The sequence below is a fragment of the Burkholderia sp. JP2-270 genome (assembly GCF_003233675.1).
GTDB classification, from domain to species: Bacteria; Pseudomonadota; Gammaproteobacteria; order Burkholderiales; family Burkholderiaceae; genus Burkholderia; species Burkholderia pyrrocinia_C.
Window position 1 is genome coordinate 3,034,119 of record NZ_CP029825.1, and the last position, 115,343, is coordinate 3,149,461.

General features: G+C 66.3%; 86 protein-coding genes and 2 pseudogenes (2 of these 88 cut by a window edge). 46 read left to right on the top strand and 42 right to left on the bottom strand.

Features of this window, described 5'->3' with window-relative positions:
* Positions 1–138 carry the 5' portion of a GntR family transcriptional regulator gene (locus tag DM992_RS31895; RefSeq protein ID WP_111020095.1) on the bottom strand. Its footprint begins 537 nt before the window's first position, so the window shows 138 of its 675 coding nt (coding positions 1–138); the start codon lies at positions 136–138; the stop codon falls past the left edge of the window.
* A gap of 78 nt (positions 139–216) precedes the next feature.
* The gene (locus tag DM992_RS31900; protein ID WP_111020096.1) at positions 217–1,077 is read right to left on the bottom strand and encodes a DUF1989 domain-containing protein; all 861 of its coding nucleotides are present in this window, start codon (positions 1,075–1,077) and stop codon (positions 217–219) included.
* A gap of 372 nt (positions 1,078–1,449) precedes the next feature.
* Here DM992_RS31900 and DM992_RS31905 point away from each other — a divergent pair, with 372 nt between their 5' ends.
* Complete coding sequence (locus DM992_RS31905; protein ID WP_111020097.1) at positions 1,450–2,697, top strand: multidrug effflux MFS transporter; 1,248 nt, start codon at positions 1,450–1,452, stop codon at positions 2,695–2,697.
* A gap of 92 nt (positions 2,698–2,789) precedes the next feature.
* Positions 2,790–3,311, top strand: coding sequence for a GNAT family protein (locus DM992_RS31910; RefSeq protein WP_111020098.1), 522 nt, complete (start codon positions 2,790–2,792; stop codon positions 3,309–3,311).
* Positions 3,312–3,340: 29 nt separating this feature from the next.
* Here the strand turns inward: DM992_RS31910 and DM992_RS31915 are convergent, their stop codons facing one another.
* Positions 3,341–4,033: a hypothetical protein gene (locus tag DM992_RS31915; RefSeq protein ID WP_111020099.1), complete on the bottom strand. Its 693-nt coding sequence runs from the start codon at positions 4,031–4,033 to the stop codon at positions 3,341–3,343.
* Positions 4,034–4,383: 350 nt separating this feature from the next.
* Here DM992_RS31915 and DM992_RS31920 point away from each other — a divergent pair, with 350 nt between their 5' ends.
* On the top strand, positions 4,384–5,649 hold the full coding sequence (locus DM992_RS31920) for a TPM domain-containing protein (RefSeq protein ID WP_162631777.1): 1,266 nt from the start codon (positions 4,384–4,386) through the stop codon (positions 5,647–5,649).
* Positions 5,650–5,739: 90 nt separating this feature from the next.
* Complete coding sequence (locus DM992_RS31925; protein WP_111020101.1) at positions 5,740–6,360, top strand: LemA family protein; 621 nt, start codon at positions 5,740–5,742, stop codon at positions 6,358–6,360.
* 17 nt (positions 6,361–6,377) lie between these two features.
* Here DM992_RS31925 and pbpC read toward each other — a convergent pair whose 3' ends face one another.
* Positions 6,378–8,618 (bottom strand): penicillin-binding protein 1C, encoded by a 2,241-nt coding sequence (pbpC, locus tag DM992_RS31930; RefSeq protein WP_111020102.1) that lies wholly within the window; start codon positions 8,616–8,618, stop codon positions 6,378–6,380.
* Positions 8,619–8,625: 7 nt separating this feature from the next.
* A complete protein-coding gene (locus DM992_RS31935; protein ID WP_111020103.1) occupies positions 8,626–14,661 on the bottom strand; it encodes an MG2 domain-containing protein in 6,036 nt (2,011 codons plus the stop codon).
* A 310-nt stretch (positions 14,662–14,971) separates the two neighbouring features.
* Between DM992_RS31935 and DM992_RS31945 the strand changes: the two genes are divergently transcribed.
* The 5 genes from DM992_RS31945 to DM992_RS31965 all read left to right on the top strand — a co-directional run bounded on the left by DM992_RS31945 (position 14,972) and on the right by DM992_RS31965 (position 20,155).
* Positions 14,972–15,478 carry a sugar dehydrogenase complex small subunit gene (locus DM992_RS31945; protein ID WP_111020104.1) on the top strand — a complete coding sequence of 169 codons (507 nt, stop codon included), beginning with the start codon at positions 14,972–14,974 and terminating at the stop codon, positions 15,476–15,478.
* Positions 15,478–17,097 (top strand): GMC family oxidoreductase, encoded by a 1,620-nt coding sequence (locus DM992_RS31950; RefSeq protein WP_072438782.1) that lies wholly within the window; start codon positions 15,478–15,480, stop codon positions 17,095–17,097. Before DM992_RS31945 ends, DM992_RS31950 begins: the two co-directional genes overlap by 1 nt.
* 2 nt (positions 17,098–17,099) lie before the next feature.
* A complete protein-coding gene (locus DM992_RS31955) occupies positions 17,100–18,377 on the top strand; it encodes a cytochrome c (RefSeq protein WP_111020105.1) in 1,278 nt (425 codons plus the stop codon).
* 191 nt (positions 18,378–18,568) lie between these two features.
* The gene (locus DM992_RS31960; protein WP_111020514.1) at positions 18,569–18,988 is read left to right on the top strand and encodes a DoxX family protein; all 420 of its coding nucleotides are present in this window, start codon (positions 18,569–18,571) and stop codon (positions 18,986–18,988) included.
* A 63-nt stretch (positions 18,989–19,051) separates the two neighbouring features.
* On the top strand, positions 19,052–20,155 hold the full coding sequence (locus tag DM992_RS31965) for a porin (protein ID WP_111020106.1): 1,104 nt from the start codon (positions 19,052–19,054) through the stop codon (positions 20,153–20,155).
* Positions 20,156–20,240: 85 nt separating this feature from the next.
* On the opposite strand, the gene DM992_RS31970 is transcribed toward DM992_RS31965, so the two are convergent.
* The 3 genes from DM992_RS31970 to DM992_RS31980 all read right to left on the bottom strand — a co-directional run bounded on the left by DM992_RS31970 (position 20,241) and on the right by DM992_RS31980 (position 23,563).
* Positions 20,241–20,783, bottom strand: a complete 543-nt coding sequence (locus DM992_RS31970; RefSeq protein WP_111020107.1) for a cysteine hydrolase family protein — start codon at positions 20,781–20,783, stop codon at positions 20,241–20,243.
* Positions 20,784–21,016: 233 nt separating this feature from the next.
* Positions 21,017–22,336, bottom strand: coding sequence for an MFS transporter (locus DM992_RS31975; RefSeq protein ID WP_111020108.1), 1,320 nt, complete (start codon positions 22,334–22,336; stop codon positions 21,017–21,019).
* Positions 22,337–22,378: 42 nt separating this feature from the next.
* A complete protein-coding gene (locus DM992_RS31980; protein WP_111020109.1) occupies positions 22,379–23,563 on the bottom strand; it encodes a M20 aminoacylase family protein in 1,185 nt (394 codons plus the stop codon).
* A 182-nt stretch (positions 23,564–23,745) separates the two neighbouring features.
* Between DM992_RS31980 and DM992_RS31985 the strand changes: the two genes are divergently transcribed.
* A complete protein-coding gene (locus tag DM992_RS31985; RefSeq protein ID WP_111020110.1) occupies positions 23,746–24,648 on the top strand; it encodes a LysR substrate-binding domain-containing protein in 903 nt (300 codons plus the stop codon).
* Between the two features lie 208 nt (positions 24,649–24,856).
* Complete coding sequence (locus DM992_RS31990; RefSeq protein WP_006478890.1) at positions 24,857–25,177, top strand: pyrimidine/purine nucleoside phosphorylase; 321 nt, start codon at positions 24,857–24,859, stop codon at positions 25,175–25,177.
* 92 nt (positions 25,178–25,269) lie between these two features.
* On the opposite strand, the gene DM992_RS31995 is transcribed toward DM992_RS31990, so the two are convergent.
* The 4 genes from DM992_RS31995 to DM992_RS32010 form a co-directional block, all read right to left on the bottom strand.
* Positions 25,270–25,605, bottom strand: coding sequence for a hypothetical protein (locus DM992_RS31995; RefSeq protein WP_174418674.1), 336 nt, complete (start codon positions 25,603–25,605; stop codon positions 25,270–25,272).
* A gap of 516 nt (positions 25,606–26,121) precedes the next feature.
* Entirely contained in the window at positions 26,122–27,909 is a 1,788-nt protein-coding gene (locus DM992_RS32000) for a chloride channel protein (protein WP_111020111.1), read from the bottom strand.
* A 20-nt stretch (positions 27,910–27,929) separates the two neighbouring features.
* On the bottom strand, positions 27,930–28,343 hold the full coding sequence (locus tag DM992_RS32005) for a helix-turn-helix domain-containing protein (protein WP_072438765.1): 414 nt from the start codon (positions 28,341–28,343) through the stop codon (positions 27,930–27,932).
* 112 nt (positions 28,344–28,455) lie between these two features.
* Positions 28,456–29,631 carry an HPP family protein gene (locus DM992_RS32010; RefSeq protein WP_111020112.1) on the bottom strand — a complete coding sequence of 392 codons (1,176 nt, stop codon included), beginning with the start codon at positions 29,629–29,631 and terminating at the stop codon, positions 28,456–28,458.
* 362 nt (positions 29,632–29,993) lie between these two features.
* On the opposite strand from DM992_RS32010, the gene DM992_RS32015 reads away from it, so the two are divergent.
* Positions 29,994–30,962: a LysR family transcriptional regulator gene (locus DM992_RS32015; protein WP_111020113.1), complete on the top strand. Its 969-nt coding sequence runs from the start codon at positions 29,994–29,996 to the stop codon at positions 30,960–30,962.
* 49 nt (positions 30,963–31,011) lie between these two features.
* Here DM992_RS32015 and DM992_RS32020 read toward each other — a convergent pair whose 3' ends face one another.
* Positions 31,012–32,379: an MFS transporter gene (locus DM992_RS32020; RefSeq protein ID WP_111020114.1), complete on the bottom strand. Its 1,368-nt coding sequence runs from the start codon at positions 32,377–32,379 to the stop codon at positions 31,012–31,014.
* 67 nt (positions 32,380–32,446) lie between these two features.
* Entirely contained in the window at positions 32,447–33,385 is a 939-nt protein-coding gene (locus tag DM992_RS32025) for a 2-hydroxyacid dehydrogenase (RefSeq protein ID WP_111020115.1), read from the bottom strand.
* 113 nt (positions 33,386–33,498) lie between these two features.
* On the opposite strand from DM992_RS32025, the gene DM992_RS32030 reads away from it, so the two are divergent.
* From DM992_RS32030 to DM992_RS32045, 4 genes are all read left to right on the top strand, one after another.
* Entirely contained in the window at positions 33,499–34,407 is a 909-nt protein-coding gene (locus DM992_RS32030; protein WP_111020116.1) for a LysR substrate-binding domain-containing protein, read from the top strand.
* A gap of 268 nt (positions 34,408–34,675) precedes the next feature.
* A complete protein-coding gene (locus tag DM992_RS32035; RefSeq protein WP_111020117.1) occupies positions 34,676–34,921 on the top strand; it encodes a hypothetical protein in 246 nt (81 codons plus the stop codon).
* A gap of 136 nt (positions 34,922–35,057) precedes the next feature.
* Entirely contained in the window at positions 35,058–35,831 is a 774-nt protein-coding gene (locus tag DM992_RS32040; protein ID WP_111020118.1) for a hypothetical protein, read from the top strand.
* A 20-nt stretch (positions 35,832–35,851) separates the two neighbouring features.
* Positions 35,852–36,985: a transporter substrate-binding domain-containing protein gene (locus DM992_RS32045; protein ID WP_111020119.1), complete on the top strand. Its 1,134-nt coding sequence runs from the start codon at positions 35,852–35,854 to the stop codon at positions 36,983–36,985.
* A 78-nt stretch (positions 36,986–37,063) separates the two neighbouring features.
* Here the strand turns inward: DM992_RS32045 and DM992_RS32050 are convergent, their stop codons facing one another.
* A complete protein-coding gene (locus DM992_RS32050; RefSeq protein WP_111020120.1) occupies positions 37,064–38,152 on the bottom strand; it encodes an ionic transporter y4hA in 1,089 nt (362 codons plus the stop codon).
* Positions 38,153–38,702: 550 nt separating this feature from the next.
* Here DM992_RS32050 and DM992_RS32055 point away from each other — a divergent pair.
* The 5 genes from DM992_RS32055 (at position 38,703) to DM992_RS32075 (ending at position 44,462) form a co-directional block, all read left to right on the top strand.
* Entirely contained in the window at positions 38,703–40,259 is a 1,557-nt protein-coding gene (locus tag DM992_RS32055; protein WP_111020121.1) for a 3-hydroxyacyl-CoA dehydrogenase, read from the top strand.
* Positions 40,260–40,328: 69 nt separating this feature from the next.
* Positions 40,329–41,651: a phenylacetate--CoA ligase PaaK gene (paaK, locus tag DM992_RS32060; protein WP_111020122.1), complete on the top strand. Its 1,323-nt coding sequence runs from the start codon at positions 40,329–40,331 to the stop codon at positions 41,649–41,651.
* Positions 41,652–41,689: 38 nt separating this feature from the next.
* Positions 41,690–42,490 (top strand): enoyl-CoA hydratase-related protein, encoded by an 801-nt coding sequence (locus DM992_RS32065; RefSeq protein ID WP_111020123.1) that lies wholly within the window; start codon positions 41,690–41,692, stop codon positions 42,488–42,490.
* Between the two features lie 127 nt (positions 42,491–42,617).
* Positions 42,618–43,289 carry a MarC family protein gene (locus DM992_RS32070; protein WP_034180232.1) on the top strand — a complete coding sequence of 224 codons (672 nt, stop codon included), beginning with the start codon at positions 42,618–42,620 and terminating at the stop codon, positions 43,287–43,289.
* Positions 43,290–43,481: 192 nt separating this feature from the next.
* Positions 43,482–44,462: an aldo/keto reductase gene (locus tag DM992_RS32075; RefSeq protein WP_111020124.1), complete on the top strand. Its 981-nt coding sequence runs from the start codon at positions 43,482–43,484 to the stop codon at positions 44,460–44,462.
* Positions 44,463–44,498: 36 nt separating this feature from the next.
* On the opposite strand, the gene DM992_RS32080 is transcribed toward DM992_RS32075, so the two are convergent.
* The 4 genes from DM992_RS32080 to DM992_RS32095 form a co-directional block, all read right to left on the bottom strand.
* Positions 44,499–45,365, bottom strand: a complete 867-nt coding sequence (locus DM992_RS32080) for a CPBP family intramembrane glutamic endopeptidase (RefSeq protein WP_111020125.1) — start codon at positions 45,363–45,365, stop codon at positions 44,499–44,501.
* Between the two features lie 89 nt (positions 45,366–45,454).
* Entirely contained in the window at positions 45,455–46,111 is a 657-nt protein-coding gene (locus DM992_RS32085; protein WP_072439081.1) for a VC0807 family protein, read from the bottom strand.
* A 138-nt stretch (positions 46,112–46,249) separates the two neighbouring features.
* The gene (locus tag DM992_RS32090; RefSeq protein ID WP_111020126.1) at positions 46,250–48,181 is read right to left on the bottom strand and encodes a HAMP domain-containing histidine kinase; all 1,932 of its coding nucleotides are present in this window, start codon (positions 48,179–48,181) and stop codon (positions 46,250–46,252) included.
* A 424-nt stretch (positions 48,182–48,605) separates the two neighbouring features.
* The gene (locus DM992_RS32095) at positions 48,606–49,670 is read right to left on the bottom strand and encodes a 2,3-butanediol dehydrogenase (RefSeq protein ID WP_111020127.1); all 1,065 of its coding nucleotides are present in this window, start codon (positions 49,668–49,670) and stop codon (positions 48,606–48,608) included.
* A 667-nt stretch (positions 49,671–50,337) separates the two neighbouring features.
* On the opposite strand from DM992_RS32095, the gene DM992_RS32105 reads away from it, so the two are divergent.
* Positions 50,338–50,811, top strand: coding sequence for a DUF3331 domain-containing protein (locus tag DM992_RS32105; protein ID WP_111020515.1), 474 nt, complete (start codon positions 50,338–50,340; stop codon positions 50,809–50,811).
* Positions 50,812–50,835: 24 nt separating this feature from the next.
* Here DM992_RS32105 and DM992_RS32110 read toward each other — a convergent pair whose 3' ends face one another.
* Positions 50,836–52,038, bottom strand: a complete 1,203-nt coding sequence (locus DM992_RS32110; protein WP_111020128.1) for a GNAT family N-acetyltransferase — start codon at positions 52,036–52,038, stop codon at positions 50,836–50,838.
* Positions 52,039–52,205: 167 nt separating this feature from the next.
* Between DM992_RS32110 and DM992_RS32115 the strand changes: the two genes are divergently transcribed.
* Together DM992_RS32115 and DM992_RS32120 are read left to right on the top strand one after the other, a co-directional pair.
* On the top strand, positions 52,206–53,678 hold the full coding sequence (locus tag DM992_RS32115) for a PLP-dependent aminotransferase family protein (protein WP_111020129.1): 1,473 nt from the start codon (positions 52,206–52,208) through the stop codon (positions 53,676–53,678).
* A 215-nt stretch (positions 53,679–53,893) separates the two neighbouring features.
* Positions 53,894–55,450, top strand: coding sequence for a trypsin-like peptidase domain-containing protein (locus DM992_RS32120; RefSeq protein ID WP_111020130.1), 1,557 nt, complete (start codon positions 53,894–53,896; stop codon positions 55,448–55,450).
* 322 nt (positions 55,451–55,772) lie between these two features.
* On the opposite strand, the pseudogene DM992_RS32125 reads toward DM992_RS32120, so the two are convergent.
* The 4 genes and pseudogenes from DM992_RS32125 to DM992_RS32145 all read right to left on the bottom strand — a co-directional run.
* Positions 55,773–56,123 (bottom strand): annotated as a pseudogene (locus DM992_RS32125) (transposase); the annotation flags it as partial.
* Positions 56,124–56,231: 108 nt separating this feature from the next.
* A pseudogene (gene tnpB / locus DM992_RS43000) lies at positions 56,232–56,567 on the bottom strand (IS66 family insertion sequence element accessory protein TnpB).
* Positions 56,564–56,956, bottom strand: coding sequence for a transposase (locus DM992_RS32140; protein ID WP_111020133.1), 393 nt, complete (start codon positions 56,954–56,956; stop codon positions 56,564–56,566). Before DM992_RS32140 ends, tnpB begins: the two are co-directional and overlap by 4 nt.
* 246 nt (positions 56,957–57,202) lie before the next feature.
* Positions 57,203–58,222, bottom strand: coding sequence for a hypothetical protein (locus tag DM992_RS32145; protein ID WP_111020134.1), 1,020 nt, complete (start codon positions 58,220–58,222; stop codon positions 57,203–57,205).
* 126 nt (positions 58,223–58,348) lie between these two features.
* On the opposite strand from DM992_RS32145, the gene DM992_RS32150 reads away from it, so the two are divergent.
* Positions 58,349–59,488: a helix-turn-helix transcriptional regulator gene (locus DM992_RS32150; RefSeq protein ID WP_111020135.1), complete on the top strand. Its 1,140-nt coding sequence runs from the start codon at positions 58,349–58,351 to the stop codon at positions 59,486–59,488.
* Positions 59,489–59,920: 432 nt separating this feature from the next.
* Here DM992_RS32150 and DM992_RS32155 read toward each other — a convergent pair whose 3' ends face one another.
* The 4 genes from DM992_RS32155 to DM992_RS41945 form a co-directional block, all read right to left on the bottom strand.
* Positions 59,921–61,081: an IS30 family transposase gene (locus tag DM992_RS32155; RefSeq protein ID WP_111020136.1), complete on the bottom strand. Its 1,161-nt coding sequence runs from the start codon at positions 61,079–61,081 to the stop codon at positions 59,921–59,923.
* A gap of 717 nt (positions 61,082–61,798) precedes the next feature.
* The gene (locus DM992_RS32165; RefSeq protein WP_111020138.1) at positions 61,799–62,602 is read right to left on the bottom strand and encodes a lipid II flippase Amj family protein; all 804 of its coding nucleotides are present in this window, start codon (positions 62,600–62,602) and stop codon (positions 61,799–61,801) included.
* Positions 62,603–62,790: 188 nt separating this feature from the next.
* Positions 62,791–63,288, bottom strand: a complete 498-nt coding sequence (locus DM992_RS32170) for an adenylate kinase (RefSeq protein WP_111020139.1) — start codon at positions 63,286–63,288, stop codon at positions 62,791–62,793.
* Between the two features lie 1,082 nt (positions 63,289–64,370).
* Positions 64,371–64,667 (bottom strand): hypothetical protein, encoded by a 297-nt coding sequence (locus tag DM992_RS41945; protein WP_162631778.1) that lies wholly within the window; start codon positions 64,665–64,667, stop codon positions 64,371–64,373.
* Positions 64,668–64,863: 196 nt separating this feature from the next.
* Here DM992_RS41945 and DM992_RS32180 point away from each other — a divergent pair, with 196 nt between their 5' ends.
* Together DM992_RS32180 and DM992_RS32185 are read left to right on the top strand one after the other, a co-directional pair.
* Positions 64,864–66,075 (top strand): MFS transporter, encoded by a 1,212-nt coding sequence (locus DM992_RS32180; RefSeq protein WP_111020141.1) that lies wholly within the window; start codon positions 64,864–64,866, stop codon positions 66,073–66,075.
* A 126-nt stretch (positions 66,076–66,201) separates the two neighbouring features.
* Positions 66,202–66,759 carry a DUF4303 domain-containing protein gene (locus DM992_RS32185; RefSeq protein WP_111020516.1) on the top strand — a complete coding sequence of 186 codons (558 nt, stop codon included), beginning with the start codon at positions 66,202–66,204 and terminating at the stop codon, positions 66,757–66,759.
* A gap of 43 nt (positions 66,760–66,802) precedes the next feature.
* Here the strand turns inward: DM992_RS32185 and DM992_RS32190 are convergent, their stop codons facing one another.
* The 6 genes from DM992_RS32190 to cobA all read right to left on the bottom strand — a co-directional run bounded on the left by DM992_RS32190 (position 66,803) and on the right by cobA (position 71,956).
* Complete coding sequence (locus DM992_RS32190; RefSeq protein WP_111020142.1) at positions 66,803–67,501, bottom strand: fumarylacetoacetate hydrolase family protein; 699 nt, start codon at positions 67,499–67,501, stop codon at positions 66,803–66,805.
* Positions 67,502–67,627: 126 nt separating this feature from the next.
* Complete coding sequence (locus DM992_RS32195; protein ID WP_089452764.1) at positions 67,628–68,569, bottom strand: helix-turn-helix transcriptional regulator; 942 nt, start codon at positions 68,567–68,569, stop codon at positions 67,628–67,630.
* A gap of 82 nt (positions 68,570–68,651) precedes the next feature.
* Positions 68,652–69,251, bottom strand: coding sequence for a uracil-DNA glycosylase family protein (locus DM992_RS32200; protein WP_111020143.1), 600 nt, complete (start codon positions 69,249–69,251; stop codon positions 68,652–68,654).
* 126 nt (positions 69,252–69,377) lie between these two features.
* Positions 69,378–70,430: a CmpA/NrtA family ABC transporter substrate-binding protein gene (locus DM992_RS32205; protein WP_111020144.1), complete on the bottom strand. Its 1,053-nt coding sequence runs from the start codon at positions 70,428–70,430 to the stop codon at positions 69,378–69,380.
* Positions 70,431–70,435: 5 nt separating this feature from the next.
* Positions 70,436–71,029: an ANTAR domain-containing protein gene (locus DM992_RS32210; RefSeq protein WP_111020145.1), complete on the bottom strand. Its 594-nt coding sequence runs from the start codon at positions 71,027–71,029 to the stop codon at positions 70,436–70,438.
* Positions 71,030–71,194: 165 nt separating this feature from the next.
* Complete coding sequence (gene cobA / locus DM992_RS32215) at positions 71,195–71,956, bottom strand: uroporphyrinogen-III C-methyltransferase (protein ID WP_111020146.1); 762 nt, start codon at positions 71,954–71,956, stop codon at positions 71,195–71,197.
* A 643-nt stretch (positions 71,957–72,599) separates the two neighbouring features.
* Between cobA and DM992_RS32225 the strand changes: the two genes are divergently transcribed.
* The 4 genes from DM992_RS32225 to DM992_RS32240 are packed head-to-tail and all read left to right on the top strand — an operon-like array spanning position 72,600 to position 81,125.
* On the top strand, positions 72,600–73,925 hold the full coding sequence (locus tag DM992_RS32225; RefSeq protein WP_111020147.1) for an MFS transporter: 1,326 nt from the start codon (positions 72,600–72,602) through the stop codon (positions 73,923–73,925).
* Positions 73,926–73,946: 21 nt separating this feature from the next.
* On the top strand, positions 73,947–76,538 hold the full coding sequence (gene nirB / locus DM992_RS32230; protein WP_111020148.1) for a nitrite reductase large subunit NirB: 2,592 nt from the start codon (positions 73,947–73,949) through the stop codon (positions 76,536–76,538).
* A gap of 38 nt (positions 76,539–76,576) precedes the next feature.
* Complete coding sequence (gene nirD / locus DM992_RS32235) at positions 76,577–76,921, top strand: nitrite reductase small subunit NirD (RefSeq protein ID WP_034180211.1); 345 nt, start codon at positions 76,577–76,579, stop codon at positions 76,919–76,921.
* 16 nt (positions 76,922–76,937) lie between these two features.
* Positions 76,938–81,125, top strand: a complete 4,188-nt coding sequence (locus DM992_RS32240) for a bifunctional nitrate reductase/sulfite reductase flavoprotein subunit alpha (protein WP_111020149.1) — start codon at positions 76,938–76,940, stop codon at positions 81,123–81,125.
* Positions 81,126–81,280: 155 nt separating this feature from the next.
* Here the strand turns inward: DM992_RS32240 and DM992_RS32245 are convergent, their stop codons facing one another.
* Together DM992_RS32245 and DM992_RS32250 are read right to left on the bottom strand one after the other, a co-directional pair.
* Entirely contained in the window at positions 81,281–82,057 is a 777-nt protein-coding gene (locus tag DM992_RS32245; RefSeq protein ID WP_111020150.1) for an SDR family oxidoreductase, read from the bottom strand.
* Positions 82,058–82,061: 4 nt separating this feature from the next.
* A complete protein-coding gene (locus tag DM992_RS32250) occupies positions 82,062–82,499 on the bottom strand; it encodes a heme-binding protein (RefSeq protein ID WP_111020151.1) in 438 nt (145 codons plus the stop codon).
* 96 nt (positions 82,500–82,595) lie between these two features.
* Here DM992_RS32250 and DM992_RS32255 point away from each other — a divergent pair, with 96 nt between their 5' ends.
* From DM992_RS32255 to DM992_RS32305, 11 genes are all read left to right on the top strand, one after another.
* Entirely contained in the window at positions 82,596–83,510 is a 915-nt protein-coding gene (locus DM992_RS32255; protein ID WP_111020517.1) for a LysR family transcriptional regulator, read from the top strand.
* A gap of 80 nt (positions 83,511–83,590) precedes the next feature.
* On the top strand, positions 83,591–84,025 hold the full coding sequence (locus DM992_RS32260; protein ID WP_111020152.1) for a hypothetical protein: 435 nt from the start codon (positions 83,591–83,593) through the stop codon (positions 84,023–84,025).
* Positions 84,026–84,379: 354 nt separating this feature from the next.
* Positions 84,380–94,006 carry a hemagglutinin repeat-containing protein gene (locus DM992_RS32265; protein ID WP_111020153.1) on the top strand — a complete coding sequence of 3,209 codons (9,627 nt, stop codon included), beginning with the start codon at positions 84,380–84,382 and terminating at the stop codon, positions 94,004–94,006.
* Between the two features lies 1 nt (position 94,007).
* Complete coding sequence (locus tag DM992_RS32270; protein ID WP_111020154.1) at positions 94,008–94,433, top strand: hypothetical protein; 426 nt, start codon at positions 94,008–94,010, stop codon at positions 94,431–94,433.
* Between the two features lie 147 nt (positions 94,434–94,580).
* The gene (locus tag DM992_RS32275) at positions 94,581–96,020 is read left to right on the top strand and encodes a UbiA family prenyltransferase (protein WP_111020155.1); all 1,440 of its coding nucleotides are present in this window, start codon (positions 94,581–94,583) and stop codon (positions 96,018–96,020) included.
* Positions 96,021–96,034: 14 nt separating this feature from the next.
* Positions 96,035–97,225, top strand: coding sequence for a hypothetical protein (locus DM992_RS32280; protein ID WP_111020156.1), 1,191 nt, complete (start codon positions 96,035–96,037; stop codon positions 97,223–97,225).
* On the top strand, positions 97,222–97,560 hold the full coding sequence (locus tag DM992_RS32285; RefSeq protein WP_059854052.1) for a hypothetical protein: 339 nt from the start codon (positions 97,222–97,224) through the stop codon (positions 97,558–97,560). Before DM992_RS32280 ends, DM992_RS32285 begins: the two co-directional genes overlap by 4 nt.
* Positions 97,561–97,577: 17 nt before the next feature.
* The gene (locus tag DM992_RS32290) at positions 97,578–99,323 is read left to right on the top strand and encodes a ShlB/FhaC/HecB family hemolysin secretion/activation protein (protein ID WP_111020157.1); all 1,746 of its coding nucleotides are present in this window, start codon (positions 97,578–97,580) and stop codon (positions 99,321–99,323) included.
* A gap of 104 nt (positions 99,324–99,427) precedes the next feature.
* On the top strand, positions 99,428–100,066 hold the full coding sequence (locus DM992_RS41950; RefSeq protein ID WP_239511391.1) for a hypothetical protein: 639 nt from the start codon (positions 99,428–99,430) through the stop codon (positions 100,064–100,066).
* Between the two features lie 530 nt (positions 100,067–100,596).
* On the top strand, positions 100,597–103,191 hold the full coding sequence (gene mprF / locus DM992_RS32300; protein WP_111020158.1) for a bifunctional lysylphosphatidylglycerol flippase/synthetase MprF: 2,595 nt from the start codon (positions 100,597–100,599) through the stop codon (positions 103,189–103,191).
* Positions 103,188–104,471: an AcvB/VirJ family lysyl-phosphatidylglycerol hydrolase gene (locus tag DM992_RS32305; protein ID WP_111020159.1), complete on the top strand. Its 1,284-nt coding sequence runs from the start codon at positions 103,188–103,190 to the stop codon at positions 104,469–104,471. The genes mprF and DM992_RS32305 overlap by 4 nt, the downstream gene beginning before the upstream one ends.
* A gap of 81 nt (positions 104,472–104,552) precedes the next feature.
* On the opposite strand, the gene DM992_RS32310 is transcribed toward DM992_RS32305, so the two are convergent.
* The 4 genes from DM992_RS32310 to DM992_RS32325 all read right to left on the bottom strand — a co-directional run bounded on the left by DM992_RS32310 (position 104,553) and on the right by DM992_RS32325 (position 108,912).
* Positions 104,553–104,996, bottom strand: a complete 444-nt coding sequence (locus tag DM992_RS32310) for a DUF934 domain-containing protein (RefSeq protein WP_111020160.1) — start codon at positions 104,994–104,996, stop codon at positions 104,553–104,555.
* Positions 104,993–106,777 carry a nitrite/sulfite reductase gene (locus tag DM992_RS32315; RefSeq protein ID WP_111020161.1) on the bottom strand — a complete coding sequence of 595 codons (1,785 nt, stop codon included), beginning with the start codon at positions 106,775–106,777 and terminating at the stop codon, positions 104,993–104,995. Before DM992_RS32315 ends, DM992_RS32310 begins: the two co-directional genes overlap by 4 nt.
* A 199-nt stretch (positions 106,778–106,976) precedes the next feature.
* Positions 106,977–107,372 carry a hypothetical protein gene (locus DM992_RS32320; RefSeq protein ID WP_111020162.1) on the bottom strand — a complete coding sequence of 132 codons (396 nt, stop codon included), beginning with the start codon at positions 107,370–107,372 and terminating at the stop codon, positions 106,977–106,979.
* Positions 107,373–107,478: 106 nt separating this feature from the next.
* Positions 107,479–108,912: a PLP-dependent aminotransferase family protein gene (locus tag DM992_RS32325; RefSeq protein WP_111020163.1), complete on the bottom strand. Its 1,434-nt coding sequence runs from the start codon at positions 108,910–108,912 to the stop codon at positions 107,479–107,481.
* Between the two features lie 538 nt (positions 108,913–109,450).
* Between DM992_RS32325 and DM992_RS32330 the strand changes: the two genes are divergently transcribed.
* Positions 109,451–110,581, top strand: a complete 1,131-nt coding sequence (locus DM992_RS32330; protein WP_111020164.1) for an extracellular solute-binding protein — start codon at positions 109,451–109,453, stop codon at positions 110,579–110,581.
* Positions 110,578–112,359 carry a sensor domain-containing diguanylate cyclase gene (locus DM992_RS32335; protein ID WP_111020165.1) on the top strand — a complete coding sequence of 594 codons (1,782 nt, stop codon included), beginning with the start codon at positions 110,578–110,580 and terminating at the stop codon, positions 112,357–112,359. Before DM992_RS32330 ends, DM992_RS32335 begins: the two co-directional genes overlap by 4 nt.
* A 98-nt stretch (positions 112,360–112,457) precedes the next feature.
* Here the strand turns inward: DM992_RS32335 and DM992_RS32340 are convergent, their stop codons facing one another.
* Together DM992_RS32340 and DM992_RS32345 are read right to left on the bottom strand one after the other, a co-directional pair.
* On the bottom strand, positions 112,458–112,757 hold the full coding sequence (locus DM992_RS32340; RefSeq protein ID WP_111020166.1) for a DUF4148 domain-containing protein: 300 nt from the start codon (positions 112,755–112,757) through the stop codon (positions 112,458–112,460).
* A gap of 275 nt (positions 112,758–113,032) precedes the next feature.
* Positions 113,033–113,290 (bottom strand): hypothetical protein, encoded by a 258-nt coding sequence (locus DM992_RS32345; RefSeq protein ID WP_006478949.1) that lies wholly within the window; start codon positions 113,288–113,290, stop codon positions 113,033–113,035.
* Between the two features lie 770 nt (positions 113,291–114,060).
* Between DM992_RS32345 and DM992_RS32350 the strand changes: the two genes are divergently transcribed.
* Positions 114,061–114,957 carry a LysR family transcriptional regulator gene (locus tag DM992_RS32350; RefSeq protein WP_111020167.1) on the top strand — a complete coding sequence of 299 codons (897 nt, stop codon included), beginning with the start codon at positions 114,061–114,063 and terminating at the stop codon, positions 114,955–114,957.
* A 126-nt stretch (positions 114,958–115,083) separates the two neighbouring features.
* Positions 115,084–115,343: the beginning of a LysE family translocator gene (locus DM992_RS32355; protein WP_111020168.1), read on the top strand. It continues 373 nt past the right edge of the window; 260 of the gene's 633 nt are visible here — the first part of the coding sequence; it begins with the start codon at positions 115,084–115,086; the stop codon falls past the right edge of the window.

Genomic DNA, 115,343 nt, shown 5'->3' on the forward strand with positions numbered 1-115,343 from the left:
CGACGTATCGTATTCGGCCGCGAGGTCCATCTCGATCAGCGCCGTGCCGGGCGGCAGCTTGCCGCTGATGATGTGTTCGCGCAGTTGATGGCTGATCCGGTCGGCGACCGATTGTCCCCGCGCTTTTTCGCTTGCCATGCTGTTCGTTTGCTCCTCTCCTGATCGTATGCCGCCGGCATGGCCGGCCGGCGGCGTTGCGTCATTCTACGGGCTTTGTCATGCGGTCTTGCCGTGCCGCCAGTCAGCCTGCGGCGGCTGCACTCCGTGCTGGCCCTTGTACGGCGCGACGGGCGGCGACGACCAGCCTTCCAGCAGGCCCGGATCGAGCCGATATACCTCGACGCCGAGCGGCCGGCACACGTCGATCGGGTCGCGTGCATCGGGGCCCCACATCGGTACCGACAGGTCGCCGCCCGGACATGTGGACATCGCGCACAGCAGGTCGATCTCGGCGAAGAACTCGAGATAGTCGCCCGCCTGCGCGGGGCAGGCCTTCATGAAGTATTTGTCGTCGTCGTTCAGGCCCGTGCACTGGAACACGTTCAGCACGTCGTGCACGTCGAATTCCGTCAGCCCGTACGGTGCGACCGCACGAACGAGATTCGAGTGGCAGTGGAAATGGAAATCCTCGCCGGTCAGCAGCTTGTTGACGTAGGGGTCGCAGCGCGTGCCGAGCAGGTCGTGCACGCGGCCGCCGTCGCCGTCGACGCCATAACCGGCGAGCGTGTCGTCGGTGATCGTGACCATCGGGCGCAGGTAGGGCAGCGTCGACCAGATGCGGTCGAACGTCGTCACGTGCGCGGCCTGCAGCTGGCGCGTGCGCGACGCCCACATGCGCTCGCGCGGATTGTGCAGGTTCCACATGTTGAAGTCGGCGACCTGCGGGCCTTCCAGCGTGACGATACGGAATACGTGGCCGGCCGGCACCGTCCACGCGAAGCCGCTGCGAATCGGCACGACGTGCGATTCGATGCATTGCCGCGCGTCCTTGCGTTGCGCGATCGCGGAGTAAAAGGGCCGGTCGACGTTCAGGACGGAGCCTTTGGTGACCTGATAGGCGGCGGGATAGTTCGACATGGCACGGTGCTCTCGGGGAAATTTGCAGACGGGGATATCCGGCCGAAATCCTTGTCGGTGGCCGGTCAGGCGTCAACGAGCATGTTGGATTGTTCAACAATTTGTCGCGCTGCGGGGAGTATAGGGTGAAGGCGGGGAGGCATGTCAATGGGTGGAAAATACGGGGGCGGCGGACGAATGCGCGGACGGCTCGGCGAGTGTGTCCGGGTCCGGGCATGCCCCGATGGACGTTCAACCTCGCCCGCGCCATGGGAATCGCATCGGTTGCCGCAACAACAGGCACAATATGCAACCCGGCTCGCTGCGCACGCGTGTTCTCAATGCGAACACGCGTGCGCAGCGTCGCCGCCGCCCGAATCCTTCCCAGTCTTCATGAACGCCACGCTCACTTCCGCGCGCGAGTCGAATTCGCCGCGCTTCCTGCTGTTCCTGATCTGCCTGTTCGCGTCCGCGGGCCAACTCGCGATCGACATCTACGTGCCTGCGCTGCCCGACATGGCGCGTTCGTTCGCGACGACGCCGCAGGCGATCCAGTCGAGCGTGTCCGGCTACATGGCGGCCTACGCGCTCGGCCAGCTCATCTTCGGCCCGGTCGCCGACGCGTACGGGCGCAAGCGCGTGCTCGCGTTCGGGCTCGTGATCTACACGATCGGCTGCCTGCTGTCGCTCGGCGCGCAGAACCTGGAGACGTTCGTGCTGGCGCGCTGCCTGCAGGGTTTCGGGATCGCGACCACCAACCTGCTGGCGAAGGCGATCATCACCGATTCGTTCTCCGGCCAGGCGCTGATGCATGCGTTCACGTACATGTCGATCGCGTGGGGACTCGCGCCGATCGTCGCGCCGGTGATCGGCGCGCACCTTCAGGAATGGTTCGGCTGGCGCGCCTGCCTCGTGTTCCTGCTCGTCTACTCGCTGGTGATGTGGGCGCTGCTGTGGCGCTATCGGGAAACCTTGCCGAAACCGGTGCATCTCGAGCCGCGCACGCTGATGGCGAACGCGGGCAAGGTGCTCGCGAGCCCGGTGTTCCAGAGCTGCTTCCTGGCGCAGGGGCTGTGCTACAGCATCCTGCTCGTGTTCAACATCGTCGGGCCGTTCATGGTGCAGACCACGCTGCACAAGCCGCCGACGTTCTTCGGCTATCTCGCGCTCGGGATCGGCCTGATGTATTTCCTCGGCGGGCTGTCGAACCGGATTCACGGGCGCGGGCTGCCGAGCGCCGAGCAACGGCTGCGCATCGGTGCGCGCGTGATGGCGGGCGCGTCGGTCGCGATGCTGGTGCTGGCGTTGACCGTCGGTCTGCGCGTGTGGACGCTCGCGACGCCGGTCCTCGTGATGGGTTTCTGCGCGGGCGCGATGTATCCGACGCTGATGGCCAAGGGCAATTCGCTGTTTCCGCATATCGCGGGCCTGACGAGCGCGATCCTCGGGTGTGCGCTGCTGCTCGTGTCGTCCGCGATGATGGGGCTGGCCGGGTTCGTGTCGATCCATGTGCTGACGCCGCTCGCGGTCTTCTTCGTCGCGCTGTCGTTCATCGTCGTATGGATGGTGACGAAGCTGCTGCGGTATCTGACGCAGCAGCAGGCCGCGACCGTCGTGTGCGGGAGTGGGGAAGCCGCGTAAGCGTCCCGTTGATCGATCGCGAGCGGTGGCGAAGCGGGTGAACGGCTTCGCTTGCCGGACCGCTCGCGCAACACACCGCATCCGACCGAATCATGAGCCTGATCCTGCTGAACCGCGTCGCCCGATCCGACGCCGCCGACCTGATCGCTGCCAACCGCGCGAGCCGGAACCACCATCTGCCGTGGGTCGACTCGTTCACCGACCAGACGGGATTCGACCAATGGTTCGCACGCTGCCTGACGGGGCCGAATGTCGGGCTCGTCGCGCGGGAGCGGGCGTCTGGAGCGGTGGTCGGTGTGGTGAACGTCAACGAGATCGTCGGCGGCGTGTTTCAGAGCGCGTATCTCGGGTACTACGGGATGGCGGATTTCAGCCGCAAGGGGTTGATGACGGACGCATTGCGCGCGGCGATCGGCGTCGCGTTCGGCGAACTCGGGCTGCATCGGCTCGAAGCGAACATCCAGCCCGGCAACCACGCGTCGATCGCGCTGGTTCGGCGGCTCGGTTTCCGGAAAGAGGGATTTTCGCCGCGCTATCTGCGCATTGGCGGCGAATGGCGCGACCACGAACGGTGGGCGCTGCTGGCCGACGACGGGAACGAAGCGGGCGCCTGACGTTCGATTCCTTTCGCGCCGCAGGCCGCCTACAGCGGATGCGCGGCGCCGGCCTGCGCCAATAGCGAAACGGCAACCGGATCCGGCAATCCGTTCGAATCGATCGCTCCCGCTTTCGCCAGCGCACCGAGATCGCTGTCGACGCCCGGTTGCCCGACCACGAACGACGTGGTCAGGAACGCCGGCGTCATGAGCGTGACCGCATAGCGCTGCTGGAGGTTCGTCACGACGGCCGATTGCGCGGCCTGCACGGCGTTCGGGCTGCCCATCACCTGCTGGAGATGCAGATTGCCCTGGAAATTACCGATCAGCCCTGCCGTGTTCGTGCCGAGCTGTGCCGCGAGATAGACCAGCATCAGCTCGGTTTCGGGCGTCGTGTTGAAGGTGCCGCCCGCGTATGCGAGCGAATGCAGGCTCGTGCCGCCCGACGTCACGGTGATGACGCACGGCAGCGCGGCGTTAACCGTCAGACGGTAGTTGCCGCCGCCGTCCGTCAGCGTCGTCGCGGAGCCTGCCGCGCAACTGACCACCACCGACGCGCTCGCGAGCGCGTTGCCCGTGGCGGCCGTGCCGGACAGCGAGACGGTTTGCGTGTTGTTGTTGTTGAAGCAGGCATCCACGCCGAAGCAGGCGTCGCCGTTGCAGGCCTGGAGCGTCGCGAGCGTTGCGACGCAGAGTGTGCGCAGCGCGGGGCGGGTGAAGCGCGTATGGCGAATGTTCATGGTCGCGGGTGTCCGGGAGAAGGGAGCAACCGGTGCGCCCGGGGAGGCGGCGCTGTTCATATTCTAGATTCCCGATCCGCGAACTGCTCGCCCGTTTGCACGTCCAGCCGGAAACCTTTCAGTTCCCTTCGCAATTGGTTATGCTGCGGAACGACCAAAAACGACGAGAGAACGCGCCGTTCCCGAGGGGCAGGCGTGCCGTTTCCGACATGAACTTGAAACGACAGACGGGCCGGCCGTGCCCGGCGGGTTGCGAGGGCGATCCGGCATCGCGGGCAGGCACGACCCGACACGACGGACGCCCCACGCGCATGCGCAGCACGATCGCCTTTGCCGGGATAGGGAAAGCGGTGACTGCCGTGCTGACGGGCGCAACACTCCTGTACAGTTCGGCGTTCGCCGCGCCGGCCGGCGGCGCAGATGGCGCCATTGCGTCGGCAGCCGGCGCACCGTCCGCGTCGGCGCCATCGGCCTGCACGCACGCGGCTGTAGCGGCGGCTACTTATCCCGTCGCCACCGATCCCGAAGCGGCACCGCCGCTGAAAGGCCGCGTGACGGACATGACCGGCGCGCTGAGCGCCGCATGCGCGACCGAACTGACCGAGCGCCTCGCCGATCTCGAGCGCCGGCTCGGCGTACAGATGGCGGTGCTGCTGGTCGGCTCGACGGGCCACGCGACGATCGAGCAGTTCGCGACTGCGGTGTTCGACAAATGGCGTCTCGGCGAGAGCAAGATCGACAACGGCCTGCTGCTCGTCGCGGCGCTCAGCGACCATACCGTGCGGATCGAAGTCGGCTATGGGCTCGAAGGCGCGATTCCGGACATCGTCGCGGGCCGGATCATCCGCGAACGGATCGTGCCGGCGTTTCGTGAGAATCGAATCGAGGCCGGCGTGAGCGATGCAGTCGCTGCGCTCACGCTCGAGATGACGCCGCCGGAGATGGCTACGTCGACCGACGCCCGGCGGGATGACGAGGCGGTCGACATCGCGTCCCGCGACAGCCGGGCGGGCAATGAGCGGCGGATGTCGAACGGCTTGCTCGAGAAGCCGCCGGTCGAGTACGGCAGTTTCACGTTCTGGCTCCTGCTCGGGCTGGCCAACGTCGCATTGGGTGCCGTGACCGCGTGGCGCAAGCTGCGCTGGCAGGTGATGCTCCCGGCAAGCTATCTCGTCGCGACGATCGTGCCGATCGTGATGCTGCCGGTCGGCGAGATCTTCGACGGCAATCTCGAGGCGATCCTGGCGGCCCTGGCATTGGTTCCGACGAGCGTGGGCGTCGGGGCATGGCTGCTCGGCATCGGTGTCGTCCGATCCGCACCCATCCGCAAGTACGCGGCGATCATCGGCGGCACGCTGCTGGCGTTGATCGCGATCGGGCACTGGATGGGCTATTCGCCCGGCGAAGTCCTGGTGACGGTATTTTGCGTGCTGACGCTGATCCTCGGAATCATCGACAAGCTCACGGGCGGAAGCTCGTCGTCTTCGTCCTCGTCGTCATCCGGTTTCAAGTGGCCGTCGTCAGGCTCGCGCGCGGACTCCGATTCGTCGAGTTCCGATTCGTTCAGCGGCGGCGGTGGGTCGAGCGGCGGCGGGGGCGCATCGGGTCGCTGGTAACCACCAGGCGCCATACGCAGCGCACCTGCGCAAACAACGTTTCTTTTCACTACCGCTCCGCCCGGAGCGCTCAACCGGAAGTCTCCAACAATGAAATGGTTTCGAATCCTGCTCGTGTGCTGCGTACTGGCTCCGCTCGCGGGGTGCGGCTATAACGCGATCCAGTCGTCCGACGAGGACATCAATGCGGCGTGGTCCGAAGTGCTGAACCAGTACCAGCGCCGCGCCGATCTCGTGCCGAATCTCGCCGCGTCGGTGAAGGGCTATGCGTCGCACGAGGAGCGCGTACTGACCGAGGTGGCCTCGGCCCGTGCGCGCGTCGGCAGCGTGCAGATGACGCCGGAGATGGCGAAGGATCCGGCCGCGCTCGCGGCGTTCGATCAACGGCAGGGCGAACTGTCGGGCGCGCTGAGCCGGCTGATGGTGGTGTCCGAGCGCTACCCGGAGCTGAAGGCCAACGAAGCGTTCCGCGACCTGCAGACGCAGCTCGAAGGCACGGAAAACCGCATCGCGGTCGCGCGCGGCCGCTACATCAAGACGGTGCAGCACTACAACGTGCAGATCCGCCAGTTCCCGGGCGTCGTGATCGCGAAGATCTTCGGCTACCAGCCGCGCCCGAACTTCAGCGTCGCGAACGAAGCGGCGATCTCGACAGCGCCGGCACTCGACTTCTCCGCGCAGCCGCAGAAGGCGAACGCGGCCGGCCAGTAAGCAGCCGGCTCACGCGCTCAGGGCTTGCGCGCAGCCGTCTTCGCGAACGCGCCGCGCACTTCGAAGCTGATCGCATCCGCGACGTTGCCGCGCGCGTCGACGAGTTCGAGCCGGTGCCGGCCCGGCCACGGCATCCACGCGACGCGGTCGGCATGCCCGATCACCTTGTCGTCGAGCCGCCACGCGAACCGCACGGCGCGCCCGGCCGAGCGTTCGAACCAGATCCGCTGGTTCTTCGGCGGAATGTCCGGGTCGATCGCGAAGATCGTGCCGTCGGTCGGCGCGCCGATCGTCAGCGGCGCGCGCGCACCGTCCTTGCCCGGCGTGACGGGCGCGGCGAGCCGGATCGTGTCGACCGCCGTTCCCGCGATGAACCACTCGCTGCGCGCTGGCTCGATGTCGCGCTCGAACGTGATGCGGCGCGTCTCGACGCCGGCCGGCGCGCGCGGCGCGCGGCTCGGCAGGTCGCGGTGCAGGTAGCCGACGACGGCCGACCACACGGGCGACGCGCCCGTGACGCCCGACACGTCCCACATCGGCGAGCCGTCCGCGTTGCCGACCCACACGCCGACCGTATAGCGCGATGTGAAGCCGACCGTCCAGTTGTCGCGCATGTCCTTGCTCGTACCGGTCTTGACCGCCGAGAAGAAGCGCGTCGCGAGCGGGTTGTCGAAGCCGAACGTGCGTACGCGCGCATTGTTGTCGGAGAGGATGTCGGTAACGACGAAGCTGGCCGCCTCGCTGAACACGCGCGTGCCGCCGTCCGCATGCGCGGGCGCCGACGCGCCGGCCGCGTCGGACGCCGGCGAGGGCAGGTCGACGACCTTGCGCGCGACGCCGCCGTTCGCGAGCGCGCGATACGCGTTGGTCAGCGACAGCAGCGTGACGTCGGCACTCCCGAGCGCGAGGCTGAAGCCGTAGTAGTCGCCTTCCTGCGCGAGCGGCAGGCCGAGCGCGGTCAGCGTGCGCGCGAAGCGGTGCGGCGTGACAAGCACGAGCGTGCGCACGGCCGGCACGTTCAGCGAGCCGCCGAGCGCGCTGCGCACGCTTACCCAGCCCTTGAAATCCTTGTCGTAGTTTTGCGGAATGTACAGGCCGCCGCCGGCGGCGAGGTTGATCGGCGCGTCGTCGAGCAGCGACGCGGCGGTCAGCCGCTTTTCGTCGAGCGCCTGCGCATAGAGGAACGGCTTGAGCGTCGAGCCGGCCTGGCGCGGCGCGAGCACGGCATCGACGTCGCGCGCGCTCGACAACGCGCCCGACGATCCGACCCATGCGCGAATTTCGCCGGTCGCGTTGTCGATCACGACGACCGCGCCGTCCTGCACGTTGCGCCGGTGCGCGGGCGCGTTGAGTTCGGTCAGCGCGCGCATCAGCGTGTCGCGCGCAAAGCGTTGCAACGGCGCATCGAGCGTCGTGCGGACCTGCGCGCCGGGCGCCGGCCTGACCTCGGCCGCGATGCGCCGCGCGAAGTGCGGGGCGAGGGCGGCACCGTCGTCGCGTATGGCGTTGGCCGGCCGCGCGGTGACGAACTGCACGTAGCCGTCGAGCGACGCGCACACCTGCTCGGCATGCATGTCGCGCAGGATCCGGCACGCGCGCTCGGCGACCTTCGCGGGCGTCGCGTTGGGCGCACGTACGAGTGCGGCCGCGATCGCGGCTTCGCGCGCGTCGAGGCCCGACGGCGCCTTGCCGAACAGCACCTGCGACAGCGCGCCGAGCCCGACCGTCTCGCCGCGGAACGGCACGAGATTCAGGTATGCCTCGAGGATCTGGTCCTTGCGCCAGCCGCGTTCGAGCAGCAGCGCGTTCATCGCCTGCGTGGCCTTCTGGGGCAGCGAGCGCTGGCCAGAGCGGCGCGGCGAATCGCTGAGCAGCCCGGCGAGCTGCATCGTCACGGTCGACGCGCCGCGCGTGCGCTCGTTCCACAGGTTGCCCCACGCGGCGCCGGCGATCCCGCGCCAGTCGACGCCGCTGTGTTCGTAGAAGCGCTTGTCCTCGGAGACGACGATCGCCTCGCGGAACGCGGGCGATACGTCCGCGAGCGACACCCAGTCGCCGCGCCGTTCGGTGAGGTCGACGCGCGTGCGCTGCAGCGGCGTGCCGTCGCGCGCGAGCAGCACCCAGTCGGAGCTGCGCCAGTCGCGGCGCACGTCGTCGTAACCCGGCAGCGCATGCGCGACGAGCGGCGCGGCCAGCACGACGGCGACGAATACGCGGCCGGCGAAACGCGCCGGCCGCGGCAAGACCCGATCGATCATCACGCGCTCACTGCTTGCCCGCGTCGGCCGGCTTCACGGTCATCGGCGGGTTCGGCCACAGGCCGTACACGGACGGCGCGTACAGCGCCTCGACGCGCGTCGGCGGCAATCCGAACGTGCCAACGTTGTTCAGCCGCACCGTGTACTCGACCGAGAATTTGCCCTTCGGCAGATAGTCGTAGTACGCGCGGTAGCCGTCGAAGTCGCGCTCGATGAACGCCGGCCACGCGCCGTCGGGCGTCTTCTCGCCCTGCGTCGCCGCTTCGGAATCGCGGCCGAGGCCCGAACCGAGGATCGTCGCGCCGGACGGGATCGGATCGTTGACGACGACCCACGTCATGTCGCTTTGCGCTTCGATGTCGAGATGCACGCGCACGACGTCGCCGCGCGTCAGCACGCCCTTGACGGCGGGCGACACCGGCGTGATGGTCTTCGTGATCCGGTAGCCTGCCGCGAACGGCGAGCGCAGCGGCACGGCCGCGAGGCTCTCGACCGTCGCCCACGGGCGCCCGGTGCCTTCCTGCGTGACGGACAGCGTGGCCGGCGCCTGCGACGCGCGCGGCCACGGCATCAGTACGCTGCGCGCGGCGGCGGCGCGGGTCGCGGCGGTGGCCGATGCAGGCGTGTCGGCGGGGGCCGGCGCCTGCGACCACGAGATCGCGCGCTCGTTGCCGCCGAGCGTGACCTTCGTCGCGCCGGAGACGGGCGTGCTCTCGTAGGTGCGCGAGAAGCGCTCGACCGCGAGCAGCCCGAGCGCGTTCGACGTCGTCGTCTGCCACGCGCCCTGGCGCTGTAGCGCGAGCAGGCCGGCCGTGATGCGCGGCATCTCGTCCTTCCACGCGGGGTCGCCCGCGAATTCCATCGAGAGACGCGCGGCATTGGTCTCGTTGCTGGTCATCAGCCACCACAGGTCGTCGTCGCGCGCGGTCGAGAACACGAGCTGCGTGCCCTGGTACGTGAGGCGCGCGCGCAGGATCTGTTCGACCTGCGCGCGTTTTTCGTCGCGTTGCGGGATGTCCTTCACGCGCGTCAGGATCGCGTGATAGTCGATCACCGCCGACGTCGGCCACTGGTTCGGCGCGATTTCGATCGAGCCGAGCATGCGGCCCTGAGCAGCGCCGTAGCGCGACAGCGCTTCGATCGCGGCGAGCTTGCGCAGGTCGCGATCCTGGCGCGGCGCCCACGCGTTGCGCTCGATGCGGCCGTCGACGAAGCGCGCGAGCCCGGCTTCGAGCTGCGTGCGCAGGTCTTCCGGCAGCGCGAAGCGCGGGTCGGCACGGCTTGCCTCGTCGGACAGCACGAGCAGGTACGACGACAGCGTCGGGCTGCCGTGGTGCGAATCGTCGGACGATGGCGGGAAGTAGCTCGCGAGCCCGTCGCTGTCGAGATAGACGGGCATGCGCGCGACCAGCGCCTGCCATTGCGCGGGGTCGCGCAGGCCGATCGCGCGCGACGCCTGCTGTTCGAGGCAGCGGTACGGATAGCGCTCGAACCAGCGGCGCACGCCGGGCAGGCCGTCGGCAAGCTTCGACTGCAGCGACACGGCGATGCCGCCGCGCGGCGCGCCCTGTGCGTTGCTGACGGCGCCGGCCGGTGCCGACACGGGCACCGTCAGCGTGCCGTCGACCTGCGCGAGCGTCGCCTGCTGCACGGTCACCGGGAGAGCGGGCACGACCTTTTGCGCGACCGCCAGCGCATCGGACGCACGCTTGCCGCCTTGCTCGGCCGCTTCGATGCGCCAGTTCAGCGCGCCGGCCGCGTCGAGCGCCTGCTCGGGCACGGTGATCGTCCACGCGACCTCGGTCGCCGTATTGGCTGCGAGCGACACGGTTTGCGGCGCGACGTCGAGGCCCGTCACGCGCGGCGTCACGACGACCTGCATCGCGCGGTCGGTCGTGTTGCGCAGCGTGACCTGCGCGCGGAACGCGTCGCCTTCGCGCACCAGCGGCGGCAGGCCGGAGATCAGTTGCAGATCCTGCGTGCTGCGGATCGACGTGCTGCCCGTGCCGAAACGGTCGGGGCCGACCGCCGCGATCGCGACGATCCTGAAGCGCGTGAGCGCGTCGTTCAGCGGCACGTCGACGGTCGCGCTGCCGTTCGCGTCGAGCGTCACGCGCGGATTCCACAGCAGCAGCGTGTCGAACAGCTCGCGCGTCGGCGCGCCGCCGCCGCCGCCGCCGGCCGGCACGGCCTTGCGGCCGAAGTGGCGGCGGCCGACGATTTCCATCTGCGCGGTGGCCGTCTCGACGCCGTACGCGCGTCGCCGCAGCATCGCGTCGAGCAGGTCCCAGCTGTTGTTCGGCATCAGTTCGAGCAGCGCCTCGTCGACGGCCGCGACCGCGATCTGCGTGCCGGCCGGCGCGGGCTGGCCGTTCGGCAGCGTGACCTTCACGTGCGCCTGCGCGTGGCTGCGCACCGTATAGCGCGTCGCGTCGGTCGTCACGGTCACGCCGAGACGGTGGACGCCCGTGCCGACCTTGATCTCGCCGAGGCCGTAGCGGAACGCAGGCTTCGACAGGTCGACGAACGCGGTCGGCGCTTCATAGTGGCGGCCTTCGCGCCAGAACGCGCGCGCCCATTCGACCGGCGCTTTCCAGCCCCACGTGAAGAACGAGTACCACGGTACTTCGCGAATCCGGCCGCGCAGCGCGAGCACCGACACGTAGACGTTCGGCCCCCACGATTCGCCGACCTTCAGGTCGACGGTCGGGTTCTTGCCGTTCAGCTCGACGACGTGCGTTTCCATCACGCCGCCGCGCTCGACCGCGACGAGCGCGGTCGCGTAGCGGAACGGCATGCGCACCTGGAAGCGGGCCGTTTCGCCCGGTTCGTACGAGGTCTTCTCCGGGATTACGTCGATCCGGTCGGTATTGTCGCCGCCGAACCAGAGTTCGTCCTCGCGCGTGACCCAGACCGACGTCGATGCGTTCGACGTGCGGCCGTCGCCGTCCTTCGCGACAGCGATCAGCTGCACGTTGCCGGCCTGTTCGAGCGTCGCGTCGCACGCCATGCGGCCCTTGTCGTCGGTCTTGCCCGAGCACAGCACGCCGAGGTCGCGCGTGTCGCTCTTGTTGTCGTATGCATAGAAGCCGCCGACCATCCGCTTGCGCGACGACGTCGTGATGTGCGCGACGCCCTTGATCTCGATCGGCACCGATGCGCGCGGCTTGCCCTGCAGGTCGACCGCGAGCGCCTGCACGGGCACGCGCTGGCCGACCGACACCCAGCGGCCGGCCTTGATGCCGGCCACCACCGCGGCCGGCCACAGGATCGTGTCGCCGCGGATCGTCTGCACTTCGCCGTTCGGGTCGGAGAACGTCGCTTCGAGCGCAATGCGCTTCGGCGCGTCGACGTCCGGCAGGCCCTTGAGCGTGACCGAGCCCGCGCCGTTGCGGTCCAGCGTCAGCGGCAGCTTGTCGGCGATCAGCTTCGTCGCGTCGGGATCGTGGTTCGATGACGACGCGTTGTCGCCGTCCTGCGAATCGTCGTCGGCGTTGCCGTCGCTCGTGTCGGGGCGATACGGCGTGAAGCTGAAGTCCTCGAAGCGATCCGCGAACGGCGGCGACGCCCACTTCATCAGCGCCGACACCTGCACCGGCAGGTTCGATGCGCCGCCGCCCGACACGTAGTCGATCTGCACCGCGAGCGGCGCTTCCTTCGCGGCGACGAGCGGGCTCTTCTGCGCGTCGCGCGCGCCGATCGATCCCTTCAGCACCGGCAGGCGGAATGCCTCGACGCGGAAGCTGCCGCTGTAATAGGTGGCGGTCGGCGCGTCTTCCGGGCCGCCTGCGAGTTCGACGCTGTATTCGCCGAGCTTCGCGGCGGGCGGCAGCGTGAACTGCGTGTCCGCGCTGTGATCGGCCGCCCACGTGAGCGGCAGCTTGTACGTCTGGCCCGTGCCGAGATGGCGGATCGTCACGCGCGTCGGGTATTGCGACGGGAACGCGAGGCTCTGCAGCGTCTCGGTACGGATGAAATGCTTCATCGACACGGTTTCGCCCGCGCGCAGCAGCGTGCGGTCGAACACCGTATGCGCGCGCACGGTCGGCGCGCTGTCGGTGTCGGTCGGCACGTTGAAGCGCCAGGATTCGATCCCGCGGTTCCAGCCCGAGCTGACGAATGCCATGTCGGGGCCCGTCTTCGGATCGTCGACGCGCGCCGACACGAAGTAGTCGTCGAAGCGCTCGGACGAGCGGCATTCGTGCTTCGGCTCGAACGGCCCGTCGATCTTCAGCAGGCCCTGTGCATCGGTCTTGCCGGCGGCGATTTCATCGCCGTTGCAGTCCGACACGCGGATCTGCGCGTTCGGCACGGGCTTGCCCTTGTCGAGCGTCGTGACCCACACGAGGTTGTTCTCGCGGCCCTGTTTCAGGTGCACGCCGAGGTTCGTGACGAGCACGGTGGTGCGCACGTACATGCTCGACGGCTTCGCGAGCAGCGAGCGGCCGAGCGCGGGCGACGCGAGTTCGAGCACGTAGAAGCCGGGCTTGTCGATCGGCACGCCGACGATCTCGAACGGGCGCAGCGTCTTCGGGTCGGCCTGCGGCAGCGTCAGCGCCTGCGCGCCGGGCTCGCCCTTGAGCAGCGACAGCGAGCGCACGTCGATGCGGCGGTCCTTCGGCGCGGGCTGCTTTTCGCCGGCCTGGAGCGGCACGTAGACGGGGTGCTGGCCCTTGCGTTGGAGCAGGCCCGGAATCTGGCTGTCGATCGAGCCGGCCGTCATCGACCAGTTGTCGAAGCGGTCGACGGTGCGCATCCACTGGCGGATCGCGGTGTCGTTCTCGACCTTCAGGTTCGCGAACTGCGCGCCACCCGCGTTGAGGCCGGCGATATGCAGGTCGGCCTCGACGTTGCGCAGCGTGACGGGCACGAGCGCCGGCGTATCGGGTTCGGCGAAGCGCTCGACGATCCCGAAGGTGCCCGACGAGAATTTCGCGAGCGGCGGCATCGGCGCGGTGCGCGTCGCCAGCGGGAACAGGTCGGCGTTGGACAGCGAGCGGTCGGTCACGTCGCGCAGGCCCGACGGCAGTTCGATCGTCAGCGCGGCCTGCGCGGGCAAAGGCGGGTTGAACGTGACGGTCGTCACTTCCTCGCTGTGGTCGTCGGCCGCGAAGGTCGGCGACAGCGAACCGTCGGGGCTGCGCAGCTTGATCGCGTCGGCGTTCTTGCGCGAGATCGGCGCATTGAACGACAGCGTGAGCGGGCGCAGCGGCGTGCAGGGTGCTTTCGCGTTCTCGCGTTCGCACGAGAAGCTCGCGGCGAACGGCGCGCGCACGGTGAAATCGAAGCGCCGTTCGGTGTCGTTCGCGATGCCGCTCGGGCTCGCGACGCCCTTGCCGTATACGAGCTGCATCTTCGCGCTCGCCGGCAGCGCCTGCGCGCACGACAGCGTCAGTACGCGAGCGGCGTCCTTCTTCAGCCCGAAATGGTCGAGCAGCGCGTTGCGCGTATCGTCGGCGGCGGCCGTGACGGGAATGCGGTTGCCGATGCCGGCCGCTTCGCACCAGATGTTCGCGAGCGCCGAGCGCGGTTCGGCCGGGCCGTTCAGCTTCATCACGAAGACCTGCCGTTCCTCGATCTCGCGCGAGCCGGGGCGCACGTTCACCGGGAACGGGCCGCCCGTCTGGAACGTGAAGCGGCGCGGGCCGCTGGCCGCATTGCCGGCGACCGAGCGCAGCGTGTCGTTGAGCGCGACCGAGCAGCGCACGCCGGGCGGCAGATCGTTTTCGAAATCGTAAGCCCAGGTCTTGTCGTCGAGCCAGTGACCCTGGCCGCGTGCGGCGGTCGAATCGTTGCAGGTCACGCGCGCGGGATTCGGCGCGGATGCCGAGCCGAACGCGACCATCGGTTCGTCGAACTTGACGACGGTCTGCCGGACTTCGGTGACGGTGCCTTGCGGCGACACGCTCACCGTACGCGCCGCGAGCGCATGCAGCGACAGGGCCGCGGCACCGCCGAGCGCCGCGACGGCGCCGATGCGCCAGAGCAGCCGTGTGACGTGGTTGGTTCGAATCGTGTTGTTCTGTTTGTCGTGCTGCTTCATCGCTCGATTGCCCTCGGAGGGAAGCTTTCTGTTTGATTGCACGCGATTCTAACCGACGGCCATGCGCACGCATCGTCGCGCGCAGTCGCCGTGTGTCGCCGGCATGCGACACCGGCGCGTCCGCCGCAGATTTGTCGCGTCGACGACACAAAAATGCAGCGAAAAGTCGTTTGTCCCGGATTGCGGAACATTTAATGGGCTATAAAAAGATTGTTCGATTCGATTTGTGCGCGTACATTTCAGGTCCGCGCCAATGTTTGAGAAATATCAAGCGTGGTTTTCCCGAATCCGGTGTTCGAGAGAAGGAAACATGCACAACGACAACACCCCCCACTCGCGTCGCGTTGGCGACGCAGCTGCAACCGGCATCACGCGGCGTCAATGGCTGCAGGGCGCACTGGCGCTGACGGCGGCGGGCCTCACGGGCTCGCTGGCGTTGCGGGCCCTGGCCGACGCTCCCGGCACCGCGCCGCTCGATACGTTCATGACGCTCTCCGAAGCATTGACCGGCAAGAAGGGGCTGAGCCGCGTGCTCGGCCAGCGCTTCCTGCAGGCATTGCAGAAGGGCTCGTTCCAGACGGCCGACAGCCTGCCGCAACTCGCCGGCGCACTCGCGTCCGGCTCGCTGAATCCCGATCAGGAAGCGCTCGCGCTGAAGATTCTTGAAGCGTGGTATCTCGGCGTCGTCGACAACGTCGTGATTACCTACGAGGAAGCATTAATGTTCGGCGTCGTATCCGATACGCTCGTGATCCCTTCGTATTGCCCCAACAAACCCGGCTTCTGGGCCGAAAAACCGATCGAGAGGCAAGCCTGATGGCCGATACCGATACGCAAAAGGCCGACGTCGTCGTCGTCGGATCGGGTGTCGCAGGCGCGATCGTGGCGCACCAGCTCGCGATGGCGGGCAAGTCGGTGATCCTGCTGGAAGCCGGCCCGCGCATGCCGCGCTGGGAGATCGTCGAGCGCTTTCGGAATCAGACCGACAAGACCGATTTCATGGCGCCGTACCCGTCGAGCCCGTGGGCACCGCATCCGGAATACGGCCCGCCGAACGACTACCTGGTCCTGAAGGGCGAGCACAAGTTCAACTCGCAGTACATCCGCGCGGTGGGCGGCACGACGTGGCACTGGGCCGCGTCCGCGTGGCGCTTCATCCCGAACGACTTCAAGATGAAGACCGTGTACGGCGTCGGCCGCGACTGGCCGATCCAGTACGACGACCTCGAGCACTATTACCAGCGCGCCGAGGAAGAGCTCGGCGTGTGGGGCCCGGGTCCCGAGGAAGATCTGTACTCGCCGCGCAAGCAGCCGTACCCGATGCCGCCGCTGCCGTTGTCGTTCAACGAGCAGACGATCAAGAGCGCGCTCAACGGCTATGACCCGAAGTTCCACGTGGTGACCGAGCCGGTCGCGCGCAATAGCCGCCCGTACGACGGCCGGCCAACCTGTTGCGGGAACAACAACTGCATGCCGATCTGCCCGATCGGTGCGATGTACAACGGGATCGTGCACGTCGAGAAGGCCGAGCAGGCCGGCGCGAAGCTGATCGAGAACGCGGTCGTCTACAAGCTGGAAACCGGCCCGAACAAGCGCATCGTCGCGGCGATCTACAAGGACAAGTCCGGCGCCGACCATCGCGTCGAAGGCAAGTACTTCGTGGTGGCGGCGAACGGCATCGAGACGCCGAAGATCCTGCTGATGTCGGCGAACCGCGATTTCCCGAACGGCGTCGCGAACAGTTCCGACATGGTCGGCCGCAACCTGATGGACCATCCGGGCACCGGCGTGTCGTTCTACGCGAACGAGAAGCTGTGGCCGGGCCGCGGCCCGCAGGAAATGACGTCGCTGATCGGTTTCCGCGACGGCCCGTTCCGCGCGACCGAAGCCGCGAAGAAGATCCACCTGTCGAACATGTCGCGCATCAACCAGGAGACGCAGAAGATCTTCAAGGGCGGCAAGCTGATGAAGCCCGAGGAGCTCGACGCGCAGATCCGCGACCGTTCCGCGCGCTACGTGCAGTTCGACTGCTTCCATGAAATCCTGCCGCAACCCGAGAACCGCATCGTGCCGAGCAAGACGGCCACCGACGCGATCGGCATCCCGCGCCCCGAGATCACGTACGCGATCGACGACTACGTGAAGCGCGGCGCCGTGCACACGCGCGAGGTCTATGCGACGGCCGCGAAGGTGCTGGGCGGCACCGAAGTCGTCTTCAACGACGAGTTCGCGCCGAACAACCACATCACGGGCGCGACGATCATGGGCGCGGATGCACGCGACTCGGTCGTCGACAAGGACTGCCGCACGTTCGACCATCCGAACCTGTTCATTTCGAGCAGCTCGACGATGCCGACCGTCGGTACGGTGAACGTGACGCTGACGATCGCGGCGCTCGCGCTGCGGATGTCGGACACGCTGAAGAAGGAAGTCTGACCGTGCGGAAATCTACTCTCACCTTCCTCCTCGCCGGCTGCCTCGCGCTGCCGGGGCTCGCGCGCGCGGCCGACGCGGCCGATCCGGCGCAGGTCAAGCGCGGCGAATACCTCGCGATCGCGGGCGACTGCATGGCGTGCCACACCGCGAAGGGCGGCAAGCCGTTCGCGGGCGGCCTCGGGATGCCCGTGCCGATGCTCGGCAAGATCTACACGAGCAACATCACGCCCGATCCCGATACGGGCATCGGCAACTGGACGTTCGACGACTTCGAGCGGGCGGTGCGTCACGGCGTCTCGAAGAACGGCGACAACCTGTACCCGGCGATGCCGTACGTGTCGTACGCGAAGATCAACGACGACGACGTGCAGGCGCTGTATGCGTACTTCATGCACGGCGTCGAACCGGTCAAGCAGACGCCGCCGAAGAACGAGATCCCCGCGCTTCTGAGCATGCGCTGGCCGCTGAAGATCTGGAACTGGCTGTTCCTGAAGGACGGCGTGTACCAGCCGAAGCCGGCGCAGAGCGCCGAGTGGAACCGCGGCGCGTACCTCGTGCAGGGCCTCGCGCACTGCAGCACGTGCCACACGCCGCGCGGCATCGCGATGCAGGAGAAGTCGCTCGACGAGACGGGCGGCAGCTTCCTGTCGGGCTCGGTGCTCGCGGGCTGGGACGGCTACAACATCACGTCCGACCCGAACGCGGGGATCGGCGGCTGGACGCAGCAGCAGCTCGTGCAGTACCTGCGCACCGGCAGCGTGCCGGGCGTCGCGCAGGCGGCCGGCCCGATGGCCGAGGCGATCGAGCACAGCTTCTCGAAGATGACGGAATCCGACATCGGCGCGATCTCGACGTACATTCGCACGGTGCCGGCCGTCGCCAGCGGCGACGCAAAGCAGTCGCGCTCGTCGTGGGGCAAGCCGGCCGAGGACGGCCTGAAGCTGCGCGGCGTCGCGCTCGCGTCGTCGGGCATCGATCCGGCGCGGCTCTATCTCGGCAACTGCGCGACCTGCCACCAGATGCAGGGCAAGGGCACGCCGGACGGGTATTACCCGCCGCTGTTCCACAACTCGACGGTCGGCGCACCGAATCCGACCAACCTCGTGCAGGTGATCCTGAACGGCGTGCAGCGCAAGGCCGGCAGCGAGGACGTCGGGATGCCGGCGTTCCGCCACGAGCTGTCGGATGCGCAGATCGCCGCGCTGACGAACTACCTGACCGGGCAGTTCGGCAATCCGGCCGCGAAGGTGACCGAGCAGGACGTCGCGAAGCTGCGCTGACGCGGCGCGCGACGGCGCGACAGCGCAACTTCGAAGAAGAGCAGCATCTAACAAGAGGAGGAGCACAGCACATCGGGCCGAGCCCGATGCCGGTTGTTGCAGAGCGGGACGGGCGGCGCAGGCGGCCGCCCGTTCCGGTTCATTGGCAATCCGGTGCGCCAGCCGCGCATCGTTTTTCGTTGATCGACACCATGACACCGAATCAACCGTTTCTCGCGTCCCAGCGCGATGTGCTGCTGCTGCTTGCCCGGATCCTGCTCGTGATCCTGTTCGTGATGTTCGGCTGGAAGAAGATCGTCGACTTTCCCGGTACCATCGCGTTCATGGGTTCGGAAGGCGCGCCCGCGCCGATCGTGTCCGCGGCGATCTCCGTCGCGATGGAACTGTTCGCCGGGATCGCGATCCTGGTCGGCTTCCAGACGCGGCCGCTCGCGCTGCTGCTTGCGCTGTATACGATCGGAACCGGCATCATCGGCCACCACTACTGGACGATGACGGGCGGCGAGCAGATCAACAACATGATTCATTTCTACAAGAACATCGCGATCTCGGGCGGCCTGCTCGCGCTCTGCGCGGCGGGCCCCGGACGTTTTTCGATCGATCGCGGATAAACGGGCCCGTGGCGCACGCATGGGGCGCGCGCTGGAAGGTCGAGACTCCGAGGGGGCATCATTTTGCGACTCAAACATTTCGCATGGCTGATCGCGGCCGCCACGCCGGCGGCCGCTTTCGCACAAACGAGCGTGACGCTGTACGGCCGCGTCGATGGCGGCGTCGAGTACCTGAACCACATCGCGACGCCGACCGGCAGCAAGTCGCGCTGGAGCGCGGAAAGCGGCGACTGGGGCACCAGCATGTTCGGCCTGAAGGGTATCGAGGATCTCGGCGGCGGGCTGTCGACGGTCTTCAACCTCGAAACCGCGTTCCAGGTGATGAACGGCCAGACCGGCGGCGGCCGCATGTGGTCGCGGCGCGCGTATGTCGGCCTGAAGAGCGACACGTGGGGCCAGCTGCAGGCCGGCCGCAACCTGTTCATCGACAGCGACGGCGTGTGGGAATTCGATCCGTTCGTGCAGCAGGCGTTTTCGTCGGCATCGCTCGTGCGCGGCCGCAACTGGCAGCAAAGCAGCAACAACATCGAATATCACAGCCCGGTGATCGGCGGCTTCGACGTGCAGGCGCAATACGCGTTCGGCAACCAGTCGCGCGGCTTCAACTACGGCGCGGCCGACGATTTCGGCCGCTCGGACGGGATCATGATCTCGTACCACTCGCCGGTGCTCGACGTGCGCGGCATCTACGACGAACTGCGCGACAACAACGGCAAATTCAGCAACATCTTCACCGCGTCGCGCGAATATTTCGTCGGCGCGAACGTGAAGGTGTCGAAGTTCAAGATCCAGGGCGCGTATACGCACTACCAGGCGCCGGACAGCCCGGCCGGTGTCGCAGATCGCGCCGATCACTACTGGCTCGGCGCGACCTACACCGCGACGCCGCAGTGGGCCGTGACGGGCGGCGGGTACTACGTGAAGGTCGGCGACGGCGGCGGCGATGCGTCGCACGATCCGTCGGGCCACGCGATGATGTATGTGCTCGGCACCACGTACAACCTGTCGAAGCGCACGTTCCTGTACGGTACGGTCGCGTATGTGCGCAACGGCGGCAACTCGAACTTCTCGCTGCTCGCGACGCCGCGCGATGCGACGTCGGGCACGAGCCCGCTGACGGGCGAGTCGCAGACGGGGGCGTATGTGGGGATGATGCATACGTTCTGAGTAACGCGACTACGCGACTTGCACCCGACGCACGGGCGGCGACCGCCCGTGCGTTGTTGCGTTTACGGCGTGTGATCGGTATCGGTCAGAACCCGCACGCGTCGGTCGTCGTCAGCGTCGTGAACGGGCCGTCGAGCGTCGCGTTGTGATGCGCGACGATCCGCTCGGCCGGCAGCGCGGGCGTGTCCATGCAGGTATGCGCATCGGCAACGAGCAGCACGCGAAAGCCGAGATCGGCGGCCGCGCGGCAGGTCGTATCGACGCAGTACTGCGTCTTCATCCCGGTGACGACGAGTTCGCCGATATCGGCCGCGCGCAGCCACTCGGCGAGTCGCGTGCCTGCGAAGCAACTCGGCCGCGCCTTGTCGAACACGGTATCGCGCGCGGCATCGATCGCGAGTTCCGGCAGCAATGCGGCAAGCGGCGAATCGGGCGCAAGCGGCGAGCCGGCGGGCCCGGTATGGCGCACCGCGAACACGGGCGCGCCGGCGTCGTGTGCGCGGCCGATCAACCGGTTGATGTTAGCGAGCACACGTTCGCCGTCGTGCGGACGATCGGGGCCATGAAACAGCCCGGCCTGCATGTCGACGACGAGCAGCGCGCGTTTGGGGGAGGGGGCTTCGGACATCGCGTTTCTCCTGAGTGGCCGGCACGGACGGAGAAACGACAAGACCCCGTCCGGAACCGGCGGGGCCTGTGAGGAATCGGTGGCGCTACGACCTTGCGCGCACTCGCCGCACGAGCCCGCCGAAGGCGGTCGTGCGCGTCGTGGTCAAAGAAGTGGTCGTGGCGTGGCGCATGGAGCGATCATGCCCGATGCGCGTGCGCCGCGTCAATCGCGTGCCGCGCAACGAACCCCGCTCAGTCGAGCGACTTCCCGGCCTTTTCGTCCATGCAGCGTATCGCGAGCAGTGTCAGCACGCCGCAGCCGATCGCATACCAAGCGGGCGCATTCGGATTGCCGGTCGCCGCGATCAGCCACGTGACGAAGAACTGCGCGAAGCCGCCGAAGATCGCGACGCCGACGCTGTATACGAGCGCGCCGCCGGTCGCACGCACCGCACGCGGGAACAGTTCGCCGAGCATCGCGCCCGTTGCGCCGATGTTGATCGCATGCACGATCGACAGCGCCGCGATGATCGACAGCAGCGACGCGGCGCCCGGCCAGCGGTTCAGCGCGATGAACGCCGGGTAGATCGCGGCCATCAGCACGATGCGCGTCCACCAGACGATCCGGTTGCGCCCGTACACGTCGGACAGGTGGCCGCCGATCGGCGTCACGAGCATCAGGATCGCGCCGGCGACGCAGCCGGCCGTCATCGACAGCCAGGTCGGCAGGTGCAGCACCTGCACGCCGTAGATCGCCATGTAGAACACGATGATGTAGTGGATCGACGTGCCGCCGATCGTCACGCCGAGGCCTGCGAACACGGCCTTGCCGTGATGGCGCAGCACGTCGGCGAGCGGCAGCGACGCGACCGGCTCGTCGTGTGCGGCGGCAGGCGTAGCGGCCGGCACTTCCTCGACGGTGCGGCGCAGCCAGTAGCCGATCGGCACGAACAGCGTGCCGATGATGAACGGCACGCGCCAACCCCAGCTTTCGAGCTGTGCGGCATTCAGCGTCGACGTCAGCGCGACGCCGGTGAGCGCACCCGCAAGCGCGGCGAGCCCCTGGCTCGAGAACTGGAACGATGCGTAGAAGCCGCGACGGTGCTGCGGCGCCTGTTCGAGCAGCAGCGTCGTCGACGCGCCGACTTCGCCGCCCGATGCGAACCCCTGCAGCAGGCGCGCGAGCACGAGCAGCAGCGGTGCGGCGAAGCCGATCTGCGCGAAGGTCGGCGCGACCGCGATCGCCGCAGTGCCGAGCGCCATCAGCAGCAGCGTCAGGATCATCGCCTTCTTGCGGCCCGCGCGGTCGGCATACATGCCGATCACGAGCCCGCCGAGCGGACGCGTGACGAAGCCGACGCCGAAGCTCGCGACCGCGAGCATCAACTGCCCGAACGACGAATGCACCGGGAAGAACAGCTTGCCGATCAGGATTGCGAAGAAGCTGTAGACCGTGAAGTCGTAGAACTCGAGCGCGTTGCCGACGGCGGCGGCCGCAATCAGCCGGCGTTTCTTCGCGGCGGCGCGGGCATCGGCCGGCGTGCCGGCGAACGGAAGGGCAGACGTTTCCATGGGATTCCCCCGGTAAGCGCGAAACTGAGTGGTGAAGGGCCGTCAGGCCGCGAGCCAGGCTTCGGCGACGCGAACCCAGTAGCTCGCGCCGATCGCGAGGATGTCGTCGTTGAAGTCGTAGCCGGGGTTGTGCACCATGCAGCCGCCCTTGCTGCCGATCCCGTTGCCGATGAATGCATAGCAGCCGGGGCGCGCTTCCAGCATGAACGCGAAATCCTCGCTGCCCATCAGCGGCGCGGCCTCGGTCTCGACCCGCTCGGCGCCGAGCATCCGGCGCGCGATGTCGGCCGCGAACGCGGTCGGTTCCGCGTGGTTGACGAGCACCGGGTAGCCGTAGTCGTAGTCGACTTCCGCGGTGATGCCGAAGCTTTCCGCCTGGCCGTTCGCGAGCGCTTCGATGCGGCGTGCGAGCAGCGCGCGCACGTCGGCGTTCAGCGCGCGCACCGACAGCTTCATCACGACGGTTTCGGGAATGATGTTGAACGTCTCGCCGGCCTGCACGCTGCCGACCGTGATCACGGCCGCATGCTGCGCGTCGACCTCGCGCGCGACGATCGTCTGCAGCGCGACCATGATGCTGCCCGCGGCCGACATCGGATCGCGCGCGAAATGCGGCATCGCGCCGTGGCCGCCGACGCCGCGCAGCGTGATCGTCACGCGGTCGGCCGACGCCATCGCGGCACCGGTGCGGAAGGCCATGTCACCGGCCGCGCGGCCCGGCATGTTGTGGATCGCGAAGATCGCGTCGCACGGGAAGCGGTCGAACAGGCCGTCGTCCATCATCGCCTTCGCGCCGCCGAAGTTTTCCTCGGCCGGCTGGAAGATCAGGTTCAGCGTGCCGGAGAACTGGCGCGTCGCCGCGAGGTGGCGCGCCGCGCACAGCAGCATCGCGGTGTGGCCGTCGTGGCCGCATGCGTGCATCTTGTTTGCGTGGCGGCTCGCGTACGGCAGGCCCGTCGCTTCCGCGAGCGGCAGCGCGTCCATGTCGGCGCGCAGGCCGACCGTGCGTGTGCCTTGTCCTTCGCGCAGCACGCCGACCACGCCCGTCTTGCCGATGCCGCGATGCACTTCATAACCCCAGCCGGTGAGCAGCTCGGCGACGAGATCGCTCGTGAGCGTCTCTTCGAACGCGAGTTCGGGATGAGCATGGATGCGTCGGCGCACCTCGACCAGCTCGGGGGCGATCGCGGCGATGCCGGGGATGACGGGGTTCACGGCTTGCAACATGGTGTCTCCTGTGGGGCCGGTGGGGCGTTTGACGCGCATATGACGTGCAAGCATATAAATTTCTTTTGCGCACCAGAAGCTGCTAAATTGCTTTGGTGCTCACCACCGGTTGCCGCTCGGGAATACCCTGGGCCGGCACGCACGGCCAGGCACCGGGTTTCCACGGATCACGCATCGCCGCCATGAAATACCATCAGTTGAAAGCGTTCGTCACCGTCGCAGAAGAGGGGAGCATCCGCGCGGCCGCGCGGCGCTTGAACGTGTCCCCGGCGGCGCTGACGAAGGCGGTCAAGGAACTGGAGATCGCGCTCCGCGTATCGCTCGTCGTGCGCACCGCGCGCGGCGTGCAGCTCACCGCATTCGGCCAGCAATTGCAGGTGCGCGCGCGGCTGATCGTCGCCGAAATGCAGCGCGCCCGCGACGACATCGAGCAGGTGCAGGGGGCGACGACGGGCTCCGTCGCGGCGGCGATCACGCCGGCCGCCGCGGTGACGATCCTGCCCGATGCGTTTCGCGCGTTCCGGCGCCGCTTTCCGGTGGCGCGCGTCAACCTGATCGAAGGGTTTCCGGGCGTGGCGCTGCCGCGCCTGCACGACGGCTCGCTCGATTTTGCGGTGGCTGTCGTCGTGCCCGAACTACTGGCGGCCGAGTTCGATCATGCGGAGCTCTATGCGAGCCGCTCGCTGATCGTCGCGCGCAACGAGCATCCGCTCGCGTCGGCCACGTCGCTCGCCGATCTCGTCGAGGCCGACTGGCTGATGAATCCGTCGCCGGAAAGCTCGACGCAGGCGCTGTTCAATTCGTTCGTCGCGCACGGGTTGCCGGTGCCGGCGCGCATCGTCGAATGTCCGAGCTTCGGGCTCGCGCACAGCCTGATGACGGGTTGCGACCTGATCGCGTCGATGCCCGAACAACTGCTTCAGGGCGAGTGGGCACGCGATCAGTTGACGGTGCTGCCGATTCGCGAGCGTTTGCCGGCGGTGTCGGTGCAGGTCGTCACGCGCCGCGACAGCCCGCTGACACCGGCTGCGGCGATGCTGCTCGATTGCCTGCGCGATTCGGCGCGACGCAAGGGGCTGCGATGAGCCGGTATCTCGGGCGGCGACCGTCATCGCATAGTGATCCTGAAGATCGGGTGCACAGCGCTGCCGTCATTCGACGCACACGACGCTTGCCCGGCGGGCACGCAGTTCCGGCGCACGCCGCGCAAGCCGGTATCATAGCGGCCGGCCCGCCGCTCCGGCCGGCCTCCAACAACATCGCCATCCGGCATCCAGCAATCAGAGGCATCACATGACCAGTGCAACCCAATTCGACAACGTATCGGTCGTCAAGCGCGCGAACGTCTATTTCGACGGCAAGTGCGTGTCGCATACCGTGCTCTTCCCGGACGGCACGCGCAAGACGCTCGGCGTGATCCTGCCGTGCGCGCTCAACTTCGGTACGGACGCGCCCGAATTGATGGAAGTGCAGGCCGGCAAGTGCCGCGTGAAGCTCGACGGCAGCAGCGAATGGCAGACCTACGGCGCCGGCGAATCGTTCTCGGTGCCGGGCAAGAGCCGCTTCGACATCGAAGTGCTCGAGACGCTCGACTACGTCTGCAGCTACCTGTAAGCGCGGGCGGCACAAAAAGAAAAGCCCCGCCGAAGCGGGGCTTGTCGCAAGCGGATGGCGCAAGGCCATCCGGAGCGCCTGTTCTCGTCTCGTTACAGGCAGGCGTTGATGTCGCCGGCCGACGACGCATCGCCGCCGCGGAAACCGACCCAGGTCTTCGCGTTTGCGGCGTTGGCCGGGCGCACCACGGCAGCGGCGCCATTCGGCGGCTGCTGGCCCGGTGCATAGACTGCCATCGCGAGGCCGTTCGCCAGTTCATACTGCGACGTCACCTGTTGCTGCGACTTGTCGGCCCAGGTCTTCGCGATGCACTGCGCCACCTGGTCGGCGGGTTTCTGGCTTTGTCCCACGTTCTGCAGGGCAGAATCGGCTGCATGAGCAGAAAATGCCACGGTCAATGCGATGAGCGGTAAGTATTTCACGTTCACGTTATCTCCCTCGAGTCGTGATTGATTGAGTGGGATGCGCAGCAGTACTGCGTGCTAGTGAGATCGCATCAGGCAAGCACGGTTCCGGCTATTCCGAAACAAGTTGTTAACGCGCTTGCCAAACGGCGGCTACGGTGCTGCGCACTCTGCTGCGGCGCGGCATGCATCGTGTGCGGCCCGTCGGTGGACGGGCGGTGCGGCAACGACGTCATGCGTTGCCCGGTCGGCGCGCTGCCCGATCGTGTGGTGACGTGACGGTCGCGGCGAGCGGCATGTGTCTGCATGCCGTGCCACGACTCTTTATCTGATCGCGAAGTGGAATGGCTGATTATGGTGGCCCCGTCGCATGGGTACCATGATGACAAACTTTCGTCGGTTGGATTGTTAACCAACTTTAAACGCGGGGAGCAGTGGAAAGCGATGCGGTGCGCGAGGCGCGCGCCGCATCGTGCAGCTGGGTGAGGCGGGATGATGATGAAGCAGTGCGCGGCCACGGTGCCGCGCACGCTGGATGCGTCAGCCGGCCTTGCGCGCGCCGATGTTGCGCAGGTTGGCCGGGACGATCGGACGGAAGCGCTCGCGCTTCTGTTCGTCGTCGAAGTGCTGGAGCGCGGGCTTGATCAGGTCGCTGCGCGACACGATGCCCGTGATGCGCAGCGATTGCTCGTCGTCTACGACCGGCAGGCGTTCGAGGCCGAGCATCGCGAGTCGCGATGCGACGACGCGGCACGTTTCGTGCGCAAGCGCGACGGCCGGCACGCGGTCGGCGAACGCGGCCGAGATCGGTGTATCGGCCGCGGCGTGTGCGCGCTGCGCGTCGAGCGTCGCGCGATCGACGAGGCCGAGCAGGCGGCCGTTCTGCACGACCGGGTACGCGCGATGCGTCTGCTTCGCGCCGAAGTACTGCGTTTCGACGGCATCGAGCGTCGACGCGCCGTCGATCGCGACGAGCCGGTCGGCGGACGTCATCACTTCGCCGACGTCATGCCGCTCGAGCGGATCGACGCCGTATTCGCGATAGATGTGATAGCCGCGGCGCGCGATCTTTTCCGTCATGATCGAGCGCTTCATCACGACGGTCGCGAAACCGTGCGCGACGAGCGTCGCCGCGAGCAGCGGCAGCAGCGCGTTGGCGTCGTGCGTGAGGCCGAACGCGAACACGATCGCGGTCAGCGGGGCACCCAGCGTTGCCCCGAGTGTCGCAGCCATGCACACGAGCGGCCACAGCGCCGGATCGCCGCCCGGCAGCACCGGCGACAGCACGGTGCCGAGGCCGGCGCCGAGCATCAGCAGTGGGGCGAGCACACCGCCCGACGTACCCGAGCCGAGCGCGATCACCCACATCACGGCCTTCACGATCAGCAGCGCGAGCGCGATCTTCAGCGCGATGTGCTGGTGCAGCAGGTCGCCGATCACGTCGTAACCGACGCCGAGCGCGCGCGGTTCGAGCCAGCCGCCGATGCCGATCACGATCGCGCCGAGCGCGGGCCACCACATCCAGTGCACGGGCAGCTTCGCGAAGGTGTCCTCGACGCGGTACAGCGCGGCCGACAGGCCGCAGGCGAGCATGCCCGACAGCAGGCCCGCGACGATGCACGACAGCAGCGCGACGGGCGTCGGCGCGGCCGTGGCGAGCGGAAACAGCGGATCGACGCCGAAGAACAGCGCCCGTGCGAAACCGGCCACCGCGCATGCGAGCGCGACCGGCAGGAAACTGCGCGGACGCCATTCGAACAGCAGCAGCTCGACCGCGAGCAGCACGGCGGCGACCGGCGTGCCGAACACGGCCGTCATGCCGGCGGCCGCGCCGGCGACGAGCAGCGTCTTGCGCTCGGCGGCGGTCACGTGCACGCATTGCGCGATCAGCGAGCCGAGCGCGCCGCCCGTCATGATGATCGGGCCTTCGGCGCCGAATGGGCCGCCGCTGCCGATCACGACGCCGGACGACAGCGGCTTGAGGATCGCGACCTTCGGCGACATGCGGCTTTTGCCGAACAGGATCGCCTCGATCGCTTCCGGAATGCCGTGGCCGCGAATCTTTTCCGAACCGAAGCGCGCCATCATCCCGACGATCAACCCGCCGATCACCGGCACGACGATTACCCATGCGCGGAGCGTATGATTCGCCGGAGAGCGGTCGGCGAACGAGAGCTGCTGGAAGAAGAACAGGTTCGTGAACAGATGGATCAGACTCAACAGCATGAACGCGGCGAGCGTGCTGAGCAGGCCGATCCCGGCAGCAAGCAACGCGATCCTGGGCAGGCGTTCGTTGGTCGAGAAATCGCGTTTGTGCGGTGCGTTCATTGGAGTGGAAAAAGCGAGGGTCAGTAATCGATCTGGGGAACCTGGAACGTGCCCTTGAGCGACTTCAGCTCGGCGCGATGCATCGCCGCGAGGCGGGCGAGCAGCGTCTCGCCGGCTTGTTCGAGATGAACCTCGACCTGCCGGCGGTCGGCTTCGCTCGTCTTGCGCTTCACGAGCCCGAGCGCTTCGCAGCGCGTCACCAGCGCGACGACGCCGTGATGCTGCGCCTGCAGGCGTTCCGCGAGCTCGCCGATGGTTGCCCATTCGCGATGCGGATAACCCTTGATGTGCAGCAGCAGCAGGTATTGCAGCGGCGTCACGCCTTCGCTTTGCGCGGCGCGTTCGGAGAAGCGCTCGAAGCGGCGCATCTGGTAGCGGAACTCGGACAGTTGCTGGAAATCGCTTTTGTTCAGCGCGCGTCGGGTATCGTTCATCGAGGGCAGGCAGTCGGTTTCGGAAGCGATAAATATATCACAACATGATATAAATGGCCGAATTAAGGCGGAATGAATTCATTCCGCGTTGCATCGGTGCATTGCGCTTGTGTCAGGCAGCCTCGAGCATCTGCGTCTGCTGGTAGAGGCCCGTGACGAGATCCGTCTGCGTAATGATCCCGACGAGCCGGCGCGACGCATCGACAACCGGAATATGGTGGTGGCCCGAATGCGTGAACAGCGGCACGAGCGCCGTGATCGGCATCGTTTCCGGCACGAACGCGACGTCGCGCGTCATCACCGAGGCGACGCTCGCGGGCTGGCCTCCGAGCGATTGCGGCAGCCGGGCGGACAGGCGTTGCCACAGCGGGGGCGGGCGGCGCAGCTGGCGCGTGAGGTCGGCGCGCGTGACGATGCCGGCCAGGCGGCCTTCGCCGTCGACGACCGGCAGCGCCTTCACGCGGTGGCGGTCGAGCAGCGTGAGCGCGGCCGTCACCGACGTCGACGGCGCGACCTCGATTGCATGCTTCGTCATCAGGTCGGCGCACTTGAGCTGTCCGAACGTGCGCGCATAGGCCTGCATCTCGGTTTCGCGCAGCAGCGTTTCAAGGTCGTCCGGATCGACGTCGAGCCATTCGCCGCGACGCTTCAGCACCGCGTCGAGGTCGCCGCGCGTGAAGCCGCCGCGTGCCGGTGCGGCGCCGCCTGCGAGCGGTTTCGCTTCGGCGCGCGCGCCGCCATGCGGGTAGCGGTGCCCGGTCAGTGCGTGATATGCGAGCGCGGCCGACAGCAGGATCGCCGATTGCAGTGCGATCGGTTCCAGCACGAAGCTGAATCCGAGCGAATGGATTGCCGGGCCGCCGACCACGGCCGTGAGCGCGACGGCGCCCGACGGCGGATGCACGCAGCGCAGCGCGAACATGCCGCCGATCGCGCACGCGATCGCGACCGCGGCGGCTGTAATCGGATCGGCGATCCATTGCGCGCATGCGACACCGACCGTCGCCGCGACGAGATTGCCGCCGATGATCGACCACGGCTGCGCGAGCGGGCTCGCCGGCACCGCGAACAGCAGCACGGCCGATGCCCCCATCGGTGCGACGAGCAGCGGCATGAGGCCCGGCACGCCGGGCAGCAGCCGCATCGTGACGCCGACCGTCGCGATGCCGACGAGCGCGCCCGTGCACGAACGCAGGCGCTCGCGCCAGCCGAGCGTCATCGGATGAGGAATGAAGCTGTGCAGCCATTGGCGCAACGTGCGGCGCGACGAAGATGAGCCTGACGACATGGACGGTAAGCGGTAAAAATGACAGCGCGGGTATGCGCGGCGACAAGGGTGGAATTATATCGCGTTGTGATACAAATTGTCGCGCTGCATCAAGACGTTGCACGCGCACGATGAACGAGCCTTGCATAAGCCTTTCATCTGACGAAAGTTTGGGCTGCTGGCAATAGCGCAAATTTGTCTGCGGCGGCGTACAATTCCGGCCACCGAATCCCCGATCTCCCAGAACCACGTACGCGATGCCCGCTCTCCCGCCTTTCCCCCGGCACGGTGATCGATTCGACGTGGTTCGAGGCCGCATTCCGTTCCCCACCTGACGCGAGCGCCGCCGACGTCTCCCCACTGACTCTCTCCAAGCCAATTCAATGGACATGCTCGAAAACATGCGCCTGTTCGTGCGCGTCGTCGAAGCCGGCAGTTTTACGGCGGTCGCGAAGGAAATCGACGCGACCACCGCGCAGGTGTCGCGCGCGGTATCGAACCTCGAAGCGCACGTACAGACGCGCCTGCTGCATCGCACGACGCGCCATCTCGGCCTTACCGAAAGCGGCGAACGCTATTTCGAGCGCGCGAAATCGATCCTCGCGGAAATCGACTACGCGAACGCGGAGGCGCGCAACGCACTGCTGCGGCCGAGCGGCAAGATGCGCATTCATGCGATGACGGGGCTCGGGCAGAGTCATGTCGTGTCGTCGATCGTCCGCTACCAGGAGGACAATCCCGACGTGTCGGTCGAGCTGACGCTCGCGCAGCGGATGCCGAATCTCGTCGAGGAAGGCTACGACGTGTCGATCGTGACGGCTTCGCAGTTGCCCGATTCGGGTTACGTCGCGCAGACCTGCGGCACGAGCTGCAGCGTGCTCGTCGCGTCGCGCGAATATCTGGCGCGGCACGGCACGCCGCAGTCGCCCGACGAATTGCCGAACCATGTGTGCCTGCGCCTCGATACGCCCGCGTCGCCGGCCGGCGAATGGCGGCTCGAGCGTAACGACGGCGAGGAGACTGTCTACGCGCTGCAGCCGGCGCCGTTCCAGGTCAACGTGCCGGACGCGCTGTGCGTCGCGGTGCGCGCCGGGCGCGGGATCGCGTGCGTCGCACTGTATACGGTGCTCGACGATATCCGTGCAGGACGGCTGATCCGCGTGCTGCCCGAGTACCGGCTGCAGACGGTGAGCGTGTATGCCGTCTACGCGACGCGCCGCTATCTCGACGCGAAGATCCGCACGTTCCTCGACCACCTGCGCACGACGCTCACGCCCGCGCTGGAGAACGACCTGCGCGAACTCGACCGTCTGACGGTCGAGCAGATGCCGGGCGGCCGCAAGCGCGCTTGAGGGCCCATGCGGGCGCGCGCCGCCCGGACCGCATGCGTCATCGCGATGTTCATGCGCCCGACGGCGTGATGCGAATCCGTTCGAAGCGGCCCGCGATCCATGCGTATGCGGCTATGCCGATCAGCCCGTGCGCGGCGACGAACCACAATGCTCCGGAGAAGGAGCCAGTGCTGGCGACGAAATAGCCGATCGCGAGCGGCGTGACGATCCCGGCGATGTTGCCGAGGCCATTGAACACGCCGCCGCTCAGGCCGACCATCCCTTCCGGCGCGGTGTCGGCGAGCACGGCCCAGCCGACCGCAGCGAGCCCCTTGCCGAAGAACGCGATCGTCATCAGCGCGATCACGGCCGTGTTCGACGACGCGCCGTTCGCGAGCACGAGCAGCGTCGCCATCGCCATCCCCGCGACGAATGGCGTCTTGCGTGCCCGCGACGGATGCACGCCGCGCCGGATCAGCCAGTCCGACAGCACGCCGCCGAGCACGCCGCCCGTGAACCCGCAGAGCGCCGGCAGCGCGGCAACCCAGCCGGCCTCCATGATCGTCATCCCGCGCCCCTTGATCAGGTAGATCGGGAACCACGTGATGAAGAAGTAGGAGAGCGCCGTGATGCAGTACTGGCCGATGTAGATCGCCCACAGGTTCCGGTGGCGGAACAGTTGGGACGCGTCGTGCCACGACACACGCGGCCGTTGCCGGATGCGGTTCGCCTCGAGATCGACGAGCGCGCCGTGTGCGCGCAGGTAATCGCGCTCCGCGTCGGTTACGCGCGGATGGCCATGCGGCTCGCGATACCACGCGAACCACAGCGCGGCGAGCGCGATGCCGAGCATCCCCATCCACAGGAACACGTGCTCCCAGCCGAGCGCATGCGTGAGCCATGCCATCGCCGGCGTGAACAGCACGACGGCCATGTATTGCGCGGAATTGAACAGCGCCGACGCCGTGCCGCGCTCGGCGGTCGGGAACCAGCACGCGACGATTCGCGAATTGGCCGGGAACGCCGGCGATTCGACGAGGCCGAGCATGAAGCGCATCGCGAACAGCACGAGCGTCGCGGACGCACCCTGCACGGCAAGCCAGCCGACCGTGCCCTGCAGCATCGTGAATGCCGACCACAGCAGCAGGCTCAGGCCGTATATGCGCCGCGCGCCGAAGCGGTCGAGCAGCCAGCCGCCCGGGACCTGGCCGATCGCGTAGGCCCATGCGAACGCCGAAAAGACGATGCCGAGTTGCACGGGCGACAGCGAGAGGTCGTGCGCGACGCCGGTGCCGGCGATCGACATCGTCGCGCGGTCCGCATAGTTGATGACGGTGACCGCGAAAATCAGCGCGAGGACCGCATAGCGGACGCGGCCGATCGTGCGCGACGCGGCGGGCGACGCGGCGAGGGCGGCGCCGCTGGATCGATTGGGCATGCGTGTCTCCTGGCCCCCGTCGTGCGGAGGCATCCGGTGTTGTAACGGCGGGCTGGTCGTGCGGCAGTCAGCCCGTGACGCTGGTCGGCGGACGCTGGCCTGCAAAGCACGCGGCGAGGTTGGCTAGCACGATCCGGCCCATCTCGTTGCGCGTTTCGTGCGTCGCGCTCGCGCGGTGCGGCTGCACGACGACGCGATCGAGCTCGAGCAGCGCGGCCGGCACGTGCGGCTCGTTCGCGAACACGTCGAGGCCGGCGCCGGCGATCGTGCCGTCGGCGAGCGCGCGCACGAGCGCAGCTTCGTCGACCAGCTTGCCGCGCGCGACATTGATCAGGAATCCTTTTGGACCGAGCGCGGCCAGCACGTCGGCCGTCACGAGCACGTTGCCGTGATCGGCCGATGCCGCAATCACGAGCACGTCGCTGTCGCGTGCGAGCGCGGTGAGGTCGGGCACGAAGCGATAGCCGCTGTCGCGATGCTCGCGCGGGCCGAAGTAGCTGACGGTCATCCGGAACGGCTGCGCGCGCTGCGCGATCGCGCGCCCGACACGGCCGAGCCCGACGATGCCGAGCCGCTTGCCCGTTACCTGCGTGGCGAGCGGCTGCACCGCGTTGCCCCAGCGGCCGGCGCGCACGATCCGCTCGCCGGCGCCGAGATCGCGCAGCGTCATCAGGATCAGCCCCATCGCCATGTCGGCGACGTCGTCGGTCAGCACGTCGGGCGTCGTCGTCACGTGGATGCCGCGTGCACGCGCACGGTCGAGATCGACGGCGTCGGTGCCGATGCCGCTGATCGCAATGATTTCGAGCGCGGTCAGCCGGTCCATCAGCGCGGCGGGCACGCCGTTCGCGCCGCCGGTTACGACACCGCGAATGCGAGCGGCCACGCGGTCGATCAGCGCGTCCGGTTGCTCGGCCGCATACAGCCGGTGCACCGCGTAACGGGCGGACAGTTCGGCGTCGATCGCGTCGGGGAGCGGCTGGGTCAGCAGGATGTCGATGGTCATGAGGGTTTCGGTCGTCGTGTGCGGCGCGGGCCGCGCATCAGGTGCAACCGAGTATAGAAATCGTATCGATATCGGTCTAACATCAAAAGACTATCGATTGATTCAAGATTTGGATGATTGAACTGCACCAGCTTCGCTGCTTCGTCGCGGTGGCCGAGGAGCTTCATTTCGGCCGCGCGGCCAGGCGGCTATTCATGACGCAACCGCCGCTCAGCCGGCAGATCCAGTTGCTCGAGCACGCGCTTGGCATCGCGCTGCTCGAACGCAGCAGCCGGCAGGTGAGCCTGACCGCGGCCGGCGAGCGCTTCCTGCGCGACGCGCGCCACATCCTCGAATTCTCCGCGCGGGCCGAGCAGGCCGCGCAGCGCGTTGCGCACGGCGGGGCCGGCCGCATCACGCTCGGCTTCACGGCCGTCAGCGCGTACCGGATGATTCCGATGCTGCTGGCGCACGCCGCGCACGCGCTGCCGGACGTCGACGTCGAATTGCGCGAGATGGTGTCGACCGTGCAGATCGACGCGCTCGCTTCGCGGATGCTCGACGCGGGCTTCGTGCGCCAGCGGGCCGCGCGCCAGCCGCTCGAATACCGGCTCGTGCAGCGCGAACCGATGCTGGTCGCGGTCGCGCAAGGCGCGCCGCTCGCCGCGTGCGAGCGCATCGGCCCCGACGATCTCGACCGGCAGCCGTTCATCGCGTATTCGCCGAACGAGGGGAAGTATTTCCACGACATGATCTCCGGCCTGTTCGCGAACGCAGGCAGGCTGCCGAACTACCTGCATTACGTCGGGCAGACGCATACGATCCTCGGCCTCGTGCGCGCGGGGCTCGGCGCGGCACTCGTGCCGGCGTCGGCGCGCGAGCTGCATGTGGACGGCGTGGTGTTCCGGCCGCTTGCGGGCGTCGACGTGGCGGCCGAGCTGTATCTCGCGTGGCGCGCGGACAACGACAACCCGGCGCTGCCGGTGTTCAACGCGATGGTCGAGCGGTTTCTTGCGCAGGAGCAGGGCGGCGCGGTGGCGTAGCGCGTGCGTGCCGCGTAACAAGCTTTCAATCCGGAAGCTTGCCGCATGCGACGGCAAGCAATCCTGATCGAACGCGGCCGGCGGGCGAATCCTTACCATCATGAAAGCCGCCTCGACACCTGCGTTTCAACGGCGGAACGAGGCGGCTCGCTGCACTGCGACAACCGCTTGACGCTGCATGCCGGTCGGCGCACGATACGCCAGTGCATTTGGAGCGGGACGCGCCGGCCGCGCGGTTCCTGCACCCGCGATACGCAAAAGAACAACGATGAGCCTTCACGTACTCGTACCGGAATTCCTGCGCCGCATCGGTCGGCCCGCCGGAACAACGATTCTCCCGACGCCCGTCGCGTCACGTATCCGTCATCCCGTTTCGTACCGTGCGCCGGTACGCTTCCCCGTCCGCGCGCCGGCCGCGTCGATGAGCGATGCCGGCCCGGCCCGCCGCATCGGGCCGCAGCCTGCCGCCCCCGATCTCCGCATCCTGAACGGCGTCTACACCGGCGTCTCGTGACGCCCGCCGGCGCCTGTCCTTGCATTGCGCCGCCGGTTTTTCCGACCGTCCGGCGGCACCGGAGTCCGAAGCATTTCGAGTGAGCTTGAAGAAGCAAACGCACGCAGTTCGGTTCGAGATTCGAGGAGAAAAACTCATGTCGCAGCTTTCGAATGAAGCAAACGGCAGTTCGGGGAGTGGCAAGGCAAAGCTGATCAAATGGGCGATCATCATCGCCGGCGTCGCGATTGCGGCACCGGCCGCGCTGTTCGTCCTGAAGGGGATGGTCGCGCTGATCACGGCGGCCGTCATCGGCCTCGGCGCGATCTATTTCGCGCCGGTCGTCGCGATGAAGTTCGCGAACCAGAAGGTGAAGATGATCGTCGAGGAGGCGCAGTCGAATCCGATCGAGACGCTGATCAACCAGCTCGCGGAAAAGCGCCAGGCGGCCCAGAAATTCGCGGACAGCATCACCGCGTTCCGCACCGAGGTGAAGAACTTCGAGAACAAGACGGAATTGTTCGAGAAGCAGTATCCGGACGATGCGCCGCGCTTCCGGTCGCAGCTCGACACGATGAAGCAGTTGCTCGCGTTTCGCGAAGGCCGCTACAAGCAGGTGCAGGCCGAACTGAAGAATTTCGCGTCGGCGATCGACCGAGCGAAGGCGATGTGGGACATGTCGCAGGCGGCGCAGCAGATGAACAAGCTCGCGGGCCGGCAGACGGCCGACACGTTCGAGCAGATCAAGACCGACGTGGCCGTCGATTCGGTGATGCGCTCGGTCAACAAGGCGTTCTCCGAAATGGAGACGTCGCTGATGGATAACCCCGAGGTCAAGCAGGCGCAGCAGCAGGCGATGACCGGCGGTCACGTGCCCGTTCCCGGACCCGATGCGGCGAATCCCGCTGCGCTGCCGTCGAAACAACAATAACTTCCTGCAGGCACGCAACCATGAAAAAACTTCTCGGCGCAATCGCGTTTCTGGTGGTGCTCGTCGGTGTATGGATCGTGCATCAGGGCGGCCTGTCGACGCTGATTCCCGCGCATGACGCGGCCCCGGCCTCGACGTCTGCACAGGCGGGCGACACTGGCCAGCCCGCGCAGCCGTCGCCTTCGGCCAACGTGTTGCCGGCCGGCTTCACGCCGCAGGCCAGCACGCTGAAATCGATCGCCGAAAACGGCATCGTGCGGATCTCGGTGCAGAACCCGAGCGAGCCGTTCTTTGGCGAGGACAAGGGCGCACCGCACGGCTTCAACGTCGAATTCGCGCGGCTGCTGTTCGCGGATCCGTCGTTCTCGCACGGCGGCAAGCCGGTCGTCGTCGATACGCGTCACGAGGTCGACACGTACCCGGGCGTGCCGAAGCAGTTGCTCGACACGGACGCGAAGGGGAATCACGTCGTCGACGTGGCGATGGACGGGCTGACGTTCCCGGACAACACGCCGGCCGGCATCGTCTATTCGGTGCCGTACGTCGACGATTTCGGCTATTCGCTGATCGTGCGGCAAGGGTCGGCGATCCGCTCGACCGACGATCTCGCGGGCAAGACGGTCGGCATCCTGAAGGGCGACCCCGACGTGCGCGCATTCGTCACGCGCCAGTATCCGACCGTCCGGTTCGTCGAGGTCGACGATTCCGATCCGGCGTTCATCGCGAAGAGCATCGACGGTCATGCGGTCGACGCGTTCATCTACGACTATCCGTTCGCGGTCAGCTCGATCAAGAACACCGACCTGAAGTTCGCGGTGACCAAGCTTGAGGGCTCGAACATCGCATACAAGATCGGCGTGCGAGCCGACGACCAGGATCTGCTGATCTACCTGAACGCCGCGATCGCGAAGCTCAGGCAGTCGCCGCAGTATCTCGACCTGCTGCGCAAGTACTTCGTCAGCGACCAGGCGGTGACGACCGCGGCCGCGTCGGGCGAGCACACGTACGTGGTGAAGGCGGGCGACACGCTGAACCTGATCGCGGCGAGCAAGCTCGGCAGCGGCCAGCGTTATCGCGAGATCCAGCGCCGCAACAATCTGGCCAATCCGAACCTGATCCTGGCGGGCCAGCATCTGGTGATTCCGGTCCGGTAGCGGCGGCGTGAAGCGAATGGAGGGAAGACTGCGCACGGGCCGGCGGGGTCGATCCGCCGGGCCGCGCGCAGATCGGCGTCAGTGAGTGATCGACAGGAACAGGTACGCGGCGAACAGCGACAGGTGCACGACGCCGTGCAGCACCGTCGTGCGCCCCTGGCTGAGCGTCAGCGTGCTGACCAGCAAGGTGAGCGCCAGCAGCACGGTTTCCATCGCGCCGATGCCGAGCGTGAGCGGCTGGCCGACCCAGATGAACACGGCCGCGACGGTCGGGATCGTCAACCCGATGCTCGCGAGCGCCGAGCCGAGCGCGAGGTTCATGCTGGTCTGCAGGCGGTTCGCGCGCGCGGCGGTGACGGCCGCGAGCCCTTCCGGCAGCAGCACGAGCGCGGCGATCACGATACCGACCGCGGCTTCGGGCGCACCGAGCTTCAGCACGGCGTGCTCGACGGCCGGCGACAGCAGCTTCGCAAGCAGCACGACCGCGACGAGGCTCGCGAACAGCAGCACCATGCTGATTGCCGCGGTGCGGTTGCTCGGCGGCGCCGCGTGCACCGTTTCGTTCGCGCTGTCGTGATCGGCGAGGAAGTAGTCGCGGTGACGCACGGTCTGCACGAACACGAACACGCCGTACAGCACGAGCGACGACACGCCGGCGAACGCGAGCTGCGATTTCGAGAACTGCGGGCCCGGCACCGCGTTCAGGTAATTCGGCATCACGAGCGACAGCACCGACAGCGAAGCCAGCACCGCGAGCGCCTTGCTCGCGCCGCGCCCCTGGAAGTCCTGTTCGCCGTGCTTCCACGCGCCGACCAGCAGGCAGATGCCGACGATGCCGTTGCAGATGATCATCACGGCGGCGAACACGGTGTCGCGCGCGAGGCCCGATTTCTCGGGGCCCGCGCCGAGCATCACCGACACGATCAGCGCGACTTCGATGACGGTCACGGCAACCGCGAGCACGAGCGTGCCGAACGGTTCGCCGACGCGGTGCGCGACGACTTCCGCATGATGGACGGCGGCGAACACGGCGCCTGCCAGTGCGGCGGCGAACAGCGCGATGACGAGGCCTTCGGCCGGCACGACGCGCGACAGCGCGAGTACCAGCCAGGCCGCAAGCGGGGCCCAGAGGGTCCAGCGCGGGAGCTGGTTGGACGAGAGCGGCATGGAGGGTTTCCTTATGCGAGTGGCGGCGCGCGACGCGCCGTCACGGGGTGACGAAGCCCGGCCGTACTATCCGCCGAACGAGGACGATGAAACCGAAGGGTGGCTGCGCGCAACGGCGCTGCCTCGAGTTCGCCGCCCTGAGGCGGCGAGGGGCGCGCGCGGGCTGGAGCCCGTCGCTGGGTGATACGGTTCGATGAGGCTGGCCGCCGATGGCGGGGAGAACAATCGTGAAGACACGCCGGACGGAGGCTCGGTTCCGACCCCGGAAGGGTGGCGAACGACCGACGTCGGTGGCGGCGTGACACGCGGTTTCCCCCTGAAATCCGTCGAGTTGTCGAATTTTATCAGGCGTTTGGGGGCCGCTATCTCATATTCGAACGCTTTCATTGACCTTTCGGTTTGAAAAAAGTGCCCCAATTCTTCGATTTTATGTCTTTGCAGTTTCCGTAAAGGTCTCTTGCACGACAAATTCGGGCTCGCCCTGACATAAATCTACCGACCGGTCGGTTTATAATCGCTCGCACTTCCACTTCATGACGGATCGCAAGCGATGGCTGTTTCTTCTGCACATTCGGTGAACTCGGGCGCGCTGGCGCCGTCGGCCATCGTCGGCGTGATCGGCGCCGGCGCGATGGGCGCGGGTATTGCGCAGGTCGCGGCGGCAGCCGGCCATACGGTGCTGCTGTATGACCTGAACGAAGCCGCCTGCGACAACGCGCTGGCCGGTATCCGCGCGCAGTTCGCACGGCTCGCGGAGAAAGGCCGGCTCGAACCGGCACAGGCCGACGCAGCCGGCAACCGGATCTGCGCGGTGCGTGCGCTGGCCGATCTGGCGGGCGCCGCGCTGATCGTCGAGGCGGCGGCCGAACGGCTTGACGTGAAGCGCGACATTTTCGCGACGCTCGAACGCCATGTCGACGACGCGTGCCTGCTGGCGACCAACACGTCGTCGATCTCGATCACGTCGATCGCGGCCGGGCTGCGCGTGCCGCAGCGCGTCGCCGGCCTGCATTTCTTCAACCCGGCGCCGCTGATGGCGCTCGTCGAGGTGGTCAGCGGGCTTGCCACCGCGCCCGACGTTGCGCAGGTCCTTTATGCGACCGCGGCCGCGTGGGGCAAAAAACCCGTGATGGCGAAATCGACGCCGGGCTTCATCGTGAACCGCGTCGCGCGGCCGTATTACGCGGAGGCGCTGCGCGTGCTGAACGAGCAGGGCGGCGCGCCGGCATCGATCGACGCGGTGATGCGCGAAGCCGGCGGCTTCCGGATGGGGCCGTTCGAGCTGATGGACCTGATCGGCCACGACGTGAACTTCGCGGTGACCGAATCGGTGTTCCGCGCGTATTTCAACGACCCGCGCTACACGCCGTCTCTAATCCAGCAGGAACTCGTGAATGCGGGCTTCCTCGGGCGCAAGTCGGGGCGCGGCTTCTATTCGTATGCGGACGGCGCGACGCCGCCCGCGCCCGATCTCGAACCGCCGCGCGCCGTGCCGTCGGATGTCGCGCTGTACGCGCAGGACGGCCCGGCCGCCGCGCTGCACGCGCGCTTCGCGGCACGCATCGCGCTTGCCCGACAGGCCGGTGCGCATCCGGACGACCTGCTCGCGACGGCCGGCCGTGCATCGATCGCGCTGACCGACGGCCGCACGGCGACCGCGCGCGCCGCGCAAACGGGCGTGGCCGATCTCGTGCTCGTCGACCTCGCGCGCGATTACACGCAGGCCGGGCTCGTCGCGCTGACGCGCGCGCTTCAGTGCGGCGACGCCGCCTATGCGGACGCGGTCGGCCTGTTCCAGCAGGCGGGTTTTCGCGTCGTCGGCGTGGCCGACGTGCCGGGGATGGTCGCGATGCGCACCGTCGCGATGCTCGCGAACGAGGCGGCCGACACGGTGAACCAGGGCGTGTGTTCGCCCGCCGATCTCGATCTCGCGATGGAGAAGGGCGTGAACTACCCGTGCGGCCCGCTCGCGTGGGCCGATGCGATCGGCATCGGCCGCGTGTTTCGCGTGCTGTCGAACCTCGCGGCGAGCTACGGCGAGGACCGCTATCGCGTGTCGCCGCGCATTGCCGCGCTGCGTGCAGCCGGCCGCACGTTCCGGTCATAGCCGCCGGCCCCGGTCACCCCGATTACCCCGAGCACGATAACGACATCACTCCATTGGAGGAGCACCCCGATGACTCACCCGACGCATCCCGCCGCCGCCCTCGAGCCGATCGAGACCGCCAGCCGCGACGAACTGCAGGCGCTGCAGCTCGAGCGCCTCAAGTGGTCGCTGCGCCACGCATACGACAACGTCCCGCACTATCGGCGCACGTTCGATGCGGCGGGCGTGCATCCGGACGACCTGAAGACGCTCGCCGATCTCGCGAAATTCCCGTTCTCGACGAAGAACGATCTGCGCGACAACTATCCGTTCGGGCTCTTCGCGGTGCCGCGCGAGCAGGTCGTGCGCGTGCACGCGTCGAGCGGCACGACGGGCAAGCCGACCGTGGTCGGCTACACGGCCCGCGACATCGACACGTGGGCGAACGTGACCGCGCGTTCGATCCGCGCGGCCGGCGGCCGCCCGGGCGACACGCTGCACAACGCGTTCGGCTATGGCCTCTTCACGGGCGGCCTCGGGATTCACTACGGCGCGGAGCGGCTCGGCTGCATGGTCGTGCCGATGTCGGGCGGGCAGACCGAGAAGCAGGTGCAGCTGATCCGCGATTTCGAGCCGAAGATCATCCTCGTCACGCCGTCGTACATGCTGAACCTGATCGACGAGATGGTGCGGCAGGGGATGGACCCGGCCGAGTCGTCGCTGAAGATCGGCATCTTCGGCGCCGAGCCGTGGACGCAGGCGTTGCGCGAGGAAGTGGAGACGCGCGTGGGCATCGACGCGCTCGACATCTACGGGCTGTCGGAGGTGATGGGCCCGGGCGTCGCGTGCGAGTGCGTCGAGTCGAAGGACGGCCCGGTGATCTGGGAAGACCATTTCTACCCGGAGATCATCGATCCCGTCACGGGCGAAGTGCTGCCCGACGGCAGCCAGGGCGAGCTCGTGTTCACGTCGCTGACGAAGGAAGCGATGCCGGTGATCCGCTACCGCACGCGCGACCTCACCGCGCTGCTGCCGCCGAGCGCGCGCGCGATGCGCCGCCTCGCGAAAATCACGGGCCGTTCCGACGACATGCTGATCGTGCGCGGCGTGAACGTGTTTCCGAGCCAGATCGAGGAGATCGTCGTCGCGCTGCCGGCGCTGTCGGGCCAGTTTCAGATCACGCTGTCGCGCGACGGTCACATGGACCGGCTCGACCTCGCGGTCGAACTGCGCTCCGAGGCTGCAGCGTCCGTTACCGAAAGCGATCGCGCGGCGCTCGCGCGCGAGTTGCAGCACCGCATCAAGACGATGGTCGGCGTGTCGTCCGGCGTGACGGTGCTCGCGGCGGGCGGCATTCCCGCGACCGTGACCGGCAAGGCCCGGCGCGTGATCGACCGCCGCCAGGCTGCGTGATTCCGATGTTTGCCGTTCTACCCGAGGAAACCTGTTCGATGGATGGATTGAAGACCCTGGCCGTCGCGGTCGATGCGCGCGGCATCGCGACCGTTGCGCTGCAGCGCGGCGACGTGCTCAACGCATTCGACGAGACGATGATCGCCGAGCTGACCGACGCGTTCACGGCGCTTGGCCGGCGCGACGATGTGCGCGCGATCGTGCTGCGCTCGGACGGCCGCGCATTCTGCGCGGGCGCCGACCTGCAGTGGATGCAGCGCGCAAGCGCGAACGATGCGGCAGCGAACCTGCGCGACGCGCAGCGGTTCGCCGCGATGATGCGCGCGATCCGGCAGTGCCCGAAGCCGACGGTGGCACGCGTGCAGGGGCACGCGTTCGGCGGCGGCGTGGGCCTGTGCGCGGCCTGCGACATCGTGATCGCGAGCGACCATGCGCGCTTTTCGGTCAGCGAGGCGCGTTTCGGAATCCTGCCGGCCGTGATCGGCCCGTATCTGGTCGAGGCGGTCGGCCAGCGCCAGGCGCGCCGGCTCGCGCTGACCGCGACGCAGCTCGCCGCCGGCGAAGCCGTCGCGATCGGCCTGATCCACCAGGCCGTGCCGCTCGACGCGCTCGACGAAGCGCTCGACAGGACGCTCGCGGAACTGGGCCGCAACGGCCCGAACGCGCTGATGGAAATCAAGCGCTTCTTCGACGCGATCGGCGAGTATCCGCCGTCGGACGAGCGCGCGGCGTTCACCGCGCAGACGATCTCCCGCGTGCGGGCGACGGAGGAAGCGAAGGAGGGCTTCGCCGCATTCTTCGCGAAGCGGCCGCCGGTGTGGGAAGCGGGCGCCGAGTAAGGGCAAATCGCGACGATCGATGGCGAAGCGCGCCCGGCCGCATTTTGCGTCTCGGGCGCGGGCGCTTGCTCTACAATGCGTGACCCCCGGCACGCTGCCGGCCCAGCCCCGACCGATTCTTCGCCCGATGATCGTCAACCGCCTTATCTCCGAGATCCTGTTCGGCTTCACCGGCCTGATCGGCATCATCAATCCGATCGGCATCGCGTTCCTGTTTCTCGAGCGGACCGAGGCGCTCACCGAGCACGAGCGCGACCTGCTCGCGAGGAAGGTGGCGTTCAATGCGTTCATCGTGCTGATGGTTGCGTTCTTCGCCGGCACGCCCGTGCTGCATTTCTTCGGGATCTCGATGGAGGCGCTGCGGATCGGCGGCGGCCTGGCGGTCGCGGTGGCGGGCTGGCAGATGCTGAACGAGCCCGACGTGCCGGGCGGCGGCGACACGCCGGTCAAGCCGATCGACGCGAACGCGATCATGACGCGCGCGTTCTTCCCGCTGACCGTGCCGCTGACGGTCGGCCCCGGCTCGATCTCGACCGCGATCGCGCTGAACGCGAACCGTACGCACAAGCTGTCGGAGTTCATGCTGTCGAGCATCGTATCGATCGCCGTGTCCGTGCTCGTCGCGGTGGTGATCTGGCAGACCTACAGCCGCGCCGCGCTGCTGTCGCGCTATCTCGGCACCGAAGGTACCAAGGTCGCGATGCGCGTGTCGGCGTTCCTGCTGCTGTGCATCGGCGTGCAGATCATGCTGACCGGCTTCTCCGCGTTCCTGCAGCCGATCGCCGACCAGGTCAAGTAACCGGGCCGTCCTTTTCCGCGTTGCGACCGTGCGCCCGATGCGCACGGCGTGCCGGCGTGCGCGTCATACGCGTTTGCGCGGCGCGGGATAACATGCGACGTCTGGCTGATGCACGGCGCACCGTTCGCGCCCTGCGCGCCGAACGGCGGCGCGCATCCGGCCGCAAGCTCAACTTCAATGACGAGGCGTGCGATGGAATACGTGAAATTCGGGTCGACCGGGCTGGAAGTATCGAAACTGGTGCTGGGCTGCATGACGTTCGGCGAGCCGTCGCGCGGCACGCATCCGTGGACGCTGCCGGAAGCGGAGAGCCGCCCGATCATCCAGCGGGCGGTCGAAGCCGGCATCAACTTCTTCGATACCGCGAACATGTATTCGGACGGCACGTCGGAGGAGATCGTCGGCCGCGCGCTGCGCGATTTCACGAAGCGCGACGACATCGTGATCGCGACCAAGGTGTTCTACCGGATGCGGCCGGGGCCGAACGGCGCGGGCCTGTCGCGCAAGGCGATCATGACCGACATCGACCAGAGCCTGAAGCGGCTCGGCACCGATTACGTCGACCTCTACCAGATTCATCGCTGGGATTACGGCACGCCGATCGAGGAGACGCTCGAGGCGCTGCACGACGTCGTGAAGGCCGGCAAGGTGCGCTATATCGGCGCATCGTCGATGTTCGCGTGGCAGTTCGCAAAGGCGCTGTACACGTCGAAGCAGAACGGCTGGACCCGCTTCGTCAGCATGCAGAACCACCTGAACCTGCTGTATCGCGAGGAAGAGCGGGAAATGCTGCCGCTGTGCGAAGCCGAGGGCATCGCGGTGATTCCGTGGAGCCCGCTCGCGCGCGGCCGGCTGACGCGCAACTGGGACGAATCGTCGGAACGGCAGCAGAAGGACGACGTCGGCCAGCGGCTGTACGACGCGACGGCCGATGCGGACAAGGCGGTCGTCGACGCCGTCGCGGCGATCGCCGCCGCGCGCAACGTGCCGCGCGCGCAGGTCGCGCTCGCGTGGGTCGCGCAAAAGCGCGGCGTCACCGCGCCGATCGTCGGCATCTCGAAGCCGCAGCAACTGGACGATGCGCTCGGCGCGCTCGAGTTGAAACTGACCGACGACGAAATCGCCACGCTCGAAGGCCCGTACGTGCCGCACGCGGTCGCCGGGTTCAATTGAGCGCGGTATCTCGCCGGGCGGCGCCGTGCGCCGGGGTCAGCGCGCGGCTTCGAGCATCGGGTAGGTGAACAGGCCGAAGTGGACGACGTTCAGCCCCGCATGCGCGAGCGCGGAGGCGAGCAGTCCGCCGCGCCGCCACGCGAGGCCGTAGCCGACGCCGGCCACCGTGCCGAGCACGATCCACTGCCAGCCGCCGGCCGCGTGCGCGGCGCCGAACAGCGCCGCGCCGATCGCGAGCGCGGCCCATGGGCCCCATGCGAACGCGCGGAGCACGCGCGTCAGCCCGCCTTGCACGTAGCCGCGGAACAACGCTTCTTCGGCGAGCGTCACGAGCAGCAGGTTGTTCACGAGCCACAGCCAGCCCGACGCCGGCCATTTGGGCGCCCAGCCGACCATCCCGAACGCGAGCGCGCCGGCCAGGCACGCGGCGGCCGTTGCGACAGCCGCCACCGCGCCCGTGCGCAGCGCGCGCGACAGCGCGACGTCGGGTGCGACCCACGGCAGCACCCACAGCAGCCACAGGCCGACCAGCGGCTTGTCGAGATTCAGGTACATCGTGAAAGGTACCGCGTCCGGCGTGAAGCGCGTCGGGGCGATCACGAGCGGATTGTGGAAACCGGGGATCAGGTGCAGGCTCAGCGCGATCGCGAGCGCGGCAAACACGGCATGCGCGGCGATCCGCACCGCGAGCGGGCGCGCGGGCGACACGCCCCACGCGGCCGCGGCCAGCAGCGCTAGCGGCGCCAGCGTGACCGGCTCGAGCTTGCCGAATGCCAGCGCGCCGGCATAGCCGAGCACGGCCAGGATGAGGCTCAGGCCGTGCTGCGGGCGATGCCACGCGAGTGCGGCGGCCGCGAACAGGGCGAGCCAGATCGTGGCGCACGGAAGGAGCGAAAGGGACATGACAGGAAAGGCGTTGGTCGGACAAGACGCCGCGCATCATACAGCAGGCGCGGCGACACGCCGCCGGGCCGGCGCCGGCCCGGCGGCCGTCAGCGGCCGGCGACCTCGGTGACGCCGTCGCGGGTCGGGATGTCGACGCTGTTGCGCACGCGCATCCGCCGCCGGTACCAGAACGTCCACATCAGCAGACAGCCGAACACGGTGTAGCCCATGATCGGCGACACGACCAGTACGCGCTCGACGGGCCAGGTCACGACCATCCAGCAGCGCAGCAGCATCTCCAGCGTCATGAAGGCGCCCCACACGAAGGTCATCCGGCGGAGCATCTGCCGCAGCCCCGGCTGTGCGGCCCAGACCGATTCGAAGTGCGCGGCGCCGCCGGCCATCTCCCGCGCCACGGTGGCGCGGGCCAGATAGAAGATCAGCGGACGTTCGCGGAACAGCGACAGCAGGAACACGATGCCGATCGTGCCCGACGCGAGCGATTCGCGCATCAGCAGCGTGCGCGGGCTGCCGCCGAACGCCATTCCGGCGATCGACAGCGCGATGCCGAGCAGCACGACGGCCGCCACCGCGTCGACACGGCGCGAGCGGACGAATTCGACGATCGACCAGATGATCGGCGGAACCGCCGACGCGTACAGCGCGCCGGTTTCGCCGAAGTACGGATGCGCGACCCGGTACGCGACCCAGGGCAGCAGCAGGTTGACGAAGAGTTCGAGGATCAGTCCGGCTCGCGGTTTCACGGTACGCAATTCCACGCAGGTTGGGGCGAACGCGCGATGGGCGTGGTTGCCCGCGGTTGCCCTGAAAAGGGTTCGGTCCAGTATATCGAAGAATCGCGCCGGGCTGCGGTGTCGCAACGGCCGTTTGCCGCCGGCGCGTCACGCATTGGCGGCGGCCGGCAGCGTGATCGTGACCGTGGTGCCGTGCCGCACGACGCTATGCACGTGGATCTCGCCTTCGTGCCGTTCGACGACCGCCTTGACGAACGCCATGCCGAGCCCGACGCCACCGGTTTCCGGTTGTCCTGCGGTGCGAAAGCGCCGGTAGCGCTCGAACAGCCGCGTCTGGTCCGTGCTGCTGATCCCGCATCCGCTGTCGCGAATCGTGCAGCGCACGGTCTTGCCGTCGGCGCTCGGCTCGACCCGGCATTCGACGCTCGTCAGCGATGCGCTGTACTTGATCGCGTTGTCCAGCAGGTTGATCAGCGCGCGCGACAGCAGGGCCGGGTCGCCGAGCACGATCGCGTCGTCGCGGCGCGGCACGTCGTCCATCGAAATGAGCTTCTGGTGCGCGTGCGGCCACACCGCGTCGCGCGCCTCGTTCATCAGGTCGGCGAGGTTGACCGGCACGCGCTCGTATTCGCTGGCCTCCGCACGCGACAGCTGAGCGAAACCGTCGGCCATCGCCAGCGTGTGCCGCACGAGTTTGCCGATTCTCGCGAACTGCCGCTTCTTCTGCGCGTCGTCCGCATGCTGTTCCTGCGTGGCGATCAGGATGATCAGCGACGTCAGCGGCGCACGCATGTCATGCGAGAACAGCGTCAGCATGTCGTTGCGCTGGCGCTCGAGCATGTCGCGGCGTACGTAAGCGTTGCGCAAGGTTTCCAGCGCTTGATGAATGCGGGTGATCTCGGGCGCGATTCCGCGCGGCATCGCGACGTGCGCCGTATCGCCGTTGCTGAGCGCGATGATCCGGCGGCCGAGCGTATCGAGCGGCTTCGACAGCAGCCGCTGCGTGCCGCGCGCGAGCGAGAACAGGATCGCGATGCTGAGCGCCGTCGCGAACGCCGACATCGCAACCTTGATCCGGGCCGTGTTCCGGTCCGAAATGACACGACGCCGGGCAACGTCGATGACACGGTCGCGCAGCAGTTCGCACGGCCGGAAGTACGGGACGATCGTCCTGGAAAAATCGGCGGCGCTCATCGTGTAGGCGCCGGTCCGGCCGTTCGCGACGCTCGTGTCGACGAGCGGGAGAAGATGAGTGTCGAACGCCGCGTTGAGCTGTGCATACTCGCGCGCCACGTCGACATCGTCGAGCTGCGCGCCGATCGCGCCGTCGATCAGTGCGCGCAATTGCTCGATGCGTCCGCGCATCCGCATGATGTCCGCGAACTGCGCGCGGTCGAGCGGCTGCCGCGCGAACATCGGGGCAATGAGCAGCGAGCCCGTGCGCCCCGCGTATTCCCGGAGGTCGCTCAGCAGCCGCGCCAGCAGGATCGCGCCCGACGTGTGCGGGTCGCGCATTACCGTATCGGTCATCGCGCCGTCGATCAGTAACGAAACCGTGTCGACGGCCCGGAACAGGTGCGCCTGCGCGTGCTGGATATCGTGAACGGTGCGTGACGCGAGCGGCCGTGCGTCGAGCGCGTCGACTTCCGCGCGTGCGTCGGCGAGCGTGACCCAGATCGCGTCGAGCGCGTGCAGCAGGTCGCCGCGCTTGCGATCGTCGAGTGAGTTCGCCTGCCCGATGCCTGCGCGAAAGTGTTCGAGCGCCTGGTCGGAACGCGTGCGTGCGGCGAGCAGGTTGCGCACTTCGGTCGCTCCGTCGTGCTGCAGGCTTACCAGCAGGTCGTTCGTCGGGCCGCGCTCGGCCGAAATCACGTTGGCGGCGGCCATCGCGCTGTGGATGAATTCGAAGCCTTGCAGGTCTGCGTTTTCCTGCCGGTATTGCCGGAAACTTCCCCAGACGATCGTGCCGCACAGCAAGGCCAGCAGCGTGGTGACGAGCGCGAAGCCGATATGCATCTTCTGCTGGATCGTCAGCGATCGAACGTTGTTTGCGTATTCCCGATTAAATGACAGATTCATGACACATCATGTTTGCAAGCTATCCCGGGTAGGCCCGTGTTCTCGGCCTGTCGGCGCCGTTGCGCCGTGAGGTTCAACAGGTATTTCGCCGTCACGCGGCGGCAACGATCCCGGCCGGGAAGCCGGATCGCGCGTTGCACAGGATCGCCTTGTGCCACCTTCCTGTCGACACCGGATGAATCGTGCTTGACCCGGGGGAAACCCTGATCGCTGGTTCGACGGGTGGGGTGTTGCGGCTAATGGTTTGGATTGCGAATGTACTGAATCGTCGTGCGACTGGAGAGCGGCATGAAATCCGCTTCGGATGGCGACAGCAGGGAAGGGGCGCCGGGGGGAATCGCTTGGCAATCGTTTGCGTCGCCCGTGTATGGGGCGAACGGCACGCGTGCCGCGGCACGAATCGTTGCCGCGGCCGCGTGCGCCGTCAGGCGACGGCGGGTTGGACGATGATCTTCACGTTCCGGTCCTTGTGGTTGACCAGTTCCTCGAAGCCTTGCGCGACGATGTCGCCGAGCGCGATGCGTCCGGTGATGAGCGGCTGCACGTCGATGCGGCCGTCCGCGATGAAGCGGATCACGTCCGCGAATTCGCCGTTGTACGCGAGCGAGCCGATCACTTCCTTCTCGGTCGACACGATGTCGAAGAAGTTGAACGACGTCGGCTCCTCGAAGATGCCGACCATCACCGACTTGCCGGCCTTGCGGATCACGTCGATCGCGAGCTTCGCGGTGGCCGTGTGCCCGATGCACTCGAACGACACGTCGGCGCCGTAGCCGCCCGTCAGCGCCTTGACTTCCGCGATCGCGTCGGACGTCTTCGGATCGATGACGACGCTCGCACCGACCTCCAGCGCCTTCTGCTTGCGCGCGGCCGACATTTCCAGCGCGATCACGCGCCCGGCGCCCGCGGCCTTCGCGCACATGATCGTGCACAGGCCGATAGTGCCCGCACCGACCACGACGACGGTCTGCCCGACGATGCTGCCGGCCTTCTTCACCGCGTGCAGTCCGACCGCGAGCGGTTCGATCAGCGCGCCGGCTTCGGTCGGGAAGTTGTCGGGCAGCTTGTACAGCAGCTCGGCCGGCACGTTCACGTATTCGGCGAACGCACCGTTGTTCATCAGCCCGGTGAACGCGAGGTTTTCGCAAATGTTGTACAGCCCGTGCCTGCAATACCAGCATGTGCCGCAATGCTGGCACGCGTCGGCCGTCACGCGGTCGCCGACCACGAAGCCCGTCACGCCCGCGCCGAGTTCGGCGATCTCGCCGCTGAACTCGTGGCCGAGGATGCACTGGCCCTTCAGTCCCGTCAGCGGATGCGGCGCATCGACCGGGATGAACACGGGGCCCGCGACGTATTCGTGCAGGTCGGAGCCGCAGATGCCGCACCAGTGCACGCGAATCGTGACCCAGCCTGCAGGCGGGCGCTCCGGAACGGGAACCTCTTCGACGCGGATGTCGTGGCGGCCGCGCCAGACGGCGGCTTTCATGCTGCGGGCGGTAGTCGGTGCCGGTGTACTCACGTTGCTGTCTCCGTCAGGTTGTCGTCGGGCGTGAGGCGTCGCTGCCGGTGCGCCCGTCGCGCGATTGCGCGATCGAACGGTATGCAGGAACGGGGCCAGCGTGAATCGGGGCGGTGCGGGGTGGTCGGACAGGGGCGGAAGTGTGCGACGCACTATTGCGCTATACGCTTCTCAGGAAGCGATATGCCGAGAGTCATGCGTGAAATTTGCTGCGGTTGCGCAGTCGCGGGCCGGGTGAGACGCCGGGACGTTCGTCTCAGCGAAATGAGACGAATCGCGAGACGAACGGCGACGGCCGGCGCGATTCGATGCGTGCTCGGGCGGATATGGCCGGGTGTTTCCGTCCGTCGCCATTTCGGCATTCCCGTTGTCGCGATTGATCCGGACGACGCGCCGTCGTGCCGCCCCATTACAGCGATCGGCGAAATGCATCGTTGCGCACATTACCCCTTTACTTGAAGTGAACTTCAATTTGTATCATGTGCGCCAGTCCGATCGCGGCCGTGTGAGACATCCCGTTGCACGCGGCGGTCCCAACGGAGGTGAGATGACCGAATCGCCTGTCGCGGCCGATGCCGCCGGCGCGCAGCTAGCGTGCGGCCGTCGCGAACGTCGTGCCGGCGAGTCGTCAAGCATGCCGAACACCATGGAAAGCCTGATCTGCGAAGAAGATGTGTCGTCTTCCGGCGAACGCGATGCGATGCCATCGCACGGCGGCGGCGTCGCGCATTCGCTCGTGACGATTGGCCGCGCGCCGGTTCGGGAGCATGCCGCGGCCGCGGTGTCGCCGTTGCGCCCGCAACTGTTCGTCACGGTGCTGGAGGCCGGAGAGGACGGGTTGCTGATACGCTGGGTCGAGAGCGGCCGTTGCCATTACGGCGAGCAGCGCTGGCGCCTGCGTGTCGCGTTGCAGCCGGGCCGCTGTGCAATCTCGGGGCGGCCGATCGAGCCCGGCGAGCCGGTGTTCCGGCCGGCGCGGCGGCCCGTGCCCGCGAATGGCGACGAGATGATCTGCCCGGCATCGGTGCCGGGCGCGGCCGGCGCGGCGCGGGCGGACGGTGCGCCCGAGGACGACATGGCGCGGGATCCGGCCGATGTTCTCGACTGAACGCCGGCCGGCCGCTGCGCCGCGTTATTTCTTCAGATCGTGCCGGTACTGGATGAACCCGGCATTGATCGCGAGCCTGTCGTACAGCGCGCGTGCGGTCGTATTGGTTTCGTGCGTGAGCCAGTACACGCGGCTCGCGCCGGCTTCGCGGGCGCGTTCGTACACGGCTTCGATCAGCGCGCCGCCCGCGCCTTGCCCGCGTGCGTCCGGCGCCGTGTACAGGTCCTGCAGGTAGCAGTACGGCCCTTCGGTCCAGCACGAGCGGTGGTAGATCGAATGCACGATCCCGACCAGCACACCCGATGCGTCGAATGCACCGAGCACGAACATCGGCTCGGCGGGATCCATCAGGCGCGCCCACGTCGTCGCGAACACGGCATCGCTCAGCGCGGTGTCGTAGAACTTCTGATAACCCTGCCACAGCGGGCGCCATGCAGCTTCGTCGGCGGCGACGAGCGGGCGCACCGTGACGCGCGTCGTGTCGTTCGCGCGGGCGGCCGCGTCGCGCGCGTTCGCCTGCGCGTGGCGGATCGCGGTGAGCGACTGGCGCTGCTCGCCGTGTGCGTCGAAGTTCTCCGGCGCGAGCCACGCGTCGAACGCGGCGCGCACGGCCGGCCATTCGCCGTCGACGATCGAATACCACGCGGTGTCGCGACTGCGGCCCTTGTAGACGATCGCCTGCCGGAACGTGCCTTCGTAGCGGAAGCCGAGCCGCGCGGCCGCCTTGCGCGACGGGGCGTTCAGGTCGTCGCACTTCCATTCGTAGCGCCGGTAGCCGAGCGTGTCGAACGCGTACTTCATCAGCAGGTACTGCGCTTCGGTCGACACGGGCGTGCGCTTGAGCAGCGGCGAGAACGTGACGGAGCCGACCTCGATCACGCCGTTGGCCGGATCGATGCGCATCAGCGCGAGCGTGCCGACCGCGCGGCCGGTGGCAACGTCGATCACCGTGTAGTGCAGCGGATCGGCGCTCGCCTGCGCGCCGCGCGCGTAGTCGCGGTAGCCCGATTCGTCGGCGTACGGCCCGTGCGCGAGATAGGTCCAGTCGCTGCCGTCGGGCGCCTGTGCATAGGCGGCGTACAGGTCGGCGGCGTGGCGCTCGGCGTCGAGCGGCTCGAGCCGGCAGTAGCGGCCCTCGAGCACGATGCGCTCGGGGCGCGGGCGCGCGGACCAGTCGGGAACGGGGTGGCCGATGGGTTGCTGGAAGGCGTTGGTGAGCGTGGACAAGATCGATCTCGCTTCGGTTGGCGGCCGGCGACATGCCGGCATGCAGACGATCGTAGTCGTGACGAGGTACCATGGAAAGCGCCACAGATCGGCAAATTTATGGTGCCACGATCCGGTTGCCACTAGCCGTGCGCCGTGTTCCGACACTTTCACGCTGCGACGTTCCGATGACGACTGCCTTTCCTTCCGGCGACTCTCCGTTGCTGCCGCTCGACGCGCCGCTGGCGCGCACGCCGGGCGCACCTTCGCTGCAGCGCCAGTTGTTGCGCCGCGTGCGCGACGCGATTCTCGGCGGCGCGATGCCCGCCGGCACGCGGCTGCCCGGCACGCGCGCGCTGGCCGAGACGCTCGGCGTGTCGCGCAACACGACGGCCGCCGTCTACGAGCAGCTCGTCGCCGAAGGCTTCCTGCAGTCGGATCGCCGCGGCACGCGGGTTGTCGGGTTGTCGCGGCCGGCGCCGCAGCGCCGGCGTGCCGCGCCGCCGGCCGTCGCGCAGCGGCTCGGCCGGATTCGCCCGAGCCTCGTCGGCAGCGGCGAATCGGAGGGCTTCCGGCCGGGCGTGCCCGCGCTGTCGCATTTCCCGGTGGATGCGTGGCGGCACGCGATCGACCGCGCGCTGCGCCGTGCCGCCCGCGACTTGCTCGCCTATGGCGATCCGCTCGGCGAACGCGCGCTGCGCGAATCGATCGCGCGGCACCTGGCCGTGACGCGCGGCGTGCGCTGCGATCCCGAGCAGATCGTGATCACGGAAGGCGCACAGGGCGCGATTGCGCTGTGCGCGCAGTTGCTGACGAACCCGGGCGAGACGGTGTGGGTCGAGGAGCCCGGCTATCGCGGCGCGCGCACCGCGATGCAGGCGGCCGACCTCGATGTCGTGCCGATGCCGGTCGACGCCGAAGGGCTGCGCGCGGAAGAAGACGACTGGCGCGAGCGGACGCCGCGCCTCGTCTATACGACGCCGTCGAACCAGTTTCCGACCGGCGCCGTGCTGTCGATCTCGCGCCGGCTCGCGCTGATCGATGCCGCGCGCCGGCATCGCGCGTGGATCATCGAGGACGATTACGACAGCGAATTCCGTCACACCGGCGAGCCGATCGGTGCGATGCACGGGCTCGCTCCCGATTCGCCCGTGGTCTATCTCGGATCGTTCAGCAAGACGATGTTTCCGGCGCTGCGGATCGGCTTTCTGGTGCTGCCCGAGGCGCTGCTGGCCGCCGTGCGGACGGTGCTGCCGGAGATGCTGCGCGGCGGGACGCGTCATGTGCAGCTCGCGCTGGCCGATTTCATCGAGACAGGCGAATACGGCCGGCATCTGGGGCGGATGCGCCGGCTGTATCGCGACCGGCGGCGGTTGCTGCTCGCCGCGCTCGACGGCAGCCTGAGCGTGCCGCACCAGGTCGAGGGTGGGCCGTGCGGATTGCATCTCGCGCTGCGGCTGCCGGCGCGCTACCGCGACCGCGCGATCGTCGACGCGGCGCGCGCGCATGGCATCGGGCCATTTCCGCTATCGGGTTTTTCGATTCATGCGGAGTCGGCGGCCAACGGGCTCGTGCTCGGCTTCGGCAATACGTCGGCCGATGCATTCGGCCCGATGTTGCGGACGTTGTCGGCGATCGCGGAGCGGGTCGGCGGGGATTGAACGGTCGCCGGACTTGTGCGGATTGACGAACCGCGTACTTTGTTCGAAACGAACGCCGTCGCGGCTTCGCGGCCGCCGCGTCACCCGGCATGCGGGTTTCGATTCGTATGTTCCGACAGGCCGCTTGGACTATAAATGGATGCGTGTACCGGTGCTTGTCGGGTGCCTGCGCGTCTCGCGCAGATTGGCGCCGCCACTGCCGGGGGAGGTGCACCGTGGTTCGCCAGACGCTTGCTCGCGCCGTGCTTCGCACCGCGTTGATCGGCGGCGTGTTTGCCGGTTTTTTGCTACCGCCGCCAGCCGCCATTGCGGGGACCGTCGCACCGCCCGCTACACGGCCTGCCATGAAGGAAAGGCCGGCCGCCGCGCCTTACGCGATGCCGGTCGATTTTCCGGCGATCGTCGACCGCTACGGCCCGGCGGTCGTGACCATCATGACTGCCGCGCCCGACCAGCAGGCCGGCGGCCCGTCCTTCGCGATCCTCGATCCCGACGATCCGCTCGCCGCGTTCTTCCGACGCGGCGCGCCGCCGCCCGCGCAGGGCGCGCAGGCGCCGGTGGGCGATACGGCACTGCGCGCGGTGTCGGGCACCGGCTCGGGATTCATCGTCAGTGCCGACGGCCTGATCCTCACGTCCGCGCATGTGGTCGACGATGCGACCGACGTGACGGTGCGGCTCACCGATCGCCGCGAATTCAAGGCGACGGTGCTGACCGTCGATCCGCAAAGCGACGTCGCCGTGTTGCGTGTCAACGCAACGAAGCTGCCGTTCGTGCGCCTCGGCGATTCGGCGAAGGTACGTGCGGGCGAACCGGTGATGACGATCGGCGCACCGGACGGATCGGGCAACACGGTCACGGCCGGCATCGTCAGTGCGACGTCGCACCGGCTGCCGGACGGCGGCACGTTTCCGTTCTTCGAAACCGATATCGCGCCGAATCCCGACAACTCGGGCGGCCCCGTGTTCAATCGTGCGGGCGACGTGATCGGCATCGCGGTGCAGGTCTATACGGGCACCGACCGCTACGCGAGCATGACGTTCGCGATCCCGATCGCGTTCGCGGCAAAGGTGCGTGCGCAGCTACAGACGCAGATGCAGGCGCAACAGGCTCAGGCGCCGGCGCAGGGCGCGCCGTCAGTCAACGCGTTCGGCGTCGACGTGCAGGATGTCGGCATCGGGCTGGCCGCCGCTTTCGGACTGCCGCGTCCGGCGGGTGCGCTCGTCAACGGCGTCGCCCCCGGTTCGCCGGCCGCCGCGGCCGGCGTGAAGCCCGGCGACGTGATCGTGAAACTGGGCGACAAGGCGATCGGCCGCTCGGCCGAACTGAACGACCTGGCCGCCGCGCTGTCACCCGGCGAGAAGGTGTCGCTGCGGGTGATCCGCAAGCGCGCGCCGCTGATGCTGACGATCACGGGCGCCGACGACGCGACCGGCAGCGCGGGCACGACAGTCGGCATGGTTGCGCCGAAGGCCGCTGCGCGACCGGGGCCGGCGGCGGGAGAAGGCGGCGATCGCCTGGGGCTGACGATGCACGCGCTGAGCGACGAAGAGCGCCGCTCGACGGGGCTCGCGGTCGGGATGATGGTGGACGCGGTGCACGGCCCGGCAGCGAGGGCGGGCATCCAGCCGGGCGATGTCGTGCTCGAGATCAACGACGCGCTGCTCGAGACGCCGGACGACGTGCAGTCGCTCGAAGCGAACGGCAGCGTGATCGCGCTGCTGATCCAGCGCAACAACGCGCGGAAGTTCGTGTCGGTGCGTGTGCGTTAGGGCGTTGACGCAGCCGGCGCCGTCCGTCTGCCATCGTCCGGTATCGCCGGCAGTCGGCCAGGCATTCAGGAGCCGTCCCGCATGAAAGCGGCATTCTTCATCGTAGTAGTACGCAGGCGCAGGGGCCGGTAGCGGCATCGCGCCGGCATCCATGCGGCTCCGACTTGTTCGGGGGCTTTTTGGGGGGGCTTCGTGGAATTCAGTGGATGTCGCTTGCCGACCCGTTGCAGCCGATCGCCTTCTTGCGGCCTAGGTGTCGCGTCTCGGAGCACTACGGCCATTGGCGGCACGACATCGTTGGCGAGTTTTCGACCTGCGTCGGGCGTTCGGCTACCGTCAACGAGTGATCCGGGATCTGCTCCAGCAGTTGCTTGGCATAGAGCATCTTATTCGTGTCGTAACGGCCGAACGCGATGTTGGCGACGAGATGGGTCGGAATCGAGGTCAGCGTCACGGCCCGCACCTGCGGGTAGCTAGCCACCTTACCGCTGGCATAGCCCTGAGCGCCGAAGTGCTCACGATTGGCGGGGCTGTCCGGGGTGCGCAGCGTGGTGCCATCCATGGCCCACAAGCTCAACCCTTTGAAGGCGTGGCGCGCACCATCTTGCTGGCACCAGGCTTGAGCGGTGCGTTCAAATAGCCAGGCCATGGGCGCATCGCCGAGCCTCTGTCGCGGTTGGTCGGGGCTAAGCGTGGCGAGATCGACGGGCAGATCCATGACACCGAGTCTGCCAGACACGCCACGCATCAGGAAGCGAAACTGTTTACGTGCGCGTTGGCCTCAAACCACGGTAATGGCGTGATCGCTTGCCAGTGTCCGCCACGGCAGCCCCGTGACCAGTGCCCGTAACTGTTCCTGATTCAGCGGCAATGCAACGGACTGCTCGCCGTTGCTCCATATAAACCGCCCGCGATTCAGGCGCCGCGTGGCCAGTCAGATCCCCAGGCCGTCGTAGACCAGCACCTTCATTCGCGTCGCATGTCGGTTGGCAAACAGATAGGCATGGTGCGGGCGCGCCGCGCCGAATACCTTGACCACGCGTGCGAGCAGCGTATCGACGCCCGCACGCATGTCTACCGGCTCAGTTGCCAGCCAGATCGCGTCGATGCGGATCATCGCAACCACCCCTGTAGCCAGGCCGCGCAATCATCGGCCGCCGACACCGGCCAGTAGAGCGTAATCGTGGCAGCACCGCGACGAATTTCGATGCGGATCTCGCCCCGATCAGTTGCAGCAACTGGTGCTTGCAGTTGTAGTGGCACGAATGCCGCCGTCGATGGCGGCTGAGCTTCATCCGGCGCCGGATGGTCGCCCGCACGCTGTCGCGCTGCCACCACCCATCGGCGCAGCAGGTTTGCGTTCAGGCGGTAATGCAGCGCCACCGCCGCAATCGACACGTGCGGTTGCATCGCCGCGCGCACCACCATCTCCTTGAATTCCCGGCTGTGTTTGCGACGCTCTATTGCCGGCACCACTCCATCATCAATCCGATCGTCGTCAGCCATCGTGACACGTCTCCATCACGCTTTATGATGGATACGATGCTCCTATGCGCAGGCCACGAACCTCAACCTGACTTCACCGGACCCTTACGTCGTTCAGCATCGCTGACCAAGTTAACAGCTTGCCGCTTTGTTTACAACTCCAACCCTAAAAACAAAAATGCCGTTCAGTTCTTAACTGAACGGCATTAGCCATCATTCAGGCTTTGTTCGCCAAACCACAAGGTAGGGTGCTTGATGTGTCGGCAGTTATACCGGTGCCATCGGAACCATTCCAAAGCAAAGCTTGTAGGACGCACCGCGCTCGGACAGGAGGTTCGTCTGGACCTTATAGCCGATCCCTCCATCGGTGCTGTTGTTCACTCGCGCCGCAAGGACGACTAGCTGTTTGGCGGTGAGCGTGATTCGGTCGTCGCCTAAGCTCACTTCGCCAATATTGAGAGCGTCGGCTAGGAAGTCAGCGATCTTCGGCGCCAGCTTTTCAAGCCACGGCCCGAAGAGCTTTGCCAGAGGCGGCCCGACCACTGCGACGGAATTGAGTTCTGTCTCGATCCATTTCGCACCTTCCGTCATCGCATTTTCCATATCGCCCTTGATAGTGTCTGCGTTGTCGCCCGCGATGCCGTGGTTCACGAGCTGCACCGCAATCACCAGCCCGGTCGGCTGCCCTCGATATATCTCAAGGAGATCCGGGACGCGGTTGCCTGCGTCGACCTTTTGATATATCTGGGTTCGCAGGGCGCTATGCTGTTTCGCTGGGTCTATCACCCCGATAACGCCATAGGGGTAGTCGTGAGATCGGAAGCCGTCTGGTATCGAGTCCGTTTCGCCAAAGCAGATGAGGCCGGTGTAGTGGACGATTACTCCGGCTAGCTCGATGGCCCCGGTGTCAGGCCACCAGTAAATGGTGCCGTGTTCAAAGGTGTTTGCGCGCCCTCCTTCTGACATGTCTTGCTCGTCGGACGTCGGGAATCCGAGCCACGAAGTCGGCCCGCCCATCTGGTCATATCTCTCGCCAATTTTGCCGTAGACGAAAGTGACGTTCTTGTTCGCGTCGGCGTACAGTGCTCCCCCATTTTCATATCGCTGGCGGTACCCATTTCCGACGGCTTCGATTTGGCCTACCTCTTTGCCCGGGGCGCCGCCGAGCTGCGACCATCTCTTGACGATGGCCTGGCGCCATCGCACGTCATCGCTCAACACGATCGGTGGCATTGGGCGTTTTTGAATCGGTCCGTCGGAAATCGGCGAGTTGGGATTGATTGTCATTTCTTACCTCCGTTTTTACTTAGAAAAAGAGGGCGTTTAATCCCGCCCACCGGATGCGGCGGCCTACCGCATTTCCTATAATTACAGCCGTTATTCGACCGTAATACTCCTATTTGGGAGGGGTAGATGGCGCATATCGAGACTGTCCACGCTGCGATCCAGCATATCTACGATGCGGTGCTGTCGCCTCAGCGTTGGGAGGAGGCGCTAGCGCATATCCTCGCGGTCACCAAGTCCGACCGGGGCTTTCTCTTGGCAACAGAGTCAGGAACCCCAGCGCTGTCGGTTTCTAGTGCGCTCGACGAGAAGCATGCGTGTGCCCTGCAGCGTGAGCTGCAGACAAGACCTCCGGCATGGATGGGAAAGATTCCTGCCGGTGTAGCTAGGCGACAGTCCTCCGAAATCACCGATGCCGCTTTCAGGCGCACCTACATCTACAATGAGGTTGTCAGGCCCGAGCGCATGTTTTACGGGCTGATTCTCCCGATACTCCGTACACCCGACAGGGAAGCTTATTTGACGGTGGGGAAACGGCTGGGCGCCGCCGACTACAATGACGAGGATGAATCCGCAACGGTTCTCCTCGTCCCACACCTGACCGCAGCACTGGATATCAGATCGCGGTTAGCCGCCGCCGACATTCGCGATAACGGTGCACTGGAGGTGCTAATACGCCTTGACGTCGGTGTCATTCTGCTCGATGAGAACGCTCGCCCACTCTTCATCAACCCGTATGCGGAGGAGCTATCGCGCGCTCACGATGGTCTACTTATCAACCATCGCGGAGTTTCGTGCCTTGTGCATGACGACGCAAAGAAACTGCAATTAGTTGTCTCTTCAGCGCTGGAATTTAGCGCTACGCAAAAGGCGACTGACGTCCGCCGCCTTCGTGCGCCGCGCTGCTTTGTACATCGAAGCCGCCAACACTTGCCTCTCGTCGTACGTGTCGTGCCAGTAACCTGTCGCGAGCCTGCCGGCGGCATCAGCGCGCTCGCGCGAGTCATCTTGTTTGTGATTGACCCCGAGCGGACTGCACAGGTCGATTGCTCACTTGTCGCTGAGACGTTTTCGCTAACACCTCGGGAGGCTGAGCTAGCCACGCTGCTCGCGCGGGGCGAGAATATTGCACAGGCGGCCCTCCAAATGAACATTGGACTGGAAACAGCTCGCGCTTATCTGAAAATCATTCAGGGAAAGACACAAACGCACCGTCAAGCAGAACTCGTGTCTTTGCTGCTGCGGAGCGGACTGTATGTAATTCGCTAACAGCAGCCAGCCGCGTTTTGAATGTGCTTGCGCCACCAATGAGAAAACGCCCCAAACTTCGGGGCGTAGAGTTTATGCGACACGTGTTGGTTAAAGCGACAGCTCGGTTGCCAGGTTGTGATGCATCGTGGCCGCCCGGGCGATTGACGCGGTGATCAACCTGGGTCGCAACGGAGCTGCAGTTCCGAAATCTGCCAATTCTTCGTCAGCTCGGCAGTCCTACATCCGCCACCAATTCTACGGATGGCCAGAGTCCTGAAACGCTGAGATGCACACGTAGAGCATCGGGCAGGTCTTGGAGTGGACCAGCCGTTCGAGCGGCAGTTCTATGCGATGGGCGAGCGGCTGAAAATGGCCGAACTGCGCCATACGATGCTGTCGCGCCGCTCGGGCGAGCCGGCGACGTCCGAGCGGCGCATCTCGACTGCGGATTCAACCCGTCGATGCAACGAATTGATGAAAGCGCTCAGCCGGTGTATCGAAGTCTAGCGTCTTTCGAGGACGCTCATTGAGCCGCTTGGCAACAGCGTTGAGCGTGGCCTGTGAATAGGCCGAGAGGTCGATCCCCTTTGGGAAATACTGTCTGAGGAGCCCATTTGTGTTCTCGTTCGAGCCCCGTTGCCAAGGGCTCTGCGGATCACAAAAATAGACCTTGACGTCGGTGGCCACGGTGAAACGCGTGTGATCGGCCATCTCCTTGCCGCGATCCCAGGTCAGTGATTTGTATAGTTCGTGAGGAAGCTTGCCGGCGTGTCGGATCAATGCGTTGATGACCGTTTCCGTATCCTTATTGGCAACCTTCACCAGCATCACGAAGCGGCTCTGACGCTCGACAAGAGTGGCAATCTGGCTGTTCGCGCTGCCGAACAGCAGATCGCCTTCCCAGTGGCCCGGTATCGCACGATCATCAACGGTCGCGGGACGTTCACTAATCGGGACGGTGTCGCAGATTCTGCCGTGGTCGTCGGTCTTCATCGTGTGATGACGCGAACGACGCATAGCTCGCGAGCGCCGTAAATGCTTGAGCAATTCCTTTTTGAGTGTACCGCGAGCTTGTATATAGAGGCTGCAGTTTATGGTTTCGTGCGACACCTGATAGTCCCTGTTGACCGCATACACGTGCTTAAGCCAACCGGCGATCTGCTCAGGTGACCACTGCAGCCTGAGCTTGCTTGCCACGACCTGGGCGAGCTCCCGGTTCCTGACGAGCTTGCAGACTTGGGGGCGACGGGCTCGCTCCCACGCAAGTTCGTCAGCATCGTTCGCCCGATAACCCTGCATACCGCCGTTCCGCTTGAGCTCGCGGCTAATGGTGGACGGAGCACGTGCGAGCCGAATCGCAATCGCGCGAATCGAATCGCCAGCAACCACTGAGCGCGAGATCTTCCCCCGCTCGGCAAGGGTTAGTGCCAAGCTCGAACGGTGCCGTTGCTTTGGCTGCATGCCCCCCGTTTCGGCCAGAATCCCTTGTACCGAGGAATGGTTTCGATCAAACAACTGGGCGATCTGCTGCAGCGACTCGCCCTTGCGCCAGCGCTCCCACATTAGCGCTTTCTCGCTGTCTGTATAGTAGATCCGCCGTCTCTGTTTCATTGCAACACTCCTCGCTGCTATGCAGCCTCAAGTGTGTTGCATCGACGGGTTGAATCCGCAACCCTGTAGCGACATTCGCCCGTACCGAAAGCCGTCATTCACCCTGCTCGTTGATAAACGAGCGGATACGGCGAGCGCCTTCTTCGGGAGCACAAGTCGATGTATCCACGCTCATCGAATAGGGTCTTGCGTAAACGGGATGCCCGAACTGGGACCGCGCCATTCCCACACCGCGGTCTGGCCTTCCGCGTTCACGCTCTTCCAAAACATGCAGTGGGCAAGTAACGCCAATAACATAGGTTCGGCGTGGCGCAAGGGCGGAAATACATTCGTCTAGGGCGGTTGTATCCCGAAGCACAAGGTCTAGAACGATCTCAAAATGACTCGCCGCTACGCGCTTCAGAGTGGATTGCAAATTGAGGTGATGAAGCCGGAGCGCCTGCCGCAGCTCGTCATCCGATCGCATGTCACGTCTACGGGACATTTCCACAAACGCGTCGAGCGATATATGGAAGACGGGAATCTCCGAACTATCCTGAAGGGCCCTAGCCAAGCTGCTCTTTCCCGCGCTGGTTGGTCCATGCAATACGATAGCGGTCGGTTTCATACGTCTACCATGTTCCCCTGATCTTGTCAGCAACAGAGCGTTCGTCGGTGCAGTCGCAAGATCGTCGACGATATTGGTACCACAGTCGATCTGCCGACTGACCACCAAGCCTAAATGAGTTCGGCGACACGAACAATGATGAAAGCCGCGGGGACAAGCGCCGCTTGAGCGCACAATGTTCCGAGAACTCGTGCACCTGCAAGCGTGGTAATGGCCCGACGGAAGCTATTTTCCGATATCCGGCCTTCAATGACATCGTCGGTCATTACGGAAACCTGCGGGTCGATGACGATCGCCAATACCACGGTCGCGAACCCGTTGATGACTGACGACAGATTCGCACATGTCACTCTCAGATCAGGCTTCAGGTAGCCCGCATACAGCGATGCGAACACGCCGACTGTCCAGATCGCCATTGCGACAACATTCAGCACGATAACTGTCCAGGACACGCCGGTGCTTGCGGCCAGTTGCGTGACGTTGTGCCGGGATGGAAGGCGCGCACCGATGCGAAGGTAGTTGACACCGGTACGACTGAAGGCGTGCAGCAGCAAACGAGGAATCGACCGGTTTGCCTGAAAGTGATCGACGGCGCGGCTGAAATAACGCTGAAATGTCGGAATCAGGAATGACCCGACAATGCTCGCCACGGTGGCGGTCAGCAAGAACCACCGAAAGTCGCTGAGCAATCCACTACCGATATGACGCGCGATATCCAGTTCGACCCGTTTCGCGATGAACGGCCCTTGAAAGGAATTGGCCGTCCGAGAAACCAGCGCGATGATCCCGAAGAGGGAAAACGACAAGGCGATGCGGCGCGTGCGAACGCCTGCAATCCGCACCGCGTAGGCCAATGTCGCGATCACGTGGATTACGAACGTAAGCGCGCATATGACCCAAAGCTGACTATCCATGCTATTACGGTGCGTGTGGCTGGAGCTTAAGTGTACCCGAGCGAAGTACGGTTCAAATTGTAGACGATCCGGCTGGATCGATTGAGTGACCGGTTGAATCCGCCGCCGCTATCCGCCAGATGGATGACTATCACCCCAGAAGAGGCGGCCAGAGTCGGGAGAACGGAACATCACGATATCGACATTCGTCAGAGCGGTAACTGACCGACGAACTCCGTTACTGCATCACGCGACAGAAGAATTTTCTTGTCGCCACTGAAGCGATCGAAAATAGTCCGGTGGGCAACATACGAGCTTGATCCGGTCCGGGATCGGTAAGTCGTGGTCCATTCCTGCAACGCGTCAAAAGCCTCCAGGGATCCGTTGCGGCGAACGCCTCGCCGACGAATATTCGCCACGCATTCGGACTCGTCGAGGCACAACCAGAACAGCGCACTCGCGTCTGCCAGAACCTCGTTGACGAGCCATCCGTAGATGCCTTCGATGACCCAGCGATCGGCCTCGGCAGCAAGTTGAACTAGTCGAATCGCCTCCGAGCGCTCCCGAGCAACGTCGTACCCGCCTGGAAGCCAATGAATCAGGTCGAGGTCTACATAGGCGGCACCGGAATGGACGGCGATGCGCTCCGCCAGCCAGCTTTTCCCGGAACCCGAGTTTCCGATAACGAGCGTTCTAGTCAGGTCCATGCAGAGCAAGTTTCTGAAAGTCTTCCAGCCGGATTTCAAAGTGTGCGCGCCCGCGAATCTCTGCGATCAGGCGGAATCCGCATTTTTCCGCTACCCGAACAGAGGCCCGATTCCCGACCGAGCATGAGGCTGCCATGCTTACGATCCCGCCAGAGCCAAACGCCCGTTGCAGCAGTTCGCGAACCGCCGGAGCCGCATGCCCTTCGCCCCAAAAGGCGGGTAACAAGAACCACCCGCAATCAGCCGAACCGGGATCCCGAACTGTATATCCGACGCTACCGATCATCCCTTTCACGTGCTGAAATTCAACGGCATAGAAGAACCGCACCCGCTCCACGGAACGCTGCTGCGCTATCGCGTCAGCCAGAGCCTTCTCGCATTGCTCTCGCGTTCGCGGGAGCCATGACACATAACGTGCAACCGGAGAACTCATTTGCAATTCGCAGAACCGATCGGCGTCAGACAGCACATGCTCACGGAGTCGAATACGGTATGAGGTCATCCTGATACGCCGACGGTCGGGAAGCTACATTGTCAACGATCCATCCATGTGCGTCGAGTGTCAGCTTCTGGCCGATCGCCGCCGGCTGCCGCCCAGCAACGCACGACCGGCGCAGATCGACCCATAGGAGACAACGATCTTTCTTGCGGATTCAACCCGGAGCTGACCCTCGAGTTGCAGGATAGCGATCATTCGCACTTGTGGCGCACTCAGCCTTGGTGATCATAAATATCGTTGACAATCAGATAGCCCACCGCCCGCTCAAGTTCGAGAACCTCAATCCTCTGTCCGATTTTTACGTGTGCGGAAAGTTGTGCCCAACTCGCGAATGCAATGTCAGCTTTCAGGGTTTCTCCCGGGTAGTGCAGGTCATTGTCTACGTAGGAATGGTGTCCACTGAACAGATAGTCAACAAACGATAACTTGTGATGAGGTGCGTACCCGCTACGCACACCACGAAACTTCGGCTCGGCGACGTCGGTTGAGATATGGAACGTTGCACTTATGTTGCTCAATGTGCCTCCCTTCGTGATAGATCTGACTCAGTTTTCTAGCCATGCACCACACACGGTACAAAGGCTCACAATTGGCGTCCGAAGCGGTTTTGCTGCGAGCAGTGCGCAGGACCATATAGCTTGAGTTGGTGATACATCAACGCATACGCATTGGTTTCACGGAATCCCGTAATCCGTTCATAGGCCGCTGGATCTGGAAGACCCTTATTGATCTGATAGGCCTCCGCTAAAATTACCCCTGTTTCTTTCCGATACTGTTTGATTTGCTCGAACACCGTTTCGGGATTGACCAATAGCCATTCGTCTTCCGTGAGCATCGGCACATCAATCTTGCAGCGCCAACAGTAGATCGTTTGTGGCATCTATTTAGCTGCTTCCAAAGTCAAGGTTGCTCGCTGACGTGAGCAAAACGTTCTGGTATTGTCGACGAATGAGGCCCATATGTCGACTGACTGCTTTTGGCCAACGCAGACGGTCTTTCTCGAGCTCCCCGGAAATCTGCTAAGAACTTTTTTGCATTGCGCACGGCCTTGCGGCGCGTGCGCAGAGGGCATTCGCTTGCAACCGAACCTGCCGATCGATTCCGCTGCGGCATCGCCGCGACACGCGACGCTGATCCTGCTGTGCGCGTTCTCGGTGCTGCCGCTGAGCCTGTTCCTGCCGTCGCTGCCGGCGATCGCGCGCGACCTGCGCGCCGACTATGCGCTCGTCGCGCTTTCGCTCGGCGGGTACGCGGCGGTGGCCGCGTCGCTCGAGTTCGTGATGGGGCCGCTGTCGGACCGGTTCGGACGAAGGCCGATCGTGCTGACGAGCGTCGGCGTGTTCGCGCTTGGCTCGCTCGGCTGCGCGATGGCGACCGATATCCGCGTGTTTCTCGCGTGCCGGCTGATGCAGGCGGCGATCACGTCGGTCTATCCGGTGTCGATGGCGACGATCCGCGACACCGGCGGCGGCAGCCGCGCGGCGAGCCGGATCGGCTATGCGGCGATGGCGGCCGCGTTCGCGCCGATGCTCGGCCCGACGCTCGGCGGCGTGCTCGATCAGACGGTGGGCTGGCGCGCGAGCTTCTGGTTGCTCGGCGCGGCCGGCATCGCGTTGTTCGGCTGGTGCGCGCTCGATCTCGTCGAGACGCACACGAACCGGTCGTCGAGTCTCGGGCGGCAGCTTCGCGCGTATCCGGCGCTGCTCCGCGCACGCCGTTTCTGGGCCTATGCGCTTTGCATGGCGTTTTCGACGGGCTCGTTCTACGCGTTCCTGGCCGGCGCGCCGCTCGCCGCGAAAACGCTGTTCGGCATCGTGCCGGCGGAGATCGGTTTCTACATGGGGACGATCACCGCCGGTTTCGTGTGCGGCAGCTTTCTGGCCGCGCGTTTCGCACGCCGCTACGCGCTGGCGACGACGATCCTGTGCGGGCGTGTCGTCGCGTGCGCGGGGCCGCTGATCGGCCTCGCGCTGGTGTTCGGCGGCGCGACGCATGCGATCGCGTGGTTCGGGCCGTGCGTGCTGGTCGGCATCGGCAACGGGCTGACCAATCCCGGTGCGCATGCCGGTGCGGTGTCGGTGCGGCCGGAGCTGGCGGGCAGCGCGTCGGGGCTGGCCGGTGCGATGACGATCGCCGGCGGCGCCGCGCTGTCTTCGTTGACGGGCGCGGTGCTGACCGCCGGCAACGCGGGCTATGTGCCGCTCGCGATGATGCTGCTGTCGGCGGCGATTGCGCTGGCGGCCGCCGTCTGCGTGCGCGTGTTCGATGCGCGGGACGCCGGGCGGTGAACGCGGGTGCGGCCCGCTACCGTATCGCGCGCGATTGGCGGACAATTCTTCGAATCCAGGGAGACGACGAACCATCCGCGAGCCGAATTCCCCGGCGAGCGCGAAGGGCGACTGGGCGAGGATGCGATGATCGACTTTTCTGATTTCCAGCGGGAAATCGCCGACGCCGCGAGGGCGACGTTCAAGGCGCTGCGGGCGTTGCACCCGGACGAGCATTTCTACGCGTTCGCGCTTTATACGGACAGCGGCGCGATGACGGTGGTGCCGGCGGCCAATTCGGTCGAAGGGCTGAGCCGGGTCCGCGCGCAACAGGCGGTTGCGGACGACGATCCGGGCCCGTGGTACGTGTGGGGCTGTCCCGAATGGGCGTACGCGGCGGCGGAAGCGTCGCCGTTCAACGCGATCTGCGGCAAGCTGGCCGACGAAGTGCTGAGCCCGACGTTTGTCCGGTCGAGGTTCCCGGAGTTCTCCCGGCAACTCCATGCCGACATGATCGAGGCGTTGCGGCTGCTCGATCGCGACGGCCTGTTCGGTACGGGCGAAGCCAGGGAAACCATCACGCTGTTCGTGTCGATCAGCGACGACGACGCAGCCGAGGCACTGGAAAACGAATCGGCGAAAACGCTGAATCCGCCGGCCGTCGCCGACAAATTCCTGCGCCGGTACGACCGAGCGGATTCGTGATCGCTCGGTGGCCGCCGGACGGACGGCCGCCGTGCCTGCTTCGTTACGGCTTCGCGCCCACGACGAACTCGAACGACGCGACGCCGTCGACGCCGCCCGTCACGCGGTCGCCCGGCTGCAGCGCGCCGACGCCGGCCGGCGTGCCGGTGAAGATCAGGTCGCCGGCTTTCAGCTCGACCGAGCGCGACACGTACGCTATGACGTCGGGCACGGCCCAGATCATGTCGGCGAGATCGCCTTGCTGGCGCGTTTCGCCGTTGACCGCGAGCCAGATGCGGCCGGCGGCCGGATGGCCGGTGGCCGTCGCCGCGCGCAGCGCGGTCACGGGGCCCGACGCGTCGAAACCCTTCGCCCAGTCCCACGGACGGCTCAGCTTCTTCGCTTCGGCCTGCAGGTCGCGGCGCGTGAGGTCGACGCCGACGCCGTAGCCCCATACGTGCGACAGTGCGTCGGCCGGGGCGATCGACCGGCCGTCCTTGCCGATGGCGACGACCAGCTCGATTTCGTGATGGAGGTCGCTCGTCAGCGGCGGATACGGGACGGTGCCGCGTGCCGGGACGATCGCGTCGGCCGGCTTCGTGAAGAAGAACGGCGGCTCGCGGTCGGGATCGGCGCCCATTTCGCGGGCGTGGTCGGCGTAGTTGCGGCCGACGCAGAACACGCGGCGCACCGGAAAGCGCGCGGACGACTGTTCGACTTCGACGGAAGGACGCTCGGCAGCGTCGATGACATAGGCGGACATCGGATGGCCTCGTTCGGTGGGTAGACGGATGCCGGCGCCCGTGCGGCGCACGGGCCGGCATGCGTGCAACGATACCCGACGCGCGTGCGGCCGGATGCGACGCAACTGCGTTTTACCGGGACAAAACTACGCGTCGGCGGTTGCGGGTGCGTCGTCGCCGTCCGGCAACGCGGCGTTCGCGTCGCGGTACGCCTTCGGCGACACGCCGACCCGCGCGCGGAAGCGCCGCGCGAAATACCCTTCGTCGCGAAAGCCGACCGAGCGCGCGATGTCCGCGATGCGCCGGCTCGTATGGGCCAGCAGCGATTGCGCGAGCGCGATCCGGCGCTCGGTCACGAGATCGGTGAACGTGCTGCCGGTTTCCTTGCGGACCAGGTGCGCGAGGTAGTTCGGCGACAGGAACGCGGCCTCGGCGGTCGCGGCGAGCGTCAGGTCCTCGCGGGTCAGGTTCGCACGCACGTGCCGCAGCACGCGCGCGAGCGCATCGCGCCGGCCCGCGCGCTGGGCGCCGCGCTGCGCGAGCTTGTCGAGCGCACCCGCGTACTGCGTGCAGACGAGCCCGATCAGCTGCAGCAGGTAGCCGCGCAGCAGCGTGGTCGAGCCGAAGGTGCGCACGCGATCGGTGTCGAGCATGCACAGCGCGAGGCGGCGCGCTTCGTCGTACGTGTCGCCGGTCAGGATGAAGTCCAGATGTTCCTGGAAGCGGAACGGCGTCAGCTCGGGAAAGCGGTGCGCGGGCACGTCCTCGAGGTCGAGCGGATCGACGTCGAGATCGGCGCGCAGGAACGCCTGGCTGAAGTTGATCACGATGAAGTGCGCGCCTTCCGGATGCGGGATCAGGTGCTCGCGGTGCGGCAGCACGAACGCGAGCGCGCCGCGCGGAAACGGCCGCGTGACGCCGCCGATCCGCTGCTCGGTGTCGCCGCCGAGGTTGAACTGGATCTGGAAATACGCGTGCCGGTGCGGTTCGGTGATCGCCTGGCGCGACGCCTGGTCGCGGATGTAGAAGTCGAGCCGGTCGCTGCGTTCGGGCATCCCGTACAGGCGCGGCGGGGCGGTGGATGGCATGAAGGATTCTGCGGTTCGTGACGCGGTTGAGCCGCGATGGTACAGCGAACCGGGCGCGGCGGGGATGGGCCGGGCCGGGCGATCAACCGGCAACCAGCGGCGCGACCCGGCGGCGCAGCTCGGGCACGACTTCGGCGTCGAACCACGGATGGTGCTTGAACCACGCCTGGTTGCGCGGCGACGGATGCGGCAGCGGCAGCACGCCGGGGCCGTAGTCGCGCCATGCGTGCACGGTGTCGGTCAGCGTCGCCTTGCGCGTGTCGCGCAGGAAATGGCGCTGCGCATACTGGCCGATCAGCAGCGTCAGCCGGACCGACGGCAACTCGGCGACCAGCCGGTCGATCCACAGTTGCGCGCATTCGGGGCGCGGCGGGTTGTCGCCGCTCGCGCCGCGGCCCGGGTAGCAGAAACCCATCGGCACGATCGCGAAGCGGGTCTCGTCGTAGAAGGTATCGGCATCGACATCGAGCCAGCCGCGCAGCCGCTTGCCGCTCGCGTCGTCCCACGGGATGCCGCTTGCATGGACGCGCGCGCCCGGCGCCTGCCCGACGATCAGGATCTGCGCGTCGCGATGCGCGCGCACGACCGGCCGCGGGCCGAGCGGCAGCTCGGCTTCGCATGCACGGCACGCGCGGATTTCGGTGAGCAGCACGTCGAGCGGCGCGCGCGTTCGTTTGGGCATCGATTCGGATCGGGGGCGGAGTGGCAATGCGGTGCGTCCGGGCGGCGCATGCCGGCAGCCGCCGGGTGGCCAGGATCGGCGTGGCGCGGCTCCTGAGCGCGCGCCAACTGCATCACATGGCGCGCATCACGCTTGCGACGAGCCCGCTGCGCCGCCTTCGGCGACCGCAGCATCATACAACGCGGTCTGCGCGATCGCCGCGGCGATCGCCGCGTCGTCGTGCGAACCGTCGAGCATGCCCCAGCGCCGGTATTGGGCGAGGAACCACCGGCCGTCGAGCGGATCGGGCCGGTTCACGGCGCCGCCGTCGTGGAAGCGGATCGGCAGCGGCGGCTCCGCGAATGGCCCCGCGCCGTAGTCGCCGAGCAGGCGCGGCGCGATCAGCCGCGCCGGCACGCCGATCGCGTCGGGCGACGCGAGCCAGTCGGCCGCCTCGCGGCGATGCGCGGCGTTGTCGAGCCACGCGCACGCGTCGATCAGCGTGCGAATCAGCGCGCGTGCGGTGGCCGGATACAGCGAGACGAAGTCGCGCCTGGCCGCGAGCACCTTCTCCGGATGATCGGGCCAGATCTCGCTCGTGACGGCGACGGTGCGGCCCGCCCCGCAGGCCTCGGCTACCGCGTGCCACGGTTCGCCCGCGCAGAAGCCGTCGAGCTCGCCGCTCGCGAGCGCGGCGACCATCTCGGGCGGCGGGATCACGACGCTGCGCACGTCGCGCAGCGGATCGACGCCGTGCGACGCGAGCCAGTGGTTCAGCCACATCGCGTGCGTGCCGGTCGGGAACGTCTGCGCGAGCAGCGGCTTGCGGCCGAGCGTCGCGAGCGCGTCGCGCACGCTGCCGCTCTCGCGGTACGCGTCCGCGAGGCCGCGCGAGAACGAGATGGCCTGGCCGTTGCGGTTCAGCACCATCAACGCGGCCATGTCCGCCTGCGGACCGCCGATGCCGAGCTGCAGCCCGCAGACGAGCCCGTACAGCGCGTGCGCGGCATCGAGCTCGCCGCTCAGCAACTTGTCGCGCACGGCGGCCCACGACGGCTGGCGGTTCAGTTCGAGCGTCAGGCCGTGCGGCGCGCCGAGGTTCAGGCGCTGCGCGACGATCAGCGGAGCCGCGTCGCTGAGTGCGACGAACCCGAGGCGAAGATGCGCGCGTTCCGGCGCAGCGGGAGGGGAAGTGTTCATGGTATTCATTGAGGTGACGCGTCGAGCAACTGCCGCGCGACGTCGACGATGCGCAGGCCCTGATCCATCGCGCGCTTGCGCAGCGCCGCATACGCATCGTGCTCGGACAGCCTGCGCTGGTCCATCAGCACGCGTTTCGCGCGGTCGATCAGCTTGCGCTCCGCGAGTTCGCGCTCGACATCGGCGAGCCGGCGGCGCAGCGCATCGTCGTGCGAGAAGCGCGCGAGCGCGACTTCGAGAATCGGTGCGAGGCGCTCGGCCGACAATCCTTCGACGAGATACGCGCTGACGCCCGCGCCGACCGCCGCGCGGATCAGCGCCTGGTCGCCGTCGTGGCTGAACATCAGCACGGGGCGCGGCGCGGTCGCGTTCATTACCGCGAGCTGCTCGAGCGTGTCGCGCGACGGCGAATCGGTATCGATGATCACGACGTCGGGGCGCTGTTCCTCGACGGCCGCCGGCAGGCGCGCGGGCGTCGCGACGTCGTTCAGCATCTCGTAGCCGAGGCGCGCGAGTGCGTCGCCGAGTTCGCCGATCGGCTTGTCGGTGTCGGTGACGAGCAGCACGCGCAGGCGGGTGGACAGGGCGGACGAACTCATGAGGCGAGCGGGAGCGGCAGAAGGTCGGCGCGACGTGCGGACGGCATGTGACGGCCGAGTCGGGACGCGGTTCCGATACCGCGCGTGCGCGACCGGCGGCCGGCGCGAACGCGGCCAATGGATTCGGAAGAGGCTGGCGGCAGGCGCCGCGTGATGCAGCGCATGCTACGCAGCCCGGACCAGCGCCGCGTCGCGCGCGGCATCCTCGTGCTGCACGGCCGCCTCGCCGATCGCGCCGCCGACGAGAATCACGGCCGGGCTGCCGAGCCGCGCTTCGTTGATACCGCTCGCGAGATTGCCGAGCGTGCCGGTCCAGCGGCGTTCGTCGGGCGTGCCGGCCCATTGCACGGCCGCTGCCGGCGTCGACGCCGGCAGCGCGGCGAGCAGGCCCGCCGCAATGCTGTCGACACGGCTCATCCCCATGTAGATCGCGAGCGTGGTGCCGGTTGCCGCGAGTCGCGACCAGTCGGGTTCGCCGTGGTCCTGGCGGTGCGCGGTGACGAACGTGACGCCCTGGCAGTGCTCGCGGTGCGTGAGCGAGATGCCGAGGCTCGCGGCAGCCGCGAATCCCGACGAGATGCCATTGACGATCTCGACCGGAATCGCGGCGGCGCGCAGCGTCGCGAGCTCTTCGCCGGCGCGCCCGAACAGCAGCGCGTCGCCGCCCTTCACGCGCACCACGTGCGCGCCGCGCAGCGCGTAGCGGCGCATCAGCCGCTCGATGAACGCCTGCGGCGTGGAGCGGCAGCCGCCGCGCTTGCCGACGCGGATCACGCGCGCCTGCGGTGCGAGTTCGGCGATGCCGGGTGCGACGAGGTCGTCGAGCAGCAGCACGTCGGCGGCAGCCAGTGCTTTCACGGCCTTCAGCGTGAGGAGATCGAGGTCGCCGGGGCCGGCGCCCAGCAAGGTGACTTTGCCTGTCGTCATGTCGTGTTCCAGTGCCGCGTGCGTGCGGCCGTCGATAGCGCGTTGTCTGCGCGACGGCGGCGGGCGGTCGAAACATACCGGTATCCGGCCGTGCCGCGCACGGGAGGGACGCCGTTGTCCTGACGGGCCCGCCGTGATCGACGGGCATGGTTTTGCGGGGACTGCCCACCGGCGCCGTTGCCGGTGTGATGCACGAGGTTCAGCAATATCCGGGCCAACCGGCGCGATGCGCGGCGGGAGCGCGGCGCGACGGCCGCGTGCATGAATGCGGGCGCAGCGCGCGAAGAGACGCGATGCCGCATCGGCGTGCATCGTGCCCCGTCAGCGCGCACCGCAATGTCGCACGGCGACAGTGCTGCAGCGCACCACATCTGTGCCTCGCTGCATCGCGGCGCATCGCGCGCCGTGTGCCGGAGCGCGGCGCATGCTGGCCGGCGAGCCTTGCGCGGCGGGGCTGCCGGCACGATTCGGACCAACATGGCACGGCGTTTGCGTAAGCTGGTTCGGACGCGTCAATGGCGATTCGTCCGCAGTACCGAATACATACGCGCCCGGCAACGGGCTTCATGGGCAACGGCGTCCTACGCATCGGGTCTCGACGAGACCGGGTGCGCAGGACGCCGTTTTTCGTTTGGCGGATGACATGACCGACAAAGCTACCCGTATCGATCTCTTCAGCCTCCGCACCGCGCCGATGCGCGCGTTCCACCTGACGTGGATGGCGTTTTTCGTGTGCTTCTTCGCGTGGTTCGCATGCGCGCCGCTGATGCCGCTCATCGCGCGCGAATTTCATCTGACGGCGGCACAGGTCGCCAACATCAACATCGCCGCGGTGGCCGCGACGATCGCCGTGCGGCTGCTCGTCGGCCCGCTGTGCGACCGCTTCGGCCCGCGCCGCATCTATGCCGGCCTGCTGCTGCTCGGCGCGATTCCCGTGTTCGCCGTATCGTTTTCGCATGACTACTGGTCGTTCCTGATCTGCCGGCTCGGCATCGGCGCGATCGGCGCGGGCTTCGTGATCACGCAGTACCACACGTCGGTGATGTTCGCGCCGAACGTGGTCGGCACCGCGAACGCGACGACGGCCGGCTGGGGCAATGCGGGCGCGGGCGCGACGCAGGCGCTGATGCCGCTGCTGGTCGCCGCAGGCCTGATGCTAGGTTTCGGCGAAGGCTCGTCGTGGCGCATCGCGCTGGTCGTGCCGGGCGTCGCGATGCTCGTGATGGCGTGGGCGTACTGGCGCTTCACGCAGGATTGCCCGCAAGGCGACTTCGTCGCGCTGCGCAAGGAAGGCGTGACGATCGACAGCGGCAAGAAGGGCGGCTGGGCGAGCTTCTTCGCCGCGTGCGGCAACTATCGCGTGTGGATGCTGTTCGTCACGTACGGCGCGTGCTTCGGCGTCGAGGTGTTCATCCACAACATCGCCGCGCTGTACTACGTCGATCACTTCAGCCTGTCGCTGAAGGACGCGGGTTTCGCGGTCGGCATGTTCGGGCTGCTCGCGCTGTTCGCCCGCGCGCTCGGCGGCTGGCTGTCCGACAAGATCGCCGCGCGGCGCAGCCTCGACGTGCGCGCGACGCTGCTGTGCGCGCTGATCATCGGCGAAGGGCTCGGGCTGATCTGGTTCTCGCATGCGCAAAGCGTCGGCATCGCGCTCTTCGCGATGCTGACCTTCGGCCTCTTCACGCACATGGCCTGCGGCGCGACCTACGCGCTGGTGCCGTTCATCGACCGCAAGGCGCTCGGCGGCGTGGCGGGGATCGTCGGCGCCGGCGGCAACGTCGGCGCGGTCGCCGCGAGCTTCCTGCTGAAGGGCGTCGGCGACGTGCAGCACACGCTGAGCCTGCTGGGCCTGGCCGTCACCGCGACCGCGCTGTGCGCGATGGCCGTGCGCTTCAGCGAAGAACACAAGGCACGCGAGGCCGAGCTGCGCGACCGCGCGCTGGCCGCAGGCAGCGCCGCGAACTGATCGACCGAAGGAAACGTCATCATGAAACTCATCGTCATCGGCCACGGCATGGTCGGCCACAAGCTCCTCGAATGCGTCGCGGCGGAAGCGGGCACGACGGGCGCGCTGCAGGTCACCGTGCTCGGCGAGGAGCCGCGCCCGGCCTACGATCGCGTGCACCTGTCCGAATTCTTCGCGGGCAAGTCGGCGGACGACCTGTCGCTCGTCGAACCCGGTTTCTTCGAGCGCCATCCGCAGTTCGACCTGCGCCTGAATGCGCGCGTCGCATCGATCGACCGCGCCGCGCATACGGTCACGCTCGCGTCGGGCGAAACGCTCGCGTACGACAAGCTGGTGCTCGCGACGGGCTCGCGCCCGTTCGTGCCGCCGATGCCGGGGCACGAACGCGCCGGCTGCTTCGTGTATCGGACGATCGAGGATCTCGAAGCGATGCAGGCGTGCGGCACGCACGCGAAGCGCGGCGTCGTGGTCGGCGGCGGGCTGCTCGGCCTCGAATGCGCGAAGGCGCTGCGCGACATGGGGCTCGACACGCACGTCGTCGAATTCGCGCCGCGCCTGATGGCCGTGCAGGTCGACGACGGCGGCGGCCGGATGCTGCGCGCGAAGATCGAGGCGCTCGGCGTGACCGTGCATACGGGCAAGAACACGCTCGAGATCGTCGACGGCGAAGATGGCACGCACCGGATGGCGTTCGCCGACGGCACGCACCTCGATGCCGACATGATCGTGTTCTCGGCCGGCATCCGCGCGCGCGACGAGCTGGCGCGGGCATGTGGGCTCGACATCGGCCCGCGCGGCGGCGTCGCGATCGACGACGCATGCCGCACCAGCGACGCCGACATCTACGCGATCGGCGAATGCGCGGCGTGGAACGGCATGGTGTACGGCCTCGTCGCGCCCGGCTACGACATGGCGCGCGTGGTCGCGAAGCAGCTGGGCAGCGACACGAACGAGGCACCCGCGTTCGCGGGCGCCGACATGAGCACGAAGCTGAAGCTGATGGGCGTCGACGTCGCGAGCATCGGCGACGCGCACGGCACGACGGCCGGCAGCCGCACGTACCAGTACGCGGACGAGCGCCGGCAGGTCTACAAGAAGCTCGTGGTGTCCGACTGCGGCAAGTTCCTGCACGGCGCGGTGATGGTCGGCGACGCGGCGGAATACGGCACGCTGCTGCAGATGATGCTGAACCGCATCGAGCTGCCCGAGTCGCCCGAATTCCTGATCCTGCCGTCGTCGGACGGCGCGGCGAAGCCGGCGATCGGCGTCGACGCGCTGCCGGACGGCGCCCAGATCTGCTCGTGCAACAACGTGTCGAAGTCGCAGATCTGCACGGCGGTCGCCGACGGCGCGACCAGCCTCGGCGCGCTGAAGTCGTGCACGGGCGCCGGCACGTCGTGCGGCGGCTGCGTGCCGCTCGTCACGCAGATCATGAAGGCCGAGATGAAGAAGCAAGGCCTCGCGGTCAACAACCATATCTGCGAGCACTTCCCGCATTCGCGCCAGGAGCTGTTTCATCTGGTCCGCGTCGAAGGCATCACGACGTTCGACGAACTGCTCTCGAAGCACGGCCGCGGGCTCGGCTGCGACGTGTGCAAGCCGGCGGTCGCGGGCATCCTCGCGTCGTGCTTCAACGAGTTCGTGCTGAAGAAGGAGCATGCGGGGCTGCAGGATTCGAACGACTACTATCTCGCGAACATCCAGCGCGACGGCACGTATTCGGTCGTGCCGCGCATGCCGGGCGGCGAGGTCACGCCGCAAGGGCTGATCGCGGTCGGCCAGGTCGCGCAGAAGTACGGGCTCTATACGAAGATCACCGGCGGCCAGCGCGTCGACCTGTTCGGTGCGCGCGTCGAGCAGCTGCCGTCGATCTGGGAAGAGCTGATCGCGGCCGGCTTCGAATCGGGGCATGCGTACGGCAAGGCGCTGCGCACCGTGAAGTCGTGCGTCGGCTCGACGTGGTGCCGCTACGGCGTCGACGATTCGGTCGGCCTCGCGATCGACCTCGAGAACCGCTACAAAGGCTTGCGCGCGCCGCACAAGATCAAGTTCGGCGTGTCGGGCTGCACGCGCGAGTGCGCGGAAGCGCAGGGCAAGGACGTCGGCATAATCGCGACCGAGAAGGGCTGGAACCTGTACGTGTGCGGCAACGGCGGGATGAAGCCGCGCCACGCGGAGCTGCTCGCGTCCGATCTCGATCGCGACACGCTGATGCGCTACATCGACCGCTTCCTGATGTTCTACGTGCGCACGGCCGACCGCCTGCAGCGCACGAGCGTATGGCGCGACAACCTCGAAGGCGGGCTCGACTACCTGACCGACGTGGTCGTGCACGACAAGCTCGGGATCGCGGCCGAACTCGAAGCCGACATGCAGCATGTGGTCGACACCTACGAGTGCGAATGGAAGAAGGCCGTCACCGATCCCGACACGCGCAAGCGCTTCCGCCACTTCGTGAACAGCGATGCGCCGGACGCGAACATCGCGTTCGTCGAGACGCGCGGCCAGATTCGCCCCGCGACGCCCGACGAGCGCGTGCGCGGCAAGCCCGTGACGATTCCCGTCGTCGCCGAAAGCGCGACGCAGGCCGTGACCGAATCCGCAACCGTCTGACCCTGACCGACACCAGCGTCTTCTCCAAGGAGCCCATCATGAACGATCGTCTTCCGCTGTCCTGGACCCGCGTGTGCCCGCTCGACGACATCGTGCCGAACACCGGCGTGTGCGCACTCGTCAACGGCGAGCAGGTCGCGGTGTTTCACGTCGCGCACGCCGACGGCGGCGTGTTCGCGATCGACAACGTCGATCCCGTGTCGCAGGCGGCCGTGATGTCGCGCGGGCTGATCGGCAGCCTCGGCGAGCGCGTCGTCGTCGCGTCGCCGCTGTACAAGCAGCATTTCGACCTGCGCACCGGCGAATGCCTCGAAGCGCCCGAGCAGTCGGTGAGCGCGTATCCGTCGCGGGTCGAGGACGGATACGTGTGGATCGCGGCCTGACCACCCCGGAGCGCGCATGACCGCCACCCCCGTCAAGAGCGTGTGCCCGTACTGCGGCGTCGGCTGCGGGATGGTGCTGCACGTCGAGGATGGCGAAGTCGTCAAGGTGTCCGGCGACTCCGACCATCCGACCAACTTCGGGCGGCTGTGTACGAAGGGTTCGTCGGCGCACGTCGCGCTGCGCCGCTCCGGACGGCTCGACCGCGCGTTCGTGCGTCGCGCGCGCGAGGACGACCTCGTGCCGCTGCCGGCGCGCGACGCGATCGCCGAGACCGCGCGCCGCCTGCGCGCGGTGCTCGATGCGCACGGCCCCGACGCGCTGTCGTTCTACGTGTCGGGGCAGATGTCGATCGAGGCGCAATACCTCGTCAACAAGCTCGCGAAGGGCTACGTCGGCACCAACAACATCGAGTCGAACTCGCGCCTCTGCATGGCGAGCGCGAGCACCGGCTACAAGCAGTCGCTCGGCGCGGACGGCCCGCCCGGGTCGTACCAGGACTTCGACCGCGCGAACCTGTTCTTCGTGATCGGCGCGAACATGGCCGACTGCCATCCGATCCTGTTCCTGCGCATGATGGATCGCGTGAAGGCCGGCGCGAAGCTGATCGTCGTCGATCCGCGCCGCACCGGCACGGCCGACAAGGCTGACCTGTTCCTGCAGATCCGCCCCGGCACCGATCTCGCGCTGACGAACGGGCTGCTGCACCTGCTGCACGCGAACGGCCGCACCGACGCCGCGTTCATCGACGCGTACACCGAAGGCTGGGACGCGATGCCCGCGTTCCTCGCCGACTACACGCCCGAGCGCGTCGCGGAGATCACCGGGCTCGCGGAAGCCGACCTGCGCACGGCCGCGCAATGGATCGGCGACGCGCAGGAGTGGATGAGCTGCTGGACGATGGGGCTCAACCAGAGCACGCACGGCGTGTGGAACACCAACGCGATCTGCAACCTGCACCTTGCGACCGGCCGCATCTGCCGCCCCGGCAGCGGGCCGTTCTCGCTGACCGGCCAGCCGAACGCGATGGGCGGCCGCGAGATGGGCTACATGGGCGCCGGGCTGCCGGGCCAGCGCTCGGTGCTGTCCGACGACGACCGGCGCTTCGTCGAGAACCTGTGGCGCGTACCGGCCGGCACGCTGCGCAAGGAAACCGGCCAGGGCACCGTCGACCTGTTCGCGCGGATGGCGGCCGGCGACATCAAGGCGTGCTGGATCGTCTGCACGAACCCGGTCGCGACCGTGCCGAACCGGCAGAACGTGATCGCCGGGCTGCAGGCCGCGGAGCTCGTGATCGCGCAGGACGCGTTCCTCGATACCGAGACCAACCGCTACGCGGACATCCTGCTGCCCGGCGCGCTGTGGGCCGAGGGCGACGGCGTGATGATCAACTCCGAACGCAACATGACGCTGATGCGCGCCGCGGTCGCGCCGCCCGGCGACGCGCTGCCCGACTGGCGCATCGTCGCGGGAGTCGCGCGCGCGATGGGCTTCGGCGACGCGTTCGACTATGCGTCGGCGGCCGACGTGTTCGACGAGATCGTCCGTTTCTCGAATCCGGAGATGGGCTACGACCTGCGCGGCGCGAGCCACGCGGCGCTGCGCGAGGGCCCGGTGCAGTGGCCGGTCGCGCCGGGCGCCGCGCGCGAGCGGCACCCGATCCGCTATCTGAACGACGGCGTGAGCCAGACGCTGCGCACGGCGGCCGACGGGAGCGATGCGCCGCATCTCGCGTTCCCGACGCCGTCGGGCAAGGCGCGCTTTTTCGCGCGGCCGCACGTCGATCCGGCCGAGCTGCCCGACGACACGTTCCCGATCGTGCTGAACACCGGGCGGCTGCAGCATCAATGGCACACGATGACGAAGACGGGCAAGGTCGCGATGCTGAACAAGCTGAACCCGCGCCCGTTCGTCGAGCTTCACCCGGACGATGCGAGCGCGCTCGGCATCGCCGCGAAGGACAGCGTCGAGATCCGCTCGGCGCGCGGCCGCGCGGTGCTGCCGGCTGTCGTGACCGAGCGCGTGCGGCGCGGCAACTGCTTCGCACCGATGCACTGGAACGACGTGTACGGCGACGACCTGTGCATCAACGCGGTGACGAACGACGCGATCGATCCCGAATCGCAGCAACCCGAACTGAAATATTGCGCGGTCGCGCTGCGGCGCGTCGAGACCGACGCGTTCGCGTCCGCCGACGACGAGACGGCGCAACCCGACGCATGCGCCGACGACGCGCGGCCCGCTTCGACGATGGTGCAGGCCGCTGTCTCACAGGAAACCGACATGGCAGACATCGACACTTTCGCAGCCGCGCTCGGCGTGACCGACTTCGCACCGCCGCCGCTGACCGACACCGAACGACTGTACGTGGCCGGCCTCGTCAGCGGGCTGAAGGCGAGCGCCGGCCGGCGCGAGGGCGGCGTGCCGGTGCTGCCGGCCGGCGCGCCGCTCACGCCGCCGGTGCGGTTCTGGCTCGACGGGATGCTCGCGGGCCTTTTCAGCCGCTCGCTGCCCGCGAGTTCGCCGGTTGCCGCGGCGCCGGCGCTGCCGGCCGATGCCTCGGCAACCGGCGGCGTGCGGATCGTGCGCACGCGCCCGAAGGTCGTGCTGCTGTGGGCGTCTCAGACCGGCAACATCGAATCGCTGACCGAGGATTACGCGACGAAGCTGATGAACGCCGGCTTCGAGATCCGCACCGCGTGCATGTCCGACTATCCGGTCGCGTCGCTCGCGGGCGCGCAATACGTGCTGCTGATGACGAGCACGTTCGGCGACGGCGATGCACCCGACAACGGCAGCGAGTTCTGGGACGCGCTGCAGGCCGGCAGCGCCGCGCGCCTCGACCGCGTGCACTTCGCGGTGCTCGCGTTCGGCGATCGCAACTACGACCAGTTCTGCGGCCATGGCCGCCGGCTCGACGCGCGGCTCGCGGAGCTCGGCGCGGCACGCCTGTGCGCGCGGGTCGATTGCGACGTCGAATTCCAGAGCGATGCCGACCAGTGGCTCGAACGCGTCGTCGCGCGGATCAAGGAGGCCGATGCCGCGCTGCACGCGGTGCCGTCCGGCGGCATGAGCCCGTCGGGGCTGCTGCCGTCGAAGGCGCATCCGGCACCATCGAAGCTCGTTGCCAACCTGCGGCTCAATCGCCCGGGCGCCGCGAAGGACACGCGCTACGTGTCGCTGTCGACCGAAGGCGCGAACCTCGAATACGAAACCGGCGATGCGCTCGGCGTGTGGCCGACCAACTGCCCGGAGCTAGTCGACGAGCTGCTGTCCGTCACTGCGCTGAAGGCCGACGCGCCCGTGTCGATCGCAGGCGTCGGCGACGTGCGTCTCGGCGATGCGCTCGCGCGCCACTTCGACATCACGCGCCCGCATCCGGACACGCTCGCGTTCATCGCGTCGCGCAGCGCGAACGGCGCGCTGAAATCGCTGCTCGGCGACGACCGCAAGGGCGACCTGAAGCAATGGTTGTGGGGGCAACAGCTTGCGGACGTGCTGCACGAGTTTCCGGTCGAGCTGTCGGGCACGGAGCTGGTCGGGATGCTGAAGCGGCTGCAGCCGCGCCTTTATTCGATCGCGTCGAGCCCGAGCGCGCACCAGGGCGAGATCCACCTGACCGTATCGGCCGTGCGTTATCACAACGGCCGGCGCGCGCGCAAAGGCGTCGCGTCGACGTTCCTCGCCGATCGCGCGGACGACGGCCGAGTGCCCGTGTTCGTGCAGAAGTCCGCGCATTTCCGGCCGCCGGTGAACGGCGACGTGCCGATCGTGATGGTCGGCCCCGGCACCGGCGTCGCGCCGTTCCGCGGCTTCCTGCACGAGCGGCAGGCGCGCGGCGCGCGCGGGCGCAACTGGCTGTTCTTCGGCGAGCAGCACGCGCAGACCGACTTCTACTACGGCGACGAACTGGGCGCGATGCATGACAGCGGCTTCCTGACGCGGCTCGATCTCGCGTTCTCGCGCGACCAGGCCGACAAGATCTACGTGCAGGACCGGATGCGCGAGCAGGGTGCCGAGCTGTTCGCGTGGCTGGAGGAAGGCGCGCACTTCTACGTGTGCGGTGACGCGTCGCGGATGGCGAAGGACGTCGATACGGCGCTGAAGGCGGTCGTCGCCGAGCATGGCGGCATGTCGGACGACGATGCGAACGACTATGTCACGCGGCTTGCGAAGGCGCGGCGCTATATGCGGGACGTGTATTGAACGCTGCAGGCGGAGCGGCTTGACGCAGCTCCGCCGGATTGGTGGCTGGTACAGTGGCCGGCAAACCGGCAAACCAGCCGGCGGTCCAGGCTACCGTGCCGGTATGGCTGTCGACGGCGGAAGCGGTGTGACCCGCTTGCCGCCGCCGGCTTACGTCACTGCTGCCGATCCCACGCGCGCGCCTGTTCGGCACGCACGAACGCTTCCGACGACTGCGGCAGCAGGTTGCGGAATGCGCCACCGTCGCTTTCGATCACGTCGACCATCTTCGCGATCATTTCTTCCGGATCGTGCTGTTCGAGCGGGAACGTCAGGCGTTCGGGCGTCACCGTGTGGACGGCAGGATCGCGCCAGCGTCGCGGCGTTTCCATCATCCGGTCGTTGAAGCCCGTGCTGTACGGGCCGGGGTTCACGACCGCGACGCGGATGCCGTGCGGCGCCAGTTCCGCGTGCATCGCCTCGGCGATCGATTCGACCGCGTGCTTCGACGCGCAATAGGCGCCCGTGAACGGTCCCGTGATCAGGCCCGCGATCGACGACACGAACACGATCTTGCCGTGCCGGCGCGCGAGCATGCCACGCGCGATGTGCTGCGTGAGTTCGAGCGGCCCGAACACGTTGACGTCGAACAGCTCGCGCACGATTTCGACCGGCAGGTCGACGAGCGCGCCGGCTTCGCCGACGCCCGCGTTGTTCACGAGTACGTCGAAGTCGAGATCGGCCGCGCGGGCGCGGTCGTGGGCCGACGTGACGTCGAGCTTGACGGCGCGCAGCGCGGTGCCGCGTTGCGCGGCAGCGGCCGTCAGATCGTCGATCTCGGCCGTGACGCGCACGCCGGCAGTCACGTCGTGACCGCGTTCGGCGAGCCGCAGCGCCACTTCGCGGCCGAAGCCGGTGCCTGCGCCGGTGATGAGGATGCGTTTCTGTGCCATGTGCTTACCTTGTGGTGAGAAGGGTTGCCTGAAAACGGTCGCGGCCGTGCCGGGCGATCGCGGTGTCTTCGTCGACGCTGCCGCCCGATACGCCGATTGCGCCGACGCAGCGTCCGCTGTCGTCGACGAGCGGTTCGCCGCCGCCGAACGTGACGAGCCCGCCGTGGCTGTGCTCGATCCCGCGCAGCGGCCCGTCGCCCGACATCGCACCGAGCGCGCCGGTCGATATGCGGAAGCGGACCGCCGTCAGCGCCTTGCGCTGCGAGAGATCGATCGCGCCGAGAAAACAGTCGGCGGTGCGCGCGAACGCGAGCAGGTTCGCGCCGGCATCGACGATTGCGATGGCGACGCCGGCGACCTGCAGCGACGCGGCATGCGCGAGGGCGGCATCGATCGTGCAACGGACAGCTGCGAGCGGCAGTGCGGCGGTGAGCGGGTCCATGCGAGGCTCCGGCGGGACGACAGGCCCCAGTGTAGGCAGTTGCGGTATATGGGAGAATCCGCATTCCGCTCGAAAGAGTTTCAAGTTTTTCTAATGATGAGCCGACGCGATCCGATGGCCGGGCTGCACGTGTTCATGACCGTCGCGACGGCCGGCAACTTCACGCGGTCCGCCGCCGCGCTCGGCCTGACGCCGGCGGCCGTCAGCCTCGCGATCGGGCAGCTCGAGGGCGAGCTGAACGTGAAGCTGTTCAATCGCAGCACGCGCGGCGTGAGCCTGACGGAAGCCGGGCAGCGCTACTGGCAGCAGACGGAGCCCGCATACCGGCAGGTCATGCAGGCGCGCGGCGAGCTGAAGGATGCGCGCAGCGAGCCGAGCGGGCTGCTGCGCGTCACCGCGCTGCCGCTGGCGCGCACGCTCGTGATCGCGCCGGTTCTTGCCGAATTCCGCGAGCGCTATCCGAAAGTCCGGCTCGAGATCCGCTACGACAATGAACTGGTCGACATCGCGAAGGACGGCTTCGACGCGGGGATCCGGCTCGCCGACCGGCTGCAGCCGGGGACGATCGGCGTGCGGATCGCGCCGGCGCTTTCGTGTGCGCTCGTTGCGTCGCCCGGTTATCTGGCGCGGTACGGCACACCGGCGTCGATCGCGGCGCTCGAGCGTCATGCGTGCATCCGCTTCCGGTTCTCGGAGAGCGGGCGGCTGCATAAATGGCTGCTGAATGACGGGCGCCGAGATGTCGATCTCGATCCGGACGGCGTGTTCGTGACGAACGATGCAGACGCGGTGATCGATGCGGCGCGCGCGGGTGTCGGGATCGCTTTTGCGTTCATGCGCGAACGGATCGAGCAGGACTTGCGCGACGGCACGCTCGTCGAGGTGCTGCCGGGCGCGTGCCGGACGTTGCCGCCGATGTGGCTGTATTACGTGAATCGCAAGCACGTGCCGGCCAAGCTGCGCGTGTTCATCGACGTGCTGCGTGAGCGGGCCGGCGCAGACGTGGCGTAATCCGGCCGTGCGGCTGCCAGCAGCGATTCGCGCGGCGGCGCATGATGGCGGCTCGATCCACGAAGCCACGGAGTCGCGTCATGCCGGCCTTCCCGCATTTCCCGATTCGAACCCTTGTGATTGCCGCAGCGCTGGCGGCTGCCGCGATCTGTAGCGTACCGGCCGTCGGCCAGACGTCGACCGTACCGGCCGGCACGGCCGCCGCGACACCCGACAACGCGGTGTTGCTGACCGTCTTTCTGAAGCACGATCAGTCGCGCCCGCTCGCAGAGTTGAACGCGCAGCTCGCGAAGCAGGGGTTCTACAAGGCGTTTCCGCCGCCGAGCGTCGAGGTGGTGAGCTGGACCGTGACGATGGGGATCGGACAGATCGTCGTGCTGCGGTTGCCGGCGTCGCGGCTGCGTGAAGTCAATCGGGTGCTCGAGGATACGGCGTGGGGCGCTTATCGGACGGAGTTCTATCCGACTTACGACTACAAGGCGATCGGATTGGGGGAGCATGAGCGGGCGAAGTGAGTTTGCGCGTGCGTGCTGCGTTGTCCCGCAAGCATGCAAACCGAGGCTGAATCTTCCGATGCGGCGAATTGTCTGCAACACATTTTAACTGTTTCTCGATTATCGCCACGCGGTGTGATATCGGGTGGATTCTTATCTGTAGCGAAGTAAATCGAGAATCAATGCTGCGAATTCTGATTAATTGCAGTCAAAATAGGATGAAATAATTTGAGATAGAAGGCGAGTCAGAATTATCCAAAAAATACATTGCTTCACATCCTTACAATGCTTGGCAATTGTTGGCAGTCACCCTATTGTTTGCTGACGACTACTTTGCTAACGTTCATCGATCTGAAAGAAGTCCAATAAAGAACGATGAATCAGAAGACCTACCGTCTGGTGTATTCCAGACTCCGGGGAATGGTGGTGGCTGTTGAAGAAACGGCTACTGCTTCGGGGAAAACAGCGTCCGGCGAGCGCCGTGCCGGCCGCCGTGCGCTTGGCGGTTTGGGCTGGCTGATCGCGGCCGCATCGCTGGCCTGCGCGCCTTCGCTTGCGCCGGCGCAGATCGTGCCGACGCCGGGCACGCCCACCCAGGTGATCCAGACGCAGAACGGTTTGCCGCAGGTGAATATCGCCAGGCCATCCGGTGCTGGTGTATCGGTCAATACCTATAACCAGTTCGACGTTCAGAAGAACGGCGCGATCCTGAATAATTCGCCGACGGTCGTCAATACGCATCAGGCCGGTTATATCAACGGGAATCCGAATTTCGGGCCCGGCCAGTCGGCCCGGATCATCGTCAACCAGGTGAACAGCGCGAACCCGTCGCAGCTTCGCGGTTATGTCGAAGTCGCCGGAAATCGAGCGGAAGTGGTGTTGGCCAACCCGGCCGGTATCGTCGTCGACGGCGGCGGCTTCATCAATACATCGCGCGCAACGCTGACGACCGGGCAGCCCTACTACGGCGCGGACGGTTCGCTTGCCGGCTACAACGTCAATCGCGGCCTCGTCACCGTGCAGGGCGCGGGGCTCAATGCGACGAACGTCGACCAGGTCGACATCATTGCCCGCGCCGTGCAGTCGAATGCGGCGATCTACGCGAAGAACCTGAACGTCGTCGCTGGAGCTAACCAGGTCAATCACGACACGCTGGCAGCGACGCCGATCCAGGGCGATGGCGCCGCGCCGGGCGTCGCTATCGATGTCAGCCAGCTCGGCGGGATGTACAGCGACCGGATTTATCTGGTCGGCACCGCAGGTGGCGTCGGCGTGCGCAATGCCGGCACGATCGCGGCCCAGGCCGGTGACATGACGCTGCAGTCGAACGGCCGGCTCGTGCTGACCGGCAAGACCACGGCGACCGGCAATCTCGCGATGTCGGCAGCGGGGGGTATCGACAACAGCGGCACGATCTATGCGCAGCAATCGGTATCGGCGAACACGGGGGCTGATCTCGTGAACAGCGGCACGTTCGCTGCGCAACAGAACGCGACGATTGCGGCGGGCTCGGTGAACTCGACCGGCACGCTCGGCGCGGGCGTGAGCAACGACGGCACCGTCGGGCACAGCGGCGATCTGAACGTCACGACATCGGGGCAACTGACGGCGACCAGTCAGAACCTGGCCGGCGGCAACGCGTCGCTCACCGGCGGCGCGGTGAATCTTGCCGGCAGCCAGACGGCTGCGAACGGCGCGCTCGCGTTGAACGCGGCGGCGGGCGACCTCAACCTGTCGGACGCGAAGACGAGTGCGCAGGGTGCCATTACGGCGAATGCGACCGGTACGCTTGCCAACGATCGCGGCAGCGTGTCGAGCGACAGCGGCATCACGCTCAGGGGCGGCAACGTATCGAACCAGGGCGGCAAGGTTTCGGCGCAAGGATCGCTGTCCGTGCAGGCGGCGGGGCAGCTCGCAAACCAGTCGGGCACACTCGTGTCGCAAGCTGCCGCGGAGGTGCGCGGCGGATCGATCCTGAACAACCAGGGAACGATCCAGAGCGCCGCCGGTATGACGGTGGCCGGTGGGACGCTGGACAACTCCGGCGGGCGCGTCACGTCGCTGAATGGCGACGGGTTATCGGTGACGACGGCGGGACTGCTGACGAATGCGGGCGGACCGACGGCGGATGGCGCGCAGGGCGGCGTGATAGGTGGCAACGGCGACGTCACGCTCCAGGCCGGTCAGTTGGTCAATCACGGTACGGTGACCGCCCGGCAGGATCTTCGCGCGACGAGCCGGTCGCTCGATAACGGCGGCGGCACGCTGTCGGCCGGGCGGAATGCGAACCTCGATGCCGGCGCAGCACTGACGAACGCCGCCGGCAGTATCGCCGCGGGTCAGGTGGCGGCCATCAAGGCGACGTCGCTCGACAACGGCGGCGGATCCGTCAACGCGGCGCAACTGGTACTGACTGCGGGCGATCTTGCGAACCACGGCGGGTCGATCACGCAAACCGGCACGGGCGCCATGCTCGCGGCCGTTTCCGGGACGTTCGACAACACCCGTGGCACGCTGCAAACCAACAGCACCGATCTGAGCCTTTCGCCGACCGCACTGGTCAACGACCAGGGCAAGATCGCGCACGCCGGCAGCGGTACGTTGTCGATCGCGACCGGCACGCTGTCGAACAACGGCGGGCAGATCGCAACGAACGGTGCACTCGCGCTGCAAGCGGCCTCGCTGTCGAACCAGGCCGGCACCTTGAGTGCGCAGCGTCAGGCGTCCGTTGCCGTCCAGTCGCTGGACAATCGTGTGGGAGGTTACGTCGGAGCCGACAGCGTCGCGCTGAATGCGCAAGGCCGGATCGATAACGGCGGCGGCACGATCGAGGCGAACAATGGGCTGACGGTGGCGGCCGACAGTCTCGCGAACGACACGGGTTCGATCAAGAACATCGGTGCGAGCAGCCTGAGCGTGACGTCGACGAACGCGTTGTCGAACACGGCCGGCGGTACGATCGGCGGCAATGGCGACGTGTCTGTCCTGGCGGGCGGCATCGACAATTCGAACGGCTCGCTGTTGTCGGCGCAGGCGCTTACGCTGAAGTCGAACGGCGCGTTGACGAACACCGCCGGCCTGATTCAGGCCAACGGCCCCCTGAACGTTCACGCCCAGGGGGCGATCCGCAATACCGGCGGGCAGATCGAGGCGAACGATGGGACATCGACACTGGTGCTTTCCGGCAGCAGCATCGACAACAGTGATGGCCGGATCGTCAACGTCGGGACAGGTGCGACGACGATCGACGGAGGTGCATCGATCACGAACGGCAATGCGGCAGGCAAGCCCGGCGCGGGCGTGATAGGCGGCAACGGCGATGTGACGGTCACTGCACAATCGCTGGCGAATACCCTGGGCGCCCAGATGCTGGCGGGCCGCGATCTGATGCTCGTCGTTGCCAACCGGCTCGACAATTCGAGGGGCGTGCTGTCCGCTGCGAACAATGCAACGCTGAACGGCCCGAACACGGTGCTCGTCAACCAAGCAGGGGCCATTCGCGCGAACGGCGGGCTAGGGCTGACCACCGCCTCGATAGACAACACGAACGGCAAGATCGGCAACGACGCAGGTAGCGGCGGCAATGTGGCGTTGAATATCGGTGCGCTGGTCAACCAGGGCGGCGCGATCGGCAGCGACCGGGACCTGACGCTGACAGCCGGCTCGCTGAGCGGTGACGGGTCGGTCGTAGCGGGCCGCAACGGCAGCGTGTCGCTCGCAAGCGATTACACCCATACCGCCTCGAACAAACTGCACGCGAACGGCGATCTGACGTTCTCGACGTCGGGCAAGCTGACGAACCAGGGCACGCTCGACGCCAACGGCGCGCTGACCGTCAACGCAACCAATGTCGACAACCAGGCGGGCGCCGATCTGAACTCGGCGAACACGACCGTCAATGCGAACGGCGGAACGATCGACAACGCGGGCCGAATCGAGGGCGACACGGTCACGACGAACAGCGCGACGCTGAACAACACGGCGACGATCATCGGCCGCGACGTCACGCTGAATGCTGGCGTCATCTCGAATGCCGGGGCAGCGGCCGTGATTGCTGCAGCCAATCGGGCGAACCTGTACGCGTCGAACCGGTTGTCGAACACCGGCGGGGCGAGCATCTTCAGCGTCGGCGACATCAACATCGCGGCGAACGGCCAGCGAGACGCCGATGGGTTCCTCGCCAATCGCGCGCCGACGGCGCTGAACGACCAGTCGTCGATCGAGGCGCTGGGCAGCGTCGAGCTGGCGGCCGATACCTTCACGAATACGCGCCCGGCTCCCGTGGTCGATACCGAGACGACCAGCGTCGACAAGAAGCATGAGACGAAGCGCAGCAAGTACATCGGTTGCCCGACCGGAAACGCGGCGCCGAATCACGGTGTTTGCTCCGATGCGACGTGGCGCGGGCCGTACAAGACGCCGCAGACCGCGACGTATTCGAGCAGCCAGCTCGTCTCCAGCACGAACGGCGAAAATGCGGTCGATCGCGTGCTCGTCGTCAACGCCAACGGCCAGCAGCAGACGATCTACTACAACACGCTGACCGACAACGGCAACGGCACGCTCACGGCCGTCTACTGGGACGGCTACGACCCGCATGTCAACTACGATCCCGCCAGCGAATACGCGACCCGCAGCGACGGCCACAATGGCTACCAGCGCGTCGAGATCGCGCGCGACACCACGACGACGATCCGGCAGGACAAGGTAACGAGCCAGGCGCAGCAGGCGCAACTCGTCGCCGGCGGCAACATCGTCATGAAGAATGTCGGCACGATCAACAACGAATACAGTGCGATCTCGGCAGGCCGGTCGATCAAGATCGGCGATACGGACGTTGCCGGAAGCGCAGGCTCGGGCGGCTACGGCGGCACGATGGTCAATAACGTCGGGCAGACGCTGTATCAGCACCAGCGGGACGACATCGTCTCTACTTATGCGTGGAACGAGAACACCAGTTCGGACGTCGGCACGATCGTGCAGCCGTCGCGGGTGTACACGCCGGTCGCTATCGGCAATACCGGCGGCACGATCGTCGCGAACCAGTCGATCAATATCGATGCGAAGGACGTGAACAACCGCAACGTCGCAGCGGAAAACTCGGCGACGGGTGCTACGGGCGGCACGCTCGGCGCGAACCAGGCCAATGGCGGCGTGACCGGCACCGGGCAGTCGAAGGTCGGCCCCGCGACCGGGCAGAAGCCGGTCGACGCAGTGCAGTCGGTGGTGAGCCCGACCGGTGTGCTGCCCGACCTGAAGTTGCCGACGAGCGGCCTGTACTCGATCAATCCGGCACCCGGGCAGCCGTATCTGATCGTCACCGACCCGCGCCTCACGAGCTACACGAACTTCATCTCGAGCGATTACATGCTCGGCCAGCTCAACCTGAATCCGGCGAGTATCGAGAAGCGTCTCGGCGACGGCATGTATGAGCAGCAGATAGTGCGCAACCAGATCACGCAATTGACTGGGCGCACGTTCCTGCCGGGCTATGCGAGCGCCGAGGACGAGTATCGCGCGCTGATGACGAGCGGCGCGAATTACGCGAAGCAGTTCGGCATGGTGCCGGGGATGGCGCTGTCCGCCGCGCAGATGGATGCGCTGACGAGCGACATCGTGTGGCTCGTGAACCAGACCGTGACGCTACCGGACGGCAGTACGACGCAGGTGCTCGCGCCGGTCGTATATCTGGCGAAGACGCATGCGAACGATCTTCAACCGACCGGCGCGCTGATCGTGGCCGACGACGTCGAGATCCGCGCAGCCGGCAGCACGACGAACAGCGGCGTGATCAAGGGCGGCACGAAGACGGTCGTGACTGCGACGGACATCCTGAATCGCGGCGGCACGATTGCAAGCGGCGGGACGAACGGCACGACGGTGGTGTCGGCGAGCAACGACGTCGTGAACGCGTCGGGGCAGATTACCGGCAACCGGGTGGCGGTGCTGGCCGGGCGGGATGTGGTCAATACGACGCTGGTGGATACGGTCGGCGTGAGCGGGGCAGCTGGCGCGAGCAAGGTGAGCCAGAGCCTGATCGGCCAGCAAGGAACGATCGCGTCGACGGGGGATCTCGCCGTGCAAGCCGGGCGGGATCTGTCGATTCATGGCGCGAATCTTTCGGCGGGCGGTGATGCGCTCGTGATGGCCGGGCGCGATATCAACGTCGATGCGGTTCGGTCGAAGACGGATCAGTCGTTGTATCTGAACGACCAGCATCATTGGGAAGAGTCGACGACGACGCATGTGACGAGCGGTGTCGGCGCGGGCGGCAACCTGACGATGCAAAGCGGCAACGATGCGTCGTTCAGGGGAGCGACCGTGACGGCCGGGAGGGATCTGTCGGTCGTGGCGGGCGGGAATCTGACGGCGACGGCGATAACCGACGAGCATCAACTGAACAACGTTGCGGTCGACGGCCGTGCGCGCAAGGAGGTCGATCGCACATACGATCAGCAGGCTGTCGGGACGACCTTCAGTGCCGACCGGAATGCCACCCTCGGGGCAGTCAACCGGACTGACGCGACCAAGGGCAATGTGACGTTGACCGGTTCGTCGGTGACAGCCGGTACGAACGCAGAGACGCCTGGCGGCGTGACGATCGCGGCGTCCAGGGACGTGACAATCACCGAAGCCCGCGAAGAGCACGACAGCTATCAGAACGTGCAGTTCAAGCGCGGCAGTTTCGTGTCGGGTACGGCGACAAAGGAATCGCACGATACGCGCGCGAATATCGGCGTGGCGAGCACGGTGTCCGGCGACACGGTGCAGATCCAGGCTGGCAGGGATCTCACGGTTCAGGGCAGCAACATCGTCGGCACGAATGATGTAAAGCTTGGCTCAGCGAACAATGTCGCGATCAGGACTTCTCAGGATACCGTCCAGTCGGCGAACAGCTACGAGAAGAAAGAATCCGGGCTCATGTCGAACGGCGGGTTGTCCGTGTCGGTCGGCACGCGTTCGATGTCGGATCAGCAGCATTCGACAGACGTTAGTAACACGGGCAGCATGGTCGGTTCGCTGAACGGGAATCTGACGGTCGCGGCGGGCAACGACCTGTACGTAACTGGTAGCGCGCTGCACGCGGGCAATGACGTGAACCTCGCAGGTAAGACCGACAAGATCGATGCTGCGACCGATACGACGAATTTTGCGGAGCAACAGCAGTTCCGCCAATCCGGATTGACGGTGGGCGTGACGAATCCGCTTGTCGCTGCGGTACAGACGGGCCGGCAAATGGCGAACGCGGCGCAGAGCGTGGGCGGCGATCCGCGCCTGCTTGCGCTTGCGGCGGCTACAACGGGGCTTGCGGCGAAGAATACCTATGACGCGGTGAAATCGGTCGGTGGCAATCCGGTGACGGCGGCGGCCAGTGTCGGTATCAACGTATCGGTCGGGGCGAGCAAGAGCGACAGCCAGACGCAGGCACAGTCGAGCACGGCGGTGGGGAGCACGGTGTCGGCGGGTCGGAATGTGACGATCGCGGCGGCTGGTGCCGGCAAGGACAGCAATATCGACGTGATCGGCAGCACGATCTCGGCGGGCAGGAACGCGATGCTTGCCGCCGAAGGCGATGTGAATCTTCAAGCGGCTCGGAATACGAGCAGTCAGCACAGTACGAATAGTGGGTCGAGCGCTTCGGTGGGTGTTTCGTTCACCGTTGGCGCAAAGACTGGGGTTGCGCTCACGGCAGGAGTGGCAGGGAATCGTGGTAACGCTGACGGTGATTCGTCGACGTGGACGAATACGCACGTAACCGCAGGCAACCAACTCACCATTCAGTCAGGTGGAGATACGAATCTGAAGGGCGCGGTTGCATCCGGCAAGCAGGTGGTTGCGGACGTTGGCGGCAACCTGAATATTGAAAGCCAGCAGGACAAGGATCGCTACGATTCGAAGCAGCAGAACGCAGGCGTATCGGTGAGCGTGTGTCCCCCGCCGTGCGTATCGAGTGTGGCGGGCAATGTCGGCCAGACGAAGATGAGCAGCGACTACGCCAGCGTGACCGAGCAATCGGGGATCAAGGCGGGCGATGGCGGTTTCCAGGTCGATGTGAAGGGCAATACCGATCTCAAGGGCGGTGTAATCGCGAGTAGCGACAAGGCCGTGCTGGACGGTGTGAACAGTCTGACTACGGCGACGCTGACGCATAGCGATATCAAAAACCATGCGTCGTACGATGCGTCGCAAGTTGCGCTGAGCGGCGGCTACAGCTTCGGTGGAGATAGTGGTTCGGGTGGTAACAAGAGCGGCATCGGCAAGGATCAGAAGGGCAAGGCCGATAACGTGAACCCGGTTGCGGGGACCGAATTGCCGAAGGAGGATGGTGGGCTCGCGGTTGCGCCTCCGGTTGCATTGAGCGCATCGGGCGACGCGAATTCGACCATGCGAAGCGGGATAAGCGGCGGCGCGTTGACGATTCGTGACGATTCAGCGCAACAGCAACTCACCGGTCAGTCCGCCGCTGAGACGGTCGCGAGCATCAATCGGGATACATCGGATACCGGCGGCGCACTTGCGCCGATCTTCGACAAGGGGAAAATTCAGGCCGGGTTCGACATCACGAGTCAGTTTATCAATCAGGTCGGGACGTTTGTAGATAACCGCGTGAAGGAGACGGATGCCGCGCAAAAGGCGCTGGATAAGGAGAAGGCGAAACCAGCGGACCAACAGGATGTGGTCAAGATCGCACAATTGACGGAGTCCGTTCAAGGCAATGCGATGTGGCAGGAAGGGGGAACCGGGCGACGCGTGCTAACGGCAATTACGGCAGCAGTTGGCGGCAACGTGACTGGAACAACTGGCACTCTGATGCAGAGCGCGGCTGCCTATTACTTACAAAGCCTGGCCACGGAACAGGTGAAGGCCGTTGCCGATGCGCTAGACAGCGAGTCGGCACGCGTAGCGCTGCAAAGCCTTGTAGGCTGCGCCGGTGCAGCCGCGTCGAGTAAGGGATGTGGTGCGGGTGCGGCTGGTGCTGCAGCGAGCGTGGTTCTGAACAACCTATTGGACGGTGCAAACAGCACGCAGGCATCGACTCTGACCAATGAGGAAAAACTGGCACGCGAACGAATCGTGCAGTTGATAGTTGCCGGCACTACCGCAACTCTTGGTGGAGAGGCGGCGACAGCCTCCATTGCTTCGTTGATAGAAACAGAAAATAATGCGGCGAACTTCGTGAAGGGCACGACGCCGCGTATGCAGACTGCTGCGACAAGTGTCGCTGATGTCTTGAGAAAGCCGAGGGGAGCGCTTACACGTGCCGACATCGACGGACAAATCGCGGTGCTGAACGCCCTGGAGGGGAGCGGAAATCTAACTAACCAAGAGGCGTTGAACCTTAGTTCTCTCTGGATGGCGCTTGTCGAACGCGCGTCCGCTGAAAATCTGATGGCGCCGAAGGAGGTTGTTGGCAGCAAGCAAGCGATGCAGGCCGCAATCGCGTCGATGATGTTCAGTGGCGGTGGCGATTCGACAATCAAGGGAACTGGTAGCACGGCGGGGCCGGAACTACCTCGTACAACTGGAAATCGAGTAGGTGCAACCAACATTAAAATTGGCGGAACGGTCGAGCTGTTCACGGATTCTTCGGGGCCCAAAGTGCCAGGAGCCGTTGGGGTGGGGCCAACCGACGGCATGGCGGTCGCAAAGGATGCAAGGAGTATGCCTAATATTCCAAGCAATAGTCAGGCGACGGTGGTCGCAAACAATCCGTATATTCCAAGGTCTGCGGGCGGCACGAATTCGATGATGGATTTTTTGCCCGAAGCAGCTCGAATTACTGAAGCGGGAGGGAGGGTTGTCATAAATGGAAATAGTGCCAATCCGTATTTCTCTAAAATTCCATCTGCAGAGCAGTTGGATTCCCTGGGTTTGACTGTGAAATATCAAGGAGGTCTTCTTCCAGAGTATCAAGGGTTGAATTTCTCTAGATCCGATGGCTCACCTATTTCAAATGATACGATGCGGACAATAGTTTTTGTAAAAAAGGCAGGGGGTTGAGATGAAGGTTGTCGAGAATTGCTGGGATTGCTTGGCTGCATTTGATTGTCAATATGGTGCTCATTTTTTTGATGGGGAGGATGCGCATATATACGTCAACGACTGGCTTGGCGTGTTTGGCGCGATGGAGGACGATTTTTTCAAAAAGAATGAAGATGGATTCGTTGGGCATTGTGTTTTGGTATTTAGGGGGGTGAGTAAATTTGATTTTGTTGTGACGCCATATGACAGGGTTGGTGGCATTGTGTCATGGAAAAATCCAATCTCCTTTAACTATGTTGGGGAGCGGGGTGGCGGCGAACAGGTGTACGAGTTGGCAGGAAGTCTTCATGGATTTGCATCGTCGGTAGGTATTTATGTCGAATCGCGAGGGTTTGAGTTGCATATTTTGGCAGAGGATGAGCCATCGCGCCGCTCCCATATCTGATTATAGGTTTTCAATTTGATATTGAATTTGTGGGTGTTCGTGGTGGGAATTGATTAATTTCTTGGTCGTATTTGTGAGTCGGGCTTGTTGGTGTTGTGTGTTTGGTGTGGCTGGTTAAGTTAATAAATGAAAGACATAGCGGAATAAATGCGAGAGACCGGAAAACCGCCGCTTGTCGTCGACCTCGACGGCACACTGACCCCATCGGACACCCTGATGGAATCAGTGATCCACGCGGTAAGACGCAAGCCTTCAAACCTGCTGCGATTGCCTTTCTGGCTCGCCGGCGGGCGCGCCGCGTTCAAGGCCAAAGTTGCAGAACACGCCGATTTTCGAGCTGAGACACTCCCGTATCGCGAACCGCTTGTCGACTATCTCGAGAGCGAACGCGAAAGCGGCCGCAAGATCGTGCTCGCAACTGCCGCGCATCGTTCGATCGCCGAGCAGGTGAACGCGCATCTCGGTCTGTTCGATTTCGTCATCGCCACTACCGGCAACACGAATCTCAAGGGCGAGACCAAACTGGCCGGCATTCGCCGGCAGGTCGGCGACGACTTCGTCTATGCGGGTGACAGCAAAGCCGATCTGCCGATCTGGGCAGGCGCGAAAGGTGCGGTCCTGGTCGGCGTTACGAATGGTGTCGCGGCGAATGTCCGCAGCCGCATTCCGGTTGAAAGAGAGTTTTCAAACGTGCGCGCAAGCTTTGCCACATGGTGCAAAGCGCTGCGTGTCCACCAGTGGCTGAAAAACCTGTTGCTGTTCGTTCCGCTGTTGACTGCGTTTGCGTTCCTCGACACCGGCAAGGTTGCCACACTCGCGCTCGCCTTCCTGTCGATGTCGCTTGGCGCGTCGGCCACCTACATCGGCAACGATCTCTGGGATCTGGACAACGATCGCCGACACCCTCGTAAGCGCAACCGCGCATTCGCAAGTGGCACGCTGTCGATTGTGCAGGGGCTCGGTTGCGCGGCACTGCTGCTGACCCTGGCGTTTGCGCTGGCATTTGTGGTGTCGCCCGAATTTGCCGGCATGTTTGCGCTCTATCTGCTGCTTACGACAGCATACAGTTGGCGCCTGAAATCGATCGTGCTGCTCGATGTCGTCGTGTTGTCGTTGCTGTACACATATCGAATCATCGCCGGAGCCGTCGCTGCGGAAATCACGGTCAGCCGCTGGTTGCTCGCGTTTTCCGTATTTGCGTTCCTGAGCCTCGCGCTCGTAAAGCGCTGCTCCGAGCTGGTGCTTTTGCGTCAGCACAACAAACGCGCTTCAGCAGGCCGCGATTACCGCGTGGGCGATCTCGAAGTGCTCTGGCCGTTCGGTATCGGTGCATCGCTTGCCGCAGTAGTCGTCTTCGGCCTTTTCATCAACGCCCCCGAGACCGCCGCACGCTACGCGATTCCGCACTTGCTCTGGTTCGTGCAGATCGGCCTGATCTACTTGTTCGGCCGACTCTGGATCACCACGGTTCGCGGCGCGATGCACGACGATCCGATCGTTCATATCCTCGAAAACCGCGGCAGCTTCACCATGCTTTGCGTCATGGTGACGATCGTGCTGGCCGCTCACTTCCTGCCGGCGCCGTAAGCGGCGACAACCCTATGACGGAAAAGAACCAAAACCGGGTGCGAGCCTTCTGCCGTTTCGCCATCGTCTACGTGCTGCTGTTCATCTGCGCCGGAAACATCACGAACAGCATGCTGCTGAAATGGGGGTTCCGCGACGATCAGAAGGGCGACTTCGCAACGAGCTACAGCCTCGTCGGGATGATGAACGGCGACGCACCGAAGCCTTATGTCTACCGGTCGTCGTTTCCGACTGCCGCCAAGTGGATTGTCGAGCAGCTTGACCAGGCAAAGCAGGACAAGCTGTTCAAATCGATCAAACGGCATGACTCCCTGCGCGGCGCTTATTTCACGAGCGTTCCGGAAGAATACTGGACGCCTGTCACGGCGCTCGTCTATCACCTGACGTACATCGCGATCGTGCTGTCGACTCTCTTTGCGCTTCTGCTGATCTATAAGCTGGCGAGGCTGCACGGACTCAGCTTCGGGCATTCCGTCGGGTTTCTGGCGGCGTTCAGTTTCGTCTATCCGTTGACGTTTCAGCAGGGCGGCTACTACTACGATTTCTTTGAACTGCTCGGCGTGCTGGGTGCGTGCTACTTCCTGATCAAGAGGCGAATGCTGGCATGCACGCTGATGATTGCCGTCTTCTCACTGAACAAGGAAACGTTCTTTCTCGTACCGCTCGCGTTGTTCCTGCTGCACGAGCGGGACGTCGCAATGTCGAAGCGCGTTGCGTGGCTCGTACTGCAGCTCGGGATCTGCATCGCGACCCGGCAGTTCATCATGAGCGGATACAGTGAAAACGCTGGCGGATTCGTCGAATATCACGTGTGGGACAACCTGAAGTTCTGGGTGAATCCCAAGTCCTATTTGTCCTTCTACAACCTCATCGGCAAAGGCATTTTCACGCCGAGCCTGGAAAATCCGCTGATGGTCGTGCCACTTGCCGTGTTCTTCCGGGCAGCCTGGCGAGCGACGCCGACGCGCTACCGAAGCTACTTCTTCGCGGCATTCCTGCCCGTGCTGGTGCTGTTCATCTTTTTCGGCTATCGGGACGAGGCGCGCAATTTCTCGGTCGTGTTCCCCGCGCTCGTGTTGATTGCGCTGCACGGCGCGAACCGGTTCAACGCAATTTTCAGCAGCAGTACAGATACATCGGGTGACAGTCGTGTCTCGCCCAATCGTCGGACGGATATCGAGGTGGCGACGGAGGCGGCGCGATGAACTGGCTGATCGTTGCCGCGAGTGGCGTGTTCGGCGGGCTCGCCAGCGTATTGCTCAGGGTTGCCGCGCTCAAGGAAATCTCACTTGGCGAGTCGGACGTACTGCCATGGATTGCACGCGGTGCCGCCGTTGCCGCTTACGGCGCAGGGTTCGTGCTTTACGCGGCCGCATTGCGCAAGACAACCCTCGGTATTGCCTATCCCACCATGGTGGCGATCTCCATGCTCGTCGTGCTGTCGTTCACAGCAATGCATGAGCATCTGTTGCGGCCGATGCAGGCGGCCGGCGCGTTCGTCATCCTGATCGGCGTTTGGATGATTACGCGGTACGCGTAATCCAGAGAAACCAGCATATGAAGAAAAAAATCCGGGGAGCCAACCTCGTCGCGGCTTCGGTACTGCTCGCATCGGCCGGAGTCGCGGCGCAATCCGCTGCGCCTGGCGCGCTACCCGCAAGCAATGATCAGCGCGCTCGCGAGCAGGAAGAAGCGCGTGAACGCGAAAGAGCCGTTTCTGCTCCTGCAGTTCGTTTATCGGTGACCGAGCGTGTCGCGTTCCCGTCATTGCCGACCGAATCGCCATGTTTCCGCATCGACCGTTTTGCACTCGATGTACCCGATTCGCTGCCCGACACGGTGAAAGCCCAGGGCGCGTCCGCGTTGCCGATGGATCGCTTCGCCTTCGCGCGCGAGTGGCTCGGTCACTATGAAGGGCAGTGCGTTGGCAAGCAGGGCCTCGACGTGCTCGTGAAAGGGCTGTCCCAGGCGATCCTTGCGCGCGGCTACATCACGACGCGCGTGCTTCTGCCCGAGCAGGATTTGTCCGCAGGCACGCTCAAGCTGGCGTTGATCCCCGGCGTCATCCGCCGCGTGCGCTTCTCCGACGAGAAACTCCGCGGCACCTGGAAGACCGCCTTCCCGACCAGCGACGGCGACCTCCTGAACCTGCGCGACCTCGAGCAAGGCATCGAGCAGATGAAGCGCGTCTCGAGCCAGGATGTCTCGATGCAGATCATCCCTGCCGACACGCCGGGCGAAAGTGACGTCGTGCTCGACATCAGGCGCGGCAAACCCTGGACCGTCGTCGCCTCGATCGACAACTCCGGCACACGTGCCACCGGCCGCCTGCAAGGCAACCTGTCGGTCGGCATCGACAACCCGCTCGGCCTGAACGATATCTTCAACATCGGGGTGAGTCAGGATCTCGAACTCGGCGACAAGCGTCTCGGCTCGCACGGCTGGAACGGCTTTTATTCGATTCCGTGGGGCTACTGGACTGCGACGCTGTCGGCCTACACGAACACGTACTACCAGCAGATTGCGGGTGTGAACCAGACCTTCGTCGCGAGCGGTAACTCGAAGACCATCGACTTCAAGCTGAACCGCGTGCTGTCGCGCAGCCAGAACGACGTGTTCGGCGCGCAATTCCGGCTGTCGCGCCGCTTCGGCCAGAGCTTCATCGAAGACACGGAAATCCCGCAGCAGCGCCGCAACAACACATTCGTCGAGATCGGCCTGACCGATCGTCACTACTTTGGCGGCGCGCAGTTTGACGGGATGCTCGCGTACCGGCAGGGCGTCGGCGCATTCGGTGCACAGGATGACATCCTGGCGGCCGAAGGCGGCCCGACCTACCGCTACCGGATGGCCGTGCTCGACGCGAACCTGCAGATGCCGTTCGCCATTGCGAAACAGCCGTTTCGCTATGTTGGTACCTTCCACGGCCAATACACGGGCAACACGCTGTACTACATCGACGACCTGACAATCGGCAGCCGCTATACGGTGCGCGGTTTCGATGGCGAGACGATGCTGGCAGCCTCACGCGGCTTCTATTGGCGCAACGAGTTGCAGATGCCGATCGGGCAGACGGGGCAGGCCGTCTACGCGGGGCTCGATTACGGTCGCGTGTGGGGGCCGCAGCCTGTCGCGCTGGTCGGCACGCAACTGGCTGGTGCGGTGATCGGCGTAAAGGGAAGCGTCGGTACGCGATTCGGCGTTTATGCGTACGACCTGTTCGCGGGTACGCCGGTCTGCAAGCCATCGGGTTTCCCGACCGCGCGCGTGACGTTCGGCTTCCAGCTGACGGCGCAGTTTTGACGGCCACGGTCATGTGACGGAAAGTTGGTGTAGCCCCGCCAAGAGGCAATGGCCTGCATAGATCAAGAGGGCATGCGGCATCAGTAATTGGAAATATTTAACAAATGAGAGAGAAGAAAATGAAAATGAATCGACTGTGTCTGGCCACCGTGATCGGAGCGGCGGTACTGCTGGCGGGATGTGGCGGTGGAGATGGTGACGGTAGCGGCGCCAAGGCAACCGGTAACGGCAGCAACAGCAACAGCAACAACAACAACGGCTCGACCGGTGCAGCGACCGATACCACGTCGACCGATCAAACCACCACATTCAAGTGTCCGAGCAACTACAAGTCGATACAGCTGACGAAGAGCACGATCCCGAATGCAACGATGACGCTCGTGACCGACGACGGCGTGGCGACGTATACGTTCAAGACGCCGCAGGACGGCGTGGTCCGTGACGGGACGGTGTGTCTGGGCAAGCCCGATCCGGTTCCCGCAGGCGTGCAGGCCGATGTGATCTACGAGATCAAGACATATGGCGGTTTCTACGAAATGTCCGACCGCAAACTGACCCTGAACTTCACGTCGAACCTCATTCCCGATCCGTCCCCGCCGGTTATTGAGCTGGCCGACGTATCGAGCGGAACGGTCACGTACAAGCCGGCGATCCAGGGCAACCTCATTTCGACTCCGCCGAATTTCAGCCTGAGCGTCTATCCGAACGCTCCCGGTTTGTATGTGGTGCGCCTGAAACGATAAGCGCCATGCCGGCCATGGCGAGCGTCCCGTGTTGGCAGGCCGACGACTTGGCGCGTTGAGCCGCGGCCATCATGGCGAGCACTGTTTCCTGGATGTCGGGTCGCCCAGGCACCCTTGCGCGCTTGGGCTGCGAAGGGCGACAAGTTAGCCGAGAGTATTTGACCCCATTCGAAGAAGCCCGCCCGGCCTTGCGCATTCGTGCTCGTCGGGGCGCTCCACCCGGCAGATTTCTCCCAAATGCATCACAAGTCATTCATCCGATGAAAAAACCGCCCCGGATCCCGGTATGATGCGCACCTTGCGTTTATCGGCCGCACGATTTTGATGCGATTTTTACACGCCCCGCACGCCACAAAACCCCACAATGCGGACCTGAAAGATTCTGTAATATAAATTCCGTATACTCGTAAGTTCTGATCCAGGCGCGACCTGCCTCCGTCTTCGGCCGACCGCCCACGCAGAACAACCAGATATATCGCCGCCGGGCCATCCCGCGCCGCGACTCGCTATGCACCACCACTGAACAACCTATGTCTTCCCGCCACCCTGGGTCGCCGGGCCGTGCCGCGGCGGCGATCGCCCGTGTCTCGGCGCTGATCCGCAACGAGCGTGTGCTGTCGCCGCTGCTCGCGCTCGGCATCGGCCTGCTGCTGATCGTGGTTTTCCAGCACCTGTCGGAATCCGTCGACTACCGGTCGGTGATCCGCGAGTTGCGTCACATGTCCGTCGGCGAGTGGGGCGCATCGCTGGCCGCGACGGCGCTCAGCTATCTCGCGCTCGTCGCCCGCGACGCGGTCGGCCTGCGCTATGTCGCCGCGAAGGTGCCGCGCGTCGCGTTGTGGATCGGCGCGATCGCCGGGTCCGCGCTCGGTAACGCGACCGGCTTCGGCGCCCTGACGGGCGGCGCGGTCCGCGCACGCGTGTACGGCGTGTCGGGCGTCACGCCCGCGCAAATCGGCCGGATGACGGTGTTCACGAGCGGCACGCTGGCGCTCGCGATGGTGCTGATGACGGCGGTCGGCATGGTCTGCGTGCCGGAGGCGCTCGCCGCGATGCTGCACGTCGCGCCAGGCGTGCTCACGTGGAGCGGCGCTGCGCTGCTCGTGGTGCTGGCCGCGCTGGTCGCGATGTGCGGCAACACCGCGCGCCCGGTCGTCACGCGCTTCAAGTGGCTGTCGTTCGACGTGCCGGCGCGGCGCGATCTCGTCATGCAGGTCGTCTACGCGGTGCTCGACGTCGTCGCAGCGGGTTTGACGCTGTGGGTATTGCTGCCGGCGGCGCCGGTCGGCTTCCCGACCTTCATCACCGTGTACGCGGCCGCGCTGCTGCTCGGGATGATCGGCCATACGCCGGGCGGGATCGGCGTATTCGAAGCCGCGATGGTCTTCACGCTCGGCCGCGAAGTGCCCGCGCATGCGATGGTCGCCGCGCTGATCGCGTATCGCGCGATCTACTTCGGCGTGCCGCTCGTGCTGTCGGCCGGCCTGCTGGCCGGTTTCGAGGGCCGCGCGCTGCGGCGCCGGCTCGTGACGCGGCAGGCCGCGCGCGTGTCGCAGCTCGCGCCGCTGTTCCTGAGCCTCGTGACGTTCGCAGTCGGCAGCATGCTGGTGATCTCGAGCGCGACGCCGGCCTTCTGGCACCGGATCGCGATCCTGCGCCACCTCGTGCCGCTGTGGGTGCTCGAAGGCTCGCAGGTGATCTGCAGCGTGCTCGGCGTCGCGCTGCTGTTCGTCGCGCGCGGGCTGCTGCGCCGCCTCGACGGCGCATGGTGGATGACCTTCGCGTTGACGCTCGCGAGCCTCGCGCTGTCGCTGGCGAAGGGCCTCGCGTTCGTCGAGGCCGGTGTGCTCGGCACGCTGCTGGTGCTGCTGCTCGTCAGCCGCCGCCGCTTCAACCGCCATTCGTCGCTGCTCGCCGAGCGTTTCACGGTGAGCTGGTTCGTGTCGGTGACGATGGTGCTGATGCTGGCCGTGTGGGTGCTGTTCTTCGCGTTCCGCGACGTGCCTTACACGCGCGAGCTGTGGTCGCATTTCTCGTTCGACGCGCGCGCGCCGCGTGCGCTGCGCGCGACGCTCGCAGCAGGCGTGTTCGTCGCGCTGTTCGCACTGTGGCAACTGCTGCGCCCGGCGCCCGGCCGTTTCGTGAAGCCGGTGCCGCAAGACCTGTTCGACGCCGAACGGATCATCCGCGCGCAGGAGTGCAGCGATGCGGGCCTTGCGCTGATGGGCGACAAGTCGTTCCTGTTCTCGGAATCGCGCCAGGCGTTCCTGATGTACGCGAAGTACGGCCGTACGTGGGCCGCGCTGCACGACCCGGTCGGGCCGCGCGAGGAATGGCCGGCGCTGATCGGCAAGTTCATCGCGCTCGCGCACGCGCACAGCGGCCGCGCGGCGTTCTACCAGGTGCGCGCGAACGCGCTGCCGCTGTATCTCGACGCGGGGCTCACGCTGATGAAGCTCGGCGAGGAAGCGCATATCGCGCTCGACCAGTTCGACCTGAAGGGCTCGAACCGCTCGCACCTGCGCTACGCGCTGCGCCGCGGCGACAAGGACGCGCTGACGGTCGAGGTGATCGCGCCGGGCGACGTGCCGGTCGCGCTGCCGGCGCTGCGCGACATTTCCGACGGCTGGCTTGACAGCCGCGATGCACGCGAGAAGAGCTTCTCGGTTGCCGCATTCCACGACGGCTATCTCGCGACGCAGTCGGTGATGCTCGTGCGGCAGGCCGACAAGCCGATCGCGTTCGTCACGTTCATGACGACCGACCTCAACACCGAGGCGACGGTCGGCGTGATGCGCCATCTGCCGGAAGCGTCGCCGTACGCGATGGAGTATCTGTTCACGCAGCTCGCGCTGCATCTGAAGGAAGCGGGTTTCCGCAAGCTGAGCCTGGGCATCGCACCGTTCTCGGGGATGGGGGCGGCGAAGATGCCGTCGCCGTGGCACCGGCTCGGACTGATGGTCTGGCGCTTCGGCGGCCGCTTCTACAACTTCCGCGGCTTGCGCGCATTCAAGAGCAAGTTCGAACCGCACTGGGAGCCGCGTTACCTCGCGGCCTCGGGCTCGGTCGGCGTGTTCGTCACGCTTGCGGATCTGTCATTGCTGGCTGGAGGTCGGCGTTCATGATGTTGAAGAAGGGTATCGCGCGGGCGGCAGCCGCCTGCGCGGGAATGATGCTGGCCGGCGCCGCGTGCGCTACGCAGCCGGCCGCGGTGAAGGCCGAAACCGTGTCGGGCGGCCGCTACGGGCCCGTTACGGTGACCAAGCCGAGCGGGCCGCTGCGCGGTTTCGTCGTGCTGTTCTCGCGTGAGGCCGGCTGGAATGCCGCCGATCAGCAGGCCGCCGATGCGCTCGCGAAGGCCGGTGCGATGACGGTCGGCGTCGATTCCGAGCGTTATGCGACGAACCTCGCCGCGAAGCGGGAGACCTGCCATCACCTCGACGGCGACGCCGAGGCGGTCAGCCACCAGCTCGAACGCCTCGCGCAGTCGTCGCGCTATTTCACGCCGATCGTCGCGGGCGTGGGCCGGGGCGGCGCGATCGCGAAGCAGATCCTGGCGATGGCGCCGGAGAACACGATCGCCGGTGTCGTATCGGTCAACCCGGCACCGAAGCTCGATCCGCGCTTCAAGCCGTGCCCGCCCGATCCGACGATCGTGCGCCGCGCGATGCCGGGTTTCGTCGAAACGGCTGCCGCGGGCGACTCCACGAAGCTCGTGTCGCTCGTCACGTCGCACCTGCATGACAGCGGCAGCAGCGGCGACGAACTCGACGTCTCCGACCTGCCGCTCGTCGAGCTGCCGGCCAAGGGCGGCAGCGGTCGGCTCGCGATCGTGATCTCGGGCGACGGCGGCTGGCGCGATCTCGACAAGACGATCGCCGAGGCGCTGCAGCGCGACGGCGTGTCGGTGGTCGGCATCGACAGCCTGCGCTATTTCTGGAGCGAGAAGCCGCCTGCGCAGGTGAGCCACGATCTCGCGCGCGTGATGCGCACCTACATGGCGCGCTGGCATGCGAACCGCGTGGCGCTGGTCGGCTATTCGTTCGGCGCCGACGTGATGCCGTTCGCGTACAACCGGCTGCCGGCCGACCTGCGCGACAAGGTCGCGGTGATGTCGCTGCTCGGCTTCGCGCCGTCCGCCGATTTCCAGATCCGCGTGACGGGCTGGCTCGGCATGCCCGCGAGCGACAACGCGCTGAAGGTCGCGCCGGAAATCGCGAAGATGCCGCCGCAGCTCGTGCAGTGCTTCTATGGCGCAGAAGAGACGGACACGATGTGCCCGGCGCTTGCGAACACGGGCGCCGACGTGATCAAGACGCAGGGCGATCACCACTTCGGCCGCGACTACATCGCGCTCGAGAAGAAGATCCTCGGCGGGTTCGGCAAGCCGGTGGCGGCGCGCTGAACGCCGGCGCCCACGCGTCACGGCGGATGCCGGCCGGTTTGCTTCCGGTTCATCGTACGGGCGGCCAGTGTGCCGCCCGTTTCATTTTCCGGCCTGCGTCGCCGTGCCGTGCGGCGGCGGTGCCGTTCTCGCATCGCGCTGATAGAAGCCCGGAAACCGGTTGAGCTGCTGCCGCGCGGCCGCGATGTCCGTGTCGTCGCCGAGCACCGCGCTCGAAAACCCCGTGCGCTCCATCAGCAGCAACTGGTCGACCAGCACGTCGCCGGTCGCGCGCAGGTCGCCGGCGAAGCCGAAGCGCTTGCGCAGCAAGTACGCCTGGCTATATGCGCGGCCGTCGGTGAACGACGGGAACTGCAGGTCGATGCGCGAGGCCCGTGCGATCCGCGCGGCAAGCGGCGGCAGTTCCTCGTCGTTGCCGATCGTCAGTGTCGAATCGTCGTGTTCCTGAGTATCGCCCGCGTGTTCGGCCGGCGTCAGCAGCCGGATGCGTGCGTTCATGCTTTCGTTTTCGCTGGCTGGCTTCATGCGTGCTCCGCCTGGTGGCGCGCGTCGTTCGCGGCGGCCTTGAACGGTTCCGCGCCGATGCGGCGCACCGTGTCGATGAATCGTTCGCTGCGGCCGTTCGCATCGATCCGCGCGTCGAGATACGCGTTGACGATCGCGTCGACGACATCGACGATCTCGTCCGCCGAGAACGACGGGCCGATCACCTTGCCCGGCCGCGCGGGGCCGCTCGCGGTCGAACCGTCCGACCCGCCGAGCGTCACCTGGTACCACTCCGCGCCGTCCTTGTCGACGCCGAGAATGCCGAGGTGGCCGCTGTGATGATGGCCGCACGAATTGATGCAGCCGCTGATGTGCAGGTCGATGTCGCCGACGTCGTGCAGCAGATCGAGATCCTGGAAGCGCTCGGCGATCGCGTCGGCGATCGGGATCGAGCGCGCGTTCGCGAGCGCGCAGAAGTCGCCGCCCGGGCACGCGATCATGTCCGTCAGCAGCCCGACGTTCGCGCTGGCGAGCCCGATCGCGCGTGCGTTCTCCCACAGCAGGAACAGGTCGTCGACCTGTACCCACGGCAGCACGACGTTCTGCGTGTGCGTGACGCGCGCCTCGCCGGCCGAGAAGCGGTCGGCGAGATCGGCGAGCGCGTCGAGCTGGTCCGGCGACGCGTCGCCGGGTGCCTGCAGGCGGCGCTTGAACGACAGCGTGACGATGCGCAGCGCCGGATCGCGATGATCGGCGACATTGCGTGCGAGCCAGCGCGCGAATGCGGGATGACGGCTGGCCTGCGCGGATAAGCGCGCATTCGCGTCGGGCAGATCGAGCGTGCGCGGTTTGAGCCGCGGCGGCACGAACGATGCGGCGACGCGATCGAATTCGGCCTGCGCAATCGTGTGCGGGCCGCCGTCATGGTCGACGATCTGGCGGAACTCCTCCTCGACGTCGTCGATGTAGCGTTGCCCCTCGGTCTTGACGAGGATCTTGATCCGCGCCTTGTACTTGTTGTCGCGCCGCCCGTAGCGGTTGTACACGCGGACGATCGCCTCGATGTAGTTCATTACGTGCCGCCACGGCAGGAACGCGCGCAGCAGCGTCGCGATCATCGGCGTCCGGCCCATCCCGCCGCCGACGCTCACGCGAAAGCCGAGTTCGCCCGCGTCGTCGCGCACGAGCTTCAGCCCGACGTCGTGCCAGTCGGTCGCCGCGCGGTCTTCGGCGGCACCGGTGATCGCGATCTTGAACTTGCGCGGCAGGAACGCGAATTCGGGGTGCAGCGTTGTCCACTGGCGCATCACTTCGGCGAACGGGCGCGGGTCGGCGATCTCGTCAGGCGAGACGCCCGCGCGCTCGTCGCACGAAATATTGCGGATGCAGTTGCCGCTCGTCTGGATGCCGTGCATGTCGACGGTCGCGAGCAGGTCCATCACGTCGGCGGCCTTCGCAAGCGGAATCCAGTTGAACTGCACGTTGGTGCGTGTCGTGAAGTGCGCGCAGCGGGTCGGCAGGCGCAGCGTGCCGAGTAATGCCTGCGCGTCGCATGCGGCGCGGTAGGTGGCGTCGTCGGGCACATCGTAGTCGCGCGCGATTCGCGCCAGCACGCGAAGCTGCGCGCTCGACAGCTCGCCGTACGGCACGGCGACGCGCAGCATCGGCGCATGGCGTTGCACATACCAGCCGTTCTGCAGGCGCAGCGGCCGGAACGCGTCTTCGCTCAGCGTGCCGTGCTGCCAGCGTTCGAGCTGGTCGCGAAACTGGGCGGCGCGGCTCAGCACGAGCGCCCGGTCGAAATCGGTATATCGATACATAACGTGATACGCGAGAGGGGCCGCGGCGCGGCATGCACACGGCTCGGAGGAGCGTTGCGACGGATGTCGGGCAACGGAAGACAGCGTAGGGAACGCGGTGCGGCCGGACAAGCAGCAGATCGGGACGAAAAGGGCGTAGCAGATGGCGGACGCGTGGCCAGCGCGGCGGGCCGGGCATGCGTGGATGCCCGTGGCCGGTTTATGCGTCGGCGTCGACGACAAGCGCCGGATCGAGCGCGCGGATGCGCTGGTCGATGAAGTAGCCGCCGCCTTCCTGATAGCGCAGGAACAGGCGGCCGCACGAGCGGCAGCGGCTGACGATGCAGCGGTTGTACGGGAAATGGCGCAGCGCGATCGGCGCGTCGTCCGACGCGTAGCGCGTACCCGCCGGATGATATTCAGCATAGGTCGGCTCCGCGTCGCCGGGCGGCGCGAGCGTGGCTACTTCTGTCAGTTGCGCGTCCGGCAGCGATAGCGGCAGGCTCGTCCATCCGGCGAGCGAGGTCTTCGTGCACGTGCACGGCTGCGTGACGTGTGCTGCTTCGGCCGCCAGTTTCAACAGCGCGTCGTGATCGAGGTAGGGCAGTTGGCTCATGAAAAATCGTGAAGGGGCGGTGAGATCAGCAATGTAACCCGCGCGCGGATTGGCTGCATGGCCGCGGCCCGTGCGCCGGCGGCACGCATGGTGCGCATCGCGCGCTTTAACCGCCCTTGCGAACCGACGGCTGCGTGACCAGCTCGCCGAGCACGCGAATCGCGCGCTCGATGTCGCGGCTCCACGGATGGCCGAAGTTCACGCGCACGCAGCGCTCGAAACCGTGCGCGGCCGAAAACAGCGGCCCCGGCGCGAAGCTGATCCCGCGCGCGATCGCCTGCCGATGCAGTTCCATCGCGTCGATCGCGTCGGGGAACGCGAGCCACAGGAAATACCCGCCTTCGGGCCGCACCCACTCGACGCCGGCCGGCAGCCAGCGCCGCAGTGCGTCGTCCATCCGGTCGAGCTGCGTGTGCAGCGCGCCGCGCAGCTTGCGCAGATGGCGGTCGTAGCCGCCGTGCTCGAGATAGTTCGCGATGCCGGCCTGCGCAGGAATGCTCGCCGACAGCGTCGTCATCAGCTTGAGCCGCTGCACCTTCTCCGCGAACCGGCCGGCGGCGGCCCAGCCGATCCGGTAGCCGGGCGCGAGCGTCTTCGAGAACGAACTGCAGTGCATCACGAGGCCGTGTTGGTCGAACGCGCGCGCGGGCAGCGGATAGTCGGGGCCGAAATGCAGCTCGCCGTAGACGTCGTCCTCGATCAGCGGCACTTCGCGCGCCGCGAGCATGTCGACGAGCGCGCGCTTTTTTTCGGCGGACAGCGTGACGCCGGTCGGATTCTGGAAATTGGTCATGAACCAGCACGCGCGGATGTCGTGCCGCTCGAGCGCGTTCGCGAGCGCATCGAGATCGAGGCCGGTGCGCGGATCGACGGGAATCTCGACCGCGCGCAGGTCGAGCCGCTCGATCGCCTGCAGCGCCGCATAGAAGCCGGGCGCCTCGACGGCGACGACGTCGCCGGGCCGCGTGACGGCCATCAGGCACAGGTTCAGCGCTTCGAGCGCGCCGTTCGTGACGACGATCTCGTCGATCGGCTGCGACACGCCGGTCGCGAGATAGCGCCGCGCGATCTGCTGGCGCAGCGCCTCGTTGCCGGGCGGCAGATCGACGACCGTACTCCACGGACTGACGAGCCGCGTGGCCTGCGCGAGCGACTTCGCGAGGCGCGGCAGCGGAAACAGTTGCGGCGCCGGGAACGCGGAACCGAGCGGCACGATGCCGGGCTGCGTGGCGGCATCGAGTACGGAGAACACGAGGTCGCTGATGTCGACCTTGCGCGATGCGCCGGCACGGCTCGCGCGGCGCTTCGCGGCCGGGCCTGCTTCGGGCGTTGCGCCCGGCGCGACGTAGTAGCCCGAGCGTTCGCGCGCGCGGATCAGCCCCCACTGTTCGAGCAGGTAGTACGCGCGAAACACCGTCGACTGGCTCACGCCGTGCTGCGCGATGATCTGCCGCAGCGACGGCAGGCGCGTGCCGACCGCGAGGTTGCCGTTGCGGATGTCGTCGGCGATCGTATGGGCGAGGGTTTCGTAGCGTTTCATCGATGTGGACGGGGCCGCCGTCGCCGCACGCGGGCCGGATTGGCGCCGCGCCGGCGGGCGCGGGCCATTGTCCGATGCGCGGCCCGAAAAGAAAAGCGCGGGAGGCATGCCTCACGTGCCGAGCGACGCGAGCGAGAAGCCGTGCGACTGCAGCAGCTAGCTCGGAAACCACGCGATGAAGAAGCAGATCGCGAGTTCGGGCCGGCATCGCGCTGACGGTCGTTTCCGGGGATGGGCGCGGGCTGGAGCAATCGGCGTCGACGGCCGCAGGCACGGATGCGACGCATGCAATGCGTCTTCATCGCATCGTCATCGAAATGCGAACCAGTTAGCATCGGGCAACGCGGTTTCTTCTGATCATTCGTCGAGCGGCTTGCCGTGTTCGTGCGCCCGCAACGATACCGGATCGACGCTGCGCCAGGCATGTCGGATGTCTGCATGCGCAACGCCTGCCGCGTGCGGCTATTTCCAATTGCGCGCCCAAATTTTTTATGGTCTTGTTGCGGGATATCGCATCGACTCGAAAAAGGATAGTCGAATGCAGCCGGGCGATTCATACGGGGTCCGCTTGATCAGGGGAATCGGCGCGCTTACGCGCGCTTGCGGCGCTGTGCGCCGGCTGCTCCTCGTCCTGACACTGGGCTTGCTTGCGCCTGGCCTGTCGGCATTCGCCGACTCTCCCGAAACCGTCAACGACACCGTGCTGCGCGTGCTGGCATGGCCCGGCTATGCGGACCGCGACGTCGTCAGCGCATTCGAGGCGCAGTTTCATGTGCGTGTCGAAGTAACGTTCGTCGATTCCGACGAAGCGCTGTGGGCGCGGATGCACGGCGCGGCACCGCCGCCGTACGACGTGCTGGCCGCGAACACGGCCGAGATCCAGCGCTATGCGCACGAACGTCTGCTCGCGCCGATCGACCTGGCGCGCATCCCGAACCGGCGCCGGCAGTTGCCGAACTTCCGGCAGCTCGCGACGATCGGCGGGCTCGTGCAGGACGGCGCGACCTATGCGATCCCGTTCACGTATTCGTCGATGGGGCTGATCTACGACCGCAAGCAAGTTTCGGCCGCGCCGCGCTCGATGCGCGAGCTGTGGAATCCGCGCTACCGCGGCAAGGTGCTCGACTTCAACAGCGCGCAGCACAATTTCTCGTTCGCGGCGCTGGCGCTCGGCTATCCCGATCCGTTCCGACTGTCGCCCGCGCAGACGCTCGCCGTCGCGCGCAAGCTGATCGACCTGCGCCGCAACCTGCTGACGTACTACACGCTCCCCGAAGAGGCGACCGCGCTGTTCGTCCAGCATCGCGCGGCACTGATGTTCGGCAACTACGGCACGCAACAGGTCGAGCTGTTGCGTCGCGCCGGCGCGGATGTCGGCTACGTGATCCCGGACGAAGGCGCGCTTGCATGGCTCGACTGCTGGGCCGTCACGCGCGGCGCGCACCATGCCGGGCTCGCGTTCGCGTGGATCAACTACATGCTCGAACCGGCGATCGGCGCGCTGCTGACCGAGCGCCAGGGGCTCGCGAACACGCTCGAGCCGCCGCCGGGCATCGACACCGGGCGCCAACATCTCGTGTGGCTACAGCCCGTCGAAGACATCGCGCGGCGCGAATCGCTGTGGAGCCGCATCGTGTCGGGCGACCGGCCGGAGCGGTTCGACAAATGATCCGGCTCGGGCTCACGTCGAAGCTGTCGGTGCTGTTCGCGTGCATCGGCGTGATCGCGTCCGGCACGACCGGCTATTACGCGTATCACGCGAACCGCACGATGCTCGTGCAGGAAGCGCAGCACAGCCTGCTGATGTCGACCCAACTGCTCGGGCAGCGCTTCACGACCGCGCTGTCCGACGTTGCTGCCGATGCGCTCGTGCTCGCGCAGTTGCCGTCGTCCGCGCTCGTCGCGGGCAGCGACGATCCGGACAGCGCGCGACGCACGCGGCTCGAGCAGGTGTATTGCAGCTTCATGAGAAACCATCCGGAATACCTGCAGCTTCGCCTGATCGCGAGCGGGCATTTCGGGCTCGAACACATCCGCGTCATTCGCGACGCGCGCGGCATCGTCGTGCTGCCGGAAAGCGCGTTCCAGGAGAAAGGACAGTTTTCCTACGTATTCGATACGCTCGCGACGGAGCCCGGCCATATCTACCTGTCGCCGATCGTGATCAACCACGAGACGGGTTCGCACGCGGCCGAAGGGCTGCCGATCCTGCGCGTGGGCACGCCGGTCGTCGACACGTCGGGCCAGACGGTCGGCGCGCTGGTCGTCGACGTCGAGCTGTCGCGCGTGGTCGACCGGCTCGAACGCGATCTGCCGGACGACTATGCGGTGTATCTCGCGAACGAGTGGGGCGATTTCCTCGTGCATCCCGACCCGGCGCAGACGTTCGGCTTCGATCGGGGCCTGCGCGTGCTGATGCAGGACAGCTTTGCCGTCACGCGTGCGCTGTTCGACAGCACGCGCACGAGCGTGACGCTCAATGGCCTCGAGCAGCCCGACGCGGCGCCGGGGCAGATGTTCGCGTTCGTGCGCACGCCGTTCGGGCACGACGAGGGCAACCGCTTCGTCGTGCTCGGGATGGCGCGTCCGCTTGCCGACGTGCTGGCTCCGGCCGGCATGCTCGGCGAGCGGATCGTCCGGATGGTGCTCGTGTCGAGCCTGATGGCGGTGATTCTCGCGATCCTGTTCGCGCGCGCGATCACGCGGCCGCTGCAGGCGCTCGCGCGCGCCGCGACGCACGTGTTCGACGATCCGGCCGCCGAGCAGCTTCCGGTCCGGCGCGCCGACGAGATCGGCGTGCTCGCGCGCTGTTTCGACAGCATGCGTGTCGAGATCCGCACGCAGGTCGCGATGCTGCGCGCGAAGCAGCAGGAGCTCACGCACCTCGCCGGCCACGATCCGTTGACCGAGCTGCCGAACCGCCTGCTGTTCATGGAGCATCTCGATGCCGCGATCCGGCATGCGGCCGCGGTGCACGAAGGGCTGGCCGTGATGTTCGTCGATCTCGACCGCTTCAAGCAGATCAACGACCAGCACGGGCATTCGGCCGGCGACCGCACGCTCGTCGCGGTCGCGAAGCGGTTGAGCCTCGTGCTGCGCAGCGGCGACATGGTTGCGCGGCTCGGCGGCGACGAATTCATCGTGCTGATTGCGGACGTGCGCTCACCGGCGGTGATCGGCGATGTCGCGTCGCGGATCCAGATCGTGATGGCGGAAGAACTGGAGTTCGGCGACCGGCGCGTGGCCGTCGGTGCGAGCATCGGCGTCAGCGAGTTTCCGGCCGACGGCGCATCGGCCGAGGAACTGCTCGTCAAGGCCGACGCGGCGATGTATGCGGCGAAGGCGTCCGCGCAGTGCGCGTACGTGCGCTATCAGGACCTGGTCGGCGGCGGCGCTGCGCCGGACGAAGCCGGGGCCGGCCGCGTCGCATCGGGCGCCAGCCGGTGACGGCCGGCCGGTAAAAACACGCGATGCAAGCGCAACGAGCCCGTCATGGACGGGCTCGTTGCATGTGCGGACCGCACGCGGGGCGCGCAGAGGCAGGCTTAGTGGCCGAAGTAGACCGAGTCGCGCGGGCTTTGCGCCTTGGCGGCCGGCGCGCCACCCTGGACGGTCGCGGCCGGTTGCGCACCGTAGCCGGTTTTGTCGACGGCGTGCACGCGGGCTTGCGCGGCCTGGATGTCGGCCGGGTAGTGCGGGCTCGACAGGCCCGGCTTGTAGCCGGCTTTTTCGAGCTGGACCAGCTCGTTGCGCAACTGGGCGCGGGTCACGGTGCTTTGGGCGAATACGCCGAACGAGGCGGACAGGGCGACAGCGGCAACGACTGCGGAAACGAGCGATTTCATGATGACCTCCGATGTTTGTCTTGGCTTTCCGCGTTCGACACCATGTCGTAAGCGGTTGATTACATCGTAGGCGTCGGTCGATTTAGGGTAAACGTGGATTTTGGCGAAAGATCGTTGTTTCCGAAGTAATAATCCCGGGACAAATATCTTCTGTCCCTATTCAGTATTGCCGGATTTGCAAGGGCGCGGGGTGTCGCGCACGGGCGGACGCCCGGTGGCGACCGGGGAGATGGCGGAGGGTGGAGACGACGCGGGCGGGCCGCGGTGCGGCCGGATCAGACGCCGTCGTCGTCGATTTCCTTGCGTTCCCGGCGTTCCTCGTTGCCGCGGCGCGCGCGCAGGCGCTGGCGCGACAGGACGGCGATCACCTGCTGGGTCGGCGCGCCGGACGGCAGTTCGTTGCGGATGCGATCGGGCACCATCGGCAGGCCCGCGCGCTGTCGGCGCAGCGCCTTTGCGATTGCCCGGCGGCATTCGTCCCCGTGGCAATCCCATTCATCGCGGATTCTCTGGCAATAACGGCATTGTTCCATCGAAACAGTCTAACGCGTCTCGGGGAACCGGGCAGGGCGCGGGGCCGAACGGGTCACGCACGGCGCTTTCGTCGCTGACGTTTCGATGATGGGGGGAACGGGACTGTGAAGCAATCGGTTGAAAGGAATTACCTGAAACTACAATTCCCCATCCGTCTCCGTACGAATTCCTTGCGGACGAACGGAGCTTGAGCGGCTTACCTGAGCGACCAGATTCCCCAGATGGCGATCAACAGGCCAAGGCCGAGTCCGCAGCCCAGCAATACATAGGTTTCCATCTCGTGCCTCTGAAAACGGGGCAGCGCTGACGTCGGCGTCAGCGTGCGAGCAGCAAAGCCGGTCACGTATCGTCGCGCCGTCGGGCGGAGCGATACGCCGGGTCCGCGAATACTACGCTTTGCAGCTTTCAGAACGCATGCGCGATCGATGGCGGTGGGCCGACCGTCATTTCGTGCCCGCGAGCCGGCTATTCGTATGCGGCCGGCGGGCGTGCGGCCCCGATCCAGGCCGGCAGGTCCTGCCGGCAAGCATGAGCAACGCGGTGGCGTGGTTCAACATGGATTCTCGGCCGCCGGCCGGTGCGTGTGCAATCGACGCGGCGGATCGAGCGCGCATCTTGCCTGCGCGCTGCCGGGGACGTTCGACTCGACCGCGGTGCAGAGCGGATACAAGGGGGGCGCGGTTTGCCGTACCGTCGCTTTGGTTCAATATAATTCATGATGCTTTGCTGCCTCATGTGAAACATACATACCCCGGAACAAGGAGACCCGATGACGCTTGCCCAGTTGCAGGCACTGGCCGCCGTAGTCGAACTCGGCTCGCTCACGGCCGCGGCCGACCGGCTCAGTCGCAGCCAGTCCGCGATCAGTCATGCATTGACCGAGCTGGAGGACATCACGCAGGTCAAGCTGCTCTGGCGTGACCGGCAGCCGGTCGTGCTGACGGCGGCGGGCGAACGCCTGTGGCCGTACGTCCAGAGCGTGGTGCGGGAAGCGCAGCTGCTGCGCCAGCAGTTCAGCCTGTCGCGCGGCAAGCTCGAAGGGAAGCTGGTGGTTGCGTCGCTGCCGAGCGTCTCGCTGGCGTTCGTCGTCCCCGCGCTCGAGGCGCTGAAGGAGATGCACCAGGGCGTGTCGGCGGTGCTGCTCGAAGGCACGGACAGCGAAGTCGAAGGATGGATCGACGACGGTACCGCCGATATCGGCGTGGTGGCCGGCACGAAGACGTTCGTACGCAATCTGCCGCTGCTCGACGAGGATTTTGTCGCGGTGGCGGCGGACGGCATGTTCGGCGGCCGCAAGAGCGTGTCGGCAAAACAGTTGTCCGCGGCGCCGTTCATTTTCTCGAAGGCAGGGTGCGGGCCGGTGATCGCGGATTACTTCGCGCGTGGCGGTGCGCCGCTTCGGGCCGCGTTCAACGTGGTCGAGATGCGCACCATCCTTTCGATGGCGGAGGCCGGCATGGGCGTGTCGATCGTGCCGCGCATCACGCTCACGTACACGCCGTTCGGCGGCCGCGTGCTGGAACTGTCGCCGAGGCTGCATCGTTCCGTGCGGTTGTCGTGGAACGTGGCCGGCAACGCGGTCACCGACGAGTTCGTGAGGCTCGTCGACGCACAACGCGCCAAGGCCGCAAAGGCGATCCAGGCACGTGCGAAAAAGGGCAGGTAGCGCGCGGCCGGCGCGATGAAAAGCGCTCATGGGCGGCTTGCAGTTTATTCATGTTGAAGATGGTCGAGATGCAATACAGTGTCCGGACCTCGTCACCCTGACTGCCCTGCCGCGAAGGAGCCTGCCGTGCCGGCTTTGCCCACCCTGTTTGCGTTCGGACTCGTGTCGCTCGGCATGGTGCTGACGCCCGGACCGAACATGATCTACCTGGTTTCGCGCTCGATCTGCCAGGGCCGCCGTGCAGGGCTCGTGTCGCTCGGCGGCGTCGCACTGGGGTTCGTTTTCTACATGGTTTGCGCGGCGCTGGGCATCACCGCGCTGGTGATGACCGTGCCGTATGCGTACGACGCGCTGCGCTTTTCCGGCGCGCTCTATCTGTCGTACCT

Coding starts and splice junctions, on each gene's coding strand:
- DM992_RS31900 (WP_111020096.1), bottom strand. CDS start 1,077: ATGTCGAACTATCCCGCCGCCTATCAGGTCACCAAAGGCTCCGTCCTG.
- DM992_RS31905 (WP_111020097.1), top strand. CDS start 1,450: ATGAACGCCACGCTCACTTCCGCGCGCGAGTCGAATTCGCCGCGCTTC.
- DM992_RS31910 (WP_111020098.1), top strand. CDS start 2,790: ATGAGCCTGATCCTGCTGAACCGCGTCGCCCGATCCGACGCCGCCGAC.
- DM992_RS31915 (WP_111020099.1), bottom strand. CDS start 4,033: ATGAACATTCGCCATACGCGCTTCACCCGCCCCGCGCTGCGCACACTC.
- DM992_RS31925 (WP_111020101.1), top strand. CDS start 5,740: ATGAAATGGTTTCGAATCCTGCTCGTGTGCTGCGTACTGGCTCCGCTC.
- pbpC (WP_111020102.1), bottom strand. CDS start 8,618: ATGATCGATCGGGTCTTGCCGCGGCCGGCGCGTTTCGCCGGCCGCGTA.
- DM992_RS31935 (WP_111020103.1), bottom strand. CDS start 14,661: ATGAAGCAGCACGACAAACAGAACAACACGATTCGAACCAACCACGTC.
- DM992_RS31945 (WP_111020104.1), top strand. CDS start 14,972: ATGCACAACGACAACACCCCCCACTCGCGTCGCGTTGGCGACGCAGCT.
- DM992_RS31950 (WP_072438782.1), top strand. CDS start 15,478: ATGGCCGATACCGATACGCAAAAGGCCGACGTCGTCGTCGTCGGATCG.
- DM992_RS31960 (WP_111020514.1), top strand. CDS start 18,569: ATGACACCGAATCAACCGTTTCTCGCGTCCCAGCGCGATGTGCTGCTG.
- DM992_RS31970 (WP_111020107.1), bottom strand. CDS start 20,783: ATGTCCGAAGCCCCCTCCCCCAAACGCGCGCTGCTCGTCGTCGACATG.
- DM992_RS31975 (WP_111020108.1), bottom strand. CDS start 22,336: ATGGAAACGTCTGCCCTTCCGTTCGCCGGCACGCCGGCCGATGCCCGC.
- DM992_RS31980 (WP_111020109.1), bottom strand. CDS start 23,563: ATGTTGCAAGCCGTGAACCCCGTCATCCCCGGCATCGCCGCGATCGCC.
- DM992_RS31985 (WP_111020110.1), top strand. CDS start 23,746: ATGAAATACCATCAGTTGAAAGCGTTCGTCACCGTCGCAGAAGAGGGG.
- DM992_RS31990 (WP_006478890.1), top strand. CDS start 24,857: ATGACCAGTGCAACCCAATTCGACAACGTATCGGTCGTCAAGCGCGCG.
- DM992_RS32000 (WP_111020111.1), bottom strand. CDS start 27,909: ATGAACGCACCGCACAAACGCGATTTCTCGACCAACGAACGCCTGCCC.
- DM992_RS32005 (WP_072438765.1), bottom strand. CDS start 28,343: ATGAACGATACCCGACGCGCGCTGAACAAAAGCGATTTCCAGCAACTG.
- DM992_RS32010 (WP_111020112.1), bottom strand. CDS start 29,631: ATGTCGTCAGGCTCATCTTCGTCGCGCCGCACGTTGCGCCAATGGCTG.
- DM992_RS32015 (WP_111020113.1), top strand. CDS start 29,994: ATGGACATGCTCGAAAACATGCGCCTGTTCGTGCGCGTCGTCGAAGCC.
- DM992_RS32020 (WP_111020114.1), bottom strand. CDS start 32,379: ATGCCCAATCGATCCAGCGGCGCCGCCCTCGCCGCGTCGCCCGCCGCG.
- DM992_RS32025 (WP_111020115.1), bottom strand. CDS start 33,385: ATGACCATCGACATCCTGCTGACCCAGCCGCTCCCCGACGCGATCGAC.
- DM992_RS32030 (WP_111020116.1), top strand. CDS start 33,499: ATGATTGAACTGCACCAGCTTCGCTGCTTCGTCGCGGTGGCCGAGGAG.
- DM992_RS32035 (WP_111020117.1), top strand. CDS start 34,676: ATGAGCCTTCACGTACTCGTACCGGAATTCCTGCGCCGCATCGGTCGG.
- DM992_RS32040 (WP_111020118.1), top strand. CDS start 35,058: ATGTCGCAGCTTTCGAATGAAGCAAACGGCAGTTCGGGGAGTGGCAAG.
- DM992_RS32045 (WP_111020119.1), top strand. CDS start 35,852: ATGAAAAAACTTCTCGGCGCAATCGCGTTTCTGGTGGTGCTCGTCGGT.
- DM992_RS32050 (WP_111020120.1), bottom strand. CDS start 38,152: ATGCCGCTCTCGTCCAACCAGCTCCCGCGCTGGACCCTCTGGGCCCCG.
- DM992_RS32055 (WP_111020121.1), top strand. CDS start 38,703: ATGGCTGTTTCTTCTGCACATTCGGTGAACTCGGGCGCGCTGGCGCCG.
- paaK (WP_111020122.1), top strand. CDS start 40,329: ATGACTCACCCGACGCATCCCGCCGCCGCCCTCGAGCCGATCGAGACC.
- DM992_RS32065 (WP_111020123.1), top strand. CDS start 41,690: ATGGATGGATTGAAGACCCTGGCCGTCGCGGTCGATGCGCGCGGCATC.
- DM992_RS32070 (WP_034180232.1), top strand. CDS start 42,618: ATGATCGTCAACCGCCTTATCTCCGAGATCCTGTTCGGCTTCACCGGC.
- DM992_RS32075 (WP_111020124.1), top strand. CDS start 43,482: ATGGAATACGTGAAATTCGGGTCGACCGGGCTGGAAGTATCGAAACTG.
- DM992_RS32080 (WP_111020125.1), bottom strand. CDS start 45,365: ATGTCCCTTTCGCTCCTTCCGTGCGCCACGATCTGGCTCGCCCTGTTC.
- DM992_RS32090 (WP_111020126.1), bottom strand. CDS start 48,181: ATGAATCTGTCATTTAATCGGGAATACGCAAACAACGTTCGATCGCTG.
- DM992_RS32095 (WP_111020127.1), bottom strand. CDS start 49,670: ATGAAAGCCGCCGTCTGGCGCGGCCGCCACGACATCCGCGTCGAAGAG.
- DM992_RS32105 (WP_111020515.1), top strand. CDS start 50,338: ATGCCGAACACCATGGAAAGCCTGATCTGCGAAGAAGATGTGTCGTCT.
- DM992_RS32115 (WP_111020129.1), top strand. CDS start 52,206: ATGACGACTGCCTTTCCTTCCGGCGACTCTCCGTTGCTGCCGCTCGAC.
- DM992_RS32140 (WP_111020133.1), bottom strand. CDS start 56,956: ATGGCTGACGACGATCGGATTGATGATGGAGTGGTGCCGGCAATAGAG.
- DM992_RS32145 (WP_111020134.1), bottom strand. CDS start 58,222: ATGACAATCAATCCCAACTCGCCGATTTCCGACGGACCGATTCAAAAA.
- DM992_RS32150 (WP_111020135.1), top strand. CDS start 58,349: ATGGCGCATATCGAGACTGTCCACGCTGCGATCCAGCATATCTACGAT.
- DM992_RS32155 (WP_111020136.1), bottom strand. CDS start 61,081: ATGAAACAGAGACGGCGGATCTACTATACAGACAGCGAGAAAGCGCTA.
- DM992_RS32165 (WP_111020138.1), bottom strand. CDS start 62,602: ATGGATAGTCAGCTTTGGGTCATATGCGCGCTTACGTTCGTAATCCAC.
- DM992_RS32170 (WP_111020139.1), bottom strand. CDS start 63,288: ATGGACCTGACTAGAACGCTCGTTATCGGAAACTCGGGTTCCGGGAAA.
- DM992_RS41945 (WP_162631778.1), bottom strand. CDS start 64,667: ATGCCACAAACGATCTACTGTTGGCGCTGCAAGATTGATGTGCCGATG.
- DM992_RS32185 (WP_111020516.1), top strand. CDS start 66,202: ATGATCGACTTTTCTGATTTCCAGCGGGAAATCGCCGACGCCGCGAGG.
- DM992_RS32190 (WP_111020142.1), bottom strand. CDS start 67,501: ATGTCCGCCTATGTCATCGACGCTGCCGAGCGTCCTTCCGTCGAAGTC.
- DM992_RS32195 (WP_089452764.1), bottom strand. CDS start 68,569: ATGCCATCCACCGCCCCGCCGCGCCTGTACGGGATGCCCGAACGCAGC.
- DM992_RS32200 (WP_111020143.1), bottom strand. CDS start 69,251: ATGCCCAAACGAACGCGCGCGCCGCTCGACGTGCTGCTCACCGAAATC.
- DM992_RS32205 (WP_111020144.1), bottom strand. CDS start 70,430: ATGAACACTTCCCCTCCCGCTGCGCCGGAACGCGCGCATCTTCGCCTC.
- DM992_RS32210 (WP_111020145.1), bottom strand. CDS start 71,029: ATGAGTTCGTCCGCCCTGTCCACCCGCCTGCGCGTGCTGCTCGTCACC.
- cobA (WP_111020146.1), bottom strand. CDS start 71,956: ATGACGACAGGCAAAGTCACCTTGCTGGGCGCCGGCCCCGGCGACCTC.
- DM992_RS32225 (WP_111020147.1), top strand. CDS start 72,600: ATGACCGACAAAGCTACCCGTATCGATCTCTTCAGCCTCCGCACCGCG.
- nirB (WP_111020148.1), top strand. CDS start 73,947: ATGAAACTCATCGTCATCGGCCACGGCATGGTCGGCCACAAGCTCCTC.
- nirD (WP_034180211.1), top strand. CDS start 76,577: ATGAACGATCGTCTTCCGCTGTCCTGGACCCGCGTGTGCCCGCTCGAC.
- DM992_RS32240 (WP_111020149.1), top strand. CDS start 76,938: ATGACCGCCACCCCCGTCAAGAGCGTGTGCCCGTACTGCGGCGTCGGC.
- DM992_RS32245 (WP_111020150.1), bottom strand. CDS start 82,057: ATGGCACAGAAACGCATCCTCATCACCGGCGCAGGCACCGGCTTCGGC.
- DM992_RS32250 (WP_111020151.1), bottom strand. CDS start 82,499: ATGGACCCGCTCACCGCCGCACTGCCGCTCGCAGCTGTCCGTTGCACG.
- DM992_RS32255 (WP_111020517.1), top strand. CDS start 82,596: ATGAGCCGACGCGATCCGATGGCCGGGCTGCACGTGTTCATGACCGTC.
- DM992_RS32260 (WP_111020152.1), top strand. CDS start 83,591: ATGCCGGCCTTCCCGCATTTCCCGATTCGAACCCTTGTGATTGCCGCA.
- DM992_RS32265 (WP_111020153.1), top strand. CDS start 84,380: ATGAATCAGAAGACCTACCGTCTGGTGTATTCCAGACTCCGGGGAATG.
- DM992_RS32270 (WP_111020154.1), top strand. CDS start 94,008: ATGAAGGTTGTCGAGAATTGCTGGGATTGCTTGGCTGCATTTGATTGT.
- DM992_RS32275 (WP_111020155.1), top strand. CDS start 94,581: ATGCGAGAGACCGGAAAACCGCCGCTTGTCGTCGACCTCGACGGCACA.
- DM992_RS32280 (WP_111020156.1), top strand. CDS start 96,035: ATGACGGAAAAGAACCAAAACCGGGTGCGAGCCTTCTGCCGTTTCGCC.
- DM992_RS32285 (WP_059854052.1), top strand. CDS start 97,222: ATGAACTGGCTGATCGTTGCCGCGAGTGGCGTGTTCGGCGGGCTCGCC.
- DM992_RS32290 (WP_111020157.1), top strand. CDS start 97,578: ATGAAGAAAAAAATCCGGGGAGCCAACCTCGTCGCGGCTTCGGTACTG.
- DM992_RS41950 (WP_239511391.1), top strand. CDS start 99,428: ATGAGAGAGAAGAAAATGAAAATGAATCGACTGTGTCTGGCCACCGTG.
- mprF (WP_111020158.1), top strand. CDS start 100,597: ATGTCTTCCCGCCACCCTGGGTCGCCGGGCCGTGCCGCGGCGGCGATC.
- DM992_RS32305 (WP_111020159.1), top strand. CDS start 103,188: ATGATGTTGAAGAAGGGTATCGCGCGGGCGGCAGCCGCCTGCGCGGGA.
- DM992_RS32310 (WP_111020160.1), bottom strand. CDS start 104,996: ATGAAGCCAGCCAGCGAAAACGAAAGCATGAACGCACGCATCCGGCTG.
- DM992_RS32315 (WP_111020161.1), bottom strand. CDS start 106,777: ATGTATCGATATACCGATTTCGACCGGGCGCTCGTGCTGAGCCGCGCC.
- DM992_RS32320 (WP_111020162.1), bottom strand. CDS start 107,372: ATGAGCCAACTGCCCTACCTCGATCACGACGCGCTGTTGAAACTGGCG.
- DM992_RS32325 (WP_111020163.1), bottom strand. CDS start 108,912: ATGAAACGCTACGAAACCCTCGCCCATACGATCGCCGACGACATCCGC.
- DM992_RS32330 (WP_111020164.1), top strand. CDS start 109,451: ATGCAGCCGGGCGATTCATACGGGGTCCGCTTGATCAGGGGAATCGGC.
- DM992_RS32335 (WP_111020165.1), top strand. CDS start 110,578: ATGATCCGGCTCGGGCTCACGTCGAAGCTGTCGGTGCTGTTCGCGTGC.
- DM992_RS32340 (WP_111020166.1), bottom strand. CDS start 112,757: ATGAAATCGCTCGTTTCCGCAGTCGTTGCCGCTGTCGCCCTGTCCGCC.
- DM992_RS32345 (WP_006478949.1), bottom strand. CDS start 113,290: ATGGAACAATGCCGTTATTGCCAGAGAATCCGCGATGAATGGGATTGC.
- DM992_RS32350 (WP_111020167.1), top strand. CDS start 114,061: ATGACGCTTGCCCAGTTGCAGGCACTGGCCGCCGTAGTCGAACTCGGC.